105 protein-coding genes and 1 pseudogene (1 of these 106 cut by a window edge) are annotated in these 114,091 nt (G+C 64.0%); 67 read left to right on the top strand and 39 right to left on the bottom strand.

All coding sequences use genetic code 11. The features are described from left to right. The 6 genes and pseudogenes from AB4Z38_RS11730 to AB4Z38_RS11705 all read left to right on the top strand — a co-directional run. Positions 1-423, top strand: the 3' portion of a protein-coding gene (locus tag AB4Z38_RS11730) for a DUF6328 family protein (protein WP_441429867.1). Its footprint begins 99 nt before the window's first position; only the last 423 of its 522 coding nucleotides appear in the window; its start codon lies beyond the left edge, outside the window; its stop codon occupies positions 421-423. A 161-nt stretch (positions 424-584) separates the two neighbouring features. After that, on the top strand, positions 585-1,517 hold the full coding sequence (locus AB4Z38_RS11725; protein WP_441429866.1) for an SDR family oxidoreductase: 933 nt from the start codon (positions 585-587) through the stop codon (positions 1,515-1,517). Between the two features lie 58 nt (positions 1,518-1,575). Further along, positions 1,576-1,884, top strand: a complete 309-nt coding sequence (locus AB4Z38_RS11720; protein ID WP_441429865.1) for a hypothetical protein — start codon at positions 1,576-1,578, stop codon at positions 1,882-1,884. Positions 1,885-1,940: 56 nt separating this feature from the next. Then, entirely contained in the window at positions 1,941-2,702 is a 762-nt protein-coding gene (locus AB4Z38_RS11715; RefSeq protein ID WP_441429864.1) for an SRPBCC family protein, read from the top strand. Positions 2,703-3,094: 392 nt separating this feature from the next. After that, positions 3,095-3,441: pseudogene (locus tag AB4Z38_RS11710) on the top strand (hypothetical protein). A 17-nt stretch (positions 3,442-3,458) separates the two neighbouring features. Continuing rightward, positions 3,459-5,351: a transketolase gene (locus tag AB4Z38_RS11705; RefSeq protein ID WP_441429863.1), complete on the top strand. Its 1,893-nt coding sequence runs from the start codon at positions 3,459-3,461 to the stop codon at positions 5,349-5,351. A 67-nt stretch (positions 5,352-5,418) separates the two neighbouring features. Here the strand turns inward: AB4Z38_RS11705 and AB4Z38_RS11700 are convergent, their stop codons facing one another. Beyond that, entirely contained in the window at positions 5,419-6,495 is a 1,077-nt protein-coding gene (locus AB4Z38_RS11700; protein ID WP_441429862.1) for a LacI family DNA-binding transcriptional regulator, read from the bottom strand. A 195-nt stretch (positions 6,496-6,690) separates the two neighbouring features. Between AB4Z38_RS11700 and AB4Z38_RS11695 the strand changes: the two genes are divergently transcribed. From AB4Z38_RS11695 to AB4Z38_RS11665, 7 genes are all read left to right on the top strand, one after another. After that, positions 6,691-7,524, top strand: coding sequence for an ABC transporter substrate-binding protein (locus AB4Z38_RS11695; protein WP_441429886.1), 834 nt, complete (start codon positions 6,691-6,693; stop codon positions 7,522-7,524). Between the two features lie 75 nt (positions 7,525-7,599). Further along, the gene (locus tag AB4Z38_RS11690) at positions 7,600-8,388 is read left to right on the top strand and encodes an amino acid ABC transporter permease (protein ID WP_284982212.1); all 789 of its coding nucleotides are present in this window, start codon (positions 7,600-7,602) and stop codon (positions 8,386-8,388) included. Beyond that, positions 8,385-9,161: an amino acid ABC transporter ATP-binding protein gene (locus AB4Z38_RS11685; protein WP_441429861.1), complete on the top strand. Its 777-nt coding sequence runs from the start codon at positions 8,385-8,387 to the stop codon at positions 9,159-9,161. Before AB4Z38_RS11690 ends, AB4Z38_RS11685 begins: the two co-directional genes overlap by 4 nt. Beyond that, positions 9,161-10,204, top strand: coding sequence for a Gfo/Idh/MocA family protein (locus tag AB4Z38_RS11680; RefSeq protein WP_441429860.1), 1,044 nt, complete (start codon positions 9,161-9,163; stop codon positions 10,202-10,204). Before AB4Z38_RS11685 ends, AB4Z38_RS11680 begins: the two co-directional genes overlap by 1 nt. 70 nt (positions 10,205-10,274) lie before the next feature. Further along, entirely contained in the window at positions 10,275-11,396 is a 1,122-nt protein-coding gene (locus tag AB4Z38_RS11675) for an NAD(P)/FAD-dependent oxidoreductase (protein WP_441429859.1), read from the top strand. 211 nt (positions 11,397-11,607) lie between these two features. Then, a complete protein-coding gene (locus AB4Z38_RS11670; protein ID WP_441429858.1) occupies positions 11,608-11,856 on the top strand; it encodes a hypothetical protein in 249 nt (82 codons plus the stop codon). Positions 11,857-12,061: 205 nt separating this feature from the next. Then, positions 12,062-12,388, top strand: a complete 327-nt coding sequence (locus AB4Z38_RS11665) for a YegP family protein (protein WP_441429857.1) — start codon at positions 12,062-12,064, stop codon at positions 12,386-12,388. Between the two features lie 139 nt (positions 12,389-12,527). On the opposite strand, the gene ligD is transcribed toward AB4Z38_RS11665, so the two are convergent. Next, positions 12,528-13,550, bottom strand: coding sequence for a non-homologous end-joining DNA ligase (gene ligD, locus AB4Z38_RS11660; RefSeq protein WP_441429856.1), 1,023 nt, complete (start codon positions 13,548-13,550; stop codon positions 12,528-12,530). A 78-nt stretch (positions 13,551-13,628) separates the two neighbouring features. Continuing rightward, the gene (gene ggt / locus AB4Z38_RS11655; protein ID WP_441429855.1) at positions 13,629-15,455 is read right to left on the bottom strand and encodes a gamma-glutamyltransferase; all 1,827 of its coding nucleotides are present in this window, start codon (positions 15,453-15,455) and stop codon (positions 13,629-13,631) included. A 179-nt stretch (positions 15,456-15,634) separates the two neighbouring features. Between ggt and AB4Z38_RS11650 the strand changes: the two genes are divergently transcribed. The 8 genes from AB4Z38_RS11650 to AB4Z38_RS11615 all read left to right on the top strand — a co-directional run bounded on the left by AB4Z38_RS11650 (position 15,635) and on the right by AB4Z38_RS11615 (position 25,105). Continuing rightward, the gene (locus tag AB4Z38_RS11650; RefSeq protein WP_441429854.1) at positions 15,635-16,624 is read left to right on the top strand and encodes a LacI family DNA-binding transcriptional regulator; all 990 of its coding nucleotides are present in this window, start codon (positions 15,635-15,637) and stop codon (positions 16,622-16,624) included. 2 nt (positions 16,625-16,626) lie between these two features. After that, positions 16,627-17,607, top strand: coding sequence for a 2-hydroxyacid dehydrogenase (locus AB4Z38_RS11645; RefSeq protein ID WP_441429853.1), 981 nt, complete (start codon positions 16,627-16,629; stop codon positions 17,605-17,607). Beyond that, entirely contained in the window at positions 17,604-18,821 is a 1,218-nt protein-coding gene (manD, locus tag AB4Z38_RS11640; protein ID WP_441429852.1) for a D-mannonate dehydratase ManD, read from the top strand. The genes AB4Z38_RS11645 and manD overlap by 4 nt, the downstream gene beginning before the upstream one ends. 3 nt (positions 18,822-18,824) lie before the next feature. After that, positions 18,825-20,348 (top strand): mannitol dehydrogenase family protein, encoded by a 1,524-nt coding sequence (locus AB4Z38_RS11635; protein WP_441429851.1) that lies wholly within the window; start codon positions 18,825-18,827, stop codon positions 20,346-20,348. Continuing rightward, positions 20,345-21,397: an NAD(P)-dependent alcohol dehydrogenase gene (locus AB4Z38_RS11630; protein ID WP_441429850.1), complete on the top strand. Its 1,053-nt coding sequence runs from the start codon at positions 20,345-20,347 to the stop codon at positions 21,395-21,397. The genes AB4Z38_RS11635 and AB4Z38_RS11630 overlap by 4 nt, the downstream gene beginning before the upstream one ends. 48 nt (positions 21,398-21,445) lie before the next feature. Then, positions 21,446-22,822 (top strand): MFS transporter, encoded by a 1,377-nt coding sequence (locus AB4Z38_RS11625; protein WP_441429849.1) that lies wholly within the window; start codon positions 21,446-21,448, stop codon positions 22,820-22,822. A gap of 436 nt (positions 22,823-23,258) precedes the next feature. After that, positions 23,259-23,399 carry a PfkB family carbohydrate kinase gene (locus tag AB4Z38_RS11620; protein WP_441429848.1) on the top strand — a complete coding sequence of 47 codons (141 nt, stop codon included), beginning with the start codon at positions 23,259-23,261 and terminating at the stop codon, positions 23,397-23,399. A gap of 407 nt (positions 23,400-23,806) precedes the next feature. Continuing rightward, positions 23,807-25,105 carry a serine/threonine-protein kinase gene (locus AB4Z38_RS11615; protein WP_441429847.1) on the top strand — a complete coding sequence of 433 codons (1,299 nt, stop codon included), beginning with the start codon at positions 23,807-23,809 and terminating at the stop codon, positions 25,103-25,105. A 31-nt stretch (positions 25,106-25,136) separates the two neighbouring features. On the opposite strand, the gene AB4Z38_RS11610 is transcribed toward AB4Z38_RS11615, so the two are convergent. From AB4Z38_RS11610 to AB4Z38_RS11600, 3 genes are all read right to left on the bottom strand, one after another. After that, complete coding sequence (locus AB4Z38_RS11610) at positions 25,137-25,394, bottom strand: DUF6458 family protein (protein WP_441429846.1); 258 nt, start codon at positions 25,392-25,394, stop codon at positions 25,137-25,139. A 323-nt stretch (positions 25,395-25,717) separates the two neighbouring features. Continuing rightward, positions 25,718-26,209, bottom strand: coding sequence for a hypothetical protein (locus AB4Z38_RS11605; RefSeq protein WP_441429845.1), 492 nt, complete (start codon positions 26,207-26,209; stop codon positions 25,718-25,720). Between the two features lie 8 nt (positions 26,210-26,217). Then, positions 26,218-27,522, bottom strand: a complete 1,305-nt coding sequence (locus AB4Z38_RS11600) for an MFS transporter (RefSeq protein WP_441429844.1) — start codon at positions 27,520-27,522, stop codon at positions 26,218-26,220. A gap of 484 nt (positions 27,523-28,006) precedes the next feature. Here AB4Z38_RS11600 and AB4Z38_RS11595 point away from each other — a divergent pair, with 484 nt between their 5' ends. The 8 genes from AB4Z38_RS11595 (at position 28,007) to fdxA (ending at position 35,942) form a co-directional block, all read left to right on the top strand. Next, positions 28,007-28,615, top strand: coding sequence for a helix-turn-helix domain-containing protein (locus AB4Z38_RS11595; protein WP_441429843.1), 609 nt, complete (start codon positions 28,007-28,009; stop codon positions 28,613-28,615). Between the two features lie 228 nt (positions 28,616-28,843). Next, complete coding sequence (locus tag AB4Z38_RS11590) at positions 28,844-30,226, top strand: FAD-dependent oxidoreductase (protein WP_441429842.1); 1,383 nt, start codon at positions 28,844-28,846, stop codon at positions 30,224-30,226. Further along, a complete protein-coding gene (locus AB4Z38_RS11585) occupies positions 30,223-31,482 on the top strand; it encodes a CaiB/BaiF CoA transferase family protein (RefSeq protein ID WP_441429841.1) in 1,260 nt (419 codons plus the stop codon). Before AB4Z38_RS11590 ends, AB4Z38_RS11585 begins: the two co-directional genes overlap by 4 nt. Continuing rightward, positions 31,479-32,306 carry an enoyl-CoA hydratase-related protein gene (locus AB4Z38_RS11580; protein WP_441429840.1) on the top strand — a complete coding sequence of 276 codons (828 nt, stop codon included), beginning with the start codon at positions 31,479-31,481 and terminating at the stop codon, positions 32,304-32,306. Before AB4Z38_RS11585 ends, AB4Z38_RS11580 begins: the two co-directional genes overlap by 4 nt. 57 nt (positions 32,307-32,363) lie before the next feature. Then, on the top strand, positions 32,364-33,296 hold the full coding sequence (locus AB4Z38_RS11575) for a dihydrodipicolinate synthase family protein (protein WP_441429839.1): 933 nt from the start codon (positions 32,364-32,366) through the stop codon (positions 33,294-33,296). Continuing rightward, complete coding sequence (locus AB4Z38_RS11570; RefSeq protein ID WP_441429838.1) at positions 33,296-34,081, top strand: SDR family oxidoreductase; 786 nt, start codon at positions 33,296-33,298, stop codon at positions 34,079-34,081. Before AB4Z38_RS11575 ends, AB4Z38_RS11570 begins: the two co-directional genes overlap by 1 nt. Before the next feature lie 61 nt (positions 34,082-34,142). Beyond that, on the top strand, positions 34,143-35,618 hold the full coding sequence (locus tag AB4Z38_RS11565) for an aldehyde dehydrogenase family protein (RefSeq protein ID WP_441429837.1): 1,476 nt from the start codon (positions 34,143-34,145) through the stop codon (positions 35,616-35,618). 6 nt (positions 35,619-35,624) lie between these two features. Beyond that, complete coding sequence (gene fdxA / locus AB4Z38_RS11560) at positions 35,625-35,942, top strand: ferredoxin (protein ID WP_366178054.1); 318 nt, start codon at positions 35,625-35,627, stop codon at positions 35,940-35,942. Positions 35,943-35,944: 2 nt separating this feature from the next. Here fdxA and AB4Z38_RS11555 read toward each other — a convergent pair whose 3' ends face one another. From AB4Z38_RS11555 to AB4Z38_RS11535, 5 genes are all read right to left on the bottom strand, one after another. Next, the gene (locus tag AB4Z38_RS11555) at positions 35,945-36,256 is read right to left on the bottom strand and encodes a hypothetical protein (RefSeq protein WP_441429836.1); all 312 of its coding nucleotides are present in this window, start codon (positions 36,254-36,256) and stop codon (positions 35,945-35,947) included. A gap of 30 nt (positions 36,257-36,286) precedes the next feature. After that, on the bottom strand, positions 36,287-37,294 hold the full coding sequence (locus AB4Z38_RS11550; RefSeq protein WP_441429835.1) for an isopenicillin N synthase family dioxygenase: 1,008 nt from the start codon (positions 37,292-37,294) through the stop codon (positions 36,287-36,289). A gap of 53 nt (positions 37,295-37,347) precedes the next feature. Further along, complete coding sequence (locus AB4Z38_RS11545) at positions 37,348-37,695, bottom strand: VOC family protein (RefSeq protein ID WP_441429834.1); 348 nt, start codon at positions 37,693-37,695, stop codon at positions 37,348-37,350. Positions 37,696-37,769: 74 nt separating this feature from the next. Next, the gene (locus AB4Z38_RS11540) at positions 37,770-38,066 is read right to left on the bottom strand and encodes a hypothetical protein (protein ID WP_441429833.1); all 297 of its coding nucleotides are present in this window, start codon (positions 38,064-38,066) and stop codon (positions 37,770-37,772) included. Between the two features lie 102 nt (positions 38,067-38,168). Next, a complete protein-coding gene (locus AB4Z38_RS11535) occupies positions 38,169-38,561 on the bottom strand; it encodes a nuclear transport factor 2 family protein (RefSeq protein ID WP_441429832.1) in 393 nt (130 codons plus the stop codon). 172 nt (positions 38,562-38,733) lie between these two features. Between AB4Z38_RS11535 and AB4Z38_RS11530 the strand changes: the two genes are divergently transcribed. From AB4Z38_RS11530 to AB4Z38_RS11520, 3 genes are all read left to right on the top strand, one after another. Then, on the top strand, positions 38,734-39,585 hold the full coding sequence (locus tag AB4Z38_RS11530; protein WP_441429831.1) for an alpha/beta hydrolase: 852 nt from the start codon (positions 38,734-38,736) through the stop codon (positions 39,583-39,585). A 58-nt stretch (positions 39,586-39,643) separates the two neighbouring features. Next, positions 39,644-40,327, top strand: coding sequence for a hypothetical protein (locus tag AB4Z38_RS11525; protein WP_441429830.1), 684 nt, complete (start codon positions 39,644-39,646; stop codon positions 40,325-40,327). 392 nt (positions 40,328-40,719) lie between these two features. Further along, positions 40,720-41,172 carry an Hsp20/alpha crystallin family protein gene (locus AB4Z38_RS11520; protein WP_441429829.1) on the top strand — a complete coding sequence of 151 codons (453 nt, stop codon included), beginning with the start codon at positions 40,720-40,722 and terminating at the stop codon, positions 41,170-41,172. Positions 41,173-41,204: 32 nt separating this feature from the next. Here AB4Z38_RS11520 and AB4Z38_RS11515 read toward each other — a convergent pair whose 3' ends face one another. Beyond that, complete coding sequence (locus tag AB4Z38_RS11515; protein WP_441429828.1) at positions 41,205-42,689, bottom strand: MFS transporter; 1,485 nt, start codon at positions 42,687-42,689, stop codon at positions 41,205-41,207. Positions 42,690-42,939: 250 nt separating this feature from the next. Here AB4Z38_RS11515 and AB4Z38_RS11510 point away from each other — a divergent pair, with 250 nt between their 5' ends. Then, complete coding sequence (locus AB4Z38_RS11510; protein ID WP_441429827.1) at positions 42,940-43,167, top strand: hypothetical protein; 228 nt, start codon at positions 42,940-42,942, stop codon at positions 43,165-43,167. A 39-nt stretch (positions 43,168-43,206) separates the two neighbouring features. Here the strand turns inward: AB4Z38_RS11510 and AB4Z38_RS11505 are convergent, their stop codons facing one another. Genes AB4Z38_RS11505 through rhaI form a run of 4 tightly spaced genes read right to left on the bottom strand, consistent with a single transcriptional unit; the run spans position 43,207 to position 48,380 of the window. Beyond that, on the bottom strand, positions 43,207-43,605 hold the full coding sequence (locus AB4Z38_RS11505; RefSeq protein WP_441429826.1) for a hypothetical protein: 399 nt from the start codon (positions 43,603-43,605) through the stop codon (positions 43,207-43,209). A 34-nt stretch (positions 43,606-43,639) separates the two neighbouring features. Further along, on the bottom strand, positions 43,640-45,148 hold the full coding sequence (locus AB4Z38_RS11500) for a rhamnulokinase (protein ID WP_441429825.1): 1,509 nt from the start codon (positions 45,146-45,148) through the stop codon (positions 43,640-43,642). Beyond that, positions 45,145-47,211: a bifunctional aldolase/short-chain dehydrogenase gene (locus tag AB4Z38_RS11495; RefSeq protein WP_441429824.1), complete on the bottom strand. Its 2,067-nt coding sequence runs from the start codon at positions 47,209-47,211 to the stop codon at positions 45,145-45,147. Before AB4Z38_RS11495 ends, AB4Z38_RS11500 begins: the two co-directional genes overlap by 4 nt. A gap of 2 nt (positions 47,212-47,213) precedes the next feature. Beyond that, entirely contained in the window at positions 47,214-48,380 is a 1,167-nt protein-coding gene (gene rhaI, locus AB4Z38_RS11490; protein ID WP_441429823.1) for an L-rhamnose isomerase, read from the bottom strand. Between the two features lie 196 nt (positions 48,381-48,576). Between rhaI and AB4Z38_RS11485 the strand changes: the two genes are divergently transcribed. Beyond that, positions 48,577-49,593 carry a LacI family DNA-binding transcriptional regulator gene (locus tag AB4Z38_RS11485; protein ID WP_441429822.1) on the top strand — a complete coding sequence of 339 codons (1,017 nt, stop codon included), beginning with the start codon at positions 48,577-48,579 and terminating at the stop codon, positions 49,591-49,593. On the opposite strand, the gene AB4Z38_RS11480 is transcribed toward AB4Z38_RS11485, so the two are convergent. Then, complete coding sequence (locus tag AB4Z38_RS11480; RefSeq protein WP_441429821.1) at positions 49,590-50,225, bottom strand: TetR/AcrR family transcriptional regulator; 636 nt, start codon at positions 50,223-50,225, stop codon at positions 49,590-49,592. The genes AB4Z38_RS11485 and AB4Z38_RS11480 overlap by 4 nt on opposite strands. Before the next feature lie 133 nt (positions 50,226-50,358). On the opposite strand from AB4Z38_RS11480, the gene AB4Z38_RS11475 reads away from it, so the two are divergent. The 4 genes from AB4Z38_RS11475 to AB4Z38_RS11460 all read left to right on the top strand — a co-directional run bounded on the left by AB4Z38_RS11475 (position 50,359) and on the right by AB4Z38_RS11460 (position 55,831). Then, on the top strand, positions 50,359-52,290 hold the full coding sequence (locus tag AB4Z38_RS11475) for a primary-amine oxidase (protein WP_441429885.1): 1,932 nt from the start codon (positions 50,359-50,361) through the stop codon (positions 52,288-52,290). Next, positions 52,287-53,801 carry an APC family permease gene (locus AB4Z38_RS11470; protein ID WP_441429820.1) on the top strand — a complete coding sequence of 505 codons (1,515 nt, stop codon included), beginning with the start codon at positions 52,287-52,289 and terminating at the stop codon, positions 53,799-53,801. Before AB4Z38_RS11475 ends, AB4Z38_RS11470 begins: the two co-directional genes overlap by 4 nt. Positions 53,802-53,828: 27 nt before the next feature. Then, positions 53,829-54,359, top strand: coding sequence for a hypothetical protein (locus tag AB4Z38_RS11465; RefSeq protein ID WP_441429819.1), 531 nt, complete (start codon positions 53,829-53,831; stop codon positions 54,357-54,359). A gap of 62 nt (positions 54,360-54,421) precedes the next feature. Then, on the top strand, positions 54,422-55,831 hold the full coding sequence (locus tag AB4Z38_RS11460; protein ID WP_441429818.1) for an aldehyde dehydrogenase family protein: 1,410 nt from the start codon (positions 54,422-54,424) through the stop codon (positions 55,829-55,831). A gap of 77 nt (positions 55,832-55,908) precedes the next feature. On the opposite strand, the gene AB4Z38_RS11455 is transcribed toward AB4Z38_RS11460, so the two are convergent. Together AB4Z38_RS11455 and AB4Z38_RS11450 are read right to left on the bottom strand one after the other, a co-directional pair. Continuing rightward, a complete protein-coding gene (locus AB4Z38_RS11455) occupies positions 55,909-57,048 on the bottom strand; it encodes a low temperature requirement protein A (RefSeq protein WP_441429817.1) in 1,140 nt (379 codons plus the stop codon). A gap of 1 nt (position 57,049) precedes the next feature. Further along, entirely contained in the window at positions 57,050-57,340 is a 291-nt protein-coding gene (locus tag AB4Z38_RS11450) for a hypothetical protein (protein WP_441429816.1), read from the bottom strand. Between the two features lie 248 nt (positions 57,341-57,588). On the opposite strand from AB4Z38_RS11450, the gene AB4Z38_RS11445 reads away from it, so the two are divergent. Beyond that, entirely contained in the window at positions 57,589-57,795 is a 207-nt protein-coding gene (locus AB4Z38_RS11445; RefSeq protein ID WP_441429815.1) for a hypothetical protein, read from the top strand. Between the two features lie 33 nt (positions 57,796-57,828). Here the strand turns inward: AB4Z38_RS11445 and AB4Z38_RS11440 are convergent, their stop codons facing one another. Further along, positions 57,829-58,206 (bottom strand): low affinity iron permease family protein, encoded by a 378-nt coding sequence (locus AB4Z38_RS11440; RefSeq protein ID WP_441429814.1) that lies wholly within the window; start codon positions 58,204-58,206, stop codon positions 57,829-57,831. Positions 58,207-58,303: 97 nt separating this feature from the next. Between AB4Z38_RS11440 and AB4Z38_RS11435 the strand changes: the two genes are divergently transcribed. The 6 genes from AB4Z38_RS11435 to AB4Z38_RS11410 all read left to right on the top strand — a co-directional run bounded on the left by AB4Z38_RS11435 (position 58,304) and on the right by AB4Z38_RS11410 (position 64,725). Next, entirely contained in the window at positions 58,304-59,335 is a 1,032-nt protein-coding gene (locus tag AB4Z38_RS11435) for a LacI family DNA-binding transcriptional regulator (protein WP_441429813.1), read from the top strand. Between the two features lie 202 nt (positions 59,336-59,537). Continuing rightward, positions 59,538-60,890 carry an ABC transporter substrate-binding protein gene (locus AB4Z38_RS11430; RefSeq protein ID WP_441429812.1) on the top strand — a complete coding sequence of 451 codons (1,353 nt, stop codon included), beginning with the start codon at positions 59,538-59,540 and terminating at the stop codon, positions 60,888-60,890. 74 nt (positions 60,891-60,964) lie between these two features. Continuing rightward, positions 60,965-61,951, top strand: coding sequence for a carbohydrate ABC transporter permease (locus tag AB4Z38_RS11425; protein WP_441429811.1), 987 nt, complete (start codon positions 60,965-60,967; stop codon positions 61,949-61,951). Continuing rightward, positions 61,948-62,847: a carbohydrate ABC transporter permease gene (locus AB4Z38_RS11420; protein WP_441429810.1), complete on the top strand. Its 900-nt coding sequence runs from the start codon at positions 61,948-61,950 to the stop codon at positions 62,845-62,847. Before AB4Z38_RS11425 ends, AB4Z38_RS11420 begins: the two co-directional genes overlap by 4 nt. Before the next feature lie 49 nt (positions 62,848-62,896). Then, positions 62,897-64,408, top strand: a complete 1,512-nt coding sequence (gene arfA, locus AB4Z38_RS11415; protein ID WP_441429809.1) for an arabinosylfuranosidase ArfA — start codon at positions 62,897-62,899, stop codon at positions 64,406-64,408. 122 nt (positions 64,409-64,530) lie between these two features. Continuing rightward, complete coding sequence (locus AB4Z38_RS11410) at positions 64,531-64,725, top strand: hypothetical protein (protein ID WP_441429808.1); 195 nt, start codon at positions 64,531-64,533, stop codon at positions 64,723-64,725. A gap of 607 nt (positions 64,726-65,332) precedes the next feature. On the opposite strand, the gene AB4Z38_RS11405 is transcribed toward AB4Z38_RS11410, so the two are convergent. From AB4Z38_RS11405 to AB4Z38_RS11385, 5 genes are all read right to left on the bottom strand, one after another. Continuing rightward, complete coding sequence (locus tag AB4Z38_RS11405; protein ID WP_441429807.1) at positions 65,333-66,235, bottom strand: aldose 1-epimerase family protein; 903 nt, start codon at positions 66,233-66,235, stop codon at positions 65,333-65,335. After that, on the bottom strand, positions 66,232-67,752 hold the full coding sequence (gene araA, locus AB4Z38_RS11400) for an L-arabinose isomerase (protein ID WP_441429806.1): 1,521 nt from the start codon (positions 67,750-67,752) through the stop codon (positions 66,232-66,234). Before araA ends, AB4Z38_RS11405 begins: the two co-directional genes overlap by 4 nt. Before the next feature lie 35 nt (positions 67,753-67,787). Continuing rightward, positions 67,788-68,495: an L-ribulose-5-phosphate 4-epimerase gene (locus tag AB4Z38_RS11395; RefSeq protein WP_441429805.1), complete on the bottom strand. Its 708-nt coding sequence runs from the start codon at positions 68,493-68,495 to the stop codon at positions 67,788-67,790. Beyond that, positions 68,492-70,216, bottom strand: a complete 1,725-nt coding sequence (gene araB / locus AB4Z38_RS11390) for a ribulokinase (protein ID WP_441429804.1) — start codon at positions 70,214-70,216, stop codon at positions 68,492-68,494. The genes AB4Z38_RS11395 and araB overlap by 4 nt, the downstream gene beginning before the upstream one ends. A gap of 106 nt (positions 70,217-70,322) precedes the next feature. Next, the gene (locus AB4Z38_RS11385) at positions 70,323-71,333 is read right to left on the bottom strand and encodes a LacI family DNA-binding transcriptional regulator (RefSeq protein ID WP_441429803.1); all 1,011 of its coding nucleotides are present in this window, start codon (positions 71,331-71,333) and stop codon (positions 70,323-70,325) included. A gap of 140 nt (positions 71,334-71,473) precedes the next feature. Here AB4Z38_RS11385 and AB4Z38_RS11380 point away from each other — a divergent pair, with 140 nt between their 5' ends. Further along, on the top strand, positions 71,474-72,529 hold the full coding sequence (locus AB4Z38_RS11380) for a zinc-dependent alcohol dehydrogenase family protein (RefSeq protein WP_441429802.1): 1,056 nt from the start codon (positions 71,474-71,476) through the stop codon (positions 72,527-72,529). A gap of 56 nt (positions 72,530-72,585) precedes the next feature. Here the strand turns inward: AB4Z38_RS11380 and AB4Z38_RS11375 are convergent, their stop codons facing one another. Further along, entirely contained in the window at positions 72,586-75,693 is a 3,108-nt protein-coding gene (locus AB4Z38_RS11375; RefSeq protein WP_441429801.1) for a S8 family peptidase, read from the bottom strand. Between the two features lie 246 nt (positions 75,694-75,939). Here AB4Z38_RS11375 and AB4Z38_RS11370 point away from each other — a divergent pair, with 246 nt between their 5' ends. Genes AB4Z38_RS11370 through AB4Z38_RS11360 form a run of 3 tightly spaced genes read left to right on the top strand, consistent with a single transcriptional unit; the run spans position 75,940 to position 77,688 of the window. After that, entirely contained in the window at positions 75,940-76,884 is a 945-nt protein-coding gene (locus AB4Z38_RS11370; RefSeq protein WP_441429800.1) for a glycoside hydrolase family 15 protein, read from the top strand. A 17-nt stretch (positions 76,885-76,901) separates the two neighbouring features. Then, on the top strand, positions 76,902-77,303 hold the full coding sequence (locus tag AB4Z38_RS11365) for an alcohol dehydrogenase catalytic domain-containing protein (RefSeq protein ID WP_441429799.1): 402 nt from the start codon (positions 76,902-76,904) through the stop codon (positions 77,301-77,303). Then, entirely contained in the window at positions 77,278-77,688 is a 411-nt protein-coding gene (locus tag AB4Z38_RS11360) for a hypothetical protein (RefSeq protein WP_441429798.1), read from the top strand. The genes AB4Z38_RS11365 and AB4Z38_RS11360 overlap by 26 nt, the downstream gene beginning before the upstream one ends. Before the next feature lie 125 nt (positions 77,689-77,813). Here the strand turns inward: AB4Z38_RS11360 and AB4Z38_RS11355 are convergent, their stop codons facing one another. Continuing rightward, on the bottom strand, positions 77,814-78,176 hold the full coding sequence (locus tag AB4Z38_RS11355; RefSeq protein ID WP_441429797.1) for an SPW repeat protein: 363 nt from the start codon (positions 78,174-78,176) through the stop codon (positions 77,814-77,816). A 43-nt stretch (positions 78,177-78,219) separates the two neighbouring features. Here AB4Z38_RS11355 and AB4Z38_RS11350 point away from each other — a divergent pair, with 43 nt between their 5' ends. The 3 genes from AB4Z38_RS11350 (at position 78,220) to AB4Z38_RS11340 (ending at position 80,467) form a co-directional block, all read left to right on the top strand. Further along, positions 78,220-78,993: an ABC transporter permease subunit gene (locus tag AB4Z38_RS11350; RefSeq protein WP_441429796.1), complete on the top strand. Its 774-nt coding sequence runs from the start codon at positions 78,220-78,222 to the stop codon at positions 78,991-78,993. Between the two features lie 154 nt (positions 78,994-79,147). After that, on the top strand, positions 79,148-79,600 hold the full coding sequence (locus tag AB4Z38_RS11345; protein WP_306959947.1) for an SRPBCC family protein: 453 nt from the start codon (positions 79,148-79,150) through the stop codon (positions 79,598-79,600). Next, the gene (locus AB4Z38_RS11340; RefSeq protein ID WP_441429795.1) at positions 79,601-80,467 is read left to right on the top strand and encodes an SDR family oxidoreductase; all 867 of its coding nucleotides are present in this window, start codon (positions 79,601-79,603) and stop codon (positions 80,465-80,467) included. It abuts the gene before it with no gap. A 44-nt stretch (positions 80,468-80,511) separates the two neighbouring features. Here AB4Z38_RS11340 and AB4Z38_RS11335 read toward each other — a convergent pair whose 3' ends face one another. Continuing rightward, positions 80,512-83,007 carry an ATP-dependent Clp protease ATP-binding subunit gene (locus AB4Z38_RS11335; RefSeq protein WP_441429794.1) on the bottom strand — a complete coding sequence of 832 codons (2,496 nt, stop codon included), beginning with the start codon at positions 83,005-83,007 and terminating at the stop codon, positions 80,512-80,514. Between the two features lie 171 nt (positions 83,008-83,178). Between AB4Z38_RS11335 and AB4Z38_RS11330 the strand changes: the two genes are divergently transcribed. From AB4Z38_RS11330 to AB4Z38_RS11315, 4 genes are all read left to right on the top strand, one after another. Continuing rightward, entirely contained in the window at positions 83,179-83,643 is a 465-nt protein-coding gene (locus tag AB4Z38_RS11330; protein WP_441429793.1) for a GatB/YqeY domain-containing protein, read from the top strand. 28 nt (positions 83,644-83,671) lie between these two features. Further along, positions 83,672-84,535: an HNH endonuclease gene (locus tag AB4Z38_RS11325; RefSeq protein ID WP_441429792.1), complete on the top strand. Its 864-nt coding sequence runs from the start codon at positions 83,672-83,674 to the stop codon at positions 84,533-84,535. Between the two features lie 93 nt (positions 84,536-84,628). Continuing rightward, on the top strand, positions 84,629-85,102 hold the full coding sequence (locus tag AB4Z38_RS11320; protein ID WP_441429884.1) for a YegP family protein: 474 nt from the start codon (positions 84,629-84,631) through the stop codon (positions 85,100-85,102). Positions 85,103-85,215: 113 nt separating this feature from the next. After that, positions 85,216-86,808 (top strand): AMP-binding protein, encoded by a 1,593-nt coding sequence (locus tag AB4Z38_RS11315; RefSeq protein WP_441429791.1) that lies wholly within the window; start codon positions 85,216-85,218, stop codon positions 86,806-86,808. Between the two features lie 33 nt (positions 86,809-86,841). On the opposite strand, the gene AB4Z38_RS11310 is transcribed toward AB4Z38_RS11315, so the two are convergent. Together AB4Z38_RS11310 and AB4Z38_RS11305 are read right to left on the bottom strand one after the other, a co-directional pair. After that, positions 86,842-89,010 carry a bifunctional polysaccharide deacetylase/glycosyltransferase family 2 protein gene (locus tag AB4Z38_RS11310; protein ID WP_441429790.1) on the bottom strand — a complete coding sequence of 723 codons (2,169 nt, stop codon included), beginning with the start codon at positions 89,008-89,010 and terminating at the stop codon, positions 86,842-86,844. Between the two features lie 587 nt (positions 89,011-89,597). Beyond that, positions 89,598-94,436 (bottom strand): NAD-glutamate dehydrogenase, encoded by a 4,839-nt coding sequence (locus AB4Z38_RS11305; protein WP_441429789.1) that lies wholly within the window; start codon positions 94,434-94,436, stop codon positions 89,598-89,600. A gap of 196 nt (positions 94,437-94,632) precedes the next feature. Here AB4Z38_RS11305 and AB4Z38_RS11300 point away from each other — a divergent pair, with 196 nt between their 5' ends. The 3 genes from AB4Z38_RS11300 to AB4Z38_RS11290 all read left to right on the top strand — a co-directional run bounded on the left by AB4Z38_RS11300 (position 94,633) and on the right by AB4Z38_RS11290 (position 97,623). Beyond that, complete coding sequence (locus AB4Z38_RS11300; RefSeq protein WP_441429788.1) at positions 94,633-95,601, top strand: magnesium transporter CorA family protein; 969 nt, start codon at positions 94,633-94,635, stop codon at positions 95,599-95,601. A gap of 32 nt (positions 95,602-95,633) precedes the next feature. Further along, entirely contained in the window at positions 95,634-96,218 is a 585-nt protein-coding gene (locus AB4Z38_RS11295; protein WP_441429787.1) for a histidine phosphatase family protein, read from the top strand. 91 nt (positions 96,219-96,309) lie between these two features. Next, positions 96,310-97,623, top strand: a complete 1,314-nt coding sequence (locus AB4Z38_RS11290; RefSeq protein WP_441429786.1) for an alkaline phosphatase family protein — start codon at positions 96,310-96,312, stop codon at positions 97,621-97,623. Between the two features lie 44 nt (positions 97,624-97,667). Here AB4Z38_RS11290 and AB4Z38_RS11285 read toward each other — a convergent pair whose 3' ends face one another. The 8 genes from AB4Z38_RS11285 to AB4Z38_RS11250 form a co-directional block, all read right to left on the bottom strand. Beyond that, positions 97,668-98,783 (bottom strand): AI-2E family transporter, encoded by a 1,116-nt coding sequence (locus AB4Z38_RS11285; protein ID WP_441429785.1) that lies wholly within the window; start codon positions 98,781-98,783, stop codon positions 97,668-97,670. Positions 98,784-98,845: 62 nt separating this feature from the next. Continuing rightward, a complete protein-coding gene (locus AB4Z38_RS11280; RefSeq protein ID WP_441429784.1) occupies positions 98,846-99,298 on the bottom strand; it encodes a DUF1003 domain-containing protein in 453 nt (150 codons plus the stop codon). A 26-nt stretch (positions 99,299-99,324) separates the two neighbouring features. After that, the gene (locus AB4Z38_RS11275) at positions 99,325-100,494 is read right to left on the bottom strand and encodes a carboxylate-amine ligase (protein WP_441429783.1); all 1,170 of its coding nucleotides are present in this window, start codon (positions 100,492-100,494) and stop codon (positions 99,325-99,327) included. Positions 100,495-100,594: 100 nt separating this feature from the next. After that, on the bottom strand, positions 100,595-100,798 hold the full coding sequence (locus tag AB4Z38_RS11270) for a hypothetical protein (RefSeq protein ID WP_441429782.1): 204 nt from the start codon (positions 100,796-100,798) through the stop codon (positions 100,595-100,597). A 215-nt stretch (positions 100,799-101,013) separates the two neighbouring features. Continuing rightward, positions 101,014-101,619, bottom strand: a complete 606-nt coding sequence (locus AB4Z38_RS11265; RefSeq protein WP_441429781.1) for a DUF1326 domain-containing protein — start codon at positions 101,617-101,619, stop codon at positions 101,014-101,016. Positions 101,620-101,698: 79 nt separating this feature from the next. Beyond that, positions 101,699-102,037: a YciI family protein gene (locus AB4Z38_RS11260; RefSeq protein WP_441429780.1), complete on the bottom strand. Its 339-nt coding sequence runs from the start codon at positions 102,035-102,037 to the stop codon at positions 101,699-101,701. Then, positions 102,034-103,374, bottom strand: a complete 1,341-nt coding sequence (locus tag AB4Z38_RS11255) for an RNA polymerase sigma factor (RefSeq protein WP_441429779.1) — start codon at positions 103,372-103,374, stop codon at positions 102,034-102,036. Before AB4Z38_RS11255 ends, AB4Z38_RS11260 begins: the two co-directional genes overlap by 4 nt. A 44-nt stretch (positions 103,375-103,418) precedes the next feature. Further along, positions 103,419-103,745, bottom strand: a complete 327-nt coding sequence (locus tag AB4Z38_RS11250) for a YciI family protein (RefSeq protein WP_441429883.1) — start codon at positions 103,743-103,745, stop codon at positions 103,419-103,421. A 213-nt stretch (positions 103,746-103,958) separates the two neighbouring features. On the opposite strand from AB4Z38_RS11250, the gene AB4Z38_RS11245 reads away from it, so the two are divergent. The 8 genes from AB4Z38_RS11245 to AB4Z38_RS11210 all read left to right on the top strand — a co-directional run bounded on the left by AB4Z38_RS11245 (position 103,959) and on the right by AB4Z38_RS11210 (position 113,151). Next, complete coding sequence (locus AB4Z38_RS11245; protein WP_441429778.1) at positions 103,959-104,837, top strand: FAD binding domain-containing protein; 879 nt, start codon at positions 103,959-103,961, stop codon at positions 104,835-104,837. 5 nt (positions 104,838-104,842) lie between these two features. Beyond that, positions 104,843-105,367: a (2Fe-2S)-binding protein gene (locus AB4Z38_RS11240; RefSeq protein WP_441429777.1), complete on the top strand. Its 525-nt coding sequence runs from the start codon at positions 104,843-104,845 to the stop codon at positions 105,365-105,367. Then, positions 105,364-107,757, top strand: a complete 2,394-nt coding sequence (locus AB4Z38_RS11235) for an aerobic carbon-monoxide dehydrogenase large subunit (RefSeq protein ID WP_441429776.1) — start codon at positions 105,364-105,366, stop codon at positions 107,755-107,757. Before AB4Z38_RS11240 ends, AB4Z38_RS11235 begins: the two co-directional genes overlap by 4 nt. Position 107,758: 1 nt before the next feature. Then, on the top strand, positions 107,759-108,715 hold the full coding sequence (locus AB4Z38_RS11230; RefSeq protein ID WP_441429775.1) for an XdhC family protein: 957 nt from the start codon (positions 107,759-107,761) through the stop codon (positions 108,713-108,715). Between the two features lie 21 nt (positions 108,716-108,736). After that, positions 108,737-109,657: an AAA family ATPase gene (locus AB4Z38_RS11225; protein WP_441429774.1), complete on the top strand. Its 921-nt coding sequence runs from the start codon at positions 108,737-108,739 to the stop codon at positions 109,655-109,657. Continuing rightward, positions 109,650-110,921, top strand: coding sequence for a vWA domain-containing protein (locus AB4Z38_RS11220; RefSeq protein WP_441429773.1), 1,272 nt, complete (start codon positions 109,650-109,652; stop codon positions 110,919-110,921). The genes AB4Z38_RS11225 and AB4Z38_RS11220 overlap by 8 nt, the downstream gene beginning before the upstream one ends. A gap of 52 nt (positions 110,922-110,973) precedes the next feature. Then, on the top strand, positions 110,974-112,497 hold the full coding sequence (gene exaC / locus AB4Z38_RS11215; protein WP_441429772.1) for an acetaldehyde dehydrogenase ExaC: 1,524 nt from the start codon (positions 110,974-110,976) through the stop codon (positions 112,495-112,497). A 66-nt stretch (positions 112,498-112,563) separates the two neighbouring features. After that, entirely contained in the window at positions 112,564-113,151 is a 588-nt protein-coding gene (locus AB4Z38_RS11210; RefSeq protein ID WP_441429882.1) for an adenylate kinase, read from the top strand. Between the two features lie 94 nt (positions 113,152-113,245). On the opposite strand, the gene AB4Z38_RS11205 is transcribed toward AB4Z38_RS11210, so the two are convergent. Beyond that, the coding region (locus AB4Z38_RS11205) for an AMP-binding enzyme (RefSeq protein ID WP_441429771.1) at positions 113,246-114,091 on the bottom strand (846 nt) is incomplete at its 5' end.

Genomic DNA, 114,091 nt, shown 5'->3' with positions numbered 1-114,091 from the left:
CAGGAAATGCGCGTCCTCCAGACGGGCGTCCAAATTATCGGTGGCTTCCTGCTGACCCTTCCCTTCCAGCAACGATTCGGCACGCTCACAGAGATGCAGAAGTGGTGGTTTCTCCTGCTGGTCGTCCTGGCGACCATGACCACCGGCCTCATGCTGGTTCCTGTCAGCCTCCACCGTCGGCTCTTCCAGCATCACGTCAAGTACCGGCTGGTAGCTGCAGGGGACGTGATCGTCAAGGCCGTATTGGCGTGTGTATCCTTGCTGATCGCAGGATGCGCCGGACTGATCTTCAGCGTTGCTGTGGGCCCCGAGGCCGGCCTCGCCGCCGGCGGAAGCATTCTCGTCGCACTCGCGGCGCTCGTGCTGCTGTACCCGCTGCTTTCCTGGTCTCCCCGGCGCAGTAAAGCAGAGCCGGAAGCCTAATTCGCGGCCCAAAAACCGCACTAGTCTAGGTCCTCTGAAGCAATATAGTAAGTTTACTGATCAATTTCCCGGAATCCATGGACAAGAGTCCGCCCGGCCTACTAGTTTCGATGAGGAAGCAAGCTCACTCAGACGTCGAAAGGCCGACGAAGAAGGTGATCATGAACCAGTCAGAACCGCAGCAAAGCGAAGCGGAACAACCAGCTAGTGCACAGCCTTTTCCACCGCGGGATCCGCGTTCCGGTTATCACACAGGGTCCTTTCCCCAACAGGAACAGAAGCAGCCCGGCCTGACCGGGTCCATGGATCCCGTGCCGGACCACGGCGAACTCTCTTACGTGGGCCACGGCCGCTTAACGGGCAGGTCGGCCCTTATCACGGGAGGGGACTCCGGGATCGGGGCCGCTGTTGGCATCGCCTTCGCCCGCGAAGGTGCCGACGTCGCGTTCACGCACCTACCTGAAGAGTCCGCGGACGCCCGGAGCACTGCTGGCTGGATCCAAGAGGCCGGGACTCGGGCTTTGGCCCTGCCGGGTGACGGCCGTTCGGAAGAGTTCTGCCAGTCCGCGGTGGAACGAACCGTAGGCGAATTCGGCCGGCTGGACGCCCTGGTCCTGAATGCCGGGTACCAGAAAAACCGGGAAGGGCTCGAGACCCTGCCGACCGAAGAAATGGACAGGGTTTTCAAGACCAACTTGTACTCCTTGATGTGGACTGCCCGCGCGGCAATCCCCCACCTCAAACCCGGCGCATCGGTCATCGTCACTGCATCCATCCAGGCATTCAACCCTTCGCCCCAACTCATCGACTATGCCATGACCAAGGCAGCGCAAGTGGCTTTCACCAAGGCGCTGGCCCAAGAGCTGGGACCCAAGGGCATCAGGGTCAATGCCGTGGCCCCCGGACCCATTTGGACACCGTTGATTCCCGCGACGGAGTGGCCGGACAAGCTCCCTGACTTCGGACAGGACACACCGCTCGGCAGAGCTGGACAGCCAGCGGAATTGGCTCCGGCCTATGTGCTTCTCGCATCGGACGAGGGCTCGTACATCTCCGGAGCTGTTCTCCCGGTCACCGGCGGAAAAGGCCTTTAGCAGCCGGTCTTTGATTTTCCACCAACAAGTCAACCAGCACGGAAAGGACGGTATGGACATGGACAAGCAGCACGCAGCCCAGGAAGAGGAAGCCGGAGGCTACGGAACTCCGACGCCCGAACAAGAAATGCCAGGACCCGGGGGCCAGCAAGCGGATCAGCCGAAGGAAGAAGCCCTTTCGACGTCGGAGGACGGGCGCAACGGATCAACCGCGGTGCCATCGGCCGATGCCGAGCTGGATGACTCGAACTCTGAGGGAAGCAAGCCAGGGAGTTCTTTCTCGTCCGAACCGAAGGGCGATGCGACAGGACTGTCCGAGGATAAGTCCCCGAAAGACGACGACGGCGAAACATTCGACGCCGGCTAGATCGCCCAGAAGTTCACCAACCTCCGCAGGCACAAGCGCAAGCAAGGAGCACCAACATGGCTACCGTCAACCGAACAATCGACGTGGAAGTTCCCGTTTCAGTGGCTTACAACCAATGGACCCAGTTCGAGTCTTTCCCGGAATTCATGAAGGGCGTCGAAGCGGTGGAACAAATCGACGAGACCGCCCTGCATTTTTCCACCAACGTCGGCGGCGTCAAGCGCGACTTCAACGCCCAAATCCTTGAGCAGGTCCCGGATTCACTGGTCAGCTGGGCCAGCATCGACGGACCAAGGAACGCGGGCACCGTAAGCTTCGAGCCACTTGGCGCGGACCGTACCCGCGTGAGTGTGGAGATCGAATGGGAGCCGGAGAGCTTTGCCGAAAAGGCGGGCTCGCTGGTGGGCATCGACGATATGCGGGTTTCGGCCGACCTCGACAAGTTCAAGAAATTCATCGAAGAGCGCGGCCACGAGACTGGTGGCTGGCGAGGCTCCGTGGCCGCCGGCGATGTCGACGACTCCGGGGCGGCAGTATCCCCCGCCCCTATCACTTCGGAGCTGCCCGCCGTCGATCCTGACTTGACTGCCCCTACGACTTCGGAAGCGGCCGACGGCGACGCGACTCGCATCGGCCAGTACACCGAGGGCGACTACGGCACGGAGCGCGTCACCGATCTGCCCGCCGAGCGGATCGAAGGCGACTACACCACGGAAGAAACGCCTCGTGATCCTTCTGAGGAACACGGTGCCGAACCTTGGCCCGCTACGGAAGCTGGCCGAGGCACAGAAACCCCTCCGCGTTCGTCGGACCGCTGAGCCCCGTGGGGTCGGCCACGAACAGGCCGGCCCCACGGAAGTCCGCCCAAACTTCATTCACGATTCGAGGAGCAAACAATGAGCGAGTTCCCTCCGGACCCGACGCGCGACCCAAACGCTGACCCCACCCGAGAGCCTGGCCCAAGCCCGACGCCGGAGCCGGTGCCGGAGCCAGGGCCGACACCTGTGCCGACCCCTGGCCCGGAGCCCGAACCCGGGCCGCGCCCGGGGACCCCCGAACCGGTCCCGCTGCCTGAACCGGGACCTTCCCCGGTCCCCGAGCCAGGCCCGGACTTTCCCTCCCCGACTTCGCGGCCCTTGGGAGAACCGCCCCTCACGATCTTGTGAGCCGGCTGCTCGCAGAGCTTGACGGAAGAGATGGAGGTCCCAACATGGCCATGAAACTCAACAAGAAGGCCTTCGATCATGCGAAAGCCTTATCCGGGACAACAAGGTAGTCATCGATACCCGGGACGACTGGAGCGAACACGCGCCGTCGACGCAGGATGAGAACACCTTCCTGGGTAAGAACGGGAGCGCCGAATATTCGAAATGGTTTCTCGGTGTGGACGATGGGCACCCCGAAGGACAGAAGGGCCGCTACAAGTTTCCCTATGGAGACTTCAAGAAAATTCATAGATGCGCCGTAATTTCAGGCGAAAGCAGGGCTAGCCAATACGACTATGACGATATTCGCCAAGCTCTGGGGAACGTGCTCGAGCAGTTGAACGAGCACTAAGCAGAGAGGGACCCGGCATGTCAGAGGATAGGACAACAGCCCCCGCCGGATTGAGAACCGAAGAAGCGGATTCCATCCGGGCCCTGGCGACGCAATTGCGTGTGGACTCCATCAGGTGCAGCACCAACGCAGGCTCGGGGCATCCCACGTCGTCGTTGTCGGCCGCGGATCTCATGGCGGTCCTCCTCAAACGGCACCTTCACTACGACTGGGAACATCCGGCGTTGCCGAACAACGACCACCTTATTTTCTCAAAGGGACATGCTTCGCCTCTTCTGTACTCCATGTATCGGGCCGTGGGCGTCGTCGAGGAAGATGAGCTGCTAAACACCTACCGTCAGTTCGGTGCCCGGCTTCAGGGCCACCCGACCCCGGTTCTGCCTTGGGTCGATGTGGCTACCGGCTCGCTGGGACAAGGGCTGCCGGTCGCCGTCGGGGTAAGCCTCGCAGGGCGTTACCTGGACAAGCTGCCTTTCCATACCTGGGTGTTGTGCGGAGACAGCGAGCTAGCTGAAGGGTCCATCTGGGAGGCCCTCGACAAGGCGGCCTACTACAAGCTCGGCAACCTCACCGCCGTCGTAGACGTCAACCGGCTTGGCCAGGACGGCCCTACCGAACTTCAGTGGGATATGGACGCCTACGCCAGGCGGGTTGAGGCTTTCGGGGCACGGGCCATCATCATCGACGGTCATGACCTTGGTCAGATCGACGACGCCCTGGGCCGGGCCCGGAGCGAACCTGACAAGCCGACGGTCATTCTGGCCAAGACGATCAAGGGCAAGGGGGTACCTGAGATCGAAGACCAGAATGGCTGGCACGGCAAAGCGCTCCCGGCGGACATGGCCGAGAAAGCCATCGCAGCCCTTGGAGGGCCAAGCACCGTCCACGTGACCACCCGTCTTCCGGAGTCCGGCACACCAGCAATCACGCCGAGCGCCCAAGCCGCGGTGACGCTGCCACAGTGGAAAGTTGGCGACAAAGTGGCGACCAGGGCCGCCTTCGGTGCCGCTGTCTCCGCGCTTGCGGTCCGCCCCGAAGTGGTGGTCCTGGATGGCGAGGTGGGGAATTCGACCCACGCCGGGGACTTCAAGGAGGTGGCCACTGAGCGGTATTTCGAAATTTTCATTGCCGAGCAGCAACTCGTCGCCGCGACCATCGGCCTCTCGGTCCGCGGCTACGTGGCCTTCGCCTCAAGTTTCGCGGCCTTCCTGGTTTCGCGGCCATTCGACTTTATCCGCATGGCGGGAGTCTCAGAAGTGAATATCCGGCTCGTCGGCACGCATGCCGGTGTTGAAATCGGGCAGGATGGTCCATCACAAATGGCGTTGGAAGACATTGCCGCCATGCGGGCCGTGCACAGTTCCACCGTGCTCTATCCGGCCGACGCCCCGTCCGCGGCGCAGCTCGTGAGCGCCATGGCAGACACGCCCGGAATCTCGTACCTGCGCGCCACCCGTGGAGCCTATCCCGTGATTTACGGGCCGGACGAACAGTTCCCCCTTGGCGGAAGCAAGGTCCACGGAGCCAGCGCCGATGACCAAGTGGCGCTTATCGGCGCGGGCGTCACACTCCACGAATGCCTCGCGGCCGCCGAGCAACTCGCCCACTCGGGAATCAAAGCCCGCGTCATCGACCTCTACTCCATCAAGCCGATCGACGTCGACACCCTGCGCCGGACGTGCCTCGAAACCGATGGCCGGATTGTTGTAGCGGAAGACCACTACGCCCAAGGCGGCATCGGCTCGGCCGTCCTCGAAGCCCTCGCGAGTGCCAACACCCCCAAACTCCATATCGCGCTGCTCGCCGTGAGGGAACTTCCTGGTTCCGGCGAACCGAAGGACTTGCTTAATGCCGCGGGTATTTCCGCACGCCACATTGCCGCCGCCGCTCGCGACCTCGTCATCGACTGAGGCCGCAACACCGCGACCGCCAGCACCGCGCAGCCGAACGCTCGCCGTCGTCGGTTGCTGAACGAATCTAGACCCTCGCGGTGCGCGGCATTGCGACCGATCCCCGCCGGATGAGCCGCGCGGAAAATTCAGGTCCGTTGGCCGCAGGCTTTCGGCCTTCGATTTGCCGGATCAGCGCACTCGCAGCGGCCACACCCATTTCATACACGGGTTGGGCAATGACGGTCAGCGGGGGGCTTGTCAGGCGTGTCCAGGAAAAGTCGTCATACATCAGGAACGAAACGTCGTCTGGGATTGAGAGGCCCAGCTCCTGGATGGCTTCGACGACGCTGAGTGCTATGAGGCCGTCGGACGCCACAATGGCAGTGGCCGGCTCCGGCATGAGCAAAAGCTCGCGAGTAATGTTCCGGATGGAATCCGCGTCGCCGGCGTTGAGCCTCACCTGGTCTTCGGAAAAGATCAGTCCGCTTTCCGCGAAGGCCCGCTGCATGCCTTCCAGGCGCTCGGTGATCTGCGATGAATCCAGGACGATTCCGGTCCGGTACGGGGAATCGGATTTGAGGGTGGAGACAAACGCGATCCGGCGGTGGCCGGCCTCGAGGAGATACCGGGTGGACTCGTAGGAAATCCCGGCCATGCTCACTGCGACGGTCTCCACGCCCAGCCCCTCGGCCTTCCGGTCCAGCAGTACCAGGGGCCTTCCGGTTTCGTGAACGTGTTGTAAATGTTCTGTTTCAACGGACGACGCCGGGGCGACGATCAGGCCGTCCACCCGCTTGTCGAGCAAGACGTGGACCGCCTCGATTTCTGCACTGACTTCCTCGTCCGTGTTGATCAAGATGACGTTGTAGCCGCTCTTTTTGGCAGTGTCCGTGATGCCCCTCGTCGCCAGTCCGAAGTGCGGGTTTTCGATGTCGCCTACGACTACCCCGATCGTGTTGGATTTCCCCGTGTTCATGCTGCGGGCCAGCTCGTTGGGCCGGTAGGAAAGCTCCTCGGCCGCCGCAAGGACCCGGCTCCGCACTTCTTCACTGACGGCCCCGTAATTTCCCAGGGCCCGCGCGGCCTGGGCCTTTGACACTTGTGCCGCTTTCGCGACGTCGGCGACGGTAATCTCGCGCCGCCTCGAACTGTTGCTGCTCATGCATGCCTTCCGACTGGGCCTTGACGGCCTGTGTGGTTTGGGTTACATTTTTTGCAACCCCCTGTGAGTCCGGTCTCAATCCTAGCCACTGAGACCGGACTCAACAAGAGGAATCCCGAATGGCTTCAAGGCCGATTACCGCTTCTCATGATTGGAAAATTTGCTGTGACTAAACGACTGAACTTCCGCCCCGGGATGATCGTCGCGGCTGCTGTCGCAGCCCTCCTGGCACTGAGCGGGTGTGGCGGATCGACCCCTGCCTCGTCGTCGACTGCTGGAAACCCTTATGGCCTCATAGAACCCGGCACCATCCGCGTGGCCAGCCTGGGAGATGCCAAGCCCTACACGTTCACGGACGCCACCGGAAACTTCACCGGTTTCGACGTCGAACTGTTCAAGGATGTCGCTCACCGCGCAGGAGTGGACAAGGTCGTCTTCACCGGACAAGACTTCTCGGCGATCCTGCCCGCGGTCGCCAACGGCCAGTTCGACGTCGGGGTCGCGGCCATCGGCATCACGGACAAGCGCAAGCAGACCGTGGACTTCTCCAACGGCTACCTCGCCGGATACCTGACCGTCCTGACGACCAAGTCCTCGGGGATCAAGGATGTCGGCGGCCTCGCGGGAAAGCGGCTCGGCGTGGTCCAGGGCACCCTGCAGGAGGCATACGCGGTGAAGAATTTCCCCACCGCAAACCTTGTGCGCTTCCCGGACAACAACTCCGCGATCTCGGCAGTGAACAGCGGTTCGGCTGACGCCCACTTCCTTGACTATGAGGCCGCCAAGTCCTACGAACAGCAGTTCGGCCTGGTTAGCGCCGCCGATATTCCCTCCTTTGACGCACCCGCCGGCTTCGCGCTGGCCAAGGACAAGACCGCCCTCAAGGATGCCCTGAACAAGGGACTGGCCGCGGCGATGGAAGACGGCACCTGGAAGAAGCTCTACCAGAAGTGGTTCCCGGGCTCACCGATGCCTACGCAATACCTGCCCAAGGCTGAGCAGACCGCCAGCCCGGCGCCCAGCAAGTAGCCCAACCGTCTGGCGGGCGGGCGGACAATTCGTGGTCCGCCCGCCCCAACAGCCACCTAAGTCTGAGAGCAAACCATGGACTGGTTAAGCACCATCACACGTACATTCTTCGATTTCGGCGCGATGGCCGAGGTCTTGCCGCAACTGATCGGCGTTGGCCTGCTGAACACGCTGATCATTTCGATCTCCGCCACTATCATCGGTGTCGCACTGGGCATGGTAGTCGCCGTCATGGGGATCTCATCCTCTGCCTGGCTGCGCGTCCCTGCCCGCATCTACACCGATCTGTTCAGGGGACTCCCGGCCATCCTCACCATCCTGCTGATCGGCCAAGGCTTCGCCCGGCTGAGCCAGTCGATCTTCGGACCCTCCCCCTACCCGCTCGGCATTATCGCGCTGAGCCTTATCGCCAGCGCCTACATCGGTGAGATCTTCCGCGCCGGCATCCAAAGCGTCGACAAAGGCCAAGGCGAGGCATGCCGGGCCCTGGGCATGAGCTACGCCAAATCGATGCGGCTCGTGGTAGTGCCGCAAGGCATCCGCCGGGTCCTGCCGGCCCTGGTGAACCAGTTCATCGCGATCGTCAAGGACTCTTCGCTGGTGTACTTCCTCGGACTACTGGTCAGCGAACGCGAGCTATTCCGGGTGGGCCAGGACGCCGCCGTACTCTCCGGAAACCTGTCGCCCTTGGTCATGGCCGGTGTCTTCTACCTCGTCATCACCGTGCCGCTGACGCACCTCGTGAACTACTTCGACAGCCGCTTCCGCACGGGCCGCCGACGTCCGAGCGCGCCCAGCAGCGGCCTGAAGGAAGTCACAGAACTCGACGCGGCATCGCCGCTGATCACCGGGAGCAACACATGAGCGCCAGCACCAGCACAAATAACACCACCGCCGGTGTCCAGACATTCCACGGTTCCAGCCTGGAGCTAAGAAACCTGACCATGGCGTACGGCGACATCGAGGTGCTGCGCAACGTCAGCCTGAACGTTGCGCCCGGCACCACCACGTGCATCATCGGCCCCTCCGGATCCGGAAAGTCGACCCTGCTCCGTGGCGTCAACAGGCTTCACGAACCCGAAAGTGGCGACGTCCTGCTGGCCGGTGAAAGCGCACTCACAGTCAAACCGGACATCCTGCGCAGCCGCATCGGCATGGTGTTCCAGCACTTCAACCTCTTCCCTGACCACACAGCCCTCGAGAACGTGGCCCTGGCGCTCTGGAGCGTGAAGGGAATGTCCAAGGCCGCAGCCAGGGAACGGGCCCAGCGCAGCCTCGCCGAAGTGGGACTCGCCGAACGCGCGGACCACCGCCCCCGCGATCTCTCCGGTGGCCAGCAACAGCGCGTCGCCATCGCCCGGGCGCTGGCCATGGAACCCGAGGTCATGCTCTTCGATGAAGCCACGAGCGCACTGGACCCGGAGCTCGTCAAAGGCGTATTGAACCTCATGGCTGGCCTGGGACGGCGCGGCATGACCATGCTGGTTGTCACCCACGAAATGGGCTTCGCCCGGAAAGTCGCCGACCAGGTGGTCTTCATGGATGAAGGAGAAGTCGTGGAGTCAGGCACCCCTGCCGAGCTCTTCGACAACCCCCGCAGCGAACGGCTCCAACGGTTCCTCTCGGAAGTGTTGTAATGCCGAACCCTGCCCCCGCACCCATCCGCACGGCCGTCGTCGGATTCGGCGTTTCCGGAAAGGTCTTCCATGCCCCCCTGATCGCCGCGGACCCCGGCTACTCCCTCGACGTCATCGTCACGGCAGATCCGCAGCGTGCCGCGGAAGCGGCAAGGCTCTACCCCGTCGCCCGGATTGTCCCCACCCCGGAAGCGTTTTTCGCACTGGCCGCGGACCTGGACCTCGTGGTCCTCGGCACTCCCCCGCGCACCCACTTCGATCTCGCCGCGACTGCGATCGCCCACGGTCTCGACGTGGTAGTGGACAAGCCCTTCGTCGCAACGTCGGCTCAGGGCGAAGAGCTCATCGCCAGGGCGTCCGACGCCGGTGTGCGGCTGACGGTATTCCAGAACCGCCGGTGGGACGCCGATTTCCTGACACTGCGGAAGGTCTTGCGGGAAGGTGGCCTGGGTGAGGTCCGAAGCTTCGAATCGCGATTCGAGTGGTGGCGCCCCGAAGGCTTCGGCAATTGGCGGGACAGCGCGTCCCTGGCCGAAGGCGGCGGCATCCTCCATGATCTTGGTGCCCATTTGATCGACCAGGCCGTGCAGCTTTTCGGTCCGGTTGAAGATTGCTACGGCGAGACCGCAAACCACGGACAACACCCGGCGGGCGCCGATACAGAGGCCTTTGTGTCCCTGCTCCACACCTCGGGAGTGCGGACCAGGCTGTGGATGAACGGCATGGCTGCCCAGGTAGGACCGCGGTTCCACGTCCTGGGTTCGAAGGCCGGCTACACCAAGTGGGGACTGGACAGCCAGGAGGCGGCCCTCGCAGGCGGGCTGTCGCCGTCGGATCCTGGCTATGGCGTTGACCCCGTAGCTTCATGGGGCGTCCTGGGGACCGATGGAGGCCATGCGCCCGTGCCTGCCAAAACCGGTGCCTACCCCCGGTTCTATGCCGAACTCGCGGCTGCCATTCGGGGGGATGGGCCGTTGCCCGTGGACCCCGCGGAAGCACTTGAAACCCTCAAAGTCATCGAAAGAATCCACGCCTTCGCATAGGCAGATCCTTCCAGCTATGCCATCGTCCGCCCCGCGCGGCCAACAACCAAACCCAAAGAAAGGGAGAGCCATGTCCTCCACGCCCCCTACCAAACATGTCGTCGTCATCGGCGGCGGCATCCTCGGAGTCTCCACTGCGGTCCACCTGCTCCGCGAAGGCGCGTCCGTTGTCCTGCTGACCGAAAAGGGCCTCGCGAGCGAGGCCAGCGGCCGCTCGCTGTCCTGGCTCAACTCCGCGGGAGAACGCTCCACCCCTTACCACCAGCTGCGCCTCGCCGGAGTCGATCGTTACCGCACATTATTCGCCGCGGATCCCGATCGTGAATGGCTGCAATTCGGCGGCGGCCTCATGTGGAACGCCGCCGGACAGCAAGCCCTCACGGAAGCACGCCACGCTTACGAGAAGTCGGTGGGGTACGACTCCAGGCTACTGACACCTGAAGAGGTTGAATTCGCCATCCCCGGCATCAATGCAAGCGCGGTGCCGGATTGCGCCATCTTCAACGCCGGCGAAGGCTGGGTCAGCCTGCCGGACCTGATCGAATTCCTCATGGAAGAATTCCACGCCCGCGGTGGCCAGCTTGTCCTCAACGCCGGCAAGGCTTCGGTCACGGTGGACGGCGGCCGTGCCACCGGCGTCGACACCGCCGGCGGCGAAACCTACCAAGCCGACGCCGTCCTCGTGGCTTGCGGTGCCGCGACCTCTGCCGTCGTCGCACCCCTCGGCGTCGACATCCCCGACGGCTCCCCCGTCTCCATGCTTGTGCTGACCAAGCCCGTGGACCACGAAGTACAGGCCGTCATGAACACCCCCCGCGCCGCCATCCGGCCAAACCCGGGGCACACCTTTGCGCTGGACCACGACTGGTATGAAGAGCACATCACCGAGCACGAGGACGGCTCCTTCAGCATCCCTGATGGCATCGTCCAGGAACTCGCTGACGAGGCGTCCAAGCTCATCGCGGGCAACCCCGAGCTCAAGCCGGCGTCCTGGAAGATCGGTTACAAGCCCATTCCGGGCGATGGCGAGCCCGTGCTGGGCGAACTCGGTCAAGCGCCGGGCTGCTTTGTCGCCTTCACGCACTCCGGAGCCACGCTCGGGCTCATCGTCGGCGAACTGCTGGCGGGTGAAATCCTCACGGGAAGTGAGCACCCGATGCTCTCCACCTTCCGCCCGGGCAGGTTCTCCTAGGCGACCACGCAGGATGGCTGGCGCCCCCCCAAAAAAGGGCCCAGCCATCCGCAATTGCGTTCGCGTCACAAACCGTCGTTTCGAAGCCATATTCATCGTTCTGATCCGCAAGCGATGAACAATCCGGGCGCCCTTATTAGTATCTAGAGTGGATGGGGGCGAATTCCGGACTCACCCGGGACCGGCCGGGATGACTATTGGGGAGCTGGCAGTGTCGGAACCTTTGGAGTCTCAAGACCCGCTCGTCGAGCCGGAACCGGTTCTGGTTCCCGGTGACGACAATGACAGCCTGGCTGCCCTGCGTGAGCAAGCGCAGGAGATCATCGCCGAAGTCCTCAGCGGAACCGAACCGAGCGGCGAACACCTCAGGGCAAAACTCAGGTCCAGCATTGCCCGACACCCCGGATTCCCGGAACTGGCACTGCTTGAGCACCTGATGAACCGGGCCAGCGGCAACTGAGCTGCCCGGGGGTTGCATACGTTTTACACAGGGTTTACTCACGCGGTCTTGTTAGCCTCAACACGGTCAGGACAGACTGAATATCACGTGAAAAACGATTCACGGTGGTTGTTCAACCAGAGCAGCGGACGAGGAATGCAGCGATGCTCCGTCCCGCTCGTAGTGAAGTCGCTACTGGGCAGGATCCGCAGACCGGGAGGTAGCAGTGGCCGGCATATTTGAAGTGTTTATTGACGGGGAGTCCTTTTTCAGGTTCCGCCTCAAATCACCTGACGGAGTCGTCATCGCTGTTTCGACGCCGTTCGAGGACAAGCCAGCGGTTGTCGCCGGAATCGCCGCTGCGCGGGAGTGTGCAGGCATGGGACTGGTCACCGACCTTTGCCCGGCCGCGACCGTTCGTCCGAGCGCGGATCCCCACAGTGCGGGTCCCCAGATATGTCACGAACCGCGCAAGGCGGTCGACGCATTCCGCACCCGCGCCAAGGAACTCCGGCGAGCGTCAAGCGCGCCGAGATGGACCGGTGCGGCGTAAGAGGCCGACAACGTCAGGACCGACGGCGCACTGGGGGACTCACCTGGGTCTCAGCAGGCAAGATGCGCCGCCGGCCGTTTTGGTCCAGCCCTCATTCTCCCACTGATTGTCTGCCGGGGCCACCTTCACGGCCTGTCAGTCAGTCGTGCTTGCGCGCTCGACTTGGCTGTACACGCGGTGGTTCACCCGGCATCTTCGGGTAGTCCGGCGGGAACGGCAGCTCTCCGAGCCCGGCACCGAGGTCGCGTGCCCACCATTGAAGCAGGACGTCAATTTTCCCTGCTTTGGAATTCATGTCACCCCAAGGGTCCCCCACGGATTTAAGCCTTCCGGGTACGGTGAGGATGGTGAAGTTCTTCGGGTCGGCAGTTTCCAGTTCCTCCCAAGTGATTGGACATGAGACCGGAGCATGGGCGAGTGCGCGCGGGCTGTAGGCGCCGGCTATGGTCCGGTCACGGTTGGCCTGGTTGAAGTCCACGAACACCCGTTCACCTCGTTCTTCCTTCCACCAAGCCGTGGTGACCTTGTCCGGCATCCGCCGCTCGAGCTCGCGGGCTGCGGCAATCACGGCATGCCGAACGTCCAGGAACTCATGCGAAGGCTCGATCGGAGCATAGACATGAAGTCCCCGGTTTCCGGAGGTCTTGATAAAGGTGGTCAGCCCGGCCTCCGCAAGTACGTTCTTCAGCTCAAGCGCGGCGGGAATCGCGTCGTCGAAATCTGTTCCGGGCTGCGGGTCCAGGTCGATCCGCAACTGATCGGGATTGTCCGTGTTTTCGGCGCGAGACGGCCACGGATGGAAGACCACCGTGTTCATCTGGACGGCCCACACGGCCGCGGCTGGCTCGTCGAGGACCAATTGGGGATGCGAGCGCGCACTCGGATAGATCACCTTTACCGACCGGACGAAGTCCGGGGTTCCTTTCGGCGGATTCTTGGAGAAGAACTGTTCTCCGTCGACGTTGTCCGAAAAGCGCTGCAGGGAGACCGGCCGGTCCCCGTTCGCCGCTATGAAGGCTTCCCCGACATCGGCAATGTAACGCGCGAGGTCCAGCTTGGTCAGGCCCACTTCCGGCCAAAGGACCCGGCTAGGACTGGAGATCCGTATTTCGCGGGGACCGTTCGGCCCGTCAACGGTGAGGGTGGTTGCTTCGGAAGCCATGGGGACAAGCTACCCCGGCGCTACCCTCGGTGTCAGTAGCACAGCGGACCGAATGGACGTTGGTCCGGTGGTTCCGGCTTATGGGGACAGGTTCAGCACCATCGCCGAGCCGCCGCCGCGTCTGACCGGCTCGGCGGCGGCGATCATGCGCCCGTTGGGCCTGAACTCGATCGCTGTTGCCGCACCGATCTCGGCCGCCGAAGTGAAAGCGTCACCGGATGGCGTGAACTGGTGGCCATACGGTGTGAGTTGGTTCCCGTATGCCGTGATGAACTCCGGTTCGGCCGTGACCGTTGCCGAGTTCCGTTGAGAGGCGCGCGGTGCAGCGATCGCGGCTGAAATGCTCATGCCCAGGTCCACCCTGTTCAGGATGGTCTGCAGCACCGTGGTGATGATCGTCGATCCGCCGGGTGAGCCGAGAGCGAGGAACGGCCTACCATCCTTGAGGATGATGGTCGGGGACATCGAGGAGCGCGGGCGCTTGCCGGGATCGATCCGGTTGGGGTCGCTGGCGCTGTAAACGGCCGAGAAATCGGTCATCTCGTTGTTGAGCAGGAACCCGCGTCCCGGCACCACGATGCCTGATCCGCCGGTTTGCTCGATGGTGAGCGTGTACTCGACCACGTTCCCCCACTTGTCGGCGACTGTCATGTTGGTCGTCGAGATGTTTTCGGTGTCCTTCTCATCGGCGAGTGCCGCCGCGGAAGCCGGGCACACACCGTCGTACGTGGACACATCTCCCGGGGCGACGGGCTTCGTGGCCGCGTGCAGCGGGTCGATCTTGCAGGCCCGCTCCTTACCGAACAGCGGGTCAGTGAGCGCGGCCGTGGGAACGTCGACGAACGCAGGGTCGCCCACGTACTTTCCACGGTCGGCGAAGGCGAGCGCGCTCGCCTCGAGGTAGTGGTGCAGGGCAGCCGGCTTGGACATCTCCGAAAGGTTGACGGTGTCCAGGATGTTCAGCGCCTCGCCCACCGTGGTACCCCCGCTGCTCGACGGCGCCATGCCGTAGACGTCGAGGCCTCGGTAGTCGACGTGGGTGGGCGCTTGGTCCAGGGGCTTGTACGCAGCGAGGTCGGCCGTGGTCATATGCCCCACGGGAATCGGCAGCGTGGTGGTGGCAGTCTTCGGCGGGGCCTGGACTGTTGCCGCGATCTCGGCTGCCAGCGGGCCGCCGTAGAAGGCGCTGGTGCCCTGTTTCGCGAGGAGCCGGTATGTTGCGGCGAGGTCGTGGTTCTGGAAGATGCTGCCGACGGCGGGTGCATCGCCTCCCGGCAGGTACAGCTTGCTCGTGGAGCTGAACGCCGCGAACCGGAGCTTGTTGTCGAGGGTCTGTTGACGGAAAGTCGGGTCGACGACGAAGCCTCGGGTCGCGACCTTGATGGCAGGCTGCAGGGCGTCCCCAAGGCTCAAGGTACCCCAGCGCTCTAGCGCGCGTTGCCAAGTGGCCGCGGTGCCGGGGACGCCCACGGAAACGCCGCTCGTGACGAGTTCGGGCGTGAAGTTGTAGGGCTTCCCCGTGGCGGGATCGATGAACGCGTCGTGCGGCATAGCCGCCGGGGCGGTCTCGCGGCCGTCGATGGTGCCGATCTTGCCGGTCTTCGCGTTGTAGAACACGAAGTAGCCGCCACCGCCGATACCTGCGCTGTATGGCTCGGTCACGCCCAGGGTTGCGGCCGCGGCGACGGCGGCGTCAGCTGCGTTGCCACCTTTGCGGAGGACCTCGATGGCGGCGGCGGATGCCTCGGGGTCAACGGTGCTGACCGCGCCGCCGTATCCGGTGGCGGTGGCGGTCTTTTCAGTCTGGCGCGGATCGGCAAAAGCGGGGTTGGCGACGGCGCCGCTCGTCACGCTCAGCGCGAGTATTGCCGTTATGGAGGCGATTCGAAGTTTGCGATGTGGCATGGTCGCTCCTCAAAAGGTGGTGCGAGGTGGGTGGGGCCACCCTACTCCGCCGTTGAGCGACGCTCAACGGGACCAGGCAACTCTTTGCCGTGCAACAACCTTATGCAAACTATTGACAAACTTGTACAAGCATTTCCATACTTGCAGGACAAGGTTTCAACGAAGCAACTGGAGGACAGATGTCGGCAAAACTCACGGATGTCGCAAAGCTGGCAGGGGTGTCCCTGGCAACGGCGTCGCGGGCATTCGGAGACCCCGGCCGTCTGGCAGCCGAAACGCGGCAGAAGGTCATGGCCGCGGCCGAGCAGCTGGGCTACGAGGTACCAGGAGTCACGGGCAGCCGAACGTTCGGCGTCATCGTCCCGGACATTTCCAACGCAGTCTTCGCAGCCCTGATCAAGGCCATCCAGGATCAGGCATGGCATGGCCGCCACCGGATGGTTCTCGCTGACACCTCGGAATCCTCCTCGCGGGAACGTGCCCACCTCGAGTCCTTCGCGACAGGCGTAGACGGCATCATCCTCTGCTCGCCCCGACTGCCTTCCTCACAGATCCACGACCTCGCCGGCAGCGCTCCGCTGGTTGTCATCAATGGCGAGGCCGAGCACGCCGCACGGGTGCTCATGGAGGCCGGCGAGGGAATCCGCCAAGCCGTCGAGCACCTCTACGCCCTCGGCCACCGCAAGCTCGCGTACATTCCCGGACCCGCATCCTCATGGGCCAACGGCCAGCGGCGTGCAGCGATCACCCGCTTCTGCGCCGAGTGGGGCATCGAACTCGTCACTGTGGGGAACCAGAATGCAACCGTCGACGGCGGACTGGCCGCGGCGGCGTCGGTGGTCGCCAGCGGCGCCACCGCAGTCATTGCATACAACGATCTGGTCGCCATCGGCATGCTCGCCGGCGCACGGACCCTCGGCTACCACTGCCCGGAGGACATCAGCGTCGTCGGCATCGACGACCTCGACATTGCCGCCGCGGCAGAACCCGGACTCACCTCCATCCGCGTACCGATTGACCGAAGCGGCGCCCTCAGCCTTGAGCTCCTCCTGGAGCAGATGGCCGGAAAGCCCACCGCAACGGAAGCCGTCCACCTCAGCTCACAACTCATAGTGCGTGGCTCCACTTTTGCTGCGCGCACCGCAGAGCAAGCCCTCCAGGGAAAGTAACCATGAGAATCGTCATCGCAGATCCCAACCTGATGCCCCACCGCTCCACTTTAGAGGCCGCGCTCCCCGAGGGGGCCCTTACCTCCTGGCACGACAGCTGGAGCGACCATGCAGTAATCACCGACCTCAAAGATGCCGACGTCTACGTAGGGCCACGCTTCACCGAGCCCATGGGCGCGGCCGCCGGCAATCTGCGGCTCGTGCACGTGGGTGGTGCCGGCTATGACGGCATCGACGCCTCCGCGTTGCCCTCCGGTGCAGTCTGCGCGAACACCTTCCACCACGAAAGTTCTATTGCCGAACACATCGCCACCGTTTTGGTGGCCCTCCGCCGCAACCTGATCGGCCAAGACGCTGCCCTTCGGAGCGGCGTCTGGTCTTCCTCCGTCTACTCCCCCGAGATCCGGCAGCCTGAAACACTCCGCGGCGCCGTGGTGACGTTCCTCGGGTTCGGACACATCGGCGGGGCGGCATGGTCGCTCCTCAAGGCCTTCGGCGCCGAGGGCATCGCCATCTCCCGCAGTGGCAGCGTGGACGCAAAGGCCAACTCCTTGCGCTGGGCCGGCACCACCGAGCGGCTTGCCGAGGCCCTCAGTGAATCGGACATCGTCGTGGTCAGCATCCCGCTCTCGGCGCAAACCACCGGCATCATCAGCGCAGCTGAACTCGACGACCTTGGCCCGGACGGCTTGCTCGTCAACATTGCCCGCGGACCCGTCGTCGAAGAAGCCGCACTCTACGAAGCCCTGAAAGACCGGCGGATCGCGGGGGCCGCAATCGACGTCTGGTACCAATACCCGGGCACTGACGGCCGCGGCGAACCATCGACCCTTCCGTTCGGCCGCTTGGACAACATCATCATGACCCCGCACTCCTCCGGCGTCACCGCAGAGACCTTCCGCAGCCGCGCGCTCGAGATCGCCGAAAACGTCACCCGCCTTTCCACAAACCAGCCGCTGAAGAATGTAGTGATTTCCCGATGACCCGAAAAATCGTCGACGTCGATGTCCTGGTAACCAGCCCGAGCCGCAACTTCGTCACCCTCAAGATCACCACCGACGACGGCATCGTCGGTTGGGGTGACGCCACACTCAACGGCCGCGAACTCTCCGTCGCGAGCTACCTCCGCGATCACCTCGGCCCAGCTTTGCTGGGCAGGGACGCAGACCGCATCGAGGACACCTGGCAGTACTTTTACAAAGGCGCGTACTGGCGCCGCGGGCCGGTGACCATGGCCGCGATCGGCGCCATCGACCTCGCCCTCTGGGACATCAAGGGCAAGGCCCTCGCTGTTCCCGTTTACCAGCTCCTGGGCGGCGCAGCCCGCGACAAGATCCTCACGTACACGCACGCCACCGGCTGGGACCTACCTGAATTGCTGGACTCGGTAGACCAGCGCCGCGAACAAGGCTTCCGTGCCGTTCGCGCCCAGTCGGGCGTGCCGGGGCTCGACAAGGTTTACGGCGTCACCAAGGCCGCCGCGAGCTACGAACCTGCTGGCCGCGGCGCCGGTCCAGTCGAAGAGGACTGGGACACCTCCGCCTATCTGCGCCATGCACCAAAAATCCTCTCGGCAGTCCGCGAGCACGTCGGGCCCGAGCTCAAGCTCCTCCACGATGTCCACCACCGCCTCAACCCCACCGAAGCCGCCCGCTTGGCCCGCTCATTGGAAGAGGTGGATCTGTTCTGGCTGGAGGACGTCACCCCCGCGGAGAACCAGCGGCTGTTGCGCACACTGCGCCAGCAGACCACCATTCCGTTGGCCATCGGCGAAGTCTTCAACACCGTCTGGGATGCCGAGTTGCTCATCACCGAACGGCTCATCGACTACATCCGCACCGCCGTCGTGCATGCCGGAGGCATCTCCCACGTGCGCAAGATCCTGGCGCTTGCCGAGGTGTACCAGATCAAGGGCGCACCCCACGGCCCCTCCGACGTCTCCCCCATCAACCTGTCGGCATCGCTGCACCTCGGCCTGGCCACCAGCAACTTCGCCATCCAGGAATACATGGGCTACGACCCACTGGTGTCCGAGGTCTTCCAATCAAGCTTCCGCTTCGAAGACGGCTACCTGCACCCCGGTGACGAGCCCGGCCTGGGTGTCCACGTGGATGAAGAAGCCGCAGCCCGGTTCCCGTACACGCAGGCCTACCTGCCCATCGCCCGGGAGCTCGATGGCTCCATGAAGGACTGGTGAAACATGGCCACGCCAAGCCTCCTGCAGCTGAACGCGGAAACCCCGGGACTCCTTCGCCGCACCGTCGCGCCTGCTCCCGGCATCGTGCACCTCGGCATCGGAAACTTCCACCGCGCGCACCAGGCCGTCTATACGGATGCAGCCGTCGCAGCGCAGGGTGGAGACTGGGGAATCATCGGAATCTCGAGCCGCTCAAGCACCATCACCGATGCCATGCACGCCCAGGACATGCTCTACACCGTCGTGGAAATCTCGCCCGAGGGATCGAGGTTCTCGACGCCGCGCGTGCATGCGGACGCCTTCGTTGCAGCACAAGACCCGCAGCGGGTTGTGGCCGCCATTGGCGACGAGACCACGCGCATCGTGTCACTCACGGTTACGGAAAACGGCTACACCTACAGCCCGGCAACAGGCTCACTGAACGTCGCCGATCCCGATGTTCAGCACGATCTCGCCAACGGCTCGGCCCCCCGCACTCCGATCGGGCAGATCGTCCGCGGACTCCAGCAGCGGGCACGGACCCACGGCAAAGCAGTGACGGTCCTCAGTTGCGACAACCTCGCAGACAACGGGCACCACACCCAGCGCCTGGTCCGCGAATTCGCGTCACTGTTGCCCGCCCCTGAAGCCGCCGAGACGTTGCATTGGATCGGTGCCAACGTCACCTTCCCGTCGTCCATGGTGGACCGGATCGTGCCCGCCACGACAGACCACTACCGCAGCCTTGTCGCCGAGCAACTCGGTTACGCAGACCAGATCCCGGTGCCCGCCGAGCCCTTCACGATGTGGATTCTGGAGGACAACTTCATCGCGGGCCGCCCGGCCTGGGAGGCCGGAGGTGCGATCTTCACCGACGATGTCGCGGCCTACGAACAGCTCAAGGTCCGGCTACTCAACGGCACCCATTCGCTGATCGCCTACCTCGGAGCCCTGTCCGGTGCAGCCACCATTCCGGACGCCACGGGCATCGACTACATCGAAGCCGCCGCCCGCCACGTACTGCGTGATGAATACCTGCCGAGCGTCACGGTGCCCGCCGCCGTCGACGTCGAGGCCTACGAGGAGCAACTCTTCTCGCGTTGGCGCAACTCGGCATTGGGGCACCGGACCAGCCAGGTGGGCAGTGATGGTTCCGTCAAGCTCCGTCAGCGGATCCCGATTCCAGCCTTGGAAATGCTCGACGCCGGCGCCATGCCCCACTACCTCGCCCTCACCGCCGCCGCGTACCTGTCGTGCATCGCACCTCTTCGGGGATTCGACCCCGGCAACCACGCCAACGAGATGCAGGACCCCGCCCGGGAAACACTCCGAGGTCTCGCAGCGGGATCCTCCTCCGGACGGGACCTCGCCGCCAAGGTACTCGGCGAACACCATCTTCTAGGGGACGGCCTCGCGACTCGTGAAGACTTCATCCGCCGCACTGGTGAGCTGATCGACATCATCCACCGGCAAGGCCCCCTCGCCGCCGCAAGGGCGGCAGCCGAATCCACCTCACTTCTTCCCGCACAGACCCGGAGCATCCGATGACCACCCAAGCAGTCAGCCGTGCCGACGGACCCTCGCTGCCGCTGACCACGGAAGCCGCCGTCCTGCACGACGCAGGAGATCTCCGTATCGAAGAGAAACCCCTGAAGACCCTCGGGCCGAACGATGTCCTCGTTAAAATGCGCTCGGGCGGGATCTGCGGCTCGGACATGCACTACTTCGCTGACGGCCGCAACGGCACTAATGTCCTCCGGCAGCCTACTGTCCTCGGCCACGAGGGTGCCGGCGTCGTCATCGCGGCAGGTGAGGCGGCCAGCGTTGCCGTGGGCGCCGCCGTCGTGATTGAACCCGCGTTGCCGTGCCGGAATTGCCCGTCGTGCCTCGCCGGACGCTACAACCTCTGCCCGGCGGGCACGTGCTTCGGTTCCCCGCCGACCGACGGGCTGTTTGCCCGCCACGTGGTGGTGCCCGAAGCCGCCCTTCACGAACTTCCGGCCAACATCCCGGCGGAGATCGGGGCTGCGATTGAACCGCTCGCCGTCGCCGTCTGGGCGGTTGAACGCGCACAGGTGCAGGCCGGACACCGGGTGCTTATCACGGGCGCAGGGCCGATCGGCTTGCTCGTGGCGCAAGTGGCGGCCTCCCGCGGCGCTTCGGAGATCATCGTGACGGACGTCAACGACGACCGCCTGACCGTTGCGGCCCGGCTCGGCGCCACTCGGACCATCAACACCTCAGTGACGGCCTTGGAGTTGAAGGACCTGGATCGCCTGATCGAGTGCTCCGGCAACACCAAGGCGCTGGCCGAGGGCGTCTACGCCCTCGCCCCAGCCGCACGGGCAACCGTGGTGGGCCAGGCCCGCCCTTCCGTCGACGGGATCCCCCTCGGCTTCCTCCAACGCTATGAAATCGATCTGGTGACCGCATTCCGGTACGCCAACGCATTCCCGACGGCGATTCAGCTCGCCTCCTCAGGCGTAGTGGACCTCCGGTCAATCATCACCGCAACTTATCCACTCGCCAGCGCCGCGGCCGCGCTCACGGCCCCGGTGACAGACCCCACCAACCTCAAAGTCCTCATCACCTACTGACTCGGCCCAAGTACGGGCAAGCGGACATCCATTCAAAGGAGTATGGAAATGACCACAGCAGCAAACCTCCCGCCCACGCCGGTGGACCAAAGCAAGGTCCGGAAGGCCGCCGTCGCCGGACTCATCGGTACCACGCTTGAACTGTACGACTTCGTCATCTACGGCACTGCGTCGGCACTCGTGTTCAGCAAGCTCTTCTTCCCCAACATTTCCCCCGCGGCGGCGCTGCTGGCCAGTTTCAGCACCTTCGCCGTCGGATTCCTGTTCCGTCCGCTCGGCGGGATCTTCTTCTCCCATTTCGGTGACCGCCTCGGCCGCAAGTGGGTCCTGGTAGTCACTCTGCTTCTCATGGGCGGGGCGACACTGGCGATCGGGCTCCTGCCTACCTTTGGCCAGATCGGACTCTTTGCCCCGATCCTGCTGTGTGTCTGCCGCGCGGCGCAAGGCTTCGGCGCCGGTGCTGAACAATCGGGCGGCGCAACGCTGCTCACCGAATCCGCCGCGCCTGGAACCCGAGGCAAGCTGGCGTCCCTCATCATGGTCGGCGCCGCCGCCGGAACGGCACTCGGAGCACTCGTCTGGATCGCGGCGCAGTCCTTGGCACCCAACGACATGCTCACGTGGGGCTGGAGGCTCGTCTTCCTCTCCAGTATCTTCGTCACCATCGCCGCGCTGGTCATCCGCCGCAAGCTGGACGAATCACCGGTCTTCGAGGAGATCAAGCAGGCCCGCACGGAACCCCCGGCACCCCTGCGGGAAGTTGCCAAATACGGCAAGGCCAACGTCCTGCGCGTCATCCTGATGAACCTCGGCGTCAGCACCCAGTCCTACACCATCCAGGTGTTCATGGCCTCCTACCTCATCAGTGTGATCGGAACGGACCCGAAGTTCATTCCTCCAGTGCTCCTCATCGGTTCGCTCTGTGGCGGCGTCGCGGCTGTATCCTTCGGAGTCCTGTCCGACAAGATCGGGCGCCGGCGCGTCGTCTCACTCATCACCGGGGCACTCATCCTCTTCCCTGCCCCTGCGTTCCTGCTGCTGACCACCGGCTCCCCGGTAGCAATCGTGCTGGTGATGATCATCGGCTTCATGCTGGCCTGCCAAGGTGTGGTGGGCGTGCACATGAGCTATTTCCCTGAGATCTTCGGCAGCCGTTACCGCTATGCAGGCGTCACCTTGGGCCGCGAGTTCTCTTCCATCATCGGAGGAGGCATCGCTCCGATGATCTGCGCTGCGCTGCTGGGCATGTTCAGCAACTCCTGGATTCCCGTGGCGATCTACATGTCGGTGACCATGCTCATCAGCTTCATCGCCACCCGCATGTCGCCGGAAACCCTCAACCGCGATTTGACGGACTCTGAGGACGCCGCGCACGGCAAAAGCGGGGTTGCCCCGGTGACCTTCGAAGCGCAACACGTCCAATAGCACCCGAAGGTCTCCCGACGGCGGCGAGTGCCGCCGTCGGGAGAGCCCCCCAAGCAATCACCGCACGAAGGACATCCATGTTCCGTCTCGAAACCCCGGGCACAGCTTCCCGCCCGGCGCCGTCCGTCATCCTTTGAGACTCCAGAGAGGAGCTTCCCCTGCTGCTGGAGCGGTTCGGCGACTCTGTGGAAATCGGCGTCGGTACGGTGACCACGGCTACCGAGGCCGAAACCGCAATGGAACTGGGTGCCGCCTACATCGTGGTCCCAACTGCGCGGCCCCTTCCCCGACATCCAAGTGGTCCCGTCCGGCGGCGTCGAAATCGATGACGTCCCGGCTTGGATTCGCGGAGGAGCATTGGCTGTCAGCCTCGAAGGACCGCTCCTCGGCGACGCCTTCAAAGGCGGGAGCCTGACTGAACTGACGCATCGCCGCCATGGGTCCCAGCCAAGTGGTTATCACGTTGGGCGCAGACGGCGCCTTGGCATTCGCCAACGGCAAGGTTTTCAGGCAGGACGCACTGGTCATCGAAGCCCTCGATACTGTGGGCGCCGGCGACGCTTTCGTCGCCGGCTAACTGGCCGAATTCGTAGGGGGCTTGGGGGCGGAGGAGCGTCTTCAGACAGCCGTCAGCGCGGGTGCTTTTGTTTGCCTCGTACCCGGCGACTGGGAGGGACTCCCCCGGCGCGATGAACTGAGACTCCTTGGCAGCCATGAACCGGTCAGCCGATGAGCACATTCTTCGTAGGGGCCTATGCGGCCGCACCAAGCTTGAGCGGATGGGATCCGTCGTCTGAAGGCAGGTTTCTCCGGTCTGTCCTGGAACTGGACGGCGTTGCATGGAGGAATGCTTGCGCGCAGCGGGTCCGGCGGGGGACGGGCAAGTAGCGCTGAATATCAGACCAAAGGGGACGAATGTCCACGGCCCGGTAAGGGGGCCTAGACTGTACGGGCTCCGTCGGTCGAAGAAAGCGAGGTGCGAGCGTGCCGGATGGTCCTATCACTGGAGACAGCGATGCTCTGGTAGCAGGTCGGTACAGGCTGGGAACCCTGATCGGCCGCGGTGCGACCGCGTCCGTGTACCGGGCGCAGGATGAGAGGCTAGGCCGGGACGTGGCGCTGAAGCTCTTTGCTCCCCTGCTGGGAGGACCGGACGAGCTTGCCCGGCATGAAAACGAGATGCGGCTCCTGGCGACATTCAACCATCCGTCACTCGTGACTCTCTTCGACGCCGGTACCGACCATCGGGACCCAGAGCATGCGCGGACATTCCTCACCATGGAACTGATTCACGGTCCGGACCTGCATGCTAGATTGCAGGGCCAACCGCTGGCGACCCAGGACGTAGCCCACATCGGAGCGGATCTGGCTTCGGCCCTGGAATACGTCCATGGGCGTGGGATCATCCACCGCGATATCAAACCTGCGAATGTCCTCCTGGCTGATGCCCCCATAGGATCCCCCATCCGACCCAAGCTCACCGACTTCGGAATCGCCCGCATCATCGAGGGAACGCGCCTGACCGCAACCGGCACCATGGTAGGAACCGCCGCATACCTGAGTCCTGAACAGGCCACCGGCTCTGCCCTCGGTCCAGCAAGTGATATCTACTCGCTGGGACTCGTCCTCCTCGAATGCCTGACCGGAATGCTCGAATACCCGGGAACCAGCGTGGAGTCGGCCGTTGCAAGGCTCCACCGCCCACCCCGTGTACCGGAAGCCCTGGGGACGCGGTGGGTTGGCCTTCTCACCGCCATGACAGCGACTCAGCCGTCTGCACGGCCCGGTGCACTAGAGGTTGAGCAAACGCTCCGGGGTGCCCTCAGTTCCGGCGTCCCTGCGGCGATCCCCGTTGGCGCGAACGGAGCCACACAGGCCCTTCCCCGATTGCCCGACCGCCCGCCCCGGACAGCCAAGACAACGATCCAGATGCGGGTGCAGCCCGCGGCGACGGCGAGCAAAAGCGCGGACGATGGCACCGTCGTCGTGCCGCCCGTACAAAACAGGCGCCAATGGCGCGGGAAACCAGTGCGCCGCATGCGCAGGTCGGCGTGGGCCGTCGGCGCCGTGCTACTTACCACCGCCCTGGTGATCATTGGTGTGAGCGCCATCCAGCCGCCCGCTCCCGCCACCCCGGCACCTTCCGTCTCAGCAACGCCCACGCCCAGCACTCCTACGCCAACACCTTCACCCAGCGTTGAGACATCGATGCCGGTTGCGCCGGTTCCTGTGGCGCCAGCCCCTGGGCGCCACAAAAGCAACGGCAAGGGTAATGGCGGTTAGGAACCGGCGCCGGAGCTAAGGACAGTGGTTGTTAGAGTCCGCCGTCGCGGGTGTCCCTGGTCACGATGCGTTCCCCCGTGGCGGGGTCTACTGTGGCGCGGCTTTCGCTGATTCGACGGGTCCGGCGCGGGCCGAACACGAAAAGGGAAACGATCAAGCCGATCACGCCGACGACCATGAGGATGTAGCCGACCATATGGAGGTCGATGAATGACACGACATCCCCGGGGACGGCGAAGGCCAGAATGGCGCCTATGGCGATAAGGAAGATAGATGATCCGATACCCACTGCTGTACCTCCTGCTGAACCGCGGACCCGGCGGTGCGGGTATTACTAAGGTTGCTTTGCATCGCCAAAACTACACGTCGGCACCTCATCCGGCAACCACATGCCTGCATCCGGCATCCCGCGGCACATGACGGTTTGAACTTTTTGTCGATGCCCGCGAACGGTACCGGTTCCGGCTGGGCCGAACCTCCATCGTTCGTAGGCGCGGCTACAAAGCGCTGACGTCCAAGCGATGGCTGAACTGGCCGAAATAGCGGCGTCAAATAGCGCCGAACCGCGGAAATGGCCGGGACTCAAAAGAGTCCCGGCCATTTCCGTCGCGCTTAGTACGGCTGCATGGCTTCTGGCGGCTGGGTGCTCCAATCGGTCTCGGTGGCCCGCATCCAGGGATAAGGCAGGAGTTCCCCTAGGCTGACGGTTCCGACCTGTCCCCCGGCATCAACCAGGACGGTAGCCTCGGCCCCATAGTTTCGAAGCAGCTCCCGGCAAACGCCACAAGGATTGGTGACCTGGGGATCGCCGAGTTCGTCCATGCTGACTGCGACGGACGACCGGATGGAGGTTTCCTGAGCGATGCGGGCATTGGCGAGGGCGCTGGATTCGGCACACACGTTGATTCGTTTGGAGCCGATGTGAAGTCCCACGTAGATCGCGCCTGACGCGCCCCGGATAGCGGCTGCCACCCGGTGGTTCTCGCTGTGATGAGCCGTGAGGAGGAGTTGGCGGGCCGCGGTGTAGAGCTCCACATCGGACTGGCTGAGGTTAAACGAGATCACAAGTACCTCCGGAACAGCGGCCTGGGGGGAAGTATCCATGCACGGTCCTAGCTTCCAATGAAGATGCCATTCTTCCGCCGTGCCAGCACATAGAACACAATGCTCAACACGGACAGGACGGCGACGTAAACCGGGAAGATCCACGATGCATTCATGGACTGGAGCCAGACCAGGAGGTAGGAAGCCGTGCCACCGAAGATGGCGACGCCAATTCCGTAACCGAGGGAAGCTCCGGCGCCGCGGCAGGATTTGGGCATCAGGGAACTCGTGACGACGTTGTACAGGGTCATGTTCAGGACCAGGACAACGGAGCCGCCCAGGAGGACCGCGGCGAATCCGCCGATGCCGGGACGGACGTACATCAGCATCAGGAAGACCGAAGGAATGGACAGCGCGCGGGTGATCAGGAACCACTTGGAAATCGACTTGCCATCGGCGAACTTGCCGACCACAAGGCTTCCGACAACCAGCACCACGCCAAGAATGGTGGTGAGGGCGAAGACCGCGGTCGCGTCTTCTTTGAAGCCGCTGCGGGCCGCGGTGGGCAGTCCCGTATTCCAGGCGTAGTTGTAGGCTTGCGCCGCTCCGACGACGAAGGTAATGGCCAGCACGCTCAGCCAATGCTTGCGCACCCCGCCCCAGACAGCTTTCGAGGAGTTCTCGGCAAGCTCCTCGGGCCGCATGGTTTCCGGAAGAGTCCGGCGAAGGTAGACCACGATGAAACCGAAGATTGCCCCCACGATGAAGGGAACACGCCAGCCCCAGTCGGCCATGACAGCACCGCTCAACACCAGGCTGCACAGGTAGCTGACCAGCGAAGCGAGGAGAATTCCCGAGTTGACGAAGAAGGAGATGATGCCTGCGACGAACCCTTCGCGTCCCACGGGAACCAGTTCGACGGCGTGTGCGGTGGAAAGCGGAGCTTCAACACCAGTGGAGATGCCCTGCACGATGCGGCAGATCAGCAGGATGACGCCGGCGGCACCGCCGATCTGCTGGTATGTCGGACATAGGGCGATGATCAGCGTAGTGATTGCCATCATCATGATGGACCAGAGCATCACTTTTCGACGGCCGATCCTGTCGGCGAAAGTACCGAGCAGGACGCCGCCCAGCGGACGGAACGCGAAGCCGACTGCAAAGACCGCCAGGGCGTTAAGGGTTGCGGCGGTGGGGTCCTGCGAGGGGAAGAACTTTGGCCCGATGAAGGCCGACAGGAGTCCGAAGACCATCCAGTCGTACCACTCAAGGGTGTTCCCGAGTCCGAGGCCCAGCAGCCCGCGGCGGATTTCCGGAGAGAGCCGGGATTTCCGGGCGCTCTCCGGGCCATTCTTGACGACAGTGTCAGTCATGATTCTTTCCTTCCTCCGCACCTTCGCGGTGCGTGAGGGTACGGATCACCGTTGCCATCCAGGGGTATGGGCGGTGATCGAAACTATCATTTTGGCTTGGTTCGGCGTGGCCGAACCAGCTCACCTCATGGGAAGCGAGTTAGCCCAGATAGCTACGCGTGCCTCTTCGTAGCGCTTTGAAGCAAACGGGGACATCCAGCCCGGTAAGAGGGAGCGTGGATGGCTTGCTTGGATACCGCAGGATCAGCAGGGGAAACACGAGGGTGGACGTGGGGCTGGGCTGGGCCTTCCGCCAGAAGGCTGAAGCGCCCACGTCTCTGATCGTGCTGCAAACTTCCCCACGTGATGCGACTCACTTAACTATATTGAAGATATTCACCAGGTCAATGCTTTTTGATAAAGAAAAAATCTTCACCAAACCATTGATTCGCTAAAATTTTTCACTATAGTTATGTGAGTCAGCTCACCGAGAGAAAGCTGGATCATGACCAACGAGATCGTCACGGCATCCTCACCGGCCGGCACGAGCGCGCTTCTGGCAACTGTCGGCAACAAGGTCCGAACGATGCGCAAGGACAAGGGGATGACCCTGTCCAAACTCTCGGAAATCACCGGTCTCAGCCCGGCGATCGTCAGCCAGATCGAACGCGGGCTGGCCAATCCGTCATTCACCACCTTGGCACAGCTGGCTCACGGCCTGGACATTCCCGTGGGGAAGTTCTTCCTCGGCCAGGAAGAAACCAAGTCGCCGGTTGTCCGTAAGTCCGAGCGGCGAAACCTCAAAGGCGTCACCAAAAAGTCCGTGGGAGAGGCAGTTTATGAACTCCTGACCCCGGACCTCAATGGCGCGTTGGAGGCCCAATGGATCGTGAGTCCGCCAGGCCACGACACCAGCGCCACTCCTTTTCGCCATAGCGGCGAGGAATTCGGCATCATCCTGTCGGGAAAGAAAGACATCTTCCTCGACGGTGAGTGCTACACGCTTGAGGCGGGCGATTCGATCACCTTCTCCTCGGATACGCCTCACTGGTACAAAAACAGCTACGAAGAGGTATGCGTAGCGATCTGGGTCAACGCCCCTCACGTGTGGTGATCAGCCGGCGTTAGCCGCCGCTCGATCCCATACACGTACGGACCCTTGGACGTCCGTCCGCAAACATCTCCACTTTCCGCGTTCAGGTTCTCCGGGACCTCTACTCGTCATGCCCTCCGCCAGGCCTGGTTCGCTGCGTGCACCGCCGTGAGCTCCTCCTGAGCACCTCGTCTATACCCCGGCAGCCGTTCCAACGGCATTCCCGCCGGGAAGTAAGGATCCTCCACCATGAACTCGTTTGCCAGCACATCGTCACTGGAACTCAGTACGACGACGGCGGATCTCACCGCGCCCGTCATCTCCCGCTCCGATGTCCTCGTGGTCGGCGGTGGGCCCGCCGGCGTGGCCGCCGCGGTCACCGCAGCACGGTCCGGCGCATCCGTCACGCTCCTGGAGCGCTACTCCTCGCTCGGTGGACTCGCCTCCGGAGGCATGGTCCTGGTGCTCGACGACATGATCAACGGCCAGGAAATCACGGTCACCGGCATCGTTTCGGAGTACGTGGAACGGCTGCAGAAGCTCGGCCTGGCAATCGTTCCGCCTGCCGATGACCGCAAGACCTCCGAGGAGCTCTGGAACAAGTGGGGCCGCTACGGCACCTTCGACTTCCACTCCCACACCAACCCCAAGCCGATTTGCTACGCCGCAGCGTTCGACCCCGACGGCTGGAAGCGGGTCTCCAACGACCTTGTCCGCGAAGCCGGCGTCAACCTCCGCCTGCACTCCTGGTTCTCCCGCCCGATCGTGGACAACGGCGTCATCAACGGCGTCATTTGCGAGACCAAGTCCGGCCCGCAGGCGTTCATGGCAGACATCGTCATCGACACGACCGGAGACATCGACGTCGCCTCCCGTGCCGGCGCCAGCCACATCAAGGACAGCTACCTCACCACCCTCGTTTTCCGCCTCGGCAACGTAGACACCGCCGCCGCAGAAGCTTTCGAACAGGCCAACCCGAAGGAAGCCCGTGCCATCAACCGCACCATCAAGCGGCTCCTCGGCGGCGCCTGGGAATTGTGGTGGCTCAAGACACCCATCGACGGCGTCGTCTGGTGCAACGCTCCCCACATGACCGGGTACGACGGCGTGGACCCGGCGGACATGACCGCCGCCGAGTTCGCCGCCCGGGACCGGATCACCGAGGCGGTCGAGTACGTCCGCGCCCACCTGCCGGGCTTTGAGAACTGCTACATGCTCGATGTCGCCTCCCAAATGGGCGTACGGCAGACCCGCCTGCTCGAGGGCGAATACGTCATGACGAAGGACGACGTCACCTCCCGCCGCCACTTCGCGGACACCGTGGCCCGCGGCCGCGATTACTACTACCCGTACCGCTCGCTGCTTCCCAAGGAAGTGGACCAGCTGCTCGTCGCCGGGCGCCACTACTCGGCCACCCCGGAAGCACAGAAGATGTCCCGGGAGATCCCGCCCTGCATGGCCATGGGCCAGGCGGTCGGCGTCGCCGCCGCGCTGGCGGTCGAGAACGGTACCCTCGTCCGCGAGGTTTCCGCGCTGGACATCCAGCAGGGCATGCGCCGGCACGGCGCGGACCCGGGCGACGTCCCGTCGTCGAACGCTACCGTCGACAGCGAAGCGGTGGTGGGGGCATGAGCACCGACACCCTTCTCGATGAGTTTGAGGAAACCACGACGGCGGCGGCCGCCGCCGCTGCCAAGCCCAACGGCATCCCGCTCCCCCTCGACGGCATCAAAATCGTGGACTTCACCCAGGTGTTCATGGGGCCGTCCTGCACGCAGCTCCTGGGTGACTACGGCGCGGACATCATCAAGGTGGAACGTCCGGGAGCGGGCGACATCTCGCGCAACTCGTTCCCGGACAAGGACGGCCAGGACAATCCCATCTTCCTGTCCATCAACCGGAACAAGCGCAGCGTTTCCGTGGATACCCGCACCGAGGAGGGCAAGGCTGTCCTCCGCCGGATTATGGCCGACGCCGACGTCGTCGTCAGCAATTTCCGTTCCGGCGTGATGGAGCGGATGGGCTTCGGCTACGAGGAACTCAAGGCCGGGAACCCCGGCATCATCTGGGCCTCCGGCACGGGCTTCGGCCCGGTGGGGCCGTACTCCCACAAGGGAGGCCAGGATGCGATCGCACAGGCTTACTCAGGCGTGATGTGGCGGCGCGAGTCCGACGACATGAAGCCGGCCATCTACCCCACCACGCTGTGCGACTACATCACGGGTATGCACCTCATGCAGGGCATCCTGCTGGCGTTGCGCACCCGGGAGACGTCCGGCGTCGGGCAAAAAGTGGAGGTGACCATGTACGACTCCATGCTGCACTTGCAGATGCAGGAGGCATGCATGCAGCTCAACCGCGGCTACGAAGTCAACTGGGGCGCCATGCCGCTGAGCGGCGTCTTTGAAACCACCGACGGCGCCGTCTGCATGGTCGGCGGTTTCACCCCCGACCCGCTGGCTCGGATTTCCGAAGCGCTGGGCCTGGACGAAGACCTCACCCAGCGGCCGGAGTTCGCCAACTTGGAGCAGCAGTTCAAGCACAAGCCGGCACTCCAGGCGATCTTCCGGGAACGCATCGCCACGAACACCACCGAGTACTGGACCAAGCAGCTGGAGAGCCAGGGGCTGCTCAATGCGCCCGTCCACACCCTGGAACAGGCCTTGGCCGATGCGCAGACGGAGGCCAACGGCATGATCGTGGAAGCCGAGCACCCGGGCGTCGGCACCGTGAAGATGCTCAATGCCCCCATTCGCCTGTCTGCTACCCCGCCTTCCATCCGGCGCGTGGCACCGCGGCTCGGCGAGCACAACGTGGAGGTCCTGTTGGAGAACGGCTTCGACGTTGAAACCATCGAGCGCCTCCAGAAATTGGGGGTACTCCGGTGACTGCTTCGACAGATGAGAAGACGATCTCAGTTCCCAACACAGTTGACGAGGTCACGCTGACCATCGAGAACCACGTGGCCACGGTAGTGATCGACCGCCAGCACGTGCTCAACGCGGTGGACGGGACGGCCCAGGCCCGGCTCAATGACATCTGGAACCAGGTCGAAGCCGATCCTGGCGTGCGCGCCGTCGTCATCACCGGCGCCGGGACGCGGGCGTTCTGCGTCGGGGCGGACATGTCCGCCTCTGCCGTGGACAAGACCGGCCTGCAGTACTGGGCCGAGCTTGACCCGAACGGTTTCGGCGGACTGAGCCTGCGGACGAGCCTGGACATTCCGGTCATTGCCCGGGTGAACGGCTATGCGCTTGGGGGCGGCATGGAGATCGTGCTCGGCGCCGACATCGTCGTCGCCGCTGACACGGCCCGCTTCGGCCTCACCGAACCGCGCGTCGGACGCTTGGCGCTCGACGGCGGCATCCACCAGCTGGTGCGCCGCGTCCCCTATACCCAAGCGATGGGCATGCTCCTCACCGGTCGGAAGGCCGAGGCTGCGGAGATGCAATCGATGGGCTTGGTCAACGAAGTGGTTCCCGCAGAGGAGCTCGACGCCGCGGTGCAGCGCTGGGTGGACCAGATCCTCGCCTGCGCGCCCAGCTCCGTCCGGGCCGTCAAGCAAATGGTCAGCAGGACCAGCCATTTGAGTGCTGCGGAAGCCCGCGGCCTCAGGTTGCCGGCACTCATGGCCGCACTCGACAGCGAAGACTCCGCCGAAGGCGTACGCGCCTTCCAGGAAAAGCGCCTGCCTGTGTGGCCGGGCCGCTGAATGCAGCACGAACAGATGCAAGACACCGAACCTCGGCACGAACGGAAGGACAATCCAATGCGGGAAGCACTAGCACCCGGCGTGTGGGGCGTCGTCGCCACGCCCTTCCAGGGCAGTACCCTCGATGTGGACACCGACAGCCTGGCCCAGTTGGTGGAGCACTATGAATCCATCGGCGCCACAGGGCTGACTATCCTGGGTGTCTTCGGAGAGGCCGCTGCCCTGACCGCAGCGGAGCGCAGCCTGGCGCTGGAAGTGGTGGTCGAAGAAACCCGATTGCCTCTCGTGGTCGGTGTGACCTCGCTCTTCACCGGCACCGCAGTCGAAGAAGTCCGGGCCGCCCAGGCCGTGGCGGGAGACCGGATCGCGGCAGTCATGGTGCAGGCAAATTCAGCACGGCCGGAGGTGGTCATCGCGCACTTGAATGCCATCCACCAGTCAACCGGCGCCAAGGTTGTCCTGCAGGACTACCCGGTGGCCAGCGGTGTCACCATCAGCACGGAAGCACTCATCTACGTGGTCCAGGCCTGCAAGTTCGTTGTCGCGGTAAAAGCCGAGGCCCCGCCCACCAGTGTGGCCATCGCCCAATTGTCGGCCGCCGTCGACGTCTCCGTGTTCGGCGGGCTGGGCGGTCAAGGGCTGCTTGACGAATTGGTGGCCGGCGCTGCCGGCGCCATGACGGGGTTCTCCTACCCGGAAGCCCTCGTGGCCTGCGTCCGCGCCTGGCAGTCGGGCGGCTACGACGCCGCCCGGGACGCATTGCTCCCGTACCTGCCGCTCATCAACTTCGAGCAGCAGGCCCGGATCGCCTTGGCGGTCCGGAAGGAGTGCTTCCGTGAGCGGGGCTTCATCAAGGACTCCGGTGTCCGCCCGCCCGCCGCTCCTTTCCCCGAGGTCCTCAGGAACGGAATGCTGACGCATCTGGCTGAAGCGGCCCGCGCTTTGGATCTCTCGCTTACCCCCACCGCCCACACAGCAGGAAGGCTCTGATGGACTTCGGAATCAGTGGAAAGACCGCATTCGTCGCCGCCTCCACAGGAGGGCTGGGACTGGCCGTCGCCCGTGGCCTCGCGGCCGAAGGCGTCCGGGTGGCCATCACCGGCCGCCGCGGCGAGCTGGCCGAAAAGATCGCGGCGGAGCTGCAGGCAGACGGCGACAGAGCCGTGGCCGTCGAAGCGGACCTCAGTACTGCGGACGGAGTGACCGCCGCCGTCGAACGCGCCGTGGAACTGCTCGGCCCCATCGACATCCTCGTCCTCAACGGCCCCGGCCCCAAGCCCGGGGCGGCAGCGAGCCTTGGCGCCGAGGACATCACGGCGGCGTTCGAGCTGCTCGTGAAACCGCACCACGCCCTTGTCTCCAAGATCCTCCCGGGGATGCGTGAGCGGCGCTGGGGACGGATCCTGGCCATTGGATCCAGCGGGATTGTCGCGCCTTTGCCCAACCTCGCCGTCTCCAACACGGGCCGCGCAGCATTGGCCGGTTACCTCAAGACCCTTGCGGCGGAGGTGGCCCTCGACGCCGTCACGGTCAACATGCTCCTGCCCGGACGCATCGCCACCGATCGCGTCGCCGAATTGGACCGGGCGGCGGCCAAACGACGCGGCACCACACCGGAGGAAATCCAACTCGAATCGCGCAAGACCATCCCTGCCCGACGCTACGGCGACCCGGAGGAGTTCGCCGCCGCCGGCGCCTTCCTCTGCAGTGCCCGCGCCTCCTACATCACCGGCGTCGCGCTTCGCTGCGACGGAGGCCTGATCCGGAGCCTCTAGGCCCCGATCACCCTCCCGAACAGCCTTCGTCCATCCCAACCGCATAAGCCAAAGGACTACCATGACCTCCACCGCCACCGAATCCGCAACGTCCACCCGCCAGGATGTTGCCGCAGCGCAGCACCTGATCAACGGCGAATGGACCGGAGAACCCGAAATCCAGCGAATCAACCCGGCCCGCCCGGATGAACTCGCGGCCCTCTCTCCACGAGGCACCGTCGACGACGTCGACGCGGCTATCGCCGCCGCTGCCGCCGCCCAGCCGGCTTGGGCTGCCCTGCCCGCACCCGCCCGAGGCGCGATCCTCATGACCGCCGGCAACCTCCTCGCAGAACGACAAAGCGCGATCTCCGAGGACCTCGTCCGCGAGGAAGGCAAGACCCTCGCCGAAGCCAAGGGAGAGGTCAAGCGCGCCTCGGACGTGCTGCGCTTCTTCGGCTCCCTGGGCTGGGCCGCCACCGGCGAAGTACTTCCCAGTGGCCTCCCGGACACCACCATCACCACCCGGCGCGAGCCGCTCGGCGTCGTCGGGCTCATCACCCCTTGGAACTTCCCCATCGCCATCCCGGCATGGAAGGCCGCCCCCGCACTCATCAGCGGTAACGCCGTGGTCATCAAACCGGCCGAACTGACCCCGCTCTCCGCGACGCACCTTGCCCACGCCCTGCAGGACGCCGGGCTTCCCGCCGGAGTCTTCAACGTGGTCCACGGCAAAGGCCGCGTGGTCGGAGACGCCCTGGCACGCGATCCCCGCATCGCCGGGCTGTCCTTCACCGGATCCACCAACGTAGGGCTCGGACTCCAGGAAATCCTGAATGCCCGCCGCGCCCGCGTCCAGCTCGAAATGGGCGGCAAGAACGGCGTCCTGGTCCTCGACGACGCCGATCCGCGGAAGGCCGCCGCGGTAGTCGCAGCCGGCGCGTTCGGACTCACAGGCCAGGCGTGCACCGCGACTTCCCGCGTCTACGTCACCCCGGGCGTCCGCGACGCGTTCCTCGAAGCTCTCGTCGCCGAGGCCGCCAGCTACACCGCCGGTGACGGTCTCGACGGCGCCAAGATGGGCGCTGTGGTGAGCAGCCAGCAGTTCGAGCAGGACCAGGCTGCGGTGCGCGCCGCCGTCGAACGCGGCGCCACCCTCCTCCACGGAGAGTACGACGGCGGCCCCTCCGGCGCGCTGCTCTTCCCGGCGGCTGTCCTCACCGATATTCCGTTTGACGACGCCGCGGTGACCGAGGAAATCTTCGGTCCGGTGGTCGCGGTCCTCGAGGTCCCCGATTACGAGGCCGGACTCGCCGCGATCAACGACTCCCGCTACGGCCTCACGGCAGGCATCTGCACCGACTCCTTGGCCCTGGCCACGGACTTCGCCGCGCGGGCGCAGGCAGGAGTGATCAAGGTCAACCGTCCCACGGCGGGCCTGGACTTGAACGTGCCGTTCGGTGGCGTGAAGGACTCCTCCACGAACACCTTCCGCGAGCAAGGCAAGTCCGCACTGGACTTCTTCACGTGGGGCAAGACCGTTTACACCGGTGTGTAGCGCGCCATGACCTACGTGATCGCGCAGCCCTGCGTCGACGTCAAGGACAAAGCCTGCATCGACGAGTGCCCGGTGGACTGCATCTACGAAGGAGAACGCTCGCTCTACATCCACCCGTCAGAATGCGTGGACTGCGGCGCCTGCGACCCCGTCTGCCCGGTCGAGGCGATCTACTACTCGGACGATGTGCCGGATGAGTGGGCGGATTATGTCCGGGCCAACGTGGAGTTCTTCGAGGAACTCGGATCCCCTCAAGGAGCATCGGCGCTGGGGAACCTCGGGCGGGACCATCCCGTGGTTGCAGCGGCACCAGTTCCGGGCTGATGTTAAGCGGCCAGCCTGGCCTGGATCGCCTGTCGAAGGGACTCCAGGCTGGGCAGGCCCGAGAGGCTCCCGGCCGTGCGGTAGACGCGACACGTCATGGCTGGTTCTGCCGTCGACGGGAAGAGGTCGATTCCGTCCACCATGAATGTCGGGGATCCGTGGAATCCGGAGGCTTCGACCTCTTCGTCGGTCAGGATCTGCCTGACCGCAATCAAGGCCGGGTCGGTCCCCTCCAGTTCCGCGGCCCGGGAGAACAGTTCCCGGGCCGCGGAACTGTGCGGACAGTCCTGGATGGTGAGCAATTCGAAGTCCATTGCCCCATTATCCGGCCCCGCACGTATAAGTCACAGCAGGTCCGCGTGATGCTCCGCCACGACGTTCGGGTGGGCCCGAAGCCGGTAGCGGAGGGCGTTGTCTCCGTAGGTTTCCAGAATCGGACTGTTCGTCGGGTCAACCGACAAGCCACGGGCTCTTGCCTGGAACTCCGGGCTCACGGCAAGCTGCGGCATGGTCGCGTCAAGTGCAGGATTGTAGAAGAAGGGAAGGGAGATCCGGTCCGTGCCTCGAAGCGGTGAGATGACGCGATGCAGGGTCGCCTTGAGGTAGCCGTTAGTGGCCAGTTCCAGCATTTCGCCGATATTGACCACGAAAGTCCCTGGCACTTGGGGTGCGTCGATCCATTTCCCTTGGTACTCGACCTGGAGACCGCCTTTCCCGGGTTCAACCAGGAGGAGCGTGAGTACGCCCCCGTCTCGGTGGGAACCCACACCCTGCTTCGGTTCCGGGTTCGACTCCCCCGGATATCGCACAATCTTGAGGACAGGAAAAGCCCGTGCGGCGAATGCCGCATCAAAGGTGTCCTCGGGCGCTCCGAGGGAAACAGCCAGGGCCCGCAACAACGCTAGTGAGATGGTGCTCAGCCGTTCGGTCCATTTTGAGACAATCCCCCGCATTTCCGGCAGCTCGGCAGGCCACAGGTTGGGCCCCTCCAGACGCCAATATTCCGCGACACCCGGGCCCGGCTCAACAGCGTCACGCTCGACGCCGATGTCGATCTGCTCGCGCCAGTCGATCCCGCCGTCCGTGAGCTCGCCGCCAACGCGGGTGTAGCCGCGGAACTGGGGGCTGTGGACATTCTCGATCGCGAGCTTTTCTTCTTCCGGCAGCTCGAAAAAGCGGCGCGACACATCGAGGATGGCATCCGTCAACTCCTGCGGGATACCGTGGCCGGCGAGGTAGAGAAAGCCAACCTCATGCATGGCATCGCGCAGTTCGTCACGGAACCGGGAGGCCTCCGCCGGGCCCGCATTCAATCGGGAGAAATCGATTACGGGCAATGTATCGAGTGTCAAAGCACTTCGTCCTTTTCGTCAAATATCGCAAGCCTGCGCGTTGTCCGGTCACTTCAGCCGGGCTGTTTGGGACGCCACACACCGAAACGGTTGCCGTGCGGGTCCAGCAGGTGCGCGAACTCGATCGCGCCGTTGTCGACAAACGGGATTGCCACGCTCGCACCGAGCGACTCGGCCCTCGCGATCGCGGCTTTCACATCGTCAACTTGCACGTAGAAGATCGCCCACGACGTTCCCTCGAGCGAGGACGTATCCCACAGCCCACCCTTGTCGCCATTCACCATCTGGTAGCTGGCGGGCGAGGGCTCACCGAAAGTCCAGTCGAAGAGCGAGCCGTAGAAAGCCCGCGCGCTCTCGGGATCGGGCGAACCGACTTCGAAGTAGTTCACTATGGACGCCATGACAGTTTCCTTTCCACTTCCCCCGCGAATGGACGGAGGCCGCCCGCGAGACCTGGGGGCGGCCTTCCGAATAGTTAGGGCATGACCTTGTAGAGATCGACGACCGTCTCTTCCGGGGGCGACTCGAATCCGCCCTCAATGCCCGCCTGCATGCGGGGCATGAGGATGCTGTCGCGGAATTTCTCCCAACTTTCCTTCGATTCATGGACGGCCATGATGGTCCAGCCACCGGCCGACGGGCCCGCGGCATGGAAAGTCTGACCGTCGGGCAGTAGCCCCTCTCCTGGGTGCACGGCGGCAATTGACGCCTCGTATTGGTCCTTGGTGCCTCCTGGGAAGAAGTGCACGACTCCGTAGGGCGCGGCTTCCATATCTGCTCCTTGCTGGTGTGGACGGGTGTGGACATGCCAAGCAATAGACCCCGCTACCCGGGATGTCAATGGGTTTTCGTGGGCGGGATCCAAATCCGACATTCAGGTCCAGAATTCGTCTGCCTTGGCCGTGTCCTCGAAGAACTCCCGGCCTTCTACAACCTTTCCGTCGCGGAGCACGAAGGAAATGGCGGTTGCAATGTCCAGGGTTTTTCCATCGCTTTCGGCGCGGGTCTGCTGGAGTCCAATTGTGTGGTTTTCTCCGCCGACGATGTCCTGGACCGCTGCCTGGAAGGTACCTTGGGAACGCGCTCCCAGCTCGCCGAAATACGCCAGGATCGCGTCGCGTCCTTGCTTCGTCCCGGACAGCACGCCATTTCCAGCTGCGTACCAGACTGCGTCCTCCGCGAACAGCTCGCTGAGTGTCGCCAGATCACCTGTGTTAAAGGCCTCGTACCCCCGCCGGACCAATTCGGCGTTTTCTGTAGCTCCCATGTCGGATACCTCTCCGTCATCCTCGTCGGTCAATGGGACGGCTTAAGGCTATTCCTGGGCAGGGTGCCTGTCGATGGAAAGCTCCAAGTCCGGGAACCCCACCAAGGTCTCCTGCGGGCAATTCAGTGGCAAGCTTGACCACAAGTGGCCGCACCCGTAGGGAGGGCAAGCCGTGATTGACACCACTGAGGCCGTTCTTCACGACGGCACCACCATCGCCATAACCATCCACGGAAACGGACGTGCCCTGATGATCCCGGCACGCTTCGCCCCCTATCCGCCGGAGGAAGCCGAAACGATGCGCCGCTGGGGCGCTGATCCGGATCTGGGACCCAATCTGGTCGAAGGACTCGCGCGATCCCACCGTGTCGTCGTCGCCGATTACGAAAGCCACCGGATGGCACACCCCGCACCCGACACCCTTACTCCAGGGAATGTCACGGCTGATCTCCTTGCCATCGCCGACGCCGCTGATGCCGCCACCTTCGCCTACTACGGCTACTCCTGGCTGGCACTCTGCGGCTTGCAACTCGCAATCCGCACTGATCGGCTTTGGGCATTGGTGATGGGCGGATTCCCACCTCTCGATGGACCATACGAGAGCATGTTGGCGGTGACCCGGGCAGCACACTCGATGTCCACACCATCCGCCGACCTGGTTCCTTCACCTAACCCTGACGTTGAGCCTGGAGACTGGGACTCGGTGCCCGTTCAAACGAACGAGGCACAAACCCGCCAATTCGTGACCCTCTACGAAGCCCTGCAAGACTTCGACGATTCCGCCGCCGAGATCCCGCCCGGTTTGCCCCGCCTTGCCTTCGCAGGGGCGGACGACCAGATCGATTACGGCCCGGCATGGGGCAACGTACACGTAAGGATCGGCGAGCCCCTGACGGCACACAAGCAAGCCCTCATTGACGCCGGTTGGGACGTCCAAGTGCTTCCCGGCCTCGACCACATCGGAGCGATGCATAGCTCGGTCGTCTTGCCTATCCTGACGGACTGGCTCCGGAAGGTCGGCTAGGCCTGCTTGCGTTGACGGACCTCTTGAGACACGTCCGGGCCGGTGGGACGATGAAGCGGTGAATCCCTTCTTCGAATTTGTCAGCCACTATTGGTGGCTGGTCTTTCCGCTGAGCGGATTGGCCGGCGGTTGGGCGCGGTCCTGGTCCAGGGCCAGCGAACGGCGGCACCGCCGTCGGGTGGAGCTTTATCAACTTAAGAACCGCGCGGCAGAAGCGGAGCACGCCAGCCAGACCGAGGTCCTGCGGCTGCAAGCGGCACACGAAGAAGTGAACCGGCGATGGCTCGAATACGAACTCGACGTCGCTAAACTCATTGATTTTCCCGTCATGTCGGATGTCCGCGAGCCGCTCACCGTGGCGTTTCTTCGCGCCAAACGGGAGGCTGACGGCTTGCGACCGGCAACTCCGGGAGAAATCACGACGGCGGCCCGGCTGGCGGAGTATCGCTCGGCCGTCCGCAGCTTCGAACTGGCGTTTGACGTGGCAGAGCGGGAAGCCAAACGCATCAAGGACGGCAATTTCACTGAGCCTGAGCGCCAGCGCCTGGCGACCGCCAGGAAGCTGCTCAGGATCGCTTCGGACAGTGCAGCGACGCCGGCGGAGCGGCAGACAGCGTACAAGCGCGCCCGGCGCGAACTGGATGGGCTGATCGTCCTGCCCGAAGCGACCATCGCTACGCTGGAAGAGAAGATCGCGGGAATGCTCGACGCACCAAAGGCTCCGGATTTCCATCAGAGCTGACAGGTGCAGTTCTTAGTGTTTGAAGCGATGAATGATCACGTACTTGTGATGCTTCCTGTGCCGGGTCTTGGAACGACGCGGAGTCAGTCCTAGAGGGGGTAACCCAAGGGCTTTCCGTCTTGCAGACAGCCGAATATTTGCGTAAATCAGGAAGAGGAAGAAGCCCAGCGATGGGATGATCAGCACGAATATCCACGGTAAATTGCCCACGTCGCGCCTCCTATCCTCAGTCTCCAGCCGAGCATAGCGGACGTCAAGATTGCGTTATTCCGTGGCGGACGCCAACCCGGCAGAGACCGAGGGGCTATCCACGGGACAATGCTAGGCGTAGCTTTCTTCTCATCCCGGCGGGTCTGTCTTGACCCGCAGCCGGTACCTACCAGGAGGTCATCATGGACAACCTATTCGGACGCGGCGGACTCGAAGTCCCGGAGCCGCTCCGACGGTTCCTTCAAGGCGAATCCGACCCCCCGCTCCGCATCGAGCAATACCAAGAGGGGGACACGCTCGTCGTCAGAGTGGATCTGCCGGGAATCGATCCCGAGACCGACGTCGACATCAGCGTCGCCGAGGACACCCTGCACATCCAGGCGCGGCGCGAGGAGGATGCCGAACGCGTGGACAAGAAGGGATACCGCACCGAGCTACGCTACGGCGAACGGTCCCGCAGCATCCCGTTGCCGCGCGGAGTGAGCCAAGACGGCATCGTAGCCACGTACGAAGATGGCGTCCTCGAGATCCGTATCCAGCTCCCCGAACAGTCAGAACCGCAGACCACGAAAATCCGCGTTGTCCGTACGGGTGGCCGCGAAGCGAATCAGCCTCCAGAGGAGCCGGGGAACTAGCTCAGGCAACTGGCCCAGCCAAGGACGCAGGTCTAAGGGCCCCCGTCCCGCCCGTTTTGCCGCCGCACTTTTTGGAGCCGCGGGCCCGGCCCCTTGCCCTGGGGCGCAGAAGCCTCCACGGGCGTGGCGGGCATTGCGAGGACCGCGACGACGGTGAGCGCGGCGCTCACGAGAACCGCGAGAAACACTGCCGCTGACGCGAATACAATCGCCTGCGAATTCTTCCCGCCACCGGGGCTGGCGCCGTAGATTGCATTGGCCACGGCGCCGAAAACAGCCACGCCAAGCGAGCTGCCAATGGAACGCGCGAAAAGGTTGGTGCCCGTCACTACTCCGCGCTCGTGCCATTCGACGCTGGACTGGGCTGCGATCAGGCTCGGGGTGGCAAGTAGCCCCAGGCCGAGCCCGGCCACAAAACAGCTCCCTGCAACGAGCACGAGGTTAGGTGTGTACGCCGTAATGGCGAGGGCCGCCGAACCGATGACCGTGACGGTGATCCCGATCAAGGCTGTGGCCCTGAAACCGATCCGAAGGTAGAAGCGGCCCGACTGCGAGGCGCTGATCGGCCAGCCGATCGTCAGGGCTGCGAGAGACAGTCCAGCCGTGACTGGCGACACCGAAAGTGCGCCTTGAAGGAAAGTGGGAACGTAGGAGGTGAGGCCAAGCACGATTGCCCCGGCTCCGAAGGAGATCAGTGCGGTCGTGGCGAGAAGGCGCCTTGAAACGACCCACGGCGGAAGGACAGGTTCAGGTGCACGTCGCTCGACCAGGACGAAGGCAACGAGCAAAACTGAACCGATGGCGAACACTGCGATGCTGATCGGAGAGTCCCAAGCCCATGCCTGGCCACCCTCCAGGGCCCCGAGGATGGTCAAGGTCAACGTGACCGTGAGAAGAGCGGCTCCAAGATAGTCGACGCGGTGCTTTACCCGTTCGATGTTCTCCTGGAACCGTTGAACCAGCATCCACGCTGCCACGAGGCACAGCGGAATGTTGACGAGGAAGATACCGCGCCAAACCCCAAGCGAAGAGAACACCCCGCCCAGTGTTGGGCCGACAACCGACGAAGTTGCCCACACGCTGGCGAGGTAGCCTTGCACTTTCGCGCGCTCGGCCAGGGTGTAGATGTCGCCGGCGATGGTAATGGCCACAGGCAGGACCGCACCGGCACCCAGGCCCTGCACCACGCGGAAGGCAATGAGCGTGGGCATGCTCCACGCTAGCCCGCAAAGGATCGATCCGAGCAGGAAGAGCCCGATACCAGTGAGGATGATCGGCTTACGGCCTGCCATGTCGGAGAGCTTCGCGTACACCGGGACCGAGACAGCCTGCGCGAGCAGGTAGGCGGAGAAGAGCCACGGGAACGAGGCGAATCCGCCGATTTCATGGACGATTGAAGGCACCGCGGTCGCCACGATCGTGGCATCGATCGCGACGAGGCCGCTCGAGAGCATCAGGGCTATGAGTACCGGGCCCCGCTTGGAACGGAAGCCTACGCCGTCGCTTTGAGTTGCCATGTCATGGCCCCGCTTGGAAACACTCTTCGCATCATTCTTGTCTGACCACGCTAGGCGCATCTGCGGTGAGACGCAATCACCAGCCTGCGGCATGCCCCTGCTAAGCCAATCAAGGAATCCCGAAAGCGGCGATTAGACCTCGTAAGGACGCCCCCTGTCATTCCCCTATGCTCAGGCGTATCCTGATGACGTTCCCGGCACCGGCCTCGGCCGGCACTTTTCTCTGCACTCACTCAGTTAGGCGTCATCCATGGAGATGAACATCAGGGACCACTGGGACATGCTCAGCCCCGAAACGCGGCATTGGCTAACCGACAACCCCGGATGCGTGGTGTTGCCGCGAACCATCACGGAAATAATCCATCAGGAAACCGGCATCACTCCGGATGCCGACCAGCACAGCCAAGTCAGCCTTTCCCCCGAAGATCTGAGTTTCATCCGGGCCAAGGCTGAAGGGGGCTCCGTCCGTCCGGCGTAATCGATGCCTAGGTAATCGACCCCGAAGGAATCGACTCCGTCACTCCTCGCCGTCTTCATCCGCGGCCACCGGCGGATTGGTTGCCTCACGGAGCGGTCCCACGTCCCCGTCCGCGCCATAGTCCCCCTCGGCGTACTGGCCGATTTCCGACTCCGCCGTGCGTCCCGGAACTGCTCCTGCGTCGCCGAGGTCGGCTTTTGCGTAGCGACCGGATTCCTTGGCCTTCACACCCAAGGGTTCGGGCAAGCCTCCTTGGCTGCCGGCCGTGCCGTAGTCGCCTTCGCTGTATTGGCCTTCGTCGTCTTCGGAGTGCCGGCCGGGCTCCGTTCCGGTCTTGCCGTAGTCTCCCTCGACGTACCGGCCCCGGAGTTCCGGTTCCTCGGGAGCTCCGCTTGTCTCCTCTTCAGTGGGTTCTTCGACGCCGCTGCTGTCGGTCATGATCTTGCCTTTCCCGCAACCAACCTTGCGTCTCTTAGGCGCCTCTTAAGTTTACCGAGGGGCTCTGCGGCACAACAGGGCGCCGGCCCTGGGGACTCTTAAGTGCCAGTTTCGGTTCGTAGCTTTCAAGCCCGATGCTTGCCCTCACGAGCGCCCGGAGTTCGGACAGGCCTCCCGTCACGGCTCCTGCCGCCCGGGCCTGGATGAGGACGTTGCCGAGCGCCGTGGCTTCCACGGGGCCAGCCACAACCTTCTTGCCGGTGGCATCCGCGGTGAGCTGGCACAGCAGCCTGTTCTGCGAGCCGCCGCCCACGATGTGGACCACGGACGTCTGCTTGCCGGACAGTTCTTCGGCGCGTGCCAGGGTCCTGGCATAGGCGGCGGCGAGGCTGTCCAGGATACAGCGCACGACGGCGGCCGGCCGGTCCGGGAGGACCTCGCCGGTGGCGCGAACCGCGGACCGAATCCGGTCCGGCATGTTGTCCGGCGCGATGAACACCGGATCGTCGGCGTTGATCTGGGGGCCTCCGGCGGGAAGTGCAGCCGCGGACTCCAGGAGCGCGGCTAGTTCCTGCCGATGCCCTTGGGCGGCCCAGGTGCGTTGGCATTCGCTGAGCAACCACAGGCCGCCGACGTTGCGCAGGTACCTGATGGTGCCGTCGACGCCCCGCTCGTTGGTGAAGTTGGCCAAGCGGCTTGCTTCATCGAGGACCGGGCTGTCCAATTCCACACCCACGAGGGACCAGGTGCCGGAGGAAATGTAGGCGAAGTCTTCCTGCCGGGCCGGAACGGCTGCCACGGCCGAGGCGGTGTCGTGCGAGCCCACGGCAACCACCGCGGTCTCCGCTTCGAGGCCCGTTCGGGCCACGATCTCCGGCAGCAGCGTGCCTACGGTCTCGCCCGGCTGGATGATGTCCGGGAACAGGTTCTTGGGCAGGCCGAGCGGCTTGAAGAAGTCGTTTGCCCACTCCCCCGCGACGGCGTCAAAAAGCCCGGTGGTGGAAGCATTCGTGGCCTCGGTACGGCGTTGGCCGGTGAGCTTGAACGCGATCAAGTCCGGGATGAGCAACGCCTGGACGTCGCGCAGTGCACGTTCGGAGGCGAGCTGGTAGAGCGTATTGAACTGCAGGAACTGCAGTCCGGTGGTGGCATAGAGCAGTGCCGGGTCCAGCACGTTGTGGACGTCCGCGATGGCGGTGCGGCCGCGCTCGTCGCGGTAGCTGAACGGCTGCGCGATCAGCTTGCCGGAGGCATCCACGAGTCCGTAGTCGACTGCCCACGTGTCGATCCCGATGCTGGCGATCCGCTCCCCGCTCGCGGCGGCCGTTTCCGCGGCCGCCGCAAGTCCCTTGAGCACCTCCTCGAACAGAGCGTCGAAGTCCCAGTGGAGTCCGCCGTCGAGCTCTACGACACCGTTAGGGAAACGGTGCACCGTTTCCAGCGAAACGCTACCCCCGCCCACGCGGCCGAGCATGACCCGGCCCGAGGACGCACCGATATCGACCGCAGCGAAAACGCCGCCGACAGTAGCTTGCACGTTCATCGCAGGAAGGCCGCGGCGACGCCCGCATCCACCGGGATGTGCAGGCCCGTGGTGTGCGAGAGTTCGTTGCTGGTCAGCACGGCCGCGGCGTTGGCCACGTGCTCGGGCAGGACTTCGCGCTTAAGCAGGGTGCGCTGGGCGTAGTACTTGCCCAGTTCCTGCTCCTCGACGCCGTAGACGGCGGCGCGTTTGGCGCCCCAGCCGCCGGCGAAGATCCCGGAGCCGCGGACGACGCCGTCGGGGTTGATGCCGTTGACGCGGATGCCGTACTCGCCCAGTTCAGCGGCCAGCAGGCGGACCTGGTGGGCCTGGTCTGCCTTGGTGGCGGAGTAGGCGATGTTGTTCGGGCCGGCGAATACCGAGTTCTTCGAGGAAATGTAGACGATGTCCCCGCCCATGCCCTGATCGATCATGACCTTCGCCGCGGCTTTGGAGACCAGGAACGAGCCCTTGGCCATGACGTTGTGCTGCAGGTCCCAGTCCTTCTCCGTGGTCTCCAGGAGCGGCTTGGAGATGGACAGTCCCGCGTTGTTCACCACCAGGTCGAGTCCGCCGAAAGCCAGGACGGCTTCCTGGATGGCGGCCGCGATCTGGGCTTCGTCGGTGACGTCTGCCCGCACGCCGATGGCGACGTCAGGACCGCCGAGTTCTGCGGCGACTGCCTGCGCGTTGTCCAGGTTGAGGTCCGCGATGACCACGCAGGCGCCCTCCGCGGCGAGGCGGGTAGCGATCGCCTTGCCGATGCCCGACGCCGCGCCCGTCACCAAAGCGATGCGCGTGGCGTGCGACTTCGGCTTGGGCATCCGCGCGAGCTTGGCTTCCTCGAGGGCCCAGTACTCGATCCGGAACTTCTCGGATTCCTCGATCGGGGCGTAGGAGGAGATGGCCTCGGCACCGCGCATGACGTTGATCGCGTTCAGGTAGAACTCGCCCGCGACGCGGGCTGTTTGCTTGTCCTTGCCGTAGGAGAACATTCCGACGCCGGGGACCAGGACGATGGCCGGGTCCGCGCCGCGCAGGGCCGGGCTGTTTTCGTCCGCGTGGCGGTCGTAGTAGGCCTGGTAGTCCTCGCGGTATGCCGAGTGGAGTTCTTTCAGGCGTGCGATGCTCTCCTCGATGCCGGCGTCGGCCGGCAGGTCCAGGACGAGGGGCTTGACCTTGGTGCGCAGGAAGTGGTCCGGGCAGGAGGTGCCCAGCGCCCCGAGGCGGGGATGCCCGGCGCCTTCGAGGAACTCCAGGACACGCGGATCGTCGCTGAAGTGGCCCACCTGCGGCTTGTCGGCCGAAGCGAGGCCGCGGATCACCGGGGCCAAGGCTGCGGCTTTGGCTTTGCGTTCGGCTTCCGGAAGCGCGGCGTAGCCGGGGAGTTTGGCGCCGAAAGGCGCGGCCTTGCCGTTCTGGGCGATGTAGCCTTCGGCCTGCTCGATGATCCAGAGGGAGTTGGCCTCGGCTTCCTCGCTCGTTTCGCCCCACGCGGTGATGCCGTGGCCGCCCAGGATGGTGCCGATGGCTTGCGGGTTGGCTTCCTTGATCGCCGCGATGTCCAGTCCCAGCTGGAAGCCGGGGCGGCGCCAGGGAACCCACACCACCTTGTTACCGAAGATCTTGGACGTCAGCGCTTCGCCGTCCACCGCCGTCGCGATCGCGATGCCCGAGTCCGGGTGCAGGTGGTCCACGTGCGCGGCGTCCACGAGTCCATGCATGGCGGTATCGATCGACGGCGCGGCGCCGCCTTTGCCGTGCAGGCAGTAATCGAACGCGGCCACCATTTCGTCTTCACGCTCGACGCCGGGGTAAACGGCCTTGAGTGCCTGCAGCCGGTCCAGGCGCAAAACCGCCAGGTTTCCGGGCTTCAAGGTGCCCAGGTCCCCGCCGGAACCCTTGACCCACAACAGCTCGACGTCTTCCCCGGTGACCGGGTCCGTCTCCGTGCCTTTCGCGGAGGTGTTGCCGCCGGCGAAGTTCGTGTTCCGCTTGTCCGCGCCGAGGCGGTTGGAACGGGCGATCAGTTCTTCAACGGTCTTGTTGTCTGTGTTCTGCACGTCAGTGTTCTGCATATTCATGCCTAAGCGCCCCATCCGGCTTGCTGGCCGCCCACGCGGTCCTCGTTGATCTTCTTCTGGTAGCCACTGGCCTTGAACGCTGTCATCGGGTCAGCGGGCAGGCCACGCGATTCACGCCATTCGGCCAGCATCGGCCGGACGTCCGTGTAGAAGGCATCGTTGAAAATGCCGTTCGCGGCCAGGACATCCCCTTCGCGCTGCGCCTCGGCCAGTGCATCCGTGTCGATGAGCAGGGCGCGGGCCGTCATTTCCTGGACGTTGAGCACGGAGCGGATCTGGCCCGGGATCTTCTCCTCCAGGTTGTGGCACTGGTCCAGCATGAGGGCGACGCCCGAATCCTTTCCGAAGCCCCCGCCGCGGATGACCTCGTGCATGATCCGGAACAACTGGAAGGGATCCGCGGCACCGACGATCAGGTCGTCGTCGGCGTAGAAGCGCGAGTTGAAGTCGAAGGAGCCCAGCTTGCCCAGGCGCAACAGTTGCATGACGATGAACTCGATGTTGGTGCCCGGGGCATGGTGGCCGGTGTCCAGGCAGACGAAGGCCTTCTCCCCCAGGGCAAGGGTCTGGGCGTAAGAGGTGCCCCAGTCCGGAACGTCGGTGTGGTAGAAGGCCGGTTCGAAGAACTTGTACTCCAAGACCAGGCGCTGGGTTTTGGCGAGTCCCGCATAGATCTCTTGCAGGGATTCCGCGAGGCGGTCCTGGCGGCCGCGCATGTCGTCCTGGCCGGGATAGTTGGTGCCGTCGGCCAGCCAGATCTTCAGGTCCCGGGAGCCGGTGGCGTGCATGATGTCGATGCACTCCAGGTGGTGGTCGACCGCTCGGCGCCGCACAGCCGCGTCCGAGGACGTCAGGGAGCCGTACTTGTACTCATCGTCCTGGAACGTGTTCGAGTTGATCGTCCCCAGCCCGACGCCAAGGCTCTCTGCATACTCGCGCAGGGCGGAGTAGTCATCCACCTTGTCCCAAGGGATGTGGAGTGCCACTGTCGGTGCGAGGCCCGTCAGTTCGTGGACTTTCGCGGCGTCGGCCAGCTTCTCCTGGATGGTCCGCGGGGTGCCGGGCGTACCGAACACCTTGAATCGCGTGCCCGAGTTGCCGTAGGCCCACGAGGGAACCTCGATGGCCAGTTCCCCGAGGCGGCCCAGGGCCGTTTCCGTGGTGTTCATTGTTGTTCCTTCTGTTGCCTGTGTGTCGTCTTCGAACAGCAGTGCCAATTCGTCTTGAATCGATTCATTCAAGAAACTACTCACACGGTAGGGCCTGCTTCCATGGCGTGTCAACAGTCAATCCCGAGGATAGCCAAGATGAAGGACCTAATATTGATGAAACGGTTTGATTCGATTCATCAACGGGAGGTTCAGCGTGCCAAGCGGCCCGGGAGCAAAGCTGACAGACGTCGCTGCCCTTGCGAGGGTTTCGGTCGGCACGGTTTCGAATGTCCTCAACAGGCCGGACCAGGTGTCGTTCGACAAGAGGAGCCGCGTTCTTGCCGCCATCGAGGAATTGGGATTCGTGCGGAACGAATCAGCCCGCTCGCTGCGTTCAGGATCCACCAGGAGCCTCGGCATGCTGGTGCTGGACGTGCGCAACCCCTTCTTCACCGATGTCGCTTTGGGCGCTGAAAACGTCGCCGAAGGCCACAAGCACTCCCTGATCCTGGCCAACAGTGCCGAAGACGCCGGCCGCGAGCTGGCATATCTGGATCTGTTCGAGCAGCAACGCGTCCAAGGCGTTTTGATCACTCCGTTCGGACAAGTTCTTCAGCGGCTCGAAAGAATGCGCGACCGGGGTATCCCCTCCGTACTCGTCGACAGGCTCGCAAGCATGGATCAGTTCTGCTCGGTATCAGTGGACGACGTTGCCGGCGGCGCCGCGGCCCTGGAGCATCTCGTCAGCGTGGGTTCGGTACGCCCGGCATTCGTCGGCGGCCCCTTCACGCTGCAGCAGGTCGAGGACCGCTACCGGGGTGCCGCCGATGCGGCAGCACGTGCCGGAGTCCCGCTTCAACTCTTCGAAACGCCGGATCTGAAATTTGAACGCGGGCGCCGGATTGGAGACCTTATGTCCAATCTCCAGTCCGACAAGCGCCCGGACGCCGTGTTTGCCGCCAACGATCAATTGGCTCTAGGTCTCTTGCAATCCTTCGCCGCGAACGGGCTCCGCGTGCCCGAGGACATCGCCATCGTCGGGTTTGACGACATCGATTTTGCCTCGCAGTCGAGCATCCCGCTCACCTCCATCAGTCAGCCGAGGCAGCTGATCGGCGAGCGTGCCGCCCAGCTCCTCTTCGACGAAATCGACGACGAACCCGGTCACGTCCACAGCCAAGTGGTGTTCACGCCGGAACTCGTGGCGAGGCAGAGCACCTTGCGCCGCTAAGCGGATCCTTTCGATCCCGCCGTCGGCACGAGATCGCCTTTTTCGGATGAAATGAGCGATATATAGGTCTCCAGTTGGGACCGTAGCTGATCCGCCGAGTGGTGTTCGGGCGTCAGCGTGGCCGTGATCTGGGCACCGAGCGCGAACGTCATGATCCCGCCAACGATGTCGTCGTCGTTCAGTCCCTCCTTCAGTTCGCCAAGCTCCCTCGCTTCGCGGAGCTTGTCGAACAGGGCCTCACGCCATTGCTCCATCGAGGAATCATGCAAGGCGGCCTTCGCCGGGTCCGTCAGTGCGCGCTGCCAGAAGGCGATCGCGATTCGCGCTTCGTTGAGTCTCTCGGCGTCGAGCGGCAAAATTTCATGGCAATAGCTGCGCAATGCTGACAGGCCCCGCAGGCCGGCTGTGGAGTCGCTCATGCGGGTATTCGTCTGATTGAAGACGTGGCCGAAAGCAAACGTCAAGAGATCGTCTTTCGTGGGGAAATACGGCTTGAGCGCACCGTTGGCAAAGCCTGCTTCGGTTGCTATCTCGCGCATCGTGGCACCCTCGATCCCCCGGCTGGCGATGATCCGCCACGTGGCTTCGACAAGCTCCACCCTGCGCTTGTCGTGGTCTACGATCTTCGGCACGTTTCCCCAAATCTTTTTTTCTACAACCGTTGTGACTCAGATTACACGATGCTATTCTCTACACACATAGAAAATAAATCGCCACTCACAAAGGCCTTCCATGAGCACAACTTCCTCTCCAGAAATCGCCGAAATGGCTGCGTTTGCCGGACCGTCTCCGTTTGCCTTGACCAGTGCCGAAGACATCACGGCGGTCAGGGCCATTTTGGCCGGCGCCGGACTCTTCGACGAATCCATCCGGATCGCCTACCTTGGCTTGCTTGACCCCCCTCGCGATTCAGGAGCGCGCGAATCGGGGACTCCGGACCGCAGGTTCAGGGCGTTCCTGCACAACGTTTCATCCGGTGTAGCACAAGACGTCGTGGTCTCTGTGACACACCAGGAAGTCGTCTCCAAGGTCGAACTCGACACCTCAGTAACGGGCGAGCTTCCCGTCATCGAAGAAGAATTCGAGGTGGTTGAAGAGATCCTCGCCCAGGATGAGCGATGGCTCAAGGCCTTGGCTGACCGGAATCTCGATGTCAGCAAGGTCAGGGTCGCTCCCCTGTCAGCCGGGGTCTTCGAGTACCCGGAGGAGAAAGGCCGCCGGATTCTGCGCGGCTTGGCTTTCGTCCAGCAGTTCCCCGGGGACAGCGCCTGGGCCCACCCCGTGGATGGGCTGGTTGCCTACGTCGACGTCGTCAGCAAGACGGTCGAACAGGTCTTGGATTTCGGGCCAGTTCCGGTGCCGGAAGAACACGGCAACTTCACGGACCCTGAGCTCACTGGAGCGATGCGCACCACCCAGAAGCCGATCCACATCACCCAGCCGGAAGGTCCAAGCTTCAGCGTCCACCATGGAAACCACGTCGAGTGGGAGAAATGGAGCCTGGACATCGGCTTCGATGTCCGGGAAGGCGTCGTTCTCCACAATGTAGCGTTCGACGACGTCGATCGCCGCCGCAGTATCCTCAAGCGTGCTTCGATCGCCGAAATGGTGGTGCCTTACGGCGACCCCTCCCCTGTGCGCTCCTGGCAGAACTACTTCGATACCGGCGAATACCTCGTGGGCCAATACGCCAACTCGCTCGAGCTCGGCTGCGATTGCCTCGGCGAAATCACCTACCTCAGCCCGGTAGTGAGCGACTCGTTCGGCCGGCCACGGGAAATCCGCAACGGAATCTGCATGCACGAAGAGGATTGGAGCATCCTCGCCAAGCACAGCGACCTCTGGAGCGGCGTGAACTACACTCGCCGGAACCGTAGGCTCGTCATCAGTTTCTTCACGACCATCGGCAACTACGACTACGGCTTCTACTGGTACCTCTACCTCGATGGCACCATCGAGTTCGAAGCCAAGGCAACCGGTGTCGTCTTCACGAGCGCCCACCCCGGAAAAGGCTACCCGTACGCCTCGGAGCTCGCACCGGGCCTTGGGGCCCCCTTCCACCAGCACCTTTTCAGCGCCCGACTGGACTTCGCCATTGACGGCCTAAGCAACAGGGTCGAGGAAGAAGATGCCGTCCGCGTACCCATGGGGGAAGGCAACGAGCGCGGCAACGCCTTCTCGCGCCGTCGGACTGTGCTCAAGAACGAATCGGAGGCTGTGCGCGAGTCCGACATGGCGGCCGGACGGGCCTGGATCATCTCCAATCCCGAATCACTCAACCGCCTGGGCGACCCCGTGGGGTACAAGCTCCACGGACAAGGGCATCCCATGCTCCTGGCCGACCCCCAATCATCCATCGCCCAGCGTGCAGCATTCGCAACGAAGGACCTGTGGGTGACGCGCTACGACGAGAATGAGCGCTACCCCAGCGGCGACTTCGTCAATCAGCATTCGGGTGGAGCAGGATTGCCGTCCTACATTGCCCGCAACAGGGACATCGACGGTCAAGACATCGTCGTGTGGCACACCTTCGGGCTGACCCACTTCCCCCGCCCCGAGGACTGGCCGATCATGCCCGTCGACACGGTGGGATTCAAACTGCGCCCCGAAGGCTTCTTCGATCGGAGCCCCGTCCTCGACGTGCCCGCGTCGAAGCCCGCTGAAGGCGGCCACTGCCATATGGAGGCCCAAAAATGAGTTTAACAACCGGGAAAGAGACCACTGAGGTGGGCCACCCGCACCACCATCGACGCCGTCTCGGCGTCCCCGCGGTGACTTTCATGATCATCGCCGCGTCGGCTCCGCTCACTGTTCTCGCCGGCGGGGTCACGACGACATTTGCCGTCACCGGGGTCACCGGCGTGCCGTTGTCCTTCCTCCTGCTCGGCGGAACCCTCGCCGTGTTCGCCGTCGGCTACGCGGCAATGAGCCGGTACGTCGTCAACGCCGGCGCCTTCTATTCCTACGTAGCGCAGGGCATTTCGCGGCCGGTCGGCGTCGGGGTTTCCATGGTCGCCCTGATGGCTTACAACCTGATGCAAGTCGGCATCTATGGCCTCTTCGGCTTCACCGTCTCGAGCTTGATCAACGAACGCTTCGGCGCAACCGTCCCTTGGTGGATTCCGGTGCTGGTCTGCATCGCCGTCGTCGCATTCCTCGGCGTGAACCGGGTGGACCTGTCAGCGAAGGTCCTCGGGGTGCTCGTCGGCCTGGAGTTCCTCGTCGTGATCGTCTACGACGTCGTGTCCTTTGCGGTGGCGCCTGAGGGAGTCAGCGGAGCGCCGCTCACTCTGCAGAGCCTCTTCGTACCGGGCGTAGGAGCAGTCCTCTCCTTCGGCATCGCGGCGTTCATGGGATTCGAGTCGGCCGCGATCTACAGCGAGGAAAGCAAGGACCCCAAGCACACCGTAGCCCGGGCAACCTACACCGCCGTCGCCATCATCGCCCTGTTCTACGCGGTTTCGTCCTGGGCCATGGCGGTCGGAACAGGACCGTCCGCGGTGGTTGACGCGTCGGCCAAACAGGGACCGGACCTGATGTTCGGCTTCCTCAGTGACCACGCCGGCGTCCTTCTCGCCGACCTGGCCCGCCTGCTCTTCGTCACCAGCCTCTTCGCCGCCTTGGTCAGCTTCCACAATGCCGCGGCGCGCTACTTTTTCTCCCTTGGCCGGGAGCAAGTCCTTCCCCGAAAGCTGGGTGCAGTTCGGCGGCACAGCGGCGCCCCCTACGCCGGGTCGATCGCCCAGACGGTGATCGCAGTCGTGGTCACGGTGGCGTTCGCCATCGCGGGGACCGGATCATCGCTGGGCGACCTCTACCCTGTCCTGACCATGTTCACGTGGCTGACGAACGACGGCGCGATGGGACTTGTCCTCTTGATGACCGTTGTTTCGCTTGCCGTCATTGGCTTCTTCCGCAAGAACAAGCATGACGCTGGAATCTGGACCCGCGTGATCGCCCCTGCCTTGGGGTTCGTGCTCTTGGCCGTGATTTTCGTTCTGATCGTGGTCAACTTCAACGTACTGCTGGGCCAAAACGAGACGAATGCCCTGACGTTCATCCTGCCGGCCACGATCATCGTGCCCGGATTGGTGGGGGTCGCCTGGGCATTCCGCCTCCGCCGGAGCAACCCCGCCGTGTATCGGCGGATCGGGCACGGCGAAGAGGGGCCAGCGGCCGTCCACCTCGGCAACGAAGAAGACTTGTAGCGCCGGGACTGATGATCAGTGAACAACATGCACACGACCCTTTCGATAGTCATGCTGGCCTGCTGCGCCTTGGGAATCTGGAGTCCGATGCGCGAAGGCCTGGTCAGAAACCTCAGCCAGTGGGGACCGATGGCGCTCATGCTGGTGGCGATGGCCGACACGACCGTCGGGCCGGGCATGGTTCCGGGCGTAGTGTGGGGCCTGCTGCTGCTTCTCACTTCGCCTCTTCCGCTGATGCTTCTGCCCAAGGATCGCCGCGGCGGCATGGAAATACACCGTTCCTTGTCCATGGTGGCCATGTTCGCCCTTCTCGTCACCACCCTTCCCTCTGCCGCCTCATCGAGTTCAGTACACGCAGCACATGGGCATTCAGGACTTGGTGGAGCGAACCCGGTCCTGGCAGTCGCCCTCGCGGCAGCGGTCATCGCCTACTCGATCGTCCTGGCGGCCCGAACGCTTCGACGAACCGGGCGCGGACACCGTCGTCGCGCATCTGCATCGCTTGAGGCCATCTCTTCAGCGGGTGCCTTGGGCGCAATGATCCTGATGGCCGTCTGACGCCCCGTCTTTTAGAACCCCGCCCCTTCGAAACCCATACCAACTCAGAGTGGAGTAAACCCTTGGAAAGCTACGATGCCCTCCTGGCTTCAATCACCCCTATCACCGGCGAAACCCGGACCATCCTCGATCCCGCCACGGGCACCCCCGTCGGCGAGGCTCCCGTTCACACTGTCGAGGACCTCGAACGTGCCATCGGCGCCGCCGCAGCGGCCCAGCCCGCGTGGGGGGCGCTGGGCCACGACGCCCGGTCCGCCGCGCTGCTCAAGGCCGCCGACGCCGTCGAACGCTCCGCCGAAGAACTCGCCCGACTGCTCTCCCGCGAGCAAGGCAAGCCTTTGAATGGCCCCAACGCCCGCTTCGAAGTCGGTGCCTGCGCCGCGTGGCTGCGTGCCGCCGCCAACACGCCCGTGGACCCGGAAACCGTGGTGGACGACGGCGAAACCCGAGCAGTGCTGCACTACCGGCCCATCGGCGTCGTCGGCGCCATCGGACCCTGGAACTGGCCCATGATGATCACCATCTGGCAGATCGCCCCCGCCCTGCGCATGGGCAACGCCGTCGTCGTCAAACCCTCCGAATACACGCCCCTGTCCGTGCTCGCCCTGGCGGCCGTGATCAACGAAGAACTCCCCGAAGGCCTGCTGTCGGTGGTCTCCGGCGGCCGCGACGTCGGCGCCCGCCTGGCCGAACACCCGGCCATCGGCAAGGTCATGTTCACCGGCTCCACCGCCACCGGCAAGGCGATCATCCGCTCCAGCGCGGACACGGTCAAACGCCTCACGCTGGAACTGGGCGGCAATGACGCCGGCATCGTCCTGCCCGACGCCGACCCCAAGGCGATCGCCGAAGGCCTCTTCTGGGGCGCCTTCATCAACACCGGCCAGACCTGCGCCGCGCTCAAGCGCCTCTACGTCCACGACTCGCTCTATGAGGCAGTGTGCTCCGAACTCGCCGCTGTCGCCGCCGCGATGCCCATGGGCGACGGTCTCGACGAGAACAACGTCCTGGGCCCCCTGCAGAACCGCGCCCAGTACGACATTGTCGCGAAACTTGTGGAGGCCGCCCGCGATTCCGGCGCCCGGATCCTGCTCGGCGGCAACCCCGAGACCGGCCAGCCCGGCTACTTCTACCCCACCACCCTCGTGGCCGACATCGACAACGACAACCCTCTCGTTGCCGAGGAACAGTTCGGCCCCGCCCTGCCCATCATCCGCTACAGCACCGTTGACGAGGCGGTCGCGATGGCGAACGCGCTCGACGTCGGACTCGGCGCCTCCGTCTGGTCCCCGGACCTGGAAGCCGCCCGCGGCGTCGCTGCCCGTCTCGAGGCCGGAACCGTCTGGATCAACAAGCACGGCGCCGTGGACCCCCGCATCCCGTTCGGCGGCGCCAAGCAATCCGGCTACGGCCTCGAATTCGGCACCGAAGGCCTCAAAGCCCTCGGCGTACCCCAGGTCATCAACGGGTAGGCGGTGAGGGAGGCGCGCGTCACCCCCAACTGACTCGCAGTTGTTGTCGTTTTGAGGCCCCGGAACGACAACAACTGTCAGCCAGTTGGGGTTTTGTGGCGTCGCCTCTGAATCTCGACGTAGGCCGTGACAAGGAGCAGGACAATCACGGCAAGGGCCAAAACGATGGCGCCGGGAACCACAGCGCTCACCGGTATGAGCAAGATGGCGATCACTACTGTGGGAACAGCCCATGGCAGCACTGCGCGCTGAGGCTGGCCATAGCGAAGTGACACGATTGCATTGCACGCATAGAAGAGGGCCAGACCTCCGCCGAGCGAAATCCCTGAACCCAATGGCAAGTGCTCATAGGGTGCCGGAATCGCGGTCGCGATCGCCCCGGCGATCGCGGTCACCCCCAGCACCAGGAGAAACGGCATGAACAAGGTGGTCTGAAGTATTCCGGCGAAATCGGACCGGGCCTGCAGGCGCTCGAGCCCCGCGGTGATGGTCCCGGTGCCGTATTGGAAGAATGCCCAACCGAGCAGGGCAACAACGAGGAATCCGAGCGCGCCGACCAGCCCGGCGCCCGGCCCCCAATCGTCAGACACCTCAGTGACGATCGTGAATATGGACTCGCCGAGGACAATGATGACGAACAAACCAAGCCGCTCGGAAGCGTGTTCGATGTTGATTCCACCGATGCCCCTGTCCGGCCAAAGGCGGGCGCCAACGGCCACCATGCCAACCTCCACCACGATCGCGGCAGCCCACAGAATGACAGCGACGTGGAGCGGCAAGAAGGCCGAGATGAGCCAGAGGACGGCCGTGCCGCCGTTGTAGATCCAGATGCGCCACGGAGTTTCGGCCGAATTTTCGCGGTGTTGGTACAGCCACAAGATCAGCAGGACCACGCGACTGGCAGCATTGGCCAGCGAAAAAGCCCAGGCCCGTTCGCCAAAGGCGCCGGGCGCCGCGGCGGCCATGACGCTCGCCGCTGCCATGGCAGCGAGCATCGCGACTCCCAGCGCCCGGGACGACAAACCAGGCAGGAGGTTGACGACGGAAACTATGTTCACCCAGGCCCACCACGCCGGAAAGAAAAGCAGGACGAACGTGCCGAATTCGGCCCATCCAGGATCGCCGTGGATCCCGCGCGCAAGCTGCCCTACGAAGGCCACAAAAACGAGGTCGAAGAACAGCTCCATCCAGTGCACGCGGCGAGGGTCACGGGCCACCTTACTTGCCTTTGAAAATGAGAGTGTCGGTGCCGCTCTTCCAGTTGAGCGTGCCTTGGCTAAATGACATTTCAATAGGCCGCATCACGAAATCCACAAACCACTGTTGCTGAGAGCCGGCGTCACTGCTGCACCCCATGGCGCCGATCCCGAGCTTCGCCGTGACGGTCTCGCGCGGCGTGGGTGTGGCCGTTCGCGGCTCGCGCCCTTGCACGGACGCACACGAAGTCAGCACCGTTCCAATGAGAAGCAGGAGAATCGGCTTTCGTTGCAAACAACCTCTGCGCTTCATAGTGCCCCCTGGTAGCCGAACGCTGCTCGGAGCATATACGCGGAAGCCGGCCCCGTCATCGGATGTAATGCAACTCCGCGGACTTTTCTCTTCCTGGAGCGGTTCCCGAAAGACCTTCCAATACCGGCAGTGCGCCCCACAGGACATGGGATAGTAGCATTTGTAATGCATGAATGCCCTTTGCGAGGAGCGTCCTACGGACAGGGAAAGTTTGGGGGTAAGTCAAGGCAATGGATTCGGAACCGGCAATGCCTGAGGTCAACCCGCGATTCAGCAACACCCGGAAACAGAATACCGAACTTGCCATCCAGCAACTCCGGGACGGTGGGTTCACCACCATGCAGATAGATGAATTCGTCGAGACGTTGCACCGCATGGAGGCCGACGAGTCGATACTAGCGCCGCTGACAAATGCCCTGTTCGCGATGAACGTCTCAGTCCAGTGGCTGATGTAGGAACCGCGCCCCCGGTCCAAGACTCCGGTCAGATCAATCGGACTCAGCCTGCTCCTCAATACGTCGACGCTGCTCCTCAAGCTCCTTCTCGCCCTCGTCTTCAGCCTCATAAAGCTTGGAGTTGGTGATCTGGAGTTCACCCATCACAGCGTCAAGCTTCACGTGGAGGGCGGCACTGTCTCTGTTTTGGGTGTTCTGGATGATGAAGACCATCAGGAACGTCACGATGGTGGTGCCGGTATTGATAACCAATTGCCACGTATCCGAAAATCCTAAAAGTGGTCCCGTAAACGCCCAAACGATGAGAATGATTACTGCCGCGCTGAACACCCAGGCGTGGCCGAGAACTTTGGCCACCCTGGTGGTGAACCGGGTGAAGAAATCCTGACGGGGACCGCTGTCTTGGCTCATGCAGACATCATCCACCCATTTCATTCCGACCCAAACGCTTTCCAACGTTGTAATCTTCAGCTTAGGACGGACGCCGACGTGCGCGGAAGAAGGAAAAGTGGCAACTACCATGCGGGATGTGGCCCAAGCGGCCGATGTGTCAATCAAGACGGTGTCGAACGTCATCAATGACCATCCAAACATCAAAGCCGAGACCCGCGAGCGGGTTTTGCTAGCCATCGAGAAACTTGGCTACCAGCCCAATCTCTCGGCGCGTGGTTTGCGGTCCGGTCGTACGGACGTCATCAGCCTCATCATCCCGGATTTGAAGAACGCATACTTTGCTGAACTTGCCGACGCAGTGATGACGGCCGCCTCCAAGCGGGGGAAAGTCGTGATCATCGAGCAGAGTGGAGGCCTCCGGGCTCGCGAGCTTGAGATCCTGCATGGCCCCCGGATGCGAATGGTCGATGGTGTCTTGTACAGCGTGCTCGGCCTGGGCCAGGAGGACGTGGGCCTCATCGACATCCCGACTCCCATGGTCCTCCTGGGCGAGCGGATCTTTCACGGCCCCACGGACCATGTGACCATGCAAAACATTGAGGCTTCGCAAGCAGCTACGGAACACCTGCTGCAACGCGGACGAACGAGACTACTCGCCTTTGGTGCCCACCGAAATGAAGTCATTGGTTCAGCCGGGCTTCGCTTGGAAGGTTACCGCCGCGCCTTGCAAAAGGCGGGGCTGGATTACCGGGATGAACTGGCAATCGACGTCCAGTCGTGGCACCGCTCCGACGGGGCCCAGGCCATGCGGCAGGTCCTGGAGTCCGGGCTGGAATTCGACGGTGTCGTGGCTTTCAACGACTCCATCGCCCTGGGCGCCATGCGTGTCATGCAGGACGCCGGACTGAAGATCCCTGGGGATGTGGCAATCATCGGCTTCGACGACATCGACGAGACCCGGTATTCGCTACCGACCCTGTCGACCATAGATCCGGGCCGGCGGGAGATCGCCGAGACCGCCGTCGCGATGCTCCTGGAACGCATCGACGGCGCAGCCGAAGCGACACCCGCCCGCGAGTTTGAAGCAGGATTCAAGGTCATCAGCCGGGAGTCCACGGCGATCCGGCCCGCCCAAGACTCCGCCTAATTTCTTCTTGACATGTAAGTCCGGTCACATCATCATGGATTTACAACGATTACTTACATCGATGTAAACACTTGGGAATCTCCTCTTACCCCCATCTGCCGAGACCGTCCGGGTCCCACCAGCATCCATTGGCTGGAGGACGGCCTACCCGCACTGCCCTACCTCCGACGACGACGTCCATGCACGACCGAAGGGAAACTACGTGAACAAGAAAGCAATCGCAGCAGCAGTGTCAGCCGCTGCCCTGGCCGCCACAATGGCAGGGTGCAGTGGCGGCGCGGATGCCGCCAGTACGGGCTCCAACACCACCAATTGCACCAACAAGATTGTCCATGCCGACGCTCCGAAGGTCTCCGTGTGGGCGTGGTACCCCAACATGGCCACGGTCGTCGACAACTTCAACAACTCCCACACGGATGTCCAGGTCTGTTGGACCGTCGCCGGCCAGGGTGGCCCGGAGTATGCGAAGTTCCAAACAGCCATCCAGGCCGGCAAGGGAGCCCCTGACGTGATCATGCTCGAGGCGGACCAGCTGACGGGATTTGAATTGCAGAACGCACTTGTCGACCTGAGCAAGTACGGCGCCGGAGACGTCAAGAAGAACTTCAGCGCCGGTTCCTGGAAGGACGTTTCGCAGGGCGATTCGGTCTACGCGATTCCGGTCGACGGCGGTCCGATGGCCATGATCTACCGCAAGGACGTGTTGGACAAGTACGGTATCAAGCCACCGACCACGTGGGCGGAGTACGAAACGGCCGCGCAGAAGGTCAAGGACGCTGGCGGCCCTGCATTCGGAGATCTTGGCAGCAATGTCCCTGCCGCCCTGACCGCGCTCATGGCCCAGAAGGGCGCGGTTCCCTTCACTTATGATCTGGCGGACCAGAAGAACATCTCCATTCACCTCGACAGCCAGCCGGCCAAGGACGTGCTGAACTACTGGGCAGGGCTCGTGAAAAAGGGCCTCGTAGCCACCCAGGACCAGTTCACCACCGACTACATCTCAGGAATGATCGGCGGCAAATACGCCACGTACATCTCGGCGGCATGGGCTCCCGGTTACCTCACCGGATCCGGAGTGGGTAAGGGCAACGAGAAAGGAACATTCGCTGCGGCGCCGCTCCCCCAATGGGATCCAAGCAACCCTGTCTCCGTGAACTGGGGAGGATCCACGTTTGCCGTCACCTCACAGGCGGGTGACCAGAAGCTCGCCGCGGAAGTCGCCAAGGGCCTCTACGCCGACGACACCTCGCTGACGGATGGCTGGAAGACCCAGACAATCTTCCCGCTCAACCAGAATGTGCTGAAGTCGGACGCGTTCACCAACAACGCCGTCGATTTCTTTGGCGGCCAGACCGCCAACAAGGACATCTACATACCGGCCGAAAATGCCTACAAGGGATTCAGTTACAGCCCGTTCAGTGTCTACTACTACGCGCAACTGCAGGCCGAGACGGTCAAGATCAACGCCGGCAAAGTCAGCGGGGACGAAGCAGCCACCGAGCTGCAGGGCATCATGGTGAACTACGCGAAGAGCCAGGGGTTCACGGTCAACTGACAGCTCCTCCCGTTCCGCTGGCCCGCCGGGCGGAACGGGACCGAATCGATCAATAGAAAGTTGCAGGACAGCTCATGGCATTTCACGGGTCAACGGTGACGTCGTTGCCACACATTCCCACGCCGGACAAGTTGAATCCCACGCCCCCGCCCGAAGACAGAACCCGCTCCCGCAGCGACAAGATGAATGCACGCCGGGCCAGGACCGGATGGCTCTTCATCGCGCCGTTCGGCGTAGTCTTCGTTGCGTTCCTTCTGGCTCCGCTTGCTTACGCCCTCTACCTCAGCCTGTTCACCAAGGGCCTGGCGACAGGTACGCGGTTCAGCGGTTTGGAGAACTATCTCCACGCTTTCTCGGATCCACAGTTCCTCAAGGGCGTCTGGTTCGTGGTCCGCTTCTCCTTGGTCCTCATTCCGGTCCAAATGGCCGTCTCCCTGGCGGCCGCCCTCGTGCTCGACCACCTCACCACCCGGTTCGCCAGGTTCTCCCGGCTCATGATCTTCCTGCCGTACGCAGTGCCCGCCGTCATCGGAGCCCTGATGTGGGGGTTTCTCTACAGTCCGATATTCGGCCCCCTTCAGCAGCTGTTCTCCCTGTTCCACGCGTCGGCGCCCTTCCTGCTCAGTCAGGACAACGTCTTCTATGGCCTGCTGAACGTTGTGACGTGGCAGTGGGCCGGCTATTACATGATCATCATTTACGCGGCATTGCAGGGAATTGATCCGACGCTCTACGAGGCCGCCAAGATTGATGGCGCCTCCGAAAGGCAAGTTGCTTTTCGCATCAAAATACCCCTGGTTTCTTCGGCCCTGGTGCTCATTCTTATCTTTGCGCTGATCGGGACGCTGCAGTTCTTCTCCGAGCCGCAAATCCTCGGGCCGGTAGCCAATGGCAGCATTACCCCGGATTTCACCCCGAACATCTACGCATTCAACCTGGCCTTCGGATACGCCCAGTTCAACTACGCCTCGGCCATATCCTTCTCCCTCGGCATCGTCGTGTTCATCGCGGTGTATATCTTCATGTTCGCCACCCGCAAGAAAGGGAGCAACCTCTCATGAGCGCAGTAACAACAAATCTCCCGGCAGCGACCCGGTTGTCGAGGTCCCATCGCCGCAATGTGGTGGCTCATGTCTTTCTTGGCGTACTTGTCCTGTATTTCCTGGCTCCCATCTGGTGGCTGTTCGTTGCCAGCACGAAAGACGCCCAAGGACTTTTCGCAGGCTCTTCAGGGGCTATGTGGTTCGACAAGAATTTCAACCTCATCGCGAACATCCAGGACCTTTTCGCCTACAACGGCGGGGAGTATGTGCAGTGGCTGGGTAATTCGCTGCTCTACGCTGTCAGCGGTGGTTTGGGAGCGACGGCAATCTCGGTCCTGGCAGGTTACGGCTTCGCCAAGTACAAGTTCCGGGGCCGGAACCTTACGTTCGCATTACTGCTCGGTGCCGTGATGGTCCCCATGACCGCACTGGTCATCCCGACATTTATCCTGATGTCCAACCTCAAGCTGACCGATACTGTGTGGGCAGTCATCCTGCCGTCGCTGCTTAGCCCCTTCGGCGTCTACCTGATGCGGGTATACACCGCAGAAGCAGTGCCTGACGAGTTGCTCGACGCAGCCAGAGTGGACGGAGCCGGTGAACTACGCACCTTTTTCCAAGTCTCCTTGCCTTTGCTTCGGCCAGCGCTCGTGACAGTCCTGCTGCTTTCCGTCGTTGGGACCTGGAACAACTACTTCCTGCCCTTGGCCATGTTGTCCACCGAGAGGCTCTATCCGCTCACCGTGGGCATCGGGCTCTGGGAGCAGCTGGCTTCGTCCAACAACGGAGGCGGCCACTCGCTCTGGAGCCTGATCGTCGTCGGTTCGTTCATTTCCATCATTCCCCTCGTCGTGGCATTCCTCACCCTCCAGAAGTACTGGCAGGGCGGCCTGTCACTCGGCAGCCTCAAGTAGGCCGCAAAGCACCCTTTCTCTTCCCGTTCCCTCTCACTGAAAGCAGACCATGGTTTCCGCACGCCTTACGATCGACCCGCAATTCGCAGTGGGCACTGTCAATCCCCGCCTCTTCGGTTCGTTTGTCGAACACCTTGGCCGCTGTGTCTACGACGGCATCTACGAACCCGGTCACCCCGGCGCCGACGCCGACGGTTTCCGCACTGATGTGATCGAGCTCGTCAAAGAGCTCGGGGTCTCCACTATCCGCTACCCGGGCGGCAACTTCGTCTCCGGGTTCCGCTGGGAGGACAGCGTTGGTCCCAAGGAACAGCGTCCTCGCCGCCTCGACCTCGCTTGGCACTCCACCGAAACCAACGAGATCGGCATGCACGAGTTCAGCACATGGCTGGAGAAGGTGGGCAGCGAACTCATGCTGGCCGTCAACCTCGGCACCCGAGGCACACTGGAAGCCCTGGACCTGTTGGAGTACTCCAACATCCGCTCTGGGACAGAGCTGTCAGACCGCCGCGCCGCTCATGGCCGAATGGATCCGTTCGGCATTAAAATGTGGTGCCTCGGCAATGAAATGGATGGCCCGTGGCAGTTGGGCCATCGCTCCGCTGAAGACTACGGCAAAATCGCATCGCAGACCGCGAAGGCAATGCGTCAGCTGGATCCTTCCGTTGAACTCGTGGTCTGTGGCTCATCCAGCGCCCACATGCCCACCTTCGGAGAATGGGAGCGCGTAGTACTTACCCACTCCTACGAGGATGTCGACTACATCTCGTGCCATGCCTACTACGAGGAAAAGAACGGTGACCTGGACTCGTTCCTTGCTTCCGCTACCGACATGGACCACTTCATTGAATCTGTGGTAGCGACGGCTGACCACGTCAAGGCTGTCAACGGAAGCACGAAAACCATCAATATTTCCTTCGACGAATGGAATGTGTGGTACCTCGAACGGTTCCACGAGGTCGACAAAATCGAAGGGCTGGACAACTGGCCCAAGGCGCCACGGTTGCTTGAGGACATGTACTCCGTGGCCGACGCCGTCGTCTTCGGCAACCTGCTGATCTCACTGCTCAAGCATGCCGATCGAGTCACCTCCGCTTCGTTGGCCCAGCTCGTCAACGTGATCGCCCCCATCATGACCGAACCCGGGGGCCCGGCGTGGAAGCAGACCACTTTTTTCCCGTTCGCATTGACATCCAAACTGGCCAAGGGAGTCGCCCTGGATGTGAGGCTGGAAGCGGACACGTACAGTACGGACGCCTATGGCACCGTCCCGCTCATCGACGCCGTCGCGACCTACGACGCGGACGCAGCTGCGACGTCGGTCTTCCTGGTCAACCGATCGCGGAGCGAGGAGGCAACGGTCGCCATCGACCTGACGGCGCTCGAGAGCGTCATCGTTGTTGATGCCCAGACGCTTTCAGACGCGGATGTCTACGCGAAGAACACGCTCGAGGACCAGGACCGCGTGGGATTGCAGCCGAACAAGAGCGCCGTGGTGCGCAACGGCGTCGTCGAAATCACCCTGCCTCCCGTCTCCTGGACGGCACTGAACCTCGGCTGACCTTGTTAACTCGGTCAAAACCCAAGCGACATCCCGGTCCGATGACCGGGATGTCGCGCCTCTTTGGAGCCCTGCGGAGTGAACCTCTTTTGGAGACCGCCGCCCGGTGGGACGATTTTGATATGAGTGAAACCGAAGACCAAAAGCTCGCGTCCCCGGCTACCGGCCATTACCTTCACAGGGAAAAAGGCATTCCCTTGGAGGAATACGAACACCCGACCACGCACCAGATGCGCATCATCGGTCAGCGGCGGACCGAGGCGGAAGCCAAGCTTGAGCGGCAACAGCGCGAGGCCCGGAGCAAATTCCACGAATAAAGCGACCCGCTTAGGCAGCCGGCGCCGAATCGCGGTCTTCGCCGGGTGCCCGTCTGGTGATTGGCACGTTCGGACGTTCAGCGGGCCAAGACCTGAGGCTAGGCCAGCCACCCGATCGTACGTCCAACGCAGTGAGCGGAAGCGCGCTGTGGACAATGTAGTCGCGCGCCGCCGGGCCTACCATCATCAGATCCTGGCACAGGTCTCCGCGGTGTCCGGGAGCGATGCCGGCCGCCCGAAGGCTGGCCCTAAACGTCCGGGCTCTCACGGGTTCCGAAGCTGTAAGGCCACACCAGCTGATGTACAGACCGTACAGTTCTTCGAAGCTGAGGCCATCCTCCCCGGAACTCCGGGAGACGCACTCACTGAGGAAATTATCCAGCGGTACTTTCGTCATCGTTGCCCCCTGCGCCTTGGCAGCCTGACTGCTGCGTTTCCATAGCTACAGCTAACAATGTGATCCAAAACAAGGAACCTACCTGAATACACAGAAATTTAAGGGCGCCGGTTGCCCTTGTCAACAGGCAGGCAACAGGCAGTCAGGCTAGATCCCCGGCACGGCAAGCCCGCATCCCGCACATGGTGGGTGGGGGCGTGCGGCAGGACGTCATGCGGCGAAGATGCTCCACTGTGCCTCGTGCACTGAGCCTGGTTCCAGCCGGACCAGGTCCCGCCCGCTGTTGAAGGCATCGGGCGGGCAGGTCATCGGTTCAACGGCGAGTCCGAGCCGGTTGGGCATCGGTGCGGGCTTGTCCGCGGTGTGGACCTGCAACCAGGGGCAGCTGCGGTCCCACGACATGCCGACGCCCGTTCCGGAGGGGTCGCGGACCGCCATCCGGGCGGTCCCGTCGCCGTCGAACGCGATGTCCGTGAAGGCGTGGTCGATTTCCGTCGCACCGATGGTGCGCGGTGTGCGGAAGTCGAATTCGTGGCCCGCTACGGCGCGCGTGCCGAGGGGCAGCAGCCTGTCCCCGGTGACCTCCATGAAGGATTCGGCGGGAAGTTCGAGCGTCCACTCGTCCAGCGGGGCGGGTCCGGGCAGCAGGTACGGGTGCGGGCACACGCCGTAGGGCGCGGCCCGCTCTCCCGTGTTGACCGCCGTCACCGTGATGTGCAGTCCGGCGGCGGCGAGCCGGTAGTCCAGCTGTAGCGAGAGCCGGAACGGATACCCGGGGCTGTCGCCAAGTTCGCAGCCCAGGCTGAGGGTATCGGCGCTGCAGGCTTGGAGTGTCCAGAGCTGGTCGATCACGAGTCCGTGAAGTGCGGTCCGTCGCGCGGGTTCGTTGAGGGGAAGGTGAAGGACGGCGCCGTCGTGGCGGTAGCTCCCGTCGGCGATCCGGTTGGGCCACGGGGCGGCGATGATGCCCCGGTAGTCCGGGATGGGCGCCGCGGCGTCGAACGGAACCACCAGATCCCGGCCCTGGAACGTGAGTTGCCGCAGGGCACCGCCCCGCTGGACGATCGAGGCGGTGTAGTCCCCTGAGACCAGCCGGAATTCCTCGCCGTTCACAGCCCGCCGGCGAGTTTGTAGTAGGCGGCGTTCCAGGCGAGTTCCTTCTTGAACGCCTTGATGGTGGTGCTGTCGTCGATGGTGAGCAGTTCGGTCCGGGCGATCTCGGCGAAGTCTTCGAACACGTCCATGCCCACCTGGGTGGAGAGCACGGTGTGGTGCGCGGCGCCCGCGATGAGCCACGCGGCGGCGGAGGTCGCGAAGTCTGGCTTGGGCTCCCAGAGCGCGCGGGCGACGGGGAGGTTGGGCAGCGGCTCGGGGAGGTCGACGACATCGACGGCGTTCGCCACGAGGCGGAAGCGGTCGCGCATGTCCGAGAGCGCGACGACGACGCCGGGGCCGGCGTCGGTGTCGAAGACCATGCGGACGGGGTCTTCCTTGCCGCCGATGCCGAGTGGGTGGATCTCCACGCGCGGTTTGGCCGCGGTCAGGGAGGGGCAGACTTCGAGCATGTGCGCGCCGAGGATCTTCTCCTGCCCCGGGGTTAGGTGGTAGGTGTAGTCCTCCATGAGGGAAGCCCCGCCGGGCAGGCCGGCGCCCATGACCTTGGCTGCCCGGACCAGGATCGCGGTCTTCCAGTCGCCCTCGGCGCCGAAGCCGTAGCCGTCGGCCATGAGCCGCTGCACGGCCATTCCGGGAAGCTGGCGCAGCGCGCCCAGGTCCTCGAACGACGTCGTGAACGCGGCCGAGCCGTTCGCCTCCAGGAAGGACCGGAGACCGAGTTCGATCCGGGCGCTGTAGCGCAGCGAGTCGTGCCGGGCACCGCCGGTGCGCAGTTCCGGTGCCACCTCGTAGAGGCGCTCGTACTCGGCGACCAGGGCGTCGACGTCGGACTCCGGCGCGCCGTGCACGGCGTCGCCGAGTTCGTTCACGGACCAGGTGTTGACCGAGACGCCGAAGCGGAGCTCGGCTTCGGTCTTGTCGCCCTCGGTGACTGCGACGTTGCGCATGTTGTCCCCGAAACGGGTCAGCTTCAGGATGCGCACGGCGGCCCAGCCGGCCGCGGCGCGCTGCCAGGCCCCCACCTGGCGCGTGACTTCCGGGTTGGTCACGTGCCCGACGACGGTCTTCCGCGGCACGCCGAGGCGGGACTGGATGTAGCCGAATTCGCGGTCGCCGTGGGCTGCCTGGTTCAGGTTCATGAAGTCGAAGTCGATGTCCGCCCAGGGCAGGGCCACGTTCCCTTGGGTGTGCAGGTGCAGGAGGGGTTTGCGGAGCAGGTCCAGTCCCTGGATCCACATCTTGGCCGGGCTGAAGGTGTGCATCCAGGCGGTCACGCCGATCACGGCGTCATCTGCGTTTGCCTCGAGCGCGGTGCGGCGGATCGCGTCCGCATCGGTCAGCACCGGCTTCCAGACCAGCTTCACCGGGACATCGGAGGACGCGTTCAGCGCTGCGGCGATCTCCTGGGACTGCGCGGCCACTTGCTTGAGGACGTCCTCGCCATAGAGGTGCTGGCTTCCGGTGAGGAACCAGGCTTCATAGTGCTCAAGGGAGGTGTTGTGGGCGATGGGCATGCGGTTCTCCTTGAAAAGTTTGTGGGTGCCGCGGCTTAGCGGCCGTAGACGTTCTGGTAGCGGTCGTAGAGGGACTCGATCTGGGCTGCGTCGATCGGCAGCGGTTCACCGAGCTGCCGGGAAATGTGGACCGTGCGGGCCACTTCCTCGCACATCACGGCGGCTTTCACGGCGGACCGGGCATCCTTGCCGATGGTGAAGGGGCCGTGGTTCTGCATCAGGACCGCCGGTGAATGGGAGGCCCTGAGCGTGTCAACAATGCCGCGGCCGATCGAATCGTCCCCGATCAGCGCGAACGGGCCCACCGGAATCGTCCCGCCGAACTCATCCCCCATCATGGTCAGCACACACGGGATCGGCTCCCCGCGCGCGGCCCACGCCGTGGCGTAGGTGGAGTGCGTGTGGACGACTCCGCCGACGTCGGGCATGTTCCGGTAGACGTAGGCGTGCGCGGCGGTGTCCGACGACGGCGACAGGGCAGGATTGCCCCACACTGCGCCGTCGCTACCGCCGGCCACAGGAACCCCATGGAGGTCGGTGACCACCATGGACTCGGGCGTCAGCTGGTCATAGGAAACCCCGGACGGCTTGATCACCATCAGGTCATGGCCGGGGACGCGTGCGGAGACATTTCCCGCCGTCCACACCACGAGTTCATACCGTGTCAGTTCCGCGTGGAGATCGCAGACCTCGCGGCGGATCCGCATGATGGCTTCAACGGTGTTTGCCGTCGTCGCGCTCATGCGGACGCACCGACAGCAAGGAGTGTTTTCGTGGCATTGTGCTGGATCTTCTTGAGCCGGTGCATGACCTCGTTGGTTCCGCGGCCGAAGTAGTCGTGGAGTGCCCTGTATTCGCGGAACAGTTCCTCGTAGGCGGCGACGTTTTCCGGGATCGGCGTGTAGACGGCGCCCGGTTCGGATCCCATGGCGGCCGCGGCCTTCCGGATGTCCCGGTACTCCCCCGCGGAGACGGCGGCGTGGATGGCCGAACCCAGCGCCGGACCCTGCGCCGAGCCGATCGTGGAGAGCGGTAGCCCGGTGATGTCGGCGTAGATCTGCATGAGCAGCGTGTTCTTCAGCAGCCCTCCGGCGACGATGAACTCCTGCACCGGAACTCCTGAGTCGCGGAAGGCGTCCACGATGGTTCGGGTGCCGAAGGCCGTGGCCTCCAGGAGTGCCCGGTAGATGTCCTCCGGGCGCGTTGCCAGGGTCTGGCCCACGATCACTCCGGAGAGTTCGTGGTCCACCAGGACGGATCGGTTCCCCGAGTGCCAATCCAGGGCGATGAGCCCGTGTTCACCGATTTGCTGGCGGGAGGCGAGTTCGGTGAGGTATTCGTGGATCCCCATGCCGAGTTCGCCTGCGGCCTCATGGTATTCGGGCGGCACGCCATACCTGGTGAACCAGCCGAAGATGTCACCGACCCCGGACTGGCCGGCTTCGTAACCCCAGAGCCCGTCCACGATCCCGCCGTCGACCACTCCGCACATGCCCGGCACCTCGCGCAGGACCTCGGCGTTCATGACATGGCAGGTGGAGGTGCCCATGATCGCGACGAGCTGTCCCGGTTCCACGGCCCGGGCCGCAGGCGCGGTGACGTGCGCGTCGACATTCCCGACGGCGACGGCGATGCCCTCGCGCAGGCCCGTCCAGGCCGCGGCCTCGGCCGTCAGGTAGCCTGCGGCATCTCCCAGTCGGCCTATCGTGTGGGCCAGCTTGTTGCCCACGAAGTCCTTGAAGTCCGGGTTCAATGCCGCAAGGAAGTCTTCAGACGGGTATTTGCCGTCCTGGTAGATGCCCTTGTACCCTGCGGTGCAGGCGTTGCGGACGTAGTTTCCGCACAGCTGCCAGACGATCCAGTCCGCGGCCTCCACCCAATGGTCCATCTCCGCGTACGCTTCCGGGTCCTCCTCCAGCAGTTGGAGGCCCTTGGCGAACTCCCATTCGGAAGAAATCAGCCCCCCGTAGCGCGGCAGCCACGTCTCACCCCGGGCGGCGGCGAGTGCGTTGATGCGGTCCGCCTGGCCCTGGGCCGCGTGATGGCGCCACAGCTTCACGTAGGCGTGCGGCCGGTTGGCGAATCCGTCTAGTTCATTGAGCGGAGTTCCGTCAGCCTTCACCGGCACCATCGTGCAGGCCGTGAAGTCGGTGGCGATCCCGACGACGGCGGCAGCGTCGATCCCGGCGTCGCGCACCGCCGCGGGGACCGCGTGACGCAACACTTCCCGGTAGTCTTCGGGCACCTGCAGCGCCCATTCCCCCGGAAGCCGGACAGCCGTTCCATCAGGTACATCCGCCAGATCGGCCGGCAGGGCCTCCGTGATGACGGCATGCGGGTATTCGAACACGCCGCTACCCAGCTCCTTGCCGTCCCTGACCCGCACCACCACGGCCCGGCCCGAAAGTGTGCCGTAGTCCACGCCGATGACATAGTGTTCGTTGCCGTCCGCTGTGACGTCCATGAAAAGTCCTCCAATAACCAAGCCGCTGCTTTGCGGACTAAACCAATTGTGAGCGCTAACAATTCACACGTCAAGGACCGGCACGCCCACATGAAACAGAAAGCGCTTACGCGGGGGCGGACGTGCTTTGGCGAACCACCAACTCAGGCTCCACCACGGTGGTGCCGACGCTTTCCCCGTCTTCGATGCCGCTCAGCATAAGATCCATGCAGCGCCGCCCGAGTTCCTCGAAGTCCTGGCGCACCGTCGTCAACGGCGGCGTGAAATAGCCCGATTCAGGCTGGTCATCGAAACCCACCACCGAGACGTCCTCGGGCACCCGGATGCCGGCCTCGTTGAACGCACGCAGCAGGCCCAAGGCCATCTGGTCGTTCCCGACAAAAAGCGCGGTGGCCGTCCTTTCAATGGCGAGCTTCTTGCCGATGTCATAGCCGCTGCCCGCGCTCCAGTCCCCCGCGATCAGCAAGTCATCCTCAAGGCCGGCGTCCCGCAGGGCTGCGCTCCACCCCTCGGCCCGGGCCACCCCGTCGATCCAGTCCTGCGGGCCGGCCACGTGCCCGATCCGGCGATGCCCCTGCTCCACCAAATGCCTGACGGCCAATTCCGCGCCGAGCTTCTGGTCCACCATGGCTCCGCCGACGGCCGCGTCGCCCAGCGATCCCACGGCGACCACAGGGACCCCGGGGTTCACTTCCGCCAACGCCAACAGGGTGTCCGAATGCGGCACGATCACCACGATCCCATCCACGGATTGGTCCAGGAAATGCCGGACCGCATCAAGAATCGCCTCGCGGTTGACCGTCCTCAAGGCTGCGATGCTGACGAAATAGCCGGCATCCCTCGCCGCTTGTTCGACGCCCAGCAAGGTGTTCGCTGGGCCGTATTGCGCCAGCTCGCTCGCCAGGACGCCGATGGTCTGGGAACGGCGGGTCACAAGGCTCCTGGCGGCGGTATTGCGCCGGTATCCCAGCTCGGCGATGGCCGCCTCGACCCGTTCCCGGGTGCCCTTGCTCACGTTGGGGTGGTCGTTGATCACCCGGGACACAGTCTGGTGTGAGACTCCCGCCCGCTCCGCAACGTCCTCAAGCCGTGGCAAGCGCCCGCTGGTATTTGTCATGGGGCTATTCTGCTCGACGCGGGGGTCAAGCGGCGAACGAGGTCCCACCTCACCCGGCTGGGCTACCGGTCAGTACAAGACCACAGGCGCCGCGGCGATAGACTCGATTCAAGCCCAACAACCACCATTTGAGCAGCCCCATGCGCGCCACCATCATCCACGGCCCCGGCGACATCCGTGTTGAAGACCGTAATTACCCCACGGTCCAGCTGCCCACAGACGTCATTGTCAAAGTCGCCGCCTCCTGCGTCTGCGGATCGGACCTGTGGCCGTACCGCGGCGTCAAGCCCACTCACCGGCCTTCGGCCATCGGACATGAATTCATCGGCACGGTGGAAAGCATCGGCGACGACGTCACTTCCTTGGCGGTCGGCGACTTCGTCATCGCTCCTTTCGTGGTCAGCTGCGGCGCGTGCCCGCAATGCCTGGACGGCGTCACGGTTGCCTGCGATCATTTGGCAGGCTGGGGCGGCAAGGATGACAGCGGGCACGCGATCGACGGCGGCCAGGGCCAGGCCGTGCGGGTACCCCTCGCTGAGTCCACCCTCGTCAAGGTTCCCGGAGTCACGGAACCCGGCGACGCTCTCCGCGCGAGCTTGCTGACGCTCTCCGACGTTATGGCGACCGGCCACCACGCCGCCCTCGCAGCGAAGGTCGGCCCTGGGAGGACCGTCGTCGTCGTCGGCGACGGTGCAGTAGGTCTGTGCGGCGTGCTCGCAGCGAAGCGGTTCGGAGCCGAACGAATCATCGCGATGTCCCGGCACGCCGACCGCCAGGCGATTGCCCTCGAGTTCGGGGCCACGGACATCGTCGCCGAGCGTGGCGACGCCGGCGTAGCCAAGGTCCGCGAGTTGCTTGGAGGCGTTTTGGCCGACTCCGTGCTGGAGTGTGTCGGGACCAAGGAATCCATGGATCAGGCACTGCACAGCGTCCGCCCGGGCGGCGCCCTCGGCTTTGTCGGCGTCCCGACGGGTGGAGCCGAAGCCCCGCTGCGCTACTTGTTCGACACGAATATTTCGATTGCCGGCGGAATGGCGCCGGCTCGCACGTACATCCCGGAACTGCTCGCGGACGTGCTTGACGGAAAGATCAACCCGGGCCGGGTCTTCGACACCGTGATGCCGCTCGAGGAAGCGCCCGAGGCCTACCGCGCCATGGACGAACGGCGCTCCATCAAGGTCCTGCTCACTCCCTGAGGCGCAAGATGCCATAGCCCGCCGGGGGCTATGGCATCTTCGCTAGGCGTCCGGGCTCACCCGGGCAGGAAGTAGCCCGAAACGTCGGCCAGCAAGGGCGTCGCACCGGAGGATCGATTATAGAGACCCACTTTTCCGTATGGTCCCACGGGGACTGTCACCGAATTCGGGACGATTTGGCCAGCCTTGAAGTTCACACTCGAGACGTTCGGGACCCCGCTAATGCTGCCCGCGGGGTATGCCGTTACGTAGCCAAAGGACTTCGCATCCGCCACGGTGAGATTGAAGACGACCGCTGCGGCGTCCGCTGGAATCCCGTTGAGCCCGCCGACCTGGAACTCGACTATGGAGTCGGACCCGACCGGCGCCGTGAGTCGTGTGTCCAGGAATCTGCTCGGCGCCAACGGTTGCAGGGCCCCGCCCACCGTCGGCGTCCCCTCCAAGTAGTAGCCTGAAACATCCGCCAGCAGATGTGTTGCTCCATCGGACCTGTTGAAGAGCGTGACTTTTCCGTCGGCTCCTACGGGGACGGTGACGGAGTTCGGGACGATCTGCCCGCCCGCGAAGTTCACGTTTGAGGCATTGGGTCGGGTGGTTCCGGAGGCGTAGGCGGTGATGTAGCCAAAGGCCCTGGCCTCCGCCACTGTCAGATTGAAGACCACCGCGGAAATCTTTGCAGGTATCCCGTGCGTCCCGGCAACCTGGAATGAAACCGCCGAGTCGGGTGGCACTGCACCGAAATTTCTGGTGTCCAGGAAGCGCGACGGCGAGACAGGTTGGAAGGTGCCTGCCGCCGTCGGGGTTCCGCCCAAGTAATAACCCGAAATGTCAGCGAGCAGGTGGGTCGCGCCCGCTGATCGGTTGAACAAGGTGACTTTGCCGTCCGCACCAACGGGGACCGTAACAGAGTTCGGCACGATCTGTCCCGCAGTGAAATTGACGTTTGAAGCGTCGGGGCGCGTCGCCCCCGACGGGTACGCAGTGATGTAGCCGAAGGACTTCGCCTCCGCCACGGTCAAGTTGAACACCACAGCAGACACGTCGGCGGGTATGCCGTTCACGCCGGCTACCTGGAAGGAAACCGTCGAATCCGGCCCTACCGGAACACCAAAGCGTCCGTCCAAAACCCGGGACCGAGTGTCTAAAGCCCGGAACGGCGGCGTGGGTACGAGCGAACCGGAGACGGGGGCGTACGTGGATTTGAAGGTCCATGTCATCGATGTCCCTTCATACCCTCGAGCCAGGGCATAGTCGGGCAAGGCCCTGGGGACTACTGTCACCGTGCCGCTACCGGGGTAGGTTCCGGCAGCCGCAACAACGCCGCCTATGAGGTACTCAAGGCCCGTAGTGGTGGGGATCGTGTAAGTGTCCTGGGCGGTCCCGTCCTTATCGGTGAATACGACGGGATCGGGTTTCGCGGGTGTCGGAAGGACTGCGAACGTGTGGGTCCATTCGGTGGTGCCAGTCAGCGCATAGCCGGGCCAAGCTCGCGCCGAAACGGTGACTGTGCCGCGGCCTGCATGTGACCCCGATCCGATGATTTCCCCGTCGAGCAGGTAATCCACCCCTCGCATAATCTGCACGTCGTAGAAGTCTTGGTCGGCACCGTAGTCATCCCTGAATTGCACTGGCAGTGGCGTCAAGGGAACCAGGATCGATCCGTTCACGAAGTTCATCGCCGCAGCAGCGTCCATCAACCCGGCTCCACAGCCTTCTGGGCAGCCTCCGGGAATCGTCGTTGCCTTAAGGCGAAGTTCAGCGGCTTCCGGAGTCATCGTCGAACCCTTCTCAGCCATCATCAAGGCCACAACGCCCGCAACATGCGGCGCGGCCATGGACGTGCCCTGGCCGTACGCGTACGTCTCCGTCCCGGGCGTCGTTGCTCCGGTGTTGTACGTGGAGAGGATTCCTTGTTCCGTGAAGTTGGTCATCTGACCACCGCTCGCCATGACGTCGATGGCCGGTCCGTAGTTGGAATACGGTGTTCGGCTCCCGCTGTAGCCGCTCGCGGCCACTGCGATGACGTTCTGGCAGTTCGCCGGGCTGAAATCAGAAGCGTCCCGGTTTGAGTTTCCGGCGGCCACGGTCACCGCCGCGCCGGCGTTGTAGGCGAAGTTGATGGCGGATTGGGTGGTCGCCGAACAAGGATTGACCGTGCCGAGGCTTAGGTTGATGACACGCGCCGGGTTCGGATTTACCGGCGCGCCGGACACCGTGCCGCCCGCGGCCCAGATAATCCCGTCGGCAACGTCGGAGGTGTAGCCGCCGCAGGCACCCAGGGCACGTACTGGCAGGATTCTCGCTTGGGGAGCGACGCCGGATATCCCCTTCGCGTTGTTTCCCGCGGCTGCGATGATGCCCGCCACGTGCGTGCCGTGCCACGATGAATTCGCACGTAACTCGCCAGTGCCGCACTGCCCGTCAACCACCCAGTCACCTTCGTCACGGGCATTGGCGTCCCGACCGTCGCCATCGCGCGCAGCTGCCGCGTCAGAGACCATGTCATAGCCGGGCAGCACGTTCGCATTGAGGTCGCTGTGGCTGGTGATTCCTGTGTCAATCACCGCGACAACGACGCCGGCGCCCCGGTTAACAGCCCACGCCCCGGGCAAGCGCATCCCCTGCGGAGTGTCCTGCAGGTTCCATTGCAACGGGTAGTACGGGTCGTTAGGGGTTACGTCCGCCCGACGCATGATGACGTCCGGCTCGGCATACTCAACGTTCGGGTCCGCCCTTACGGACGCAAGGAACTGCTCGGCGTCGCCAGCGGCGAGCTTCCTCGCAGTCTTGACGACGCGGGCCCCGCCTGCAGTGGCCCGAAGGTCCGCGGCGGCGATGCCAACTTTCTGCCCTAGGGCTTCCGCGTGTCCTTGGGGACTCGGTGTTGCCTTGTCCTTGAACCTCACGATGAATTGGTCGGTCGGCAAGCTATCGGCCGCGACGGACTGCCCGGACAGTGAGTGCGCAGGCCCTGCGGGAACCCCAAGTCCGGAAGCGGCCGGGAGCGGGTCATCGGTCCCCGCAGATGCCGGTGCTGCGAAAAGTGATCCACCGATCAACACGGCCAGGCAGGCTATTGCTGAGCCCCTCAGTGCGGTTGGAAAACCATGGCTCGGGTAAAAACCCCTGCGGGAACGGAACTTGCCTCGAGGCAGGTCTGGCATGCAGGCATCCTTCAGGACGGGCGTCTGCTTCGGAAGCCAGTACGCGGACACGTGGAGACTACGACCACCGTGCCCCCGAGCAGATTCTAGACTGAAGCGTGGCGAGTGTCTTCCCCGGCGAGGATTGCCGGGTCGCCGCGACACCGTCGAGGCCCCCGGTCCTTCTCCGTGGACTGTGGCGCGGGCGAGGGAACGGCGGGAGAATCCATACAGGAAGGCTGGCCTGAACCCAAAGGAGTGAACAACATGGTCACTGGTGCCGATGCGCGCCCGGTGATTAAGCACGATCGGTATTTGCCCATCGAGGATCATGGACTGATCGGCGACGGATCCACGTGCGCTCTCGCGGGGCAGGACGGGGCAATTACCGGGCTTTGCCTGCCGGAATTCGACAGTCCCCCGTTCCTGGCCGGGATCCTCGACGCGGAATCAGGCGGTCGTTTTGAAATAGCCCCTGTCCATACCCTGGCATCCTCCCAGCGCAACACCGAGGATTCCTGCGTGCTTGTCACGTCCCTCGTATCCGATCGTGGCGTGCTGCAGGTGACGGACGGACTCACGCTGCGTGCCGGAGCCGAGCTATCGGAGCCGGTGCCGGCAGGCCGTTCCGAACTCCTGCGGTGGGGACGGTTCAGGCTCCGTCAGCATCCGCAGAGCAAGAAGCTCATTGACCAGACCGTGTATGCCTGGCGCCGGTGGGCATCAAGCCTGGATTGCGAAGGCTCCCAAGCGGAGTTGATGAAGCGATCGGCCCTGACGTTGAAAATGCTGGATCATGCCGAAACGGGGGCCATCCTCGCGGCCGCCACCTCGTCGCTGCCGGAGTGGCCGGGGACGTCGCGGAACTGGGACTACCGGTACACCTGGGTCATTGATTTCGACGATCCTCGGATGGTTTCCACGACCAAAGCGATCGCTGCGGAGCTCGACGCCGGCAACGGACTTTTGTTCCGCTACCTGCCGGGGATTTCTCCCGACGGTCTGCCCGGAAGCGAAGGGGCGTTCCTCCTCTGCAGCCGTGCGAACCCATTGGGCCTGCTACCGGAGCAGATCCACCCGGACACCGGAGAGTTTCTTGGGAACTTCCCCCAAGCGCTCAGCCATGTGGGCGTGCTGGCCAGCGGCCTGCGTCTGCTAAAAGCCGAGCGGAGGGCCGCCAACGCCGGCCCCACCGCGCGGAGTCAGAGCTAGCGGCGAGGCGGAACCCGATGCGTGCATGGTGGGTCCGGGAACCAGGTCCGATTGAGTCGCAGCCACTTGTTTGGGGCGAGCGGCCCGATCCGCAACCGGGGCGGCGGGAGCTCCTTGTCAGTGTCCGAACCTGTGGTGTCTGCCGCACTGATCTGCATTTGGCCGAAGGCGATCTCGCCCCTCGGAGGTCGAACGCAGTACCCGGCCACGAAGCGGTCGGAATAGTCAGCGAAACCGGCGAAGGCTGTGTGAGGTTCCGGCGCGGTGACAGGGTCGGAGTTGCCTGGCTTGGGGGAACCTGCGGGAGCTGCGCGTATTGCCTCCGTGGCGACGAGAATCTCTGCCTCTCCCCCACCCTCACCGGATGGGACAAGGACGGCGAAGGTCTACGTGATGACCCGTTCGGAATCGGCCCGTGACCTGGCGCGTCAGCTGGGCGCGGTGTTCGTGGGCGACGCGTACGATTCCCCTCCGGACCCGCTCGACTCGGCGATACTTTTTGCTCCCGTCGGGGACCTTGTCCCGGTGGCCCTCAGGGCGTTGGATCGGGGCGGGACCCTCGCCATTGCGGGCATCCACCTCAGCGACATACCGCCTTTGAACTACGCCGCGGATCTCTTCTTTGAGCGGCAGCTCCGTAGTGTTACCGCCAATACCCGGGCAGACGGCGAAGATTTCTGGTCCCTGGCCGCGGAGATTCCATTGGCCCCCACCACGACGGCGTATCCGTTAGGGGAAGCCGATCGGGCATTACGAGACTTGGCTGGCGACCGGATCACCGGCGCTGCTGTCCTGAAAGTCTGAGCTGTCTGTCTGCGCCGGCGGCCGACCGGATTCCGGAGCAAGAGACGGCGATCGGCGGGTCCGATGACGGCCCGCCGATCGCTATTGCCGCTGTTCAGCGTTTGAACACGTCAGCGTTCAGCACTTCAGTGCGAAGGGCTGACCATGTGATGCCGGTGTTCCTCGGTGCTGGGCTTGATCGCCATCGCGGTGACGACGAGCGCCACCAGGCCGGTGATCCAGGATGTCCAGGCGACCCCGGCTTGCATGGAGTAGGAGCCTAGCCACGGAGAAAGGAACAGCAAGGCACCGAAGGCCGCCTGCACCCACTCCATGACCGGCGTTCCGGGCATGGCCAGATTGATGACACCGCTAACGATCAGCAAAGCGCCGAAAACGACCATCAAGGCAGCCGACGAGCCGGCCGCCACGCTCCAGATGACCGACACAGCAGCATAGAGACCGGCGACAACCGTGACCCAATCCTGCCATCGCGTCCATTTCTTCATTGAACCCACCTCTGTGATGTGGACTGCATCCCGGGGTATCGACATGTACTCCGGTACTGATGTAACAAAATCCGCACGCAGCTACTTCCCGAGCGAAACCGTCGTCGAATCCTGCCACATCGCGAGCGGCAACCTCAGTCCGGTCACCAGCTGGATCCTGATGGTCGTCGTCGGAGCGTTCAGCACGTGGACGTGGCTGCGGGACGCCCGCCGGCGCAACACCGGACTCGTCGCGCCGCCCGCCAGCGTGAGCGCCCTGAAGATCGCGGCGGTGCTCGCCGCGGGTGTGGCCATCGTTTGGCTCTGCAACACGGACCGCGGCACCCTGGTCGAAATCAGCGGCGTGCCGTGGGTGCTTCTCGTCGTTCTCGGAGTACTCGCCGCCTGGACGTTGCTGCTCGGGCGTACCCGGTTCGGCCGCTACGTCTACGCTATTGGCGGCAACGCCGGGGCCGCACGGCGGGGAGGCGTGAACCTTGCGCGCATTCGCACCCTCGCCTTCATGCTCGCGTCCTTCACCGCAGGAATCGGCGGAATTGTGTACGCGTCGCGGCTCCGTTCCGTCTCGACGTCGTACGACGGCGGCACGCTGGTGCTCTACGCCGTGGCGGCCGCGGTAATCGGCGGGACCAGCCTGTTCGGCGGGCGCGGCAAGGTCCTGCACGGGGTTCTGGGCGGGGTGGTGATCGCCACGATCGATAATGGCATGGGCCTGCAGGGCTACAGCGCACCGGCCAAGTACGTCGTCACTGCACTGGTTCTCGTCGCGGCCGTGACGATCGACGCCGTCGCGCGCCGCCGACGTTCCCGGACGTAATCGGCTTGTTGAATGGCCTCGCACGGAGGCAGCTACGTGGCAGGTCTGGACTTGGATAATCAGCAGGCTTAACGTTCAAGAGTGGCTGGCCCGGAGGCGCGGTCCCGAGAGCAATCCTGCTGCCAGCCCACGCAAGTCCGAGCGAGGAGGAAAGATGCGAAAGGTTGAAGAAACGATTGACGTGGCCGTCCCCGTCCGTACGGCTTACAACCAGTGGACGCAGTTTGAGTCGTTTCCCCGATTTATGTCCGGGGTGGAATCCGTAACCCAGTTGAGCGACACGACCAACCATTGGGTCACCAAGGTAGGAGGCGTGGAACTGGCCTTCGATACGGAGATAGTCGACCAGGAACCCGACGACCGGATTGCGTGGCGCAGTATTGACGGCAAATCGCACGCCGGCATCATCAGGTTTTCACCGCTCGACGACAACCATACGCACGTCAAGGTCCATTTCGAATGGTCGCCCGAAACTTTTATGGAAAAGGCCGGAGCCGCGCTCCAGATAGACGAGATGCAGGTGAAGGCCGACCTGAAGAAATTCAAGGAGTTCATAGAGTCGCGTGGAAATGAAACCGGAGGGTGGCGCGGCGAGGTGGAGGAGTAAATGACCGACCTTGGACCAGTGCTCGTGGTCGGCGGCACCGGGATGCTGGGCAGCCAGGTGGTGTCTAGGCTGCTGGTGGGCGGAAAGCAGGTTCGCGCTTTGGTGCGGCCCGGTTCGGATCCGAGCCGCCTCGAAGAGGTGGGGGCAACGATCGCTCGAGGCGACATGATGGACCCTGCGTCACTTATGGGCGCCATGGACGGCGTGGACACTGTGATCACCTCGGCGGCGGGATACACCCACCATCGGGAGGGCGACAGCCCCGTCATCGACACAGTGGGCAACACCAACCTCGTCGATGCGGCCAGCCGCACCGGTATTCGCAGGTTCGTCCTCACCAGCATCCTCACTTGCGATCAAACACCGGATCTTCCGCACTTCTGGCACAAGAAACTGACCGAGGATCGCCTGGAAGAACTCGGGGTCCCGTTCGTGGCGCTGCGTCCGGGCGCTTTCCTTGAGCAGATCACTCGCTACGGCGACCCTTTCAGCGAGGGGCGGCTCACATCGTTCGGGTCTCCGAGCGTTCCCCTGACGTACGTGCTTGCCAGTGACCTCGCTGGGTACCTTGCGGCAGCAGTCGACGCGAGCGGAGTAGAGGGGCAGCGTATCGACATCGGTTGGGACCGGCCGGTAAGCATGCAGGACATCGCCGATATCTCTTCCCAAATGCTCGGCCGGCAGATCGAGCTCGTCCTCAGCCCGATCAACCAGATGGGGCCGGACTTTCAGGCGATGATGGAGTGGTTCCGAACCGGCCGCTACGTCGCCGATACCTCGCGACAACGCGAAGTCTTCGGCCCACCGCCAACCGCGGAGGACGCCGTCGCGCGCCTGCTCACGAGCCTCGGGCACGAGCTTCACTGAGGCAGGCCCGACGGCGGCCGCACGACGCAGTCTATTGACCCGCGTCAGCCCACGGCGGGCAGCGCGTCGGGGATGCGCGGCTTGGCGTTGCCAGCGAAGGTGAATTTGGCGTCGTCGCCTTCGCCGTCGACGTCGACCACCACGATGTCGCCCGGGTGCAGTTCGCCGAAGAGGATCTTCTCGGAGAGCTGGTCCTCGATCTCGCGCTGGATGGTACGGCGCAGCGGCCGGGCACCCATGGCCGGGTTGTAGCCGCGGGTTGCCAAAAGTACCTTGGCGGCGTCCGTGAGCTCGATGCCCATGTCCTTGTCGGCCAGATGCTGTTCCAAGCGAGCGATCATCAGGTCCACGATCTCGATGATCTCGTCCTGCGTGAGTTGCGGGAACACGATGACGTCGTCAACACGGTTGAGGAACTCGGGGCGGAATTGCTGCTTGAGCTCCTCCGTGACCCGGGCCCGCATCCGGTTGTAACCGGTGGTGGTGTCCGTGCCGGACTGGAAGCCCGTTGCGACGCTCTTGGAGATGTCCCGGGTGCCCAGGTTGGTGGTCATGATGATCACCGTGTTCTTGAAGTCCACCACCCGGCCATGGCTATCCGTCAGGCGGCCGTCTTCCATGATCTGCAGCAGCGAGTTGAAGAGATCGGCGTGGGCCTTCTCCACTTCGTCGAACAACACCACGGAGAACGGACGACGCCGGACCTTCTCGGTCAGCTGCCCGCCCTCGTCGTAGCCGACGTAGCCCGGAGGGGCACCGAACAGACGCGAAACCGTGTGCTTTTCCGAGTACTCGGACATGTCCAGCGTGATGAGGGCATCCTCATCAGCGAAGAGGAATTCCGCCAACGCCCTGGCGAGCTCGGTCTTGCCGACGCCTGTGGGGCCGGCGAAGATGAAGGAGCCACCCGGACGCTTGGGGTCCTTCAGGCCCGCACGTGTGCGGCGGATTGCACGCGACACTGAATTAATCGCCTCATTCTGCCCAATGACGCGTTTGTGCAGTTCCTCCTCCATCTTGAGAAGGCGGCTGGATTCTTCCTCGGTGAGTTTGAAGACCGGGATGCCGGTGGAGTTCGCGAGAACTTCGGCAATCAGCTCTTCGTCCACCTCGGAGTTGCCGTCCGTGCCGCCGGATTTCCATCTGAGCTCCGTTTCCCTGCGCTCGGCGACAAGTTTCTGCTCCTTCATGCGCAGCGACGCGGCGCCCTCGAAGTCCTGGGCGTCAATGGCCGATTCCTTCTCCATCTTCACCTCGGCGATGCGTGCGTCCATCGCTTTCAGTTCCGGCGGACGGGTCATGCGGCGGATGCGAAGACGTGCACCTGCTTCGTCGATCAGGTCGATCGCCTTGTCCGGCAGGAAGCGGTCCGACACATAACGCTCCGAGAGGCTCGCCGCGGCCGCCAGCGCGCCGTCGGTGATGGTCACCCGGTGGTGCGCCTCGTAACGGTCACGCAGGCCCTTGAGGATCTCAACGGTGTCGGCCACCGAGGGTTCCTGGACCTGGATCGGCTGGAAGCGGCGCTCCAAGGCGGCGTCTTTCTCAATGTGCTTGCGGTACTCATCCAGGGTGGTGGCCCCAATGGTCTGGAGTTCGCCTCGGGCCAGCAACGGCTTGAGGATGGACGCGGCATCGATGGCACCCTCCGCAGCGCCGGCACCCACGAGCGTGTGGATCTCGTCGATGAAGAGGATGATGTCGCCACGGGTCCGGATTTCCTTGAGGACCTTCTTCAGGCGCTCTTCAAAATCGCCGCGGTACCGGGAACCGGCCACCACTGAGCCCAAATCGAGCGTGTAGAGCTGCTTGTCCTTCAGGCTCTCCGGCACGTTGCCCCGGACAATCGCCTGGGCAAGGCCCTCTACGACGGCGGTCTTGCCGACGCCGGGCTCGCCGATCAGCACGGGGTTGTTCTTGGTCCGGCGGGAGAGGACCTGCATGACGCGTTCCATCTCCAGGCCGCGGCCGATCACGGGATCAAGCTTGTTTTCCCGCGCGGCCTGGGTAAGGTTGCGGCCGAACTGGTCCAGCACCACCGAACCGGCCGGAGCAACTTCGGCCTGGCTCGGTCCGGCGACCATTCCACTGGGGTCCTTGCCCTCATACCCGGAGAGCAAATGGATGACCTGCTGGCGGACCCGGCCGAGGTCGGCGCCGAGCTTGACAAGGACCTGCGCGGCAACGCCTTCACCCTCCCGGATAAGGCCGAGCAGGATGTGCTCGGTACCGATGTAGTTATGGCCGAGCTGCAGAGCTTCCCGGAGTGCGAGCTCAAGGACTTTCTTGGCGCGCGGGGTGAACGGGATGTGGCCGGACGGGGCTTGCCGGCCCTGGCCGATGATCTCCTGCACCTGTTCTCGGACGCCATCGAGCGAAATACTCATCGACTCCAGCGCCTTCGCGGCAACCCCCTCACCCTCCTGGATCAGACCCAAAAGGATGTGTTCGGTACCGATGTAGTTATGGTTGAGCATGCGTGCCTCTTCTTGGGCAAGCACAACAACGCGACGGGCACGGTCCGTAAATCTCTCAAACATTTCGCCACACTCCTGGCAGCCGCCTACCTTGATGCTACGTCGCCGAGGGCCTTCTTGGGGGATCGCCGGAGGCAGAATTTTAGATACCGGGCCGGCCGGCTGCATGGCTCTTCTGCACAGACGGTCCAGACCGTGAAGAATGAAAACAACCACCAAGTAGAGGGAATTACCATGAGCATCCTGAAGCAACGCCTGCATGCCGACGTCGTAGTCCACATGAAGGACCGCAACAAGACCGCGCTCACGACGGTCCGCAATGTCCTGGGCGAAATCGAGACGCGTGAGAAGTCCGGCAAGACGCCGATCGAGCTCGACGACACCCAAGTGACGGCCCTGCTGCAGAAGGAAGCCGCCAAGCGCAGGGACACGGCCCGCATTTACACGGAGGCCGGCGAGTCAGAGCGCGCTGCCGCGGAAATCGCCGAAGCAGAAGTCATCGAGGCGTACCTGCCCGAAATGCTGACCCCCGCCCAAGTCGAGGCAATCGTCGACGAGGCAATCGCCGCGTTGACGGCCGGCGGGCAGGAACTGACTATCAGGCAGATGGGCGCCGTGATGAAGCCCGTCACAGCAAAGGTCGCCGGCCGCTTCGACGGCAAGGCCGTCAGCGAAATCGTCCGGACCCGACTCGCATAGATTCACCGGAACGCAGGGAGGAGCAGCCATGGCAGCCATCATCCTGGGATGGAATCCACGGCTTTGGAACGACTGGAACTACGAGGCTGTGATCGGGCAGGTCGCCGAAACGGGTCAATTCCTGGAGCGGTGGAACGTCGGCCAACACCGGAAGATCCAGCCCGGCAACCAAGCATGGCTTCTCCTGCAAGGCGGAGGCCCGCACCGACGCGGGCTGATCGGCCACGGCGTCGTCATGTCCGAGGCGTACGAAGCGCCTCAACGCACCGAGCCGAAGAGTATTGCGTGGTACGTGAGCGTGGCCTTCGATGCCTTGCTCCCCCTCGGCAGCCAGATCCCGTCGAGTGTCCTCTCCAGCGAAATGCCGGACGTGGCCTGGAATACCTTCCATGGTTCGGGACGGTTCATTCCGACAGAGACAGAATCCGGCCTTCAGCGCGTGTGGCGGGAACACGGACCAGAAGCCTTAGAGCCGTGCCAGACCGTTCCAGGAACCTACCCGGAAGGAGCCGTCAGCCGGATTGAAACGAACCGCTACGAGCGCGACCCTGAAGCCCGCCGGATTTGCTTGGCTTTCCACGGGACGTCTTGTGCTGTGTGCACTTTCTCCTTCGAAGTAAGCTACGGGGACATCGGCAAAGACTTCATCCACGTCCACCACGTGGTTCCCGTTTCACAGCTCGGCAGCGACTACCGGCTGGATCCCATAGCGGACCTCGTGCCGCTGTGTGCCAACTGCCACGCCATGGCACACCGGGGCGTGGGCACCCCTCGCACGGTGGCGGAATTGCGGCGTGCCATCGCCGCCTCCGGACACTTGCCCGGCCAAATCGTCGATGACAGAGCACTGGCGGCCCAGGACGCCGCACACCGAATCCTTGGGCGGCGATGATCAAGGGCCGTCCTGATGCACTAGCCAGCCAAGGTTCTTCCCCGTATTTTAGTTAACTACACCGTGTGGCGAGCACCACACACTGTGAGTCAGATGATCCACTTGCCGGCTGAAACCACTGGGCGCAACGCCGCGTCCCGGTCCCGGCGAGACCTACCGGGCGTCACGCGCCGCCCGCTGTTCAGGAGGATACGCATGGCCGGGATGTTTGAACTGTTCATCGACGAGGACACGAGCTTCAGATTCAGGCTCAAAGCGCCGGACGGAACCGTGGTGGCCGTCTCCCGGTCCTTTCCCGACAAGCCTGCCGCGGTGAGCGGTATCAGTGACGTCAGAGAATATGCAGGAATGGGCCTGATCACCGATCTCTGCCCGGAAGTCCCGCACCGCGGGCCGTCACCGACACCTCCGGTTCCCGCTGTACGGCAAACCAGTCCTTCCGCGATGCCGCCGCTTCCCGTCCCGCCGCGACACCATAATCCGCTCCCCCAAAGAGATCGAACCGGCCGCCCCTGGCACACCCCCGTCTTGGTTGACGCATCCTGCGCAGGGTTGGTTGAGGCGTAGACCCTTCTACTCGTGGACATCCGGCCGCGGCGGCCCTTGTCCCGGCCCCTCACCGCCGGGTGTAATGGACGCACGACGGCGACTCCCCGCCGTCGTGCGCCGAAGGAGCCGCAATGTTCACCAGCCCGTACCCTGATGTCGAGATCCCCGAAGTCACGATTTATGAGTATCTGTTCGGCGGGCTGGGCGTCGAGGACCTTGACCGGGTCGCGCTCGTGGACGGCACGTCCGGCGCGGAAATGACGTACCGGCAACTCGTCAGCCGAATCGACGCCACCGCAGGCTGGCTCGCGGGCCACGGGGCCGGCCCCGGGACAACTGTGGGCCTTTTCTGCCCGAACGTACCGGCGTTCGCCGTCGTCTTCCATGGGGTTCTCCGCGCGGGCGCCATCGTCACTACGGTCAACGCCCTGTATACCGCCGATGAAGTCGGCAGCCAGCTCAGCGACGCCGGCGCCTCCTGGCTCTTCACCATCTCGCCCTTCCTTGGGCGGGCGGTGGCCGCGGCGCTGGTTGCCGGGATCCCGGCGGAACGGCTCGTGGTGCTCGACGGCGGCGACCTCGCTGCCGCCGCGGGGCATTCCTCGCTCGCGGATATCCTCGAAGCCGGTCTTCCCGCGCCGACGATTAGCGTCGATCCGCACGCCGCCGCCGTCGTGCCCTACTCCTCGGGCACGAGCGGTACGCCGAAGGGCGTCCTGTTGAGCCAGTACAACCTCGTGGCGAACGTCGCGCAGTCGAGTGCCTTCTTCCGCGTGACTCCCGACGACGTGCTGCTCGCCGTCTTGCCCTTCTTCCACATCTACGGCCTGACCGTGCTGCTCAATCTTGCCCTTGGCGAGCGGGCCCGGCTCGTGACGATGCCCAAGTTCGACCTCGCCGAATTCCTCCGCATTACGCAGGACCACCGCTGTACCTACCTCTTCATCGCGCCGCCCATCGCCGTCGCGCTGGCAAAGCATTCCCTGGTGGACCAATACGACCTCTCGTCCGTGCGCGCCGTGCTTTCGGGAGCGGCGCCCCTCGACGGCGAACTGGGGCACGCTGTTGCGGACCGGCTCGGGTGCACGATGCTCCAGGGCTACGGCATGACCGAGCTGAGCCCCGTATCCCACGCCATCCCGCGCGACGGCGCCGAGCGCGTCCCTCTCGACTCGGTGGGCTACACCGTGCCGAACACGGAGTGTAAGCTCCTCGACCCCGCAACGGACGAAGAAATCGACATTCCGGCCGAAGGGCCGAGCGCCCCCGGGCAGCTCCTCGTCCGCGGCCCGCAGGTCATGCTCGGCTACCTGAACCGGCCCGACGCAACCGCCGCGACGATCGATCCGGATGGCTTCCTCCGCACCGGCGACATCGCGACCGTCACGGCCGACGGCGTCGTGACGATCGTCGACCGGCTCAAAGAGCTGATCAAGTACAAGGGCTACCAGATCGCGCCTGCCGAGCTCGAAGCACTCCTGCTCACCCACCCGCGTATTGCGGACGCCGCGGTCATCGGCATCCACGCGGACGACGGCGAAGAGGTGCCGAAGGCGTTCGTCGTCCGGCAGGCCGGGGCCGAGCTTGGCGACGGCGACGTCATGGAGTTCGTCGCCGGAAGGGTGGCGCCGTTCAAGCGCGTGCGATCGGTGGAGTTCGTCGATGTGATTCCCAAATCGGCATCGGGCAAGATCCTTCGGCGGGAGCTGCGCGCGAGGGCCTAAGGATGCACTTCGGCGCCCTAGCACTGTCCCTGGCTACGCTTGGCCCTGCGAAGCCGGCGGCACGCGCAGGCTTCCATACCTCTCCATTCGGTGCCACCGCAGGTGCACGCCCGCCAAGGCCGTGACTACCGACTGGATGACAACGAGGTACATGAGCTGCCGATAGACGAACTGCTGAAGCGGAAGTGTCCACAGTGGGCGAAGCGACTCATTGTCGAGCCGGAACGCATAGGCAGCCATGAGGAATTGAACCAGGAGGAAGGCAAGCCAGAGCGCCGCGATACGGAGCGGATCAAGAAAAACCAGGCCGTAGATGGCGAAGACATCCACGACCGGCGCAAACAGCGGCAGCAGCACCTGCAGGACGAGCAGATAGCCAAGTCCACGTCGCCCGAGCTTGCCGGCCGCCCCGCCTTGCAGGACAGCGCCGCGGTGCTTCCACATGGCTTGAAGCGTGCCATAGCACCAGCGGTACCGCTGCTTCCAGAGCGCTCCGAGGCTCGCGGGGGCTTCGGTCCAGGCCCTCGCATCATCCTGGTACACGACGCGCCAACCGTCGCGGCACAGCGACATGGTCAGGTCCGTGTCCTCGGCAAGCGTGTCGTCGCTGACTCCGCCAACCCGGAGGAGGGCATCGCGCCGGAAGGCCCCGATAGCCCCGGGAACGGTCGGCATGCACTCCGCGAGGTCGAACAACCTGCGGTCCAGGTTGAAGCCGACGACGTACTCGATGTGCTGCCAGGCGCCGAGGATCCCTCCGCGGTTGGCGACCTTGGTGTTTCCGGAAATTGCGCCCACCCGAGGGTCGGCGAAGGGCTGAATGAGGGCGTGGACCGTTTCCGGTTCGAAGACGGTGTCGCCGTCGACCATCACCACGAGTTCGTGGCTGGCAACGGCAATCCCGGCATTCAAGGCGGACGGTTTGCCGCCGTTCTCTTTCCGGATCAAAACGACGCCCGGCAGGCCGAGCCTTTCGACGATGTCCGCGGTTTCGTCGGTCGACCCGTCGTCAACCACGATGATTTCTACCGGATGGGTCGAGGCGGCGATTGATCGGACCGCGGCTTCGATGCCGGCTGCCTCGTTGTACGCGGGGACGATGACGCTGACCGGCTCGGTGATCTCGTGCCGGACCGGCACGTCCACCCGGCGTCGGCTGCGGCCGGCCGCCAGGGAGCGGCGCGCGGCTCGCCGGTGGCGCGTTGCGAACACCACCACGAGGACGGCCCGGACAACCGTCACAATTCCGGCCGAAACGAGCGCCCACGAAATGGCGGCGATGAAGAAGTCGCTGAGCCGTATTCCCCATGCCAACGCGGTTCCGCTGATCTGCTCACCGGCCGAGGCATCGCGCATGCTTGCGATCCCGACGGCGTCGCCCGCCGTGGTGACCCGGAAGCCTTGGTCCGCGAACTTCGTGAGGACGGAGTCGAGGGCCGAGACTGTCTGTTCCCTGTCTCCACCGCCGTCGTGCATGAGGAGCACCTGGCCCTGCGGGCCTGAAGGGGTGAGGTTCTTCTCGATCGCGGCTACGCCGGGCCGCTGCCAGTCCTCACTGTCCTGAGTGGTGAGCACAGTGAGATAACCCCGGTCCGCTGCGGTGCGCATCGCCGCCCACGTCCCGTCCCTGACAGCGTCGTTCTCAGAGCTGTACGGCAGCCGCAGGAGCGTCGAGGCACGGCCCGTGATGCCGGCGATCACCTGCTGGTCGCCCTGGACCTCAAGCTGCTGGCGCCACGCCGGGGCGCTCCCAAGGTCCGCATGTGTCAATGTGTGCACGCCGATCTCGTTCCCGTCAGCAAGGATGCGGCGCACGAGGTCGGGATTGTCGATGGCAGCCGAACCGACCACGAAGAACGTGGCATGGACATGGTGCTTACGGAGGACATCGAGAATCTGGGGCGTCCAGACCGGGTCCGGGCCGTCGTCGAACGTGAGGGCGAGCGTGCGGTCCGGCGGACCGACGGTACGAACGGTCCCGCCACGCGAATCGACCACCGGGCCACCGTGAGAGACCGCGTCCGGGACACTACTCGCGGAGCCACCCGCGGGCACCGAGTCGTCGGCGATCCCAGCGAGGTGATGCATGTACCCCTGCACGACGAGTGAGACACCCAGTGCCAACAGGACGGCCAGAAGGATGAACCAGTGCGCCCTGACACTGACCGGAGCAGTGCGCTTGCTCAGGCGGCGCGCACTCACGGGTGAGTCGGCGTGGACGGTCGCGTGGCCTGGCCCGGAGCTGTCCCGCTCTTGCCCGGACTCGTCGGCGACGTGCTCGGCGCGGGACTGGCAACTGGTGCAAAGGGCGAGCCATGCTGCGCGGCGGCACCGTTGATCGGTTGTGCCGCAGCGGGCGAAGGAGGAGTCACCGGAACACCGAAAGCTGCCGGCGTCGAAGGCACAGGCAATAGCCCTTGGCCAGTTGGGAACCCGTCCGCGCTGGAAGCCGGTGTCGATGGCGATGACGGAAGATCACGGGCTGCCGGAGCCGCCGGTGACGCCGCGGGCTTCGGGGCGGCCGGCAAAGGTAGGAACGGCGCCGCAACGTTGGGCCCTCCCATGAACGCAACCAGCAGGAGGATGACATACCCAGCTGCGAGCCCAAGGGCTCCTAGCCCGATAAGCTTGAGCCTCCGCAGGCGTCGGCCTGACGCGTCGACGAAAACCGGCCCACGTGCAGGCGCGGGCTGTGGCTGATCGGTTGTCTCTTCAAAGGCTGCCATCGGGCACCAACCTTAGGCGATTTTAGGTCTGTATCACAAAAGCGTCACGGCTCAAGGGTCGAGTTAGCCCTTCGCAAGGGTTCGCAGGAGTTTCAGGGCCACGGAGATCGAGGCGAGGTCCACCTGCCCGGGTTTGGTGACCTCCACGAAGGTGTCCTTGATCCTCCCCAGTTGCTCCTGGCGTCCGCTCTCCCACTCAACAATGCGTTCCACGGCAGAAGCGCCGGAGATCCCACTCGCCTGCGTCGTCCGCATGATGGAAATTGTAATGTCGACGACGGCGGAATAGGCGTCGTCACGCAGAGCTGCGCGGGCCAGGGCTTCCCACCGGCTTTGCCGCGGCAGGTCAGTGATGCGCAGCAACAGCGTTCCCACACCGATCCAATGAATGACCGTGTGGTACGTGTCGGCGATGGTGGTGAGGGGTTCATCAACCTGCTCTGCCACAAGTGAGATGTCCAGGAGCGAGAAACTCTCCAGCAAATCGGAGGCGCGCCGCCCCAGCTCACCCGGCATCCCGACGTCGTTCCAATGCGCCAGCCGCTGTTTGGCGCGGTCAAGGTCCGAGCCGCGCAGAAATTCCGTGGTCCGCGTGCGCAGCAGCTCCAAGCCCGGCCCGATCCGTGCCAAGGCTTCGGCGATGGGTCGGTCCCGATGATCGTGTGTCACGTACCACCGGGTTGCCCGGTCGAGGAGCCGGCGTAGTGGAAGGGCCACCGCGGCGGAGTGTTCGCTGGGAAACCCGGGAGGCAGGCTGGCGATCCGGTCCACGAACCGCTGCAGCCCATAAGCCTCGCGGACAACCACGAAGGCCCTGGCCACGGCCGCGGCCGTTGCAGTGGTTTCCTCGATGGCGCGGAAGGCGAACGTGATCCCTCCAAGGTTGATCATGTCGTTGGCCACTACTGTGCAGATAATCTGCCGACGCAGCGGATGGGAGTCCAGTTCAGCATCAAAGCGCTCGGACAGCTGGCGAGGAAAGTAGCCTCGGAGGACCCGCTTGAACCAGGGATCGTCGGCGAGCTCGCTGCCAGCGAGCTCCCTGGCCAGTTCGATCTTTGCGTAGGCGGCAAGCACCGAGAGCTCCGGCGAGGTCAACCCGGTGCCTGCCCGCAGCCTGTCCTGGAGTTGTTCCGTGCTCGGCAGCCGCTCCAAAGCGCGGTCCAAGTCCGCGGCGTTCTCCAGCCAGTCCATGATCCGCTCAAAGCCGGGACTCAGCTCCAGCGCCAAGTGCCGGTCGTTGAACAGGAGGACGTTCTGGTCCCTGTTGTTTGCCAGGACCAGGCGGCCTACTTCGTCGGTCAGGGAATGCAGGAAGCCGGCACGTTCAGCAGACTCCATGTTCCGTGCCGCAATCATCCGGTCAACGAAAATCTTGATGTTGACCTCGTGGTCCGAGCAGTCCACCCCGGCCGAGTTGTCTATCGCATCCGTGTTAAGCAGAACGCCCTTCAGGGCCGCCTCTATCCGGCCGCGCTGTGTGACGCCCAGGTTCCCGCCCTCGGCCACGATCCGGGCCCTCAGCTCGTTGCCATTGACCCTGATGGCGTCGTTTGCTTTGTCGCCCACATGCGTTTGGTCTTCTGTGGATGCTTTGACGTATGTTCCGATGCCCCCGTTGTAGAGCAGGTCCACGGGCGCCCGGAGAATGGCCTGCATCAGCGCGTGGGGAGGGAGCGAGGCCGTTCCCGGCACCAGGCCGAGGGCAGTCCGTACCTGCTCCGTGATCTCGATGGCTTTGGCCCGGCGGGAGTGGACACCCCCGCCTTCACTGATCAACGAAGGATCGTAGTCGGCCCAGGACGAACGGGGAAGACCGAAAAGGCGCTTGCGTTCTTCGAAGGATGTTGCCGCGTCGGGGTTCGGATCAAGAAAAATGTCCCGATGGTCGAATGCCGCCACCAGACGGATATGTGGCGAGAGCAACATCGCGTTTCCGAAGACGTCGCCGCTCATGTCTCCGATGCCGGCCACAGTGAAGTCCTCGCCCTGTGAATCCATGCCGAGCTCGCTGAAATGGTGTTTCGCGGATTCCCACGCGCCGCGGGCCGTGATGCCCATCTGCTTGTGGTCATATCCCACGGATCCCCCGGACGCGAACGCGTCGCCGAGCCAAAAGCCGTATTCCTGGGCAATCGAATTGGCTGCGTCTGAAAACGATGCTGTTCCCTTGTCCGCAGCAACCACCAGGTAGTAGTCATCGCCATCATGTCGCACCACGCGGTCCGGGGGCACCACCGATTCGCCGTGCTCTGAGACGAGCAGATTGTCCGTGAGGTCCAGCATGCCCTTGACGAAGATCCGGTAGCATTCCAGGCCTTCAGCGAGCCAGGCCTCGCGGTCCGTGACCGGGTCCGGCAATCGTTTGGGATAGAAGCCTCCTTTTGCCCCGGTGGGCACAATGACGGAGTTCTTCACGTTCTGAGCCTTGACCAATCCCAGGACCTCGGTCCGGAAATCCTCACTTCGATCGGACCAACGCAAGCCCCCGCGCGCCAAGTCCCCGAAGCGCAAGTGGACGCCTTCCACCCGCGGCGAGTAGACCCAGATCTCGTACTTCGGCCGCGGAAGCGGTGCACCGGTGATTGATGCAGGATTGAGTTTGAAGCTCAGGTGGGCCTTGTCCAGGAAGTAATTGGTCCGCGTCGTGGCTTCCACGAGGTTCGTGAAGGTGCGCAGCAGACGGTCTGCGTCGAGGACCGGGATGTCGTCGATCGCGCCCAGCAAATCCTTCTTTGCCACAGCAACGTTCCGTATCCGGTCAGGCTCGTCCAGTCCGGGATCGAACTTCGCCTGGAATAGTGCCAGGAGCGCGCGCGTTGCCCGGACGTTGCTGGTCAGCGTATCTGCGATGAAACCGTATGAGTTGGTCGTCCCCAGCTGCTGGAGGTACTTCGCATAGCTTCTCAGGATTGCGGCCTGCCGCCATGCAAGCCGTTCCCGGATGACGAGTGCGTCGATCCGGTCGGATTCGGTGTCCCCCCGCATGGCGGCCGTGAAGGCATCTGCGAGCAGTTCGCTGGTTTCCGCAGGGTCAACACCGCCGGGATACTTCACGCCGAGGTCGTAGAGAAACAGGTCCTGGCCGGCACCGCGGCGAAGCTCGAAAGGCCGCTGGTCCAACACTTCGAGCCCGAGGTTGTGCAGGAAAGGCAAGATCTGGGTCAGGCTCCTGGGCCTTGTCAGGTAAAGGCGGATCCGTGCGTCCTCGACGAGCGTGCTCGAGGCGCCCGTCCTGACGTAGACCGTGAGCAGCGGATCCCCATATGGTCTGCCTCCTGTACCTTCCAGGTCGAACGTCTCGAAATTGATGATGTCCGTGACCGCGGCTTCCACGTCGTAGACCGCGCGATAACTGGCGGGAAATGCGTCCGACCAGAGCCCGGCGAGCCTTGCGGCCTCTGCTGCCGGGAAGCGGTCACGGATCGCAGCGTCGAGCCCGTCCGACCAGGAGCGGGTAGCAGCGATCAGGCGCCGCTCGAGCTGGGAAGGGTCGACGACGTCGGTATTGGACGATGGCGCGTCAGGCGCGGCACCGGCATGGATCCGGAAGAACACCCGGGCCATGGGTGACCCGGTCAGACGGACCTCGAAATCGACAGAGTCCGCTTTGAACGCCCTCCTGAGTTCTTCTTCCATCAACAGCCGGACCGCCGTGCTGTAGCGGCGGCGCGGGAACAAGACGAGCGCGGACACGAACCGTCCAAAGCTGTCCGGACGAAGGAACACGCGGATCCGCTGCAGCACCTCGGCACGAAGAATTTCGCCCGCCAGGCGGGCGAGCTCCTCCGCTTCAACGTGGAACAGTTCGTCCCTTGGAAAGGTCTCCAGAAGAGCCATCAGTTCCCTGGACTGGTGGGATCGGGGCGTAAACCCCAGTCTTTCGCTGACTGCCTGGACTTTCTCCCGGAGTACCGGAATCCGCAGGACCGACTGGTGCGCGGCGCCGGGCGTGAACAAGCCCAAGAAGCGTCGTTCGCCGGTGTCACGGCCGGCCTCATCGAACATTTGCAGGCGCACTTCGTCCAGGTACGAGCGCCTCAGGACCGTGGACCGCAGCTCGGAGGTGGCAAGAGCGCGTGCTCGGGGTTCGCGGATATTGGGTGCGCCCGGCCCGGCGCTTCCGGCGACGTCCCGATGCGACCGCCTCAGCAGACCCAGCGCAGAGCCTTGCCGTTCGGCGAGCACTTCCTGGCCGCCCGCCGTCGTAAGCTCAAATTCGGCGTAACCGAGAAACAGGAAGTTGCCGTCGTCAAGCCAGAGGAGCAGTTCTCTCAGCTGTTCCCGCGGCGGAACCACAGCGCGAGGGAATCCGTCCACCGAGGCGGCTGCTTCGGCGACCTTGCCACGGATGGCGGCCGCGTCGTCAGCCACAACCCGAACATCATCCAGCACCCTCTGCAGGTTTTCTGTCAGTTCCCTTACAGCCGCCGCATCCGGCAGCCTGCCGATTTCCGCCGTGATCCAGACCTCGGTTTCCCCGGCCTCCGGTGCGGTCCCTCCCAAAGCGCCGTCCGCGGAAGTTCCAAGGCAGACTTCCAATAGCTCGTGGGACACCGGATCCCGAAGCACCCGGAAGGCCGGATGAACAAGCAGGTTGATCGACGTGTCGTCGCGGGTGAGCTCCGCCGTGACGGAGTGGACCAGATACGGGATGTCCTCAGTCACCACCGCGACCACGCTGGCATCCAATTCGGTCAAGATCCCGACGGCCGCCTGCCTGGGCGCGCGCGACGACGCCACTTTCAGATGGTGCGCGGCCCGCGCCCGGAGCGTCTCGGGACTGTAGCTCCGCAGATCCTCCGGGGGCACCCCGGCGTAGTATTCGGCCAGGAAAGTTTCGCTGGACTCGAGGGAACCCGCTGATTTCGCCTGCTCCGCCGGCACCGATTCGCGTGTCATGTCAGCGCGCCTCCACTGCGGGTGCCACTCGCAAACTGGGGTTGACGATCCAGCCCCCGCGCCTCCTTCATCATGGCTGGCCGCACCGACCCCGTCCAGTGCTGGAAAAAAGTTGTCAAGAGCAAGAGCACGTCCCGGCAGGGATGCCCCGCCGCGCAGGAAGCACGGATACGCGTCCCGTACCATGGGGCGGATGGTGTTCATACGGCTATACCGCGAAGGAAAACTCGAACGCGACGATGTCATGGCACACGAGATCGAAGCCCTGTCCCGCCAGGATGACGTGGTGCTGTGGATCGACTACACGAACCCGACGGCGGATGACCTGCTCGGCGTCGAAACCGTCTACGGGCTTCACCGACTCGCCGTCGAGGACGCCGTCCACGACTTTCAGCGGCCCAAACTGGACCGCTACCCGAACCACCTGTTCCTCTCTGCCTACCAGGCGGCGTTACAACCTGGCACCGGGGAACTGGCTGTCGCCGAGATCTCGGCATTCGTGACCCACAACGCACTGGTGACCGTGCACGGGCCCGAGTTCGACACCGACAAGCTGATGGCGCACTGGGACGCGGAAACCGACCTGGCCCAACACGGGGTACCTTTCCTCTTCTGGGGCCTGCTGGACATGATCGTCGACGGGCACTTCGATGCCGTCCAGGAACTCGACGGCTACATTGACTCCCTCGAGGAGTCGCTTTTCGAGGACCACTCCCCCGACCATGACCTGCAGCGGAAGACCTTCGAACTCCGCAAGAACCTCGTCCGGCTCCGCCGTGTCGTCCTGCCCATGCGTGAAGTCCTGAACACCCTCCTGAGGCGGGAGGACCTGGTCGGCTGCAGCCCGGCAATGCAACCCTTCCTGCAGGACGTCTACGACCACGTGCTGCGTGCCTCGGAATGGACGGAATCGCTCCGTGACCTGGTCACGACCATCCTGGAAACGCACATCAGCATCCAGGGGAACCAGATGAACCTTGTCATGAAGAAGGTCACCAGTTGGGCCGCGATCATCGCGGTTCCCACTGCCGTGACCGGCTTCTTCGGGCAGAATGTTCCCTTCTTTGGCTTCCAGAGCGATTACGGCCTCTGGCTGTCCAGCGCACTCATGGCAGGCGGTTCAATATTCCTGTACCTGGCGTTCAAGAAGCGGGACTGGATCTAGCCCGGAGCCCCTCCCAAGGCAGAATGGAGGGCATGCCCCTTACTACGTTCGCCCTCATCCGCCACGGCCAGACCGACTGGAATGCCCAGCGCCGGCTGCAGGGATCCACCGACATTCCGCTGAACGACGTCGGCCGCGGCCAAGCGCGCAACGCCGTCGCCGTCCTTTCCGGCTACGAGTGGGACGTCATCGTTTCGTCACCGCTGAGCAGGGCCGCCGAAACCGCGGAACTAATCGCCGGAGGCCTGGGGCTCGGCGTGGACCGGCACATGCCGGAGCTCACCGAGCGCCGCTTTGGACCTGCCGAGGGCCTTCAAGCAGGACCTGAACTGGACGCACTGCGCATTCCCGGTGGCTTCCGCGGCGCGGAAAGCGAGGACGAGGCAGCCTCCCGCGGCCTGGCCGCGCTGGAGTCGCTGGCCGAGGAGTTCAGCGGCCGCCGTGTCCTTGTTGTCGCCCATGGGACGCTCCTTCGCTTAAGCCTTGGCCGCGCCGTCGCCCGCACTCTGGACAGCATCGACAACGCTGCGCTCAACCTCGCCCGCCACGATGCGATTGACGGCTGGCAGCTCGAATACTTCAACGGTGAACCCGTCATGGCTGCCGTTCCCGCCTGAGCAGCACCGAGCCCAAGGCATATCCTCCAAGCCAGCGGCGTGGGAGACTGTTCAGCACGGACAGGAACTCTTTTCGAAGGGGATGGTCGCCGTGCCGGCAACTGGTCTCAATGCCGTCCAGCACATCGTTGTCTTGATGCTTGAAAACCGCTCATTCGATCACATGCTCGGATACCTCTACGCCGATTCCGCCAATGTTTCTCCCGCGGGAGACCCGTTTGAGGGCCTGACGGGCACAGAGTCCTGCCCCGGCTCCGATGGCAGTCCGGCCGGGGTCTATCCGCTGACTTCCTCGACGCCCGACGTCTACTTCATGCCGGGCGCCGACCCCGGAGAGGGGTATCAGGCAACGAACGAGCAGCTCTACGGCAGCGCCGGAGCGCCGCAAGCCGGGACTGTTCCTCCAATGAACGGTTTTGGGACCAACTATGCCGGGGCCATCAGGGACAACCTAGCCAAGGGCTGGCATGTAGTGCCGGGGACAACCGAGCAAATGATCATGGGCTGCTTCACCCCGCAGACACTGCCCGTGTTGTCAGCGATGGCCAAGGGATTCGCCGTCTGCGACGCCTGGTTCGCGTCAGCTCCCACCATGACGATGCCCAACCGTGCCTTCGCCTGCGCCGGCACCAGCCAGGGCAACTTGGATGACAAGGCCAAACGTTTTACCGTGCCGAGCATCTTCGGGCATCTGGGCAACCATGGCATCCCGTGGAAGATCTACGGCGAAACCAAGTCGCCCCTGACGAAACTCGACTTCGACGACACCCGGCATGCTCCGGCGTCGAACATTGGCCTCTTCACGGGCTTCCAAGCCGACGCGGCGGCCGGGAAGCTCCCCGCATACGCCTTCCTTGAACCGTCCTGGTCCTCGACGGGCAACAGCGAACACCCCAACTACAACGTCGCGCTCGGAGAGCAGTTCCTGCTGGAGGCCTATCGCGCCGTCCACGATGGGCCGGCCTGGAACTCCACCCTGCTCATCGTTACGTATGACGAACACGGTGGCTGCTACGACCACGTCGCCCCGCCATGGGGCGCGACGCCGCCGGACAACACGCCGGGGGAATTCGGCTTCGATTTCACCCGTTTCGGGGTACGTGTACCAACGGTCCTGATCAGTCCACTCATCCCCGATGGCACCGTCTTTCGAGCGCCCGGTTCCGTCCCGCTCGATCACACCAGCATCCTTGCGACCATCGAACATCGTTGGAATCTGCCGGCCCTCACCCGCCGCGACGCAATGGCGCCCGACGTCGGCGGGGCCCTGAGCCTCACCGTCCCGCGCATCGACGACCCCCTCGCGGACGTTCAAGCACCCAGTCCCCCGCCGACCACGCGGGCACTCGCAGAACAACCGTCCCACCTGCAACAACTGCACGACGAACTCCTCGCGCAAGCGTAGGAACGGGTGCAACCATAGGATCGTGCTTTGGCTGTGAGTCCGGTTCAGCCCGCGGTTCCATCGGCGGGGTCGATGCCAGCGGGCGCCATGTCGCCTCGCCCGGTCCACGTCTTGATGGCAGTCCAGCCGACGGCGGCGGTCGGTACGGCCAATAGGGCGCCGATAATGCCTGCGAGCATCGTGCCGATGGCCAAGGCCAGCAAAATGGCCAGTCCATGAATGCTCAAGACCTTGCCCATCAAAACGGGTTGAAGGAAGTGGTGCTCCAGCTGGTTGGCCGCGACGAGGACAGCGAGGACGATGAGCGACGTCACCGGACCGTTCGAGATCAGGGCGACACCCACGGCGAGTGTACCGGCGGCTGTGGAACCAATGATGGGAATGAACCCGCCGACAAACACAAAAACGCCAAGGGGCAGGGCAAGCGGGACGCCGAGGATGGCCAGGACGGTCCCGATGATCAAGCCGTTCACCGCTGCGATGAGAGCCGTGCCCCGGACATAGCCTCCCAGAACGGTGGCGCTTCGTTCCGCGGCCAGGTGGGCCTTCCCGCGGTGAGTCGCCGGCAGGAATCCGAAGAGGAAAGTCCTGATCTTCTCGCCGTCCTTGAGGAAGAAAAACAAGATCACCACCATGAGAACCAAGCCGGCCAGGATTTCACCGACAGTGCGGGCACCGGTGAGCGCTTCGGCACCGAACGTGCTGCTCTCGAAGAAGCGCTGGATGGAATCGGCGACGGAGCGGAGTTGCTCGTCGCTGACTTTGAAGGGGCCGTTGTTCAGGAACTGGTGCAATTGGTCTATGCCGGCAGTGAACTTCACGGCAAGCTCCTTGGATTGCGCCCTGATAAGGAAGACGATTCCGGTGATAACTCCGCCGAAGACGGCAAGGATCCCCACGAACGATGCTGCGACGGCGAGGGCCCGGGGCCAGCGGTGAGCAGTCAGCCAACGCACAAGAGGCGAAATGGCCGAGGCAAGAATGAGCGCGATAGTGACCGGGATCATGACGAGCGGCACGCTGGTCATCGCCCACAGAATCACTGATGCCAGGGCGATGACCAGGAGCATCTGCCCTGAACGGATCCCGGCGCGGCCCAGGCCGTCGGACCACATCGCCGACATTGTGGGTTTGTCCGGCGAATTATTGCTTTCAGCCATTGGGTTCCTTCCTGGTGGTTCCGGCAGTGGAGGCCTCGCGGTCGTGCTTTAGGAGTTGTGTGTTAAGAACGGTCCAAGCTCTTGCCCGCGGACGTATCGATCCTGACGTTCCCTGCGGACGCGAGTAGCTGCAGCTCCCGAAGGATCTCCAGTTGCTGACTGTTGATCGCCATGAGCAGATCGATCTCTTCTTTGGATTTCACGTTGGTGTCATGATCGTGCCGGGACATCACCGCGGCAATCGCATCCTGGCGCTTGGCGGCGATGAGAAGGATGGCTCCCTGCAGCCCTGCCAGCATCGAAAGGAAGAGGTTCAACAAAATGTACGGATAGGGATCCCAGGCGTTGTTCGCCAACGCCCAGCTGTTGATGGCTGCCCAGAGGACCATGAACCCGACAAAGCCGCCGACGAATGGCCAACTGCCCATGCCGTTCCGCATGACATCCGCGGCGCGTTGCCCCTTCGTCAGTGATTCCTTATGTCTTTCGTGCCAGGTCTTTCCCTTATCGCTCATGCCTCACCCTAACGGCGCACTCCGAGCTAGCTCGCAACGAGTGCTGCAGTCGCTGCGCCTGACACGAGGTATGGTTCGCCGGCGTTCTGGTGATCAGCGGGTTCAAGGTGGGTCACACCCGTTGCATATGCGACGACCCCGGCGAGACTGCCGGTGCGTTCATAGGCTTGCCGTTGCCGGGCGGCTCCCGTGCCTTGGCTGAAGATCCTCTGCAATCCCTCCTTGGCGTAGTGCACGTCCCCGGTCTCTTCGAGGGCATCGCTGACGTGGGAGCAGAGTGCGGCGAGGACATGCCTTGCCGATGCGGGCTTGTGGGTTTTCGGGTCGAGCAGCTCTCCATGCAGGCCGAACCGGCTCGCTCGCCACGTGGCCTGTCGCAGGACAGTGGCAGAAACCATGTCCGGCAGTTGTCCGGACCTCCATTCCCTGGCGGCGGTGTCCACCAAGGCACGCACCAAGGCCGCAATCAGGACGGTATCCCGGGCATCAAGGCAAACATCCGAGACACGGATCTCCACCGTGGGGTGCCGGGCGGACAGTCTTGCATCGAAATCCGGGTTCATGACCACGCCGGTTCCCGACAGCTCCGCCGCCAACGAGTGATAAGCCGCGGCAGATCCGAAGACTTCGGTGGGACCGGCGCTGGACCATCGGTTCCAGGCCTGGGTCCGGAAACTGGCGTAACCGCTGTCGGCCCCGTTCCAGAACGGGGAATTCGAGCTCAGTGCAGTCAGCACCGGAAGCCAGGCCCTGATCCGGTCCAGAACTGCAACGCCTTCCTCATCCGAATCAACGGAAACATGGACGTGATATCCGCAGGTCAGCTGCTCCCTGGCCGTCAAGGCGAACTTTTCCAGGAGTGCGTCGTAGCGCTCGGTGTTTGTTGCATGCGGAGTGACCGCCAGCGGCGATGTCGCGAGTGCGGCAATTCTTGCGCCCGCTTCGCGAGCGAGCGAATCGGCGTAAGAGCGTCCCGCACGTATTTCGGCGGCGAGTGCACTCAGGCTGCTGTGCGGCGAGGTGATGACTTCGACTTGCTCCTGCTGAAGCTCGATCGCCAACGTCGGGCCGAAAGGAGGCGCCACACCCTGGGGACCGGCGCTATGAAGGCGCAACACATCGCCAGCGAGGGGCACGGGACTGCCGTTGTCAGGATCCACGATCAGAAATTCTTCTTCAACACCAAAAGTACGCACTTGCCAAGTGTGGGCCACAAAAGAGGCCGCCAACGACCACAAGTCGCAGGACCCCTAAAATCAAGCGTCGCTGGTCGGTTCCGAGGACGCCCGACTGCTGCTAGTTGGCCGGCGTCACCACGTCCTCCAGCATTGACCTGTCGAAGAAGCGGATCTCTCCCGTTGCCTCGAAAAACACGGGAACTACCGAAGTGTTCGCGTCCTTCGAAGTTTCATAGATCTCCGGCGCGCTGCCGTGTTTTCGCGCAATGGTTCCGACCAACTGGGTGCCGCGAACCCGGACGGTTCGATACTTATAGCTCATGTGGACTCCTATCGTCAGCCAAGGCAAACGCTACTCCTGTGGAGCACAGGCGGCAGTGGCCGCTCGCGGCTCGTCCTGCCGTTTACGACGTGAGCACAGCTGTGAGATGGTCAGGCACTACAGTATGTGGAACCGTAGGCCGGGCGTGAGGTCCCGGAACGATGCGGTGGGCGGCAGATGTGCCTGCCGCGGTGGAGGGCTATCCCTCGCCGCGACTAGGCGGACCAGGCAAACGGTGCCGAGAAGGAGTTCTTTCCGGCGTTGTCCCAGCTCATCCCGAACACGTCCACGCGGGCCGTGCTCGACGTGCCGGCCGCCAGGGTGTCCGCCGGGAATCCTATCCCGCTGATTTTCACTCCTAGTCCCGTGGCATCCAGCGGAGACACAAAGTCCTCCACAGCCATGTCGACTGCGCTGCCAACGCGGACCTGGTGCGTGCGCCCGTCCTCGGTGTAGGAGATTTCCAGGGACTCCATTCCCGCCATTTCACCGATCAAGGGTGCTAGGCCTTCCATCGGTCCGCCGAGTTGGCCACCGAAGACACCACCGAGCGCTTCCGCCTGCTCGGGCGAAGCAGCGGCATCCATCAAGACACCGAGCTTCCAACCCCCGTCACTCATGAGGGCAGGTGTATCGGCGACGACGCAGACCGTCAGGCCACCGACGTCGACGCCGTTTACCTCACCGGTGTCCACATGAAAGGCCAGGGCCACGTTGCAGCGATCGTTATCCGCCGGTGCGGTCAGCCCGGAAGTGGAACACGGGCAGACCATGTCGCAGTTGCAATTCTCAAAATACGTACCCTCGACGTGCCACGACATCTGGGGCTCCTTTCGACGAGGCATCCCCAAAAGAAAGTCTCCTCGCGGCCCAGAACGGTGTCAACGCTCTCAACATCCGTCACGGATCCATGGGGCGTACCTCGATCGGCCACAGCCTGGCCTCTCGGAATTTGCCGGCAATTTCCACAGCGCGGGCCATATCAACGCAATCCACAACGTAGAAGCCGGCCACGATTTCCTTCGTCTCGATGAACGGGCCATCCGTCACCGTAGGGCCGCCGCCATTGTTTCTCACGAACTTCGCTTCCTCACCCAGCTCATGGGCCTCCACGAACTCTCCGGAGGCCCTGAGTTCCTGCTGCAACGAAGCATGGGCCTGCACTATCGCCTCGATCTCGGACTCGGGAAGTGCGTTCCAGGTGTCGAAATTGTTTTGAATTAGCAAGAGGTGTTTCATTCTTTCTCCTCGGCGGATGTCGTGCGGCTGTTCTGCTTTGCTTCAGATACGGACGAGTACCCCGGACCGGTCTCCGCCAGGCGTTTGCCAAGATAGCGACGCTCTGCCTCTGATGGTGCGAGTTCCCGGGCCTTTTGGTATTCGTCCCACGCCTCTGTCCTTCTGCCCAATCGGCGCAGGAGGTCCGCTTTCGCAGCAGGCAGAAGGTAGTACCCCTCCAGAGATCGAGATCGGTCCAGTTGCTCGATGAGTGCAAGGCCTGCCGCGGGCCCTTGGGACATCGCGACGGCGACAGCCCGGTTGAGCTCGACGACCGGCGACGGTGCGATCTGCGCAAGGGAGTCATACAGCAAGGCCACCCTGGCGAAGTCTGTACTACCGGAGTTGCTGGCGGTCATATGGCACGCCGCGATGGCGGCCTGGACCCGGTAGCTCCCCGGCCGGGAACGGCGTGAAATGCCGAGCCGTTCGGCAACCGAAAGCAGCGCGACGGCCTCCGCAATCTCAGCCTGATCCCACGATTCGCGGTCCTGCTCCTCCAACGTCACCAAGTCCCCCGCAGCATCCGTTCGCGAGCTTCGCCGGGCATGGTGGAACAGCATGAGCGCCAGGAGACCCACAGCCTCCGGCTCCTGCGCGGAACCGTTAAGCAACGAAACGAGCAATCGGTTGAGGCGTATCGCCTCCCGCGCAAGGGGCTCGCGGATCAATGATTCTCCGCCGGTGGCCGAATAGCCCTCGTTGAACATGAGATAGAGCACGGCCAGGACCCCGGCCGTGCGTTCAGCTCTCAGCTCCGGCGGCGGAACCCGATACGGTATTCCTGCGTCCCGTATCTTGGCCCGTGCGCGGACGAGCCTCTTTGACATGGTGGCTTCCGAGACAAGGAACGCACGCGCGATCTCACCGGTGGTCAGCCCCGCGACCGTACGCAACGTCAACGCAACCCTTGCGTCGAGCGGGAGGGCAGGGTGGCAACAGGTGAAGATCAGCCGCAACCTGTCGTCCTCTGCGGCCGGATCACTGCTGCCCGGTTCTTCCAGGCCCTCGAGTTGGGCGATGATCGCGAGTTCACGGACCGCCCTCTTTTCACTGGCCGCACTCCGCATGCGATCGATCGCCCTGTTCCTGGCCACAGTGGTCAGCCATGCCCCGGGATTCCTCGGAATGCCGTGCTCCGGCCAGTCGACCAATGCTTTTGCGAACGCATCCTGGACACAATCCTCTGCCAGGCTCCAGTCGCCCGTCACACGGATGAGGGTTGCGGTGATGCGGGCGGTCTCCTCGGCGGAGGCGGCCTCGACGGCGGTCCGGGCGTCCGTCAGTCCTGATGCCACGTCATCCCTCCCACGATCATCGACGCCGGCCACCGGGCGAACCCCTACAGCCCGAGCGGCCACACTGGCCTGATCTCAATCTTGCCGAACTTCGCCATGGGATGCTTCGACGACACTTCGATGGCCTCATCGAGATCTGCACACGCGATGATGTCGTAGCCCGCGATCCATTCCTTCGTTTCCGCAAACGGCCCATCCGAGACAACTACCTCACCCGCCCGCACCGTGACGGTTGTCGCGTCCTCGACAGGACGCAGCCGGTCACCGTGACGGCTCACGCCCCGGGCTTCCATCTCGGCCACCCATTCCTCGATATTGTCCTCGGCGGCGACATATTCCGGCGCTGACGGGTCGTTGCAAATGAAAAGCATGTACTCCACGATGACTCCTTCTTATCGGTTGATACACCATGACGACGGGCGGAACGTCGCGAAAAGGACACTGCATGGGACATTATTTTTGCAAGTCAAAATGGCAGTGATCTTGCCCCTTTGACCATGTTGACACCCACAATGACGCGGGCAAGACTGATCATAGGTCCGCGTCCTACGACCTGCAGGACGTCTGGCCCTAAGGGGTGGACAATGCAGATTCCGGCTCCATTTGATTATGAGCGCGCGAGCGACGTCGCAAACGCGCTGGCCCTCCTCGAACGCCACGGTCCCGAGTCGCGCATCATCGCAGGCGGACATAGCTTGCTGCCGATGATGAAGTTGCGCCTGGCGCGGCCCGAGTGGCTGATCGACATCAACGACCTGGCGGAACTGGAATTCATCCGGCGGGAAGGTGACGAGATGCATGTGGGCGCATTAACCCGCCACACAGCGCTCCTCGAGTCCACCGACGTCGCCGGACTCTTTCCGATAATCCGCGACGCCGAGCAGGTGATCGCGGACCCTGTGGTCCGCAACCGCGGCACGATCGGAGGCTCGCTCTGCCAAGCGGATCCGGCCGAAGACCTGTCTACTGTCTGCGACGTCCTGCGTGCCCAGGCCGTGATCCGCGGGCCCGACGGCGAACGGATCGTGGCCATGTCGGACTTCCACCGCGGCCCCTACGAAACCGCCGTGGCGCAGAACGAACTGTTGTACGAAGTCCGCTTCGCGATCCGCCCACGCTCAGGCAGCGCCTATGAAAAGGTGGAACGCCGGGTGGGTGACTGGGCAATCGTCGCAGCCGGGGCCGCCGTCGGGCTTTCTTCGGACGGCACTGTGGAAGAGGCCGCAATCGGGCTGACAGCGGTCGGGCTGGACGGCACCGTCCCCGAGGCCGAAGCCGTGCTTCGCGGACAGCAACCGGATGAGGACCTGTTCGTCGAGGCCGCCCGCATCGCAGCCGCCGCCTGCCACCCGGTGGACGACCAGCGTGGACCGGTCGACTACAAACGGCATCTGGCCGACGAACTGACCCGCAGGGTCCTGCGCCGTGCTTGTGCGCGCGCCGCAGGTGCACAGGAAGGCTGAAGGCAATGCAGATCAGTATGACGGTCAACGGGGACAAGGTAACCCGCGAGGTCGAACCCCGCGTGTTGCTGGTCCACTTCATCCGCGAAAACCTTGGATTGACCGGCACGCACTGGGGATGCGACACCAGCAACTGCGGAACCTGCGTCGTGTTGATGGACGGCCAGCCGGTGAAATCGTGCACCGTACTGGCAGCCATGGCTGATGGACACGACATCCGGACCGTCGAGGGACTGGCCGCCGGCGGCACGCTCGATCCGGTGCAGCAGGGGTTCATGGAGGAACACGGCCTGCAATGCGGATTCTGCACTCCGGGAATGATGCTCAGCGCCAGGGCCCTGCTCGACCGCAACCCGCATCCCGACGACGCCGAGATCCGCCAAGCCATTTCCGGCCAGATTTGCCGGTGCACCGGTTACGCGACCATTGTCCGCTCGGTGCAATGGGCCGCCGCCCACCCGCTCGGTGGGGACGCCGGGACGGACGACGGCGCTGCCGGAGGGGCCACCGCGGAAGAGGTGACGGCATGACCACCACCCAGGAGCATGCACCCAACCCGGCGGCCGGAGACCCGCGCCGCCCGATCGGGTTCGGCCGCCTCCAGCGCAAGGAAGACCCGCGGTTCGTCCGCGGCAAGGGCACTTACATCGACGACATCGTGCTGCCCGGCATGCTGCATGGAGCCATCCTGCGCGCACCCGTTGCGCATGCGCGGCTGGTCTCAATAGATACCACCGAAGCGTTGGCGCATCCCAAGGTACTCGCCGTCATCACGGGCAAAGACCTGCAGGCCCTCAACCTCGCGTGGGCGCCCACGCTCTCGGCCGACGTCCAGGCAGTCCTTGTCACGGACAAGGTCCGCTTCCAGGGCCAAGAGGTAGCTTTCGTCGTCGCGGAGGACCGCTACGCCGCGCGCGACGCCCTGGAACTGATCGACGTCGAATACGACATGTTGCCGCCGGTGATTGATGCCCGCCACGCCCTCGACCCCGGCGCGCCGGTCATCCGTGACGATATCGAGGGCCGGACGGACAACCGGATCTTCGATTGGGAGATCGGCGATGCGGCTGAAACCGAGGCGGTGTTCGCCGCTGCCGACGTCGTCGTCGCGCAGGAGGTTGTGTATCCCCGAGTGCACCCCGCGCCCATGGAAACCTGCGGCGCCGTCGCGGACTTCGACCCGATCGACGGCAGGCTGACCCTCTACGAAACAACCCAAGCGCCGCACGCCCACAGGACGCTGTACGCGATAGTGGCGGGCATTCCGGAGCACAAAATCCGGATCGTCTCCCCCGATATCGGCGGAGGCTTCGGCAACAAGGTGGGCATCTATCCCGGCTACGTCCTGGCGGTCGTCGGCTCGATTGTCACCGGCAAGCCGGTGAAGTGGGTGGAGGACCGCTCGGAAAACCTGATGTCGACGTCGTTCGCCCGCGACTACATCATGCAGGGCGAGATCGCGGCCACCAAGGATGGCAAGATCCTCGCGGTCCGGACCAACGTCCTTGCAGACCACGGTGCGTTCAATGCCACTGCGCAGCCCACCAAGACCCCGGCCGGGTTCTTCTCCATTTTCACCGGGAGCTATGACCTGAAGGCGGCTTACTGCAAGGTCACGGGTGTCTACACCAACAAAGCGCCCGGGGGCGTAGCCTATGCCTGTTCCTTCCGCGTAACCGAAGCGGTCTATCTGGTGGAGCGCATGGTGGACATCCTGGCCCGGAAACTGGAGATGGATCCTGCAGAGCTTCGGCTGAAGAATTTCATCAGGCCGGAACAGTTCCCTTACGCCAACAAGACCGGCTGGGTTTACGACTCGGGCAACTACGAGCCTGCGATGCGTTTGTCCATGCAAATGGCCGGGTACGAGGATCTGCGGCGCGAGCAGCTCGAAAAGCGGGAGCGCGGCGAGCTGATGGGCATCGGCGTCTCGTTCTTCACCGAGACGGTCGGTGCCGGTCCGCGCAAGCATTTCGACATCGTTGGGCTCGGTATGGCCGACGGCGCCGAACTCCGCGTCCATCCCACCGGCAAGGCCGTCGTCAGGATCTCTGTGCAGAGCCAAGGGCAGGGCCACGAGACCACTTTCGCCCAGATCGTGGCCGAGGAGCTCGGCATCCCGCCTGAGAGCATCGACGTCGTCCACGGCGACACGGACCAGACCCCCTTTGGACTGGGCACGTACGGCAGCCGCTCGACGCCGGTCAGCGGCGGCGCAGTGGCGCTTGTGGCGCGGAAGGTCCGGGACAAGGCGAGGTTCATTGCCGCCGCGATGCTTGAGACGCGGGCCGAGGACCTCGAGTGGGAAAAGGGCCGCTGGTTCGTCAAGGGCGATCCAAGCGCCGGCAAGACAATCGCCGAGATCGCCTTCGGCGCCCACGGCACGGTTGCCCTGCCGGAGGGCATCGACGGCAACCTCGACGCGGAGGTGACCTATGACCCTCCCAACCTGACGTTCCCGTTCGGCGCCTATATCTGCGTAGTGGACGTCGACGCCGGGACCGGCCACGTCAAGGTCCGGCGCTTCATCGCGGTGGACGACTGCGGGACACGGATCAACCCGATGATCATCGAGGGCCAGGTCCACGGCGGGCTGACCGACGGCGTCGGGATGGCGCTCATGGAGATCATTGCGTTCGACGAGGAGGGCAACTGCCTCAGCGGCTCGTTCATGGACTACCTCATTCCCACGGCGATGGAAGTCCCGGATTGGGAGACCGGGTTTACCGTCACACCGTCGCCGCACCACCCCATCGGCGCCAAGGGCATCGGCGAATCCGCCACGGTCGGGTCCCCGCCGGCCATCGTCAACGCCATCGTGGATGCTTTGGCGCCGTACGGAGTGACGCACATGGACATGCCGTGCACGCCGGCCCGCGTATGGGAGGCCATGCAGGGCCGAGCCAGGCCACCGGTGTGACATGCCACTGCACGGAGAAGCCCTGGCGGCGAGGGCGCAGGAACTTGTGGAACGCCGGGAACCTTTTGTGCGTGCCACGGTAGTGCGCGCGCAGCACCCCACCAGCGCCCACGCCGGGGACACCGCCCTGGTGCTGGCCAACGGGGAAATCGACGGGTTCCTTGGCGGCACGTGCGTCGAGGCCTCCGTGCGCGAATACGGCCTGCAGACTCTGTCCAAGCACGAACCCCTGCTGTTGCGCGTCGTCCCCGGCGAGCCGTCCCGCACCCGCGAGGAGGGCGCCGTTGAGGTCGCAAATCCTTGCCTCAGCGGCGGCGCGGTGGAGATTTTCCTCGAGCCGCAAGTGCCCGCTCCCCGAGTGGTGGTGGTCGGCGCGACCCCCGTGGCACAGGCATTGGGCGCCTTGGGTGCCATCCTCGACCTGGACATGGACCTCACGGACGGAACCGCGGCGGAACCGCGGGCCGACGACGCCGCCCTCATCGTCGCGTCGCAGGGCCGGGACGAGGAACCCGCGTTGGAGGCCGCACTCCGGCTAGGGGTGCCATACGTCGCCCTGGTCGCGAGCCGCACGCGCGGCGCCGCGGTCCTGGCCTCACTCGACGTCGACGACGGCCAGCGTGCGCGCGTACACAGCCCGGCCGGACTGCTGCTGGGCGGGCGGACGCCTGCCGAGATCGCGCTGTCGATTCTGGCGGAGCTTGTGTCCGTGCGCCGCCTCGACCGGACCGGAGAGACGGCGACAGCTGAAACCACGACGGCGGAGGCTGCCACGGCGGATCCGGGGCCGGCGACGGCCGAGCCCGCGAGTGCCGTGGACCCCGTTTGCGGCATGAGCGTTGCGGCTGTGGAGTCCTCGCTGCACGCCGAGTTCGCCGGAGCGACGTATTACTTCTGTTCCGCTGGATGCAGGAAGGCCTTCCTCGCCGATCCGGAACGCTATGCCACTGCGTCGTGAGCCCCGGCTGGGACGTGACCGATGAGCGGGCCGGTGCGGGCGGGTGCGGAAGACGATGTCCGGCGACTTGTCCCGGACGTTTCCGCGCTCATGACCGCGCTCGACGACGGCGACTACCTTGCCGACGTCGGACTGGCGACCGCATTGTTCCTGGCCATCCGATTGCCGCAACCCATCCTGCTGGAGGGTGAGGCCGGCGTCGGGAAGACCGAGGCGGCAAAGGCGCTGGCCAAGGTGCTCGACACGCCCATGTACCGCTTGCAGTGCTATGAGGGCATCGACGTGGGCGAGGCTCTGTACGAATGGAACCATCAACGCCAGCTTCTGGGCATCCGCTTGGCTGAGGTCCGGGATGTCCGCGTGGAGGAATCCGATCTCTTCGGGGAACAGTACCTGCTTCGCCGGCCGCTGCTGAAGGCGATCGAGCATCCCGGCCCGCGTCCGGCCGTGCTCCTGCTGGACGAGATCGACCGGGCCGACGCTGAGTTCGAGGCCTTCACTTTCGAGCTGTTGGCTGAGGCCGCGGTGACGATTCCCGAGCTGGGCACTATCCGGGCCACGCACCCGCCCGTCGTCGTCCTCACCTCCAATCGGACCCGGGACCTCCACGACGCTTTGACCCGGCGCTGCCTGTATCACTGGATTGACTACCCCCGGCCGGAGCGCATCGCCGCGATCGTTCGCCGCAGGGTGCCCGGCAGCGCCGAGCCGCTCGCCCTGGATGCCGCAGCGGCCATCACGAGGCTGCGGTCCCTGGACATGGCCAAGCCCCCGGGTATCGCGGAGGCAATCGACTGGGTGTCCGCCCTGACGGTGCTTGGCGTGGAACGACTGGACCCGGCTGCGGTGAAACAGACCTGGGGTTCAGTCCTGAAGAATCGCGACGATCTGGACATTGCCTTGGCCCGCGGACCGGCATGGGTGGCCGGCGGCCATGACTGAGTCTGCGCTCAGGGATGGCTTGGCTGGCGTAGATGCTGCGGCGTTGGCGGTGGGGTTCAGCACGGCGCTGCGCCGTGCAGGGTTGCCGAGCTCCCCGGACCGCGCTGCCTGGCTTGCCCAGGCGCTTAGGCTCGTTCCCCCTACCGCCCGTGAGCCGCTGTACTGGACGTGCCGGGTGGCGCTCGTCTCCTCGCATGACCAACTGCCGGTATTCGATGCCGTCTTTTCGGCCGTATTCGACGGGACACTCGATCCGGCAGACACCCGCGGCGATGCCAACAGTCCACCGGCAATCGGCGCGGCGGAGCACACCCGGACCGCTCCAAGCGGACGACGCCTGGCCCACGCCGACGGTCAGGTCCCGGCGTCGCGGGCACCCGTCGCCGCCCCTGGCGAAGCGAACGATAACGAATCCGATACACCGGCGTCCGAGGCAATCCTGGCCATGGCCTCCCCTGACGAGCACCTGCATGAGAAGTCGTTCGCCGAGCTGACACCCGAAGAAGCTGCCCACGTGCGCCAGCTGGTGGGGCGCATCGTGCTGGCTACCCCGGAGCGCCGAAGCCGCCGGACACGCCAATGGGCGCAAAGTGGCGCAAAGCTCGACCTCCGGCGCACCATCCGCGCGGCTCGGCGCACCGGCGGCGACGCAAGCTCCTTGGTCTATGCCCGCCGTCGTCCGCGTCCGCGCCGCCTCGTGTTCCTGTGCGATGTGTCCGGCTCCATGGAACCGTACACACAGGTCTTCCTTTCCCTGCTGCAGGGCGCGGTGGCCGGCGCACAGGCCGAGGCGTTCGTGTTCTCCACCCGGCTGACCAGGCTGACCCGCCAGCTTTCGAACCGGAACGCAGACAAAGCCTTGGCCCTGGGAGCCGCGGCCGCCCCCGACTGGGCGGGTGGCACGCGCCTGGCGGAGAGCCTCCGGCGCTTCATCGATGGCTATGGACGCCGCGGCTTGGCCAGGGGCGCGGTCATTGTGCTGCTTTCCGACGGTTGGGCCCAGGACGCGCCGGAACTGGTGGACGCCCAGATGGCGCGGCTGCGGCGGCTCGCCTACCGGATCGTCTGGGTCAATCCGAGGAAGGCCGGCACGGACTACCAACCGTTGGCGGGCGGCATGGCCGCTGCGTTGCCCTACTGCGATGCCTTCGTCAGTGGGCACAACTACACCGCTCTGACGGAAGTCGCAACCGCCATTCGCGCCGGAGATCAGCGACGAGGGCATCCGGTGGGATGCCCATTGCAGCCTGGTCGCAACCTTTGAACCCCTAGCATGGGGGCCAGGACGAAGACGTCTGTTTTCCAGAGGAGTGACCATGACTGTTTATGTACAGCCCGGCCAAGAAGGATCCAAGGTCCAGTTCAAGGACCGCTACGAGAACTGGATCGGCGGAGAATGGGTGGCTCCAACTACCGGCCGATACATCGAGAACGTCTCCCCGGTGAACGGGAAGCAATTCACCGAGGTGGCCCGCGGCGCTGCGGCGGACGTTGAGCTCGCCCTGGACGCCGCGCACAAGGCTGCACCGGCGTGGGGCAAGACGTCAGCCGCTGAGCGCGCTGCAGTGCTGAACAGGATCGCAGACCGGATCGATGCCAACCTCGAAATGCTGGCCGTCGCCGAAACCTGGGACAACGGCAAGCCCATCCGCGAAACCCTGAACGCGGACATCGCGCTCGCGGCTGACCACTTCCGGTACTTCGCAAGCGCTATCCGGGCACAGGAAGGCCGGCTGTCCCAGCTGGACGAGGACACCACCGCCTACCACTTCCACGAGCCGCTCGGTGTGGTGGGGCAGATCATCCCGTGGAACTTCCCGATCCTGATGGCCGTCTGGAAGCTCGCTCCGGCCCTGGCCGCCGGCAACGCGGTGGTCCTGAAGCCCGCCTCCAACACCCCGGCCTCCATCCTGGTCCTGGCGGAACTCATCGCGGACCTTCTGCCACCGGGACTCCTGAACATCGTCAACGGCTTCGGCTCCGAGGTGGGAAAGCCGTTGGCCTCCAGCCCCCGGATCCGGAAGATCGCGTTCACCGGCGAGACCTCCACCGGGCGCCTGATCAGCCAGTACGCCAGCGCCAACCTGATCCCGGTCACGCTGGAGCTCGGCGGCAAGAGCCCCAACATCTTCTTCAACGATGTTGCTGAATCCAACGATGCCTTCTACGACAAGTCGCTCGAAGGCTTCACCCTGTATGCCTTCAACCAAGGCGAAGTCTGCAGCAGCCCGTCGCGCGCCCTCGTCCAGGACGGTATCTACGACTCCTTCATGGCCGACGCCGTGGCCCGGACCAACAAGATCATCCAGGGCAACCCGCTGGACACCAATACCCAGATCGGTGCCCAGGCATCGGTAGGACAGATGGAGAAGATCCTCTCCTACATCGACATCGGGCTCGACGAGGGCGCCAAGATCCTCAGCGGCGGTGCCCGGGCCCAGCTCGACGGCGACTTGGCCGGCGGCTACTACGTACAGCCGACCATTTTCGAGGGCCAGAACAAAATGCGGATTTTCCAGGAGGAAATCTTCGGCCCGGTGGTCTCCGTTGCGCGCTTCACGGACTACAACGACGCCATCAATATCGCCAACGACACCCTCTACGGACTCGGCGCCGGCGTCTGGTCCCGCAACGGCAACGTCGCCTACCGGGCGGGCCGGGAAATCCAGGCCGGCCGTGTCTGGGTCAACAACTATCACGCCTACCCGGCCGGCGCTGCGTTCGGCGGCTACAAGTCCTCCGGGATCGGACGTGAGAACCACGCCATGATGCTGGACCATTACCAGCAGACCAAGAACCTCCTGGTCAGCCACTCCGAAAACAAACTCGGCTTCTTCTAGAGCCTGAGCGATGACCCCAGCAAGCTTTCAACAACGAGACAACGAAGGGCTACCTGAATGACGAGAATGCTGATTATTGGCCCGCCCGGCTCCGGCAAAGGCACGCAGGCGGAACGGATCTCCGAACGCGTCGGCGTCATTGCGATCTCCACCGGAGACATCTTCCGCGCCAACGTGAAGGGCGGGACACACCTTGGTCTCGAAGCCAAGAAGTACATGGACGCCGGAGATTTCGTGCCGGACAGCGTGACGAATGAGATGGTGCGCAGCCGCCTCAGCGAGGACGACGTCGAAAACGGATTCCTGCTGGACGGGTACCCCCGCACCACGGCGCAGGTTGATTACCTGGACGAGGTATTGGCGGAGGGCGAGCAGCTGCTGGACGTTGTCCTGCAGCTGACAGCCGATGACAACGAACTGGTCCACCGCCTGCTGGGCCGCGCAAAGGAGACGGGCCGCAGCGACGACAACGAAGCCGTTATCCGCCACCGGTTGGACCTCTACCACGAGCAGACCGAAGCCGTAGTGGCCAAGTATGCCGAGCGCGGCATACTGATTAAGGTCGATGGTCATGGCGGGATCGAGGATGTCACCGACAAGCTAATGGGCGCCATCGAAAGCCCAAGCAGGGTGTCCATCGCCGGCGGAAGGTAGTCCTGGAACGATCGGCATCAGTGATCCCGGAACAGTAATCGGCCCTGTCGGATTCCCTCAGCGGAATCCGACAGGGCCGAGCTGTGGTGTGCTCTTACAACGAGGGCTTCAGCGACTGCGCGATCCGGGCCATGATGGTGGGGTCGGAGAGGGTGGTGGCGTCGCCGGGTTCGCGGCCTTCGGCGACGTCTTTGAGGAGGCGGCGCATGATCTTGCCCGAGCGGGTTTTGGGCAGTTCGGGGACCACGAGGATGTGCCGGGGTTTAGCGATGGGCCCGATTTCCTTGCCGACATGGTTGCGGAGCTCGGCGATGGTGGCGTCGCCGTCGTCCTGTCCCGACGGGGCGGATTCGCGCAGGATCACGAACGCGACCACGGCCTGGCCGGTGGTCTCGTCGGCGGCCCCGACGACGGCGGCCTCCGCCACCCAGGGGTGGGAGACGAGCGCGGATTCGATTTCGGTGGTGGAGAGCCGGTGCCCGGAGATGTTCATGACGTCATCGACCCGGCCCAGGAGCCAGATGTCCCCGTCGTCGTCTTTCTTGGCCCCGTCGCCGGCGAAGTACATGCCCTCGAAGCGGGACCAGTAGGTCTCCTTGAACCGTTCCGGGTCCCCCCAGATGCCGCGCAGCATCGCCGGCCAGGGTTCGCGGACCACGAGGTAGCCGCCGTGCCCGTCCGGGACGGAGGCCCCGGCCTCGTCCACGACGTCGATCGCGATCCCGGGCAGCGCCACCTGCGCGGAGCCCGGCTTGGTCGCGGTGACCCCGGGCAGGGGGGCGATCATCTGCGCGCCGGTCTCGGTCTGCCACCAGGTGTCCACGATCGGGGCAGGGTGTTCCTTCTTTTCCCCGTTGTTGCCGGCGTTGGAGCCGATGACGTCCCGGTACCACATCCAGGCCTCGGGGTTGATCGGCTCCCCCACCGAGCCCAGGACCCG

Origin of the sequence: Arthrobacter sp. 2RAF6 (assembly GCF_052115205.1) — a bacterium.
GTDB lineage: Bacteria > Actinomycetota > Actinomycetes > Actinomycetales > Micrococcaceae > Arthrobacter.
This window is presented reverse-complemented; position numbering and strand designations above follow the sequence as displayed.

Bases quoted from the DNA above. Each gene is read 5' to 3' on its own strand.
- AB4Z38_RS11725 (WP_441429866.1), top strand. From the start codon at position 585: ATGAACCAGTCAGAACCGCAGCAAAGCGAAGCGGAACAACCAGCTAGT.
- AB4Z38_RS11720 (WP_441429865.1), top strand. From the start codon at position 1,576: ATGGACAAGCAGCACGCAGCCCAGGAAGAGGAAGCCGGAGGCTACGGA.
- AB4Z38_RS11715 (WP_441429864.1), top strand. From the start codon at position 1,941: ATGGCTACCGTCAACCGAACAATCGACGTGGAAGTTCCCGTTTCAGTG.
- AB4Z38_RS11705 (WP_441429863.1), top strand. From the start codon at position 3,459: ATGTCAGAGGATAGGACAACAGCCCCCGCCGGATTGAGAACCGAAGAA.
- AB4Z38_RS11700 (WP_441429862.1), bottom strand. From the start codon at position 6,495: ATGAGCAGCAACAGTTCGAGGCGGCGCGAGATTACCGTCGCCGACGTC.
- AB4Z38_RS11695 (WP_441429886.1), top strand. From the start codon at position 6,691: ATGATCGTCGCGGCTGCTGTCGCAGCCCTCCTGGCACTGAGCGGGTGT.
- AB4Z38_RS11690 (WP_284982212.1), top strand. From the start codon at position 7,600: ATGGACTGGTTAAGCACCATCACACGTACATTCTTCGATTTCGGCGCG.
- AB4Z38_RS11685 (WP_441429861.1), top strand. From the start codon at position 8,385: ATGAGCGCCAGCACCAGCACAAATAACACCACCGCCGGTGTCCAGACA.
- AB4Z38_RS11680 (WP_441429860.1), top strand. From the start codon at position 9,161: ATGCCGAACCCTGCCCCCGCACCCATCCGCACGGCCGTCGTCGGATTC.
- AB4Z38_RS11675 (WP_441429859.1), top strand. From the start codon at position 10,275: ATGTCCTCCACGCCCCCTACCAAACATGTCGTCGTCATCGGCGGCGGC.
- ligD (WP_441429856.1), bottom strand. From the start codon at position 13,550: ATGGCTTCCGAAGCAACCACCCTCACCGTTGACGGGCCGAACGGTCCC.
- ggt (WP_441429855.1), bottom strand. From the start codon at position 15,455: ATGCCACATCGCAAACTTCGAATCGCCTCCATAACGGCAATACTCGCG.
- AB4Z38_RS11650 (WP_441429854.1), top strand. From the start codon at position 15,635: ATGTCGGCAAAACTCACGGATGTCGCAAAGCTGGCAGGGGTGTCCCTG.
- AB4Z38_RS11645 (WP_441429853.1), top strand. From the start codon at position 16,627: ATGAGAATCGTCATCGCAGATCCCAACCTGATGCCCCACCGCTCCACT.
- manD (WP_441429852.1), top strand. From the start codon at position 17,604: ATGACCCGAAAAATCGTCGACGTCGATGTCCTGGTAACCAGCCCGAGC.
- AB4Z38_RS11635 (WP_441429851.1), top strand. From the start codon at position 18,825: ATGGCCACGCCAAGCCTCCTGCAGCTGAACGCGGAAACCCCGGGACTC.
- AB4Z38_RS11630 (WP_441429850.1), top strand. From the start codon at position 20,345: ATGACCACCCAAGCAGTCAGCCGTGCCGACGGACCCTCGCTGCCGCTG.
- AB4Z38_RS11625 (WP_441429849.1), top strand. From the start codon at position 21,446: ATGACCACAGCAGCAAACCTCCCGCCCACGCCGGTGGACCAAAGCAAG.
- AB4Z38_RS11620 (WP_441429848.1), top strand. From the start codon at position 23,259: ATGGGTCCCAGCCAAGTGGTTATCACGTTGGGCGCAGACGGCGCCTTG.
- AB4Z38_RS11605 (WP_441429845.1), bottom strand. From the start codon at position 26,209: ATGGATACTTCCCCCCAGGCCGCTGTTCCGGAGGTACTTGTGATCTCG.
- AB4Z38_RS11600 (WP_441429844.1), bottom strand. From the start codon at position 27,522: ATGACTGACACTGTCGTCAAGAATGGCCCGGAGAGCGCCCGGAAATCC.
- AB4Z38_RS11595 (WP_441429843.1), top strand. From the start codon at position 28,007: ATGACCAACGAGATCGTCACGGCATCCTCACCGGCCGGCACGAGCGCG.
- AB4Z38_RS11590 (WP_441429842.1), top strand. From the start codon at position 28,844: ATGAACTCGTTTGCCAGCACATCGTCACTGGAACTCAGTACGACGACG.
- AB4Z38_RS11585 (WP_441429841.1), top strand. From the start codon at position 30,223: ATGAGCACCGACACCCTTCTCGATGAGTTTGAGGAAACCACGACGGCG.
- AB4Z38_RS11575 (WP_441429839.1), top strand. From the start codon at position 32,364: ATGCGGGAAGCACTAGCACCCGGCGTGTGGGGCGTCGTCGCCACGCCC.
- AB4Z38_RS11570 (WP_441429838.1), top strand. From the start codon at position 33,296: ATGGACTTCGGAATCAGTGGAAAGACCGCATTCGTCGCCGCCTCCACA.
- AB4Z38_RS11565 (WP_441429837.1), top strand. From the start codon at position 34,143: ATGACCTCCACCGCCACCGAATCCGCAACGTCCACCCGCCAGGATGTT.
- fdxA (WP_366178054.1), top strand. From the start codon at position 35,625: ATGACCTACGTGATCGCGCAGCCCTGCGTCGACGTCAAGGACAAAGCC.
- AB4Z38_RS11555 (WP_441429836.1), bottom strand. From the start codon at position 36,256: ATGGACTTCGAATTGCTCACCATCCAGGACTGTCCGCACAGTTCCGCG.
- AB4Z38_RS11545 (WP_441429834.1), bottom strand. From the start codon at position 37,695: ATGGCGTCCATAGTGAACTACTTCGAAGTCGGTTCGCCCGATCCCGAG.
- AB4Z38_RS11540 (WP_441429833.1), bottom strand. From the start codon at position 38,066: ATGGAAGCCGCGCCCTACGGAGTCGTGCACTTCTTCCCAGGAGGCACC.
- AB4Z38_RS11535 (WP_441429832.1), bottom strand. From the start codon at position 38,561: ATGGGAGCTACAGAAAACGCCGAATTGGTCCGGCGGGGGTACGAGGCC.
- AB4Z38_RS11520 (WP_441429829.1), top strand. From the start codon at position 40,720: ATGGACAACCTATTCGGACGCGGCGGACTCGAAGTCCCGGAGCCGCTC.
- AB4Z38_RS11515 (WP_441429828.1), bottom strand. From the start codon at position 42,689: ATGGCAACTCAAAGCGACGGCGTAGGCTTCCGTTCCAAGCGGGGCCCG.
- AB4Z38_RS11510 (WP_441429827.1), top strand. From the start codon at position 42,940: ATGGAGATGAACATCAGGGACCACTGGGACATGCTCAGCCCCGAAACG.
- AB4Z38_RS11505 (WP_441429826.1), bottom strand. From the start codon at position 43,605: ATGACCGACAGCAGCGGCGTCGAAGAACCCACTGAAGAGGAGACAAGC.
- AB4Z38_RS11500 (WP_441429825.1), bottom strand. From the start codon at position 45,148: ATGAACGTGCAAGCTACTGTCGGCGGCGTTTTCGCTGCGGTCGATATC.
- AB4Z38_RS11495 (WP_441429824.1), bottom strand. From the start codon at position 47,211: ATGAATATGCAGAACACTGACGTGCAGAACACAGACAACAAGACCGTT.
- rhaI (WP_441429823.1), bottom strand. From the start codon at position 48,380: ATGAACACCACGGAAACGGCCCTGGGCCGCCTCGGGGAACTGGCCATC.
- AB4Z38_RS11475 (WP_441429885.1), top strand. From the start codon at position 50,359: ATGGCTGCGTTTGCCGGACCGTCTCCGTTTGCCTTGACCAGTGCCGAA.
- AB4Z38_RS11470 (WP_441429820.1), top strand. From the start codon at position 52,287: ATGAGTTTAACAACCGGGAAAGAGACCACTGAGGTGGGCCACCCGCAC.
- AB4Z38_RS11465 (WP_441429819.1), top strand. From the start codon at position 53,829: ATGCACACGACCCTTTCGATAGTCATGCTGGCCTGCTGCGCCTTGGGA.
- AB4Z38_RS11450 (WP_441429816.1), bottom strand. From the start codon at position 57,340: ATGAAGCGCAGAGGTTGTTTGCAACGAAAGCCGATTCTCCTGCTTCTC.
- AB4Z38_RS11445 (WP_441429815.1), top strand. From the start codon at position 57,589: ATGCCTGAGGTCAACCCGCGATTCAGCAACACCCGGAAACAGAATACC.
- AB4Z38_RS11440 (WP_441429814.1), bottom strand. From the start codon at position 58,206: ATGAGCCAAGACAGCGGTCCCCGTCAGGATTTCTTCACCCGGTTCACC.
- AB4Z38_RS11425 (WP_441429811.1), top strand. From the start codon at position 60,965: ATGGCATTTCACGGGTCAACGGTGACGTCGTTGCCACACATTCCCACG.
- AB4Z38_RS11420 (WP_441429810.1), top strand. From the start codon at position 61,948: ATGAGCGCAGTAACAACAAATCTCCCGGCAGCGACCCGGTTGTCGAGG.
- arfA (WP_441429809.1), top strand. From the start codon at position 62,897: ATGGTTTCCGCACGCCTTACGATCGACCCGCAATTCGCAGTGGGCACT.
- AB4Z38_RS11410 (WP_441429808.1), top strand. From the start codon at position 64,531: ATGAGTGAAACCGAAGACCAAAAGCTCGCGTCCCCGGCTACCGGCCAT.
- araA (WP_441429806.1), bottom strand. From the start codon at position 67,752: ATGCCCATCGCCCACAACACCTCCCTTGAGCACTATGAAGCCTGGTTC.
- AB4Z38_RS11395 (WP_441429805.1), bottom strand. From the start codon at position 68,495: ATGAGCGCGACGACGGCAAACACCGTTGAAGCCATCATGCGGATCCGC.
- araB (WP_441429804.1), bottom strand. From the start codon at position 70,216: ATGGACGTCACAGCGGACGGCAACGAACACTATGTCATCGGCGTGGAC.
- AB4Z38_RS11385 (WP_441429803.1), bottom strand. From the start codon at position 71,333: ATGACAAATACCAGCGGGCGCTTGCCACGGCTTGAGGACGTTGCGGAG.
- AB4Z38_RS11380 (WP_441429802.1), top strand. From the start codon at position 71,474: ATGCGCGCCACCATCATCCACGGCCCCGGCGACATCCGTGTTGAAGAC.
- AB4Z38_RS11375 (WP_441429801.1), bottom strand. From the start codon at position 75,693: ATGCCAGACCTGCCTCGAGGCAAGTTCCGTTCCCGCAGGGGTTTTTAC.
- AB4Z38_RS11370 (WP_441429800.1), top strand. From the start codon at position 75,940: ATGGTCACTGGTGCCGATGCGCGCCCGGTGATTAAGCACGATCGGTAT.
- AB4Z38_RS11365 (WP_441429799.1), top strand. From the start codon at position 76,902: ATGCGTGCATGGTGGGTCCGGGAACCAGGTCCGATTGAGTCGCAGCCA.
- AB4Z38_RS11360 (WP_441429798.1), top strand. From the start codon at position 77,278: ATGACCCGTTCGGAATCGGCCCGTGACCTGGCGCGTCAGCTGGGCGCG.
- AB4Z38_RS11355 (WP_441429797.1), bottom strand. From the start codon at position 78,176: ATGAAGAAATGGACGCGATGGCAGGATTGGGTCACGGTTGTCGCCGGT.
- AB4Z38_RS11350 (WP_441429796.1), top strand. From the start codon at position 78,220: ATGTACTCCGGTACTGATGTAACAAAATCCGCACGCAGCTACTTCCCG.
- AB4Z38_RS11345 (WP_306959947.1), top strand. From the start codon at position 79,148: ATGCGAAAGGTTGAAGAAACGATTGACGTGGCCGTCCCCGTCCGTACG.
- AB4Z38_RS11340 (WP_441429795.1), top strand. From the start codon at position 79,601: ATGACCGACCTTGGACCAGTGCTCGTGGTCGGCGGCACCGGGATGCTG.
- AB4Z38_RS11335 (WP_441429794.1), bottom strand. From the start codon at position 83,007: ATGTTTGAGAGATTTACGGACCGTGCCCGTCGCGTTGTTGTGCTTGCC.
- AB4Z38_RS11330 (WP_441429793.1), top strand. From the start codon at position 83,179: ATGAGCATCCTGAAGCAACGCCTGCATGCCGACGTCGTAGTCCACATG.
- AB4Z38_RS11325 (WP_441429792.1), top strand. From the start codon at position 83,672: ATGGCAGCCATCATCCTGGGATGGAATCCACGGCTTTGGAACGACTGG.
- AB4Z38_RS11320 (WP_441429884.1), top strand. From the start codon at position 84,629: ATGATCCACTTGCCGGCTGAAACCACTGGGCGCAACGCCGCGTCCCGG.
- AB4Z38_RS11315 (WP_441429791.1), top strand. From the start codon at position 85,216: ATGTTCACCAGCCCGTACCCTGATGTCGAGATCCCCGAAGTCACGATT.
- AB4Z38_RS11305 (WP_441429789.1), bottom strand. From the start codon at position 94,436: ATGACACGCGAATCGGTGCCGGCGGAGCAGGCGAAATCAGCGGGTTCC.
- AB4Z38_RS11295 (WP_441429787.1), top strand. From the start codon at position 95,634: ATGCCCCTTACTACGTTCGCCCTCATCCGCCACGGCCAGACCGACTGG.
- AB4Z38_RS11285 (WP_441429785.1), bottom strand. From the start codon at position 98,783: ATGGCTGAAAGCAATAATTCGCCGGACAAACCCACAATGTCGGCGATG.
- AB4Z38_RS11280 (WP_441429784.1), bottom strand. From the start codon at position 99,298: ATGAGCGATAAGGGAAAGACCTGGCACGAAAGACATAAGGAATCACTG.
- AB4Z38_RS11270 (WP_441429782.1), bottom strand. From the start codon at position 100,798: ATGAGCTATAAGTATCGAACCGTCCGGGTTCGCGGCACCCAGTTGGTC.
- AB4Z38_RS11265 (WP_441429781.1), bottom strand. From the start codon at position 101,619: ATGTCGTGGCACGTCGAGGGTACGTATTTTGAGAATTGCAACTGCGAC.
- AB4Z38_RS11260 (WP_441429780.1), bottom strand. From the start codon at position 102,037: ATGAAACACCTCTTGCTAATTCAAAACAATTTCGACACCTGGAACGCA.
- AB4Z38_RS11250 (WP_441429883.1), bottom strand. From the start codon at position 103,745: ATGCTTTTCATTTGCAACGACCCGTCAGCGCCGGAATATGTCGCCGCC.
- AB4Z38_RS11245 (WP_441429778.1), top strand. From the start codon at position 103,959: ATGCAGATTCCGGCTCCATTTGATTATGAGCGCGCGAGCGACGTCGCA.
- AB4Z38_RS11240 (WP_441429777.1), top strand. From the start codon at position 104,843: ATGCAGATCAGTATGACGGTCAACGGGGACAAGGTAACCCGCGAGGTC.
- AB4Z38_RS11235 (WP_441429776.1), top strand. From the start codon at position 105,364: ATGACCACCACCCAGGAGCATGCACCCAACCCGGCGGCCGGAGACCCG.
- AB4Z38_RS11230 (WP_441429775.1), top strand. From the start codon at position 107,759: ATGCCACTGCACGGAGAAGCCCTGGCGGCGAGGGCGCAGGAACTTGTG.
- AB4Z38_RS11225 (WP_441429774.1), top strand. From the start codon at position 108,737: ATGAGCGGGCCGGTGCGGGCGGGTGCGGAAGACGATGTCCGGCGACTT.
- AB4Z38_RS11220 (WP_441429773.1), top strand. From the start codon at position 109,650: ATGACTGAGTCTGCGCTCAGGGATGGCTTGGCTGGCGTAGATGCTGCG.
- exaC (WP_441429772.1), top strand. From the start codon at position 110,974: ATGACTGTTTATGTACAGCCCGGCCAAGAAGGATCCAAGGTCCAGTTC.
- AB4Z38_RS11210 (WP_441429882.1), top strand. From the start codon at position 112,564: ATGCTGATTATTGGCCCGCCCGGCTCCGGCAAAGGCACGCAGGCGGAA.